Source organism: Woodsholea maritima DSM 17123 (genome assembly GCF_000382325.1).
Lineage (GTDB): Bacteria > Pseudomonadota > Alphaproteobacteria > Caulobacterales > Maricaulaceae > Woodsholea > Woodsholea maritima.
In genome coordinates this window covers 1-88,337 of sequence record NZ_KB908062.1, presented here as the reverse complement: position 1 = coordinate 88,337, position 88,337 = coordinate 1, and the positions used below count along the sequence as shown (strand labels likewise).

74 protein-coding genes, 3 pseudogenes and 2 CRISPR repeat arrays are annotated in these 88,337 nt (G+C 50.9%); of the genes and pseudogenes, 37 read left to right on the top strand and 40 right to left on the bottom strand.

The genetic code is table 11. From position 1 onward, the window contains the following. Both H151_RS16550 and H151_RS16545 read right to left on the bottom strand, forming a co-directional pair. A pseudogene (locus H151_RS16550) lies at window positions 1–2,355 on the bottom strand (hypothetical protein); the annotation flags it as partial. Window positions 2,356–2,580: 225 nt separating this feature from the next. Further along, window positions 2,581–3,492, bottom strand: coding sequence for a hydrogen peroxide-inducible genes activator (locus H151_RS16545; RefSeq protein WP_019962244.1), 912 nt, complete (start codon window positions 3,490–3,492; stop codon window positions 2,581–2,583). A gap of 300 nt (window positions 3,493–3,792) precedes the next feature. On the opposite strand from H151_RS16545, the gene nhaA reads away from it, so the two are divergent. Genes nhaA through H151_RS16535 form a run of 4 tightly spaced genes read left to right on the top strand, consistent with a single transcriptional unit; the run spans window position 3,793 to window position 7,034 of the window. After that, on the top strand, window positions 3,793–4,998 hold the full coding sequence (gene nhaA, locus H151_RS0113715; protein WP_019962243.1) for a Na+/H+ antiporter NhaA: 1,206 nt from the start codon (window positions 3,793–3,795) through the stop codon (window positions 4,996–4,998). After that, window positions 4,995–5,690 carry a tellurite resistance TerB family protein gene (locus H151_RS16540; protein WP_019962242.1) on the top strand — a complete coding sequence of 232 codons (696 nt, stop codon included), beginning with the start codon at window positions 4,995–4,997 and terminating at the stop codon, window positions 5,688–5,690. The genes nhaA and H151_RS16540 overlap by 4 nt, the downstream gene beginning before the upstream one ends. A gap of 42 nt (window positions 5,691–5,732) precedes the next feature. After that, complete coding sequence (locus H151_RS0113705; protein ID WP_019962241.1) at window positions 5,733–6,719, top strand: sodium-dependent bicarbonate transport family permease; 987 nt, start codon at window positions 5,733–5,735, stop codon at window positions 6,717–6,719. Between the two features lie 12 nt (window positions 6,720–6,731). Further along, window positions 6,732–7,034, top strand: coding sequence for a P-II family nitrogen regulator (locus H151_RS16535; RefSeq protein ID WP_019962240.1), 303 nt, complete (start codon window positions 6,732–6,734; stop codon window positions 7,032–7,034). 238 nt (window positions 7,035–7,272) lie between these two features. Here H151_RS16535 and H151_RS0113695 read toward each other — a convergent pair whose 3' ends face one another. The 10 genes from H151_RS0113695 to H151_RS0113650 all read right to left on the bottom strand — a co-directional run bounded on the left by H151_RS0113695 (window position 7,273) and on the right by H151_RS0113650 (window position 16,451). After that, window positions 7,273–7,647: a type II toxin-antitoxin system death-on-curing family toxin gene (locus tag H151_RS0113695; protein WP_019962239.1), complete on the bottom strand. Its 375-nt coding sequence runs from the start codon at window positions 7,645–7,647 to the stop codon at window positions 7,273–7,275. Between the two features lie 17 nt (window positions 7,648–7,664). Further along, on the bottom strand, window positions 7,665–7,889 hold the full coding sequence (locus H151_RS0113690) for an AbrB/MazE/SpoVT family DNA-binding domain-containing protein (RefSeq protein WP_019962238.1): 225 nt from the start codon (window positions 7,887–7,889) through the stop codon (window positions 7,665–7,667). A gap of 113 nt (window positions 7,890–8,002) precedes the next feature. Then, the gene (locus tag H151_RS0113685) at window positions 8,003–8,584 is read right to left on the bottom strand and encodes a hypothetical protein (RefSeq protein WP_156823517.1); all 582 of its coding nucleotides are present in this window, start codon (window positions 8,582–8,584) and stop codon (window positions 8,003–8,005) included. Window positions 8,585–8,683: 99 nt separating this feature from the next. Continuing rightward, entirely contained in the window at window positions 8,684–10,396 is a 1,713-nt protein-coding gene (locus tag H151_RS0113680; RefSeq protein WP_019962236.1) for a SulP family inorganic anion transporter, read from the bottom strand. Between the two features lie 56 nt (window positions 10,397–10,452). Continuing rightward, on the bottom strand, window positions 10,453–12,192 hold the full coding sequence (locus H151_RS0113675) for a bifunctional protein tyrosine phosphatase family protein/NAD(P)/FAD-dependent oxidoreductase (RefSeq protein ID WP_019962235.1): 1,740 nt from the start codon (window positions 12,190–12,192) through the stop codon (window positions 10,453–10,455). A gap of 12 nt (window positions 12,193–12,204) precedes the next feature. Next, a complete protein-coding gene (locus tag H151_RS0113670; protein ID WP_019962234.1) occupies window positions 12,205–13,071 on the bottom strand; it encodes an MBL fold metallo-hydrolase in 867 nt (288 codons plus the stop codon). Window positions 13,072–13,075: 4 nt separating this feature from the next. Continuing rightward, entirely contained in the window at window positions 13,076–13,492 is a 417-nt protein-coding gene (locus tag H151_RS16530) for an ArsR/SmtB family transcription factor (protein ID WP_019962233.1), read from the bottom strand. After that, on the bottom strand, window positions 13,489–14,142 hold the full coding sequence (locus H151_RS0113660; RefSeq protein WP_019962232.1) for a peroxiredoxin: 654 nt from the start codon (window positions 14,140–14,142) through the stop codon (window positions 13,489–13,491). The genes H151_RS16530 and H151_RS0113660 overlap by 4 nt, the downstream gene beginning before the upstream one ends. A 126-nt stretch (window positions 14,143–14,268) precedes the next feature. Continuing rightward, window positions 14,269–15,240, bottom strand: coding sequence for an NAD-dependent epimerase/dehydratase family protein (locus tag H151_RS0113655; RefSeq protein WP_019962231.1), 972 nt, complete (start codon window positions 15,238–15,240; stop codon window positions 14,269–14,271). 44 nt (window positions 15,241–15,284) lie between these two features. Further along, complete coding sequence (locus H151_RS0113650; RefSeq protein WP_019962230.1) at window positions 15,285–16,451, bottom strand: nucleotide sugar dehydrogenase; 1,167 nt, start codon at window positions 16,449–16,451, stop codon at window positions 15,285–15,287. Between the two features lie 314 nt (window positions 16,452–16,765). On the opposite strand from H151_RS0113650, the gene H151_RS0113645 reads away from it, so the two are divergent. Genes H151_RS0113645 through mtnA form a run of 5 tightly spaced genes read left to right on the top strand, consistent with a single transcriptional unit; the run spans window position 16,766 to window position 20,888 of the window. After that, window positions 16,766–17,965, top strand: coding sequence for a pyridoxal phosphate-dependent aminotransferase (locus H151_RS0113645; protein WP_019962229.1), 1,200 nt, complete (start codon window positions 16,766–16,768; stop codon window positions 17,963–17,965). Window positions 17,966–17,979: 14 nt separating this feature from the next. Continuing rightward, complete coding sequence (mtnB, locus tag H151_RS0113640; protein ID WP_019962228.1) at window positions 17,980–18,606, top strand: methylthioribulose 1-phosphate dehydratase; 627 nt, start codon at window positions 17,980–17,982, stop codon at window positions 18,604–18,606. Between the two features lie 3 nt (window positions 18,607–18,609). Beyond that, on the top strand, window positions 18,610–19,164 hold the full coding sequence (locus H151_RS0113635; RefSeq protein ID WP_019962227.1) for a 1,2-dihydroxy-3-keto-5-methylthiopentene dioxygenase: 555 nt from the start codon (window positions 18,610–18,612) through the stop codon (window positions 19,162–19,164). After that, complete coding sequence (gene mtnC, locus H151_RS0113630) at window positions 19,165–19,839, top strand: acireductone synthase (RefSeq protein ID WP_019962226.1); 675 nt, start codon at window positions 19,165–19,167, stop codon at window positions 19,837–19,839. Then, the gene (gene mtnA, locus H151_RS0113625; protein ID WP_019962225.1) at window positions 19,836–20,888 is read left to right on the top strand and encodes an S-methyl-5-thioribose-1-phosphate isomerase; all 1,053 of its coding nucleotides are present in this window, start codon (window positions 19,836–19,838) and stop codon (window positions 20,886–20,888) included. Before mtnC ends, mtnA begins: the two co-directional genes overlap by 4 nt. A gap of 4 nt (window positions 20,889–20,892) precedes the next feature. On the opposite strand, the gene rfbD is transcribed toward mtnA, so the two are convergent. From rfbD to rfbA, 4 genes are read right to left on the bottom strand one after another with little or no spacing between them, the layout of a single operon-like run. Further along, entirely contained in the window at window positions 20,893–21,777 is an 885-nt protein-coding gene (rfbD, locus tag H151_RS0113620; protein WP_019962224.1) for a dTDP-4-dehydrorhamnose reductase, read from the bottom strand. 2 nt (window positions 21,778–21,779) lie between these two features. Continuing rightward, window positions 21,780–22,811, bottom strand: a complete 1,032-nt coding sequence (gene rfbB / locus H151_RS0113615; protein WP_019962223.1) for a dTDP-glucose 4,6-dehydratase — start codon at window positions 22,809–22,811, stop codon at window positions 21,780–21,782. Then, a complete protein-coding gene (gene rfbC, locus H151_RS0113610; protein WP_019962222.1) occupies window positions 22,811–23,386 on the bottom strand; it encodes a dTDP-4-dehydrorhamnose 3,5-epimerase in 576 nt (191 codons plus the stop codon). Before rfbC ends, rfbB begins: the two co-directional genes overlap by 1 nt. Continuing rightward, the gene (rfbA, locus tag H151_RS0113605; protein WP_019962221.1) at window positions 23,386–24,258 is read right to left on the bottom strand and encodes a glucose-1-phosphate thymidylyltransferase RfbA; all 873 of its coding nucleotides are present in this window, start codon (window positions 24,256–24,258) and stop codon (window positions 23,386–23,388) included. Before rfbA ends, rfbC begins: the two co-directional genes overlap by 1 nt. 653 nt (window positions 24,259–24,911) lie before the next feature. Between rfbA and H151_RS0113595 the strand changes: the two genes are divergently transcribed. Beyond that, window positions 24,912–25,817, top strand: coding sequence for a MurR/RpiR family transcriptional regulator (locus H151_RS0113595; protein ID WP_019962219.1), 906 nt, complete (start codon window positions 24,912–24,914; stop codon window positions 25,815–25,817). A 7-nt stretch (window positions 25,818–25,824) separates the two neighbouring features. Here the strand turns inward: H151_RS0113595 and H151_RS16525 are convergent, their stop codons facing one another. Beyond that, entirely contained in the window at window positions 25,825–26,610 is a 786-nt protein-coding gene (locus H151_RS16525; RefSeq protein ID WP_019962218.1) for an HAD-IIA family hydrolase, read from the bottom strand. Window positions 26,611–26,826: 216 nt separating this feature from the next. On the opposite strand from H151_RS16525, the gene H151_RS0113585 reads away from it, so the two are divergent. Continuing rightward, window positions 26,827–29,433, top strand: coding sequence for a TonB-dependent receptor plug domain-containing protein (locus tag H151_RS0113585; RefSeq protein ID WP_233354592.1), 2,607 nt, complete (start codon window positions 26,827–26,829; stop codon window positions 29,431–29,433). Window positions 29,434–29,556: 123 nt separating this feature from the next. Further along, window positions 29,557–31,074, top strand: a complete 1,518-nt coding sequence (locus H151_RS0113580) for an alkaline phosphatase D family protein (protein WP_019962216.1) — start codon at window positions 29,557–29,559, stop codon at window positions 31,072–31,074. 24 nt (window positions 31,075–31,098) lie between these two features. On the opposite strand, the gene phnE is transcribed toward H151_RS0113580, so the two are convergent. The 4 genes from phnE to H151_RS0113560 are packed head-to-tail and all read right to left on the bottom strand — an operon-like array spanning window position 31,099 to window position 35,026. After that, window positions 31,099–32,118 (bottom strand): phosphonate ABC transporter, permease protein PhnE, encoded by a 1,020-nt coding sequence (phnE, locus tag H151_RS0113575; RefSeq protein ID WP_019962215.1) that lies wholly within the window; start codon window positions 32,116–32,118, stop codon window positions 31,099–31,101. A 22-nt stretch (window positions 32,119–32,140) separates the two neighbouring features. Then, the gene (gene phnC / locus H151_RS0113570) at window positions 32,141–32,932 is read right to left on the bottom strand and encodes a phosphonate ABC transporter ATP-binding protein (RefSeq protein WP_019962214.1); all 792 of its coding nucleotides are present in this window, start codon (window positions 32,930–32,932) and stop codon (window positions 32,141–32,143) included. Then, entirely contained in the window at window positions 32,932–33,861 is a 930-nt protein-coding gene (locus H151_RS0113565; protein ID WP_019962213.1) for a phosphate/phosphite/phosphonate ABC transporter substrate-binding protein, read from the bottom strand. The genes phnC and H151_RS0113565 overlap by 1 nt, the downstream gene beginning before the upstream one ends. Before the next feature lie 22 nt (window positions 33,862–33,883). Beyond that, complete coding sequence (locus tag H151_RS0113560; protein WP_019962212.1) at window positions 33,884–35,026, bottom strand: Sb-PDE family phosphodiesterase; 1,143 nt, start codon at window positions 35,024–35,026, stop codon at window positions 33,884–33,886. 218 nt (window positions 35,027–35,244) lie between these two features. On the opposite strand from H151_RS0113560, the gene H151_RS0113555 reads away from it, so the two are divergent. From H151_RS0113555 to cas2, 5 genes are all read left to right on the top strand, one after another. After that, window positions 35,245–35,523, top strand: coding sequence for a type II toxin-antitoxin system ParD family antitoxin (locus H151_RS0113555; RefSeq protein WP_019962211.1), 279 nt, complete (start codon window positions 35,245–35,247; stop codon window positions 35,521–35,523). After that, entirely contained in the window at window positions 35,505–35,807 is a 303-nt protein-coding gene (locus H151_RS17435; protein ID WP_083918617.1) for a type II toxin-antitoxin system RelE/ParE family toxin, read from the top strand. Before H151_RS0113555 ends, H151_RS17435 begins: the two co-directional genes overlap by 19 nt. Before the next feature lie 81 nt (window positions 35,808–35,888). Next, window positions 35,889–36,253: direct repeats of the CRISPR family, unit length 36 nt; unit sequence GTTGCGGCTGGACCGTGTTTTCTGATCTGCTAAGCT. 565 nt (window positions 36,254–36,818) lie between these two features. Beyond that, window positions 36,819–40,169: a type II CRISPR RNA-guided endonuclease Cas9 gene (cas9, locus tag H151_RS0113545; RefSeq protein ID WP_019962209.1), complete on the top strand. Its 3,351-nt coding sequence runs from the start codon at window positions 36,819–36,821 to the stop codon at window positions 40,167–40,169. 46 nt (window positions 40,170–40,215) lie between these two features. Continuing rightward, a complete protein-coding gene (gene cas1 / locus H151_RS0113540; RefSeq protein ID WP_019962208.1) occupies window positions 40,216–41,148 on the top strand; it encodes a type II CRISPR-associated endonuclease Cas1 in 933 nt (310 codons plus the stop codon). Continuing rightward, window positions 41,145–41,507: a CRISPR-associated endonuclease Cas2 gene (gene cas2, locus H151_RS0113535; protein ID WP_019962207.1), complete on the top strand. Its 363-nt coding sequence runs from the start codon at window positions 41,145–41,147 to the stop codon at window positions 41,505–41,507. Before cas1 ends, cas2 begins: the two co-directional genes overlap by 4 nt. Before the next feature lie 71 nt (window positions 41,508–41,578). Continuing rightward, window positions 41,579–42,009: a CRISPR direct-repeat array (repeat unit 36 nt; unit sequence ATCTTAGCAGATCAGAAAACACGGTCCAGCCGCAAC). 16 nt (window positions 42,010–42,025) lie between these two features. On the opposite strand, the gene H151_RS0113530 is transcribed toward cas2, so the two are convergent. Next, window positions 42,026–42,991 carry a branched-chain amino acid transaminase gene (locus H151_RS0113530; RefSeq protein WP_019962206.1) on the bottom strand — a complete coding sequence of 322 codons (966 nt, stop codon included), beginning with the start codon at window positions 42,989–42,991 and terminating at the stop codon, window positions 42,026–42,028. 12 nt (window positions 42,992–43,003) lie between these two features. After that, window positions 43,004–44,584, bottom strand: coding sequence for a 2-isopropylmalate synthase (locus H151_RS0113525; protein WP_019962205.1), 1,581 nt, complete (start codon window positions 44,582–44,584; stop codon window positions 43,004–43,006). A gap of 539 nt (window positions 44,585–45,123) precedes the next feature. On the opposite strand from H151_RS0113525, the gene H151_RS17900 reads away from it, so the two are divergent. The 5 genes and pseudogenes from H151_RS17900 to H151_RS0113505 all read left to right on the top strand — a co-directional run bounded on the left by H151_RS17900 (window position 45,124) and on the right by H151_RS0113505 (window position 48,637). Then, window positions 45,124–45,261: a sugar phosphate nucleotidyltransferase gene (locus H151_RS17900; protein ID WP_083918621.1), complete on the top strand. Its 138-nt coding sequence runs from the start codon at window positions 45,124–45,126 to the stop codon at window positions 45,259–45,261. A gap of 379 nt (window positions 45,262–45,640) precedes the next feature. Next, window positions 45,641–45,895 (top strand): annotated as a pseudogene (locus H151_RS17895) (hypothetical protein); the annotation flags it as partial. Window positions 45,896–46,251: 356 nt separating this feature from the next. Beyond that, complete coding sequence (locus H151_RS0113515) at window positions 46,252–46,461, top strand: hypothetical protein (protein WP_019962203.1); 210 nt, start codon at window positions 46,252–46,254, stop codon at window positions 46,459–46,461. Between the two features lie 183 nt (window positions 46,462–46,644). Next, on the top strand, window positions 46,645–48,033 hold the full coding sequence (locus tag H151_RS0113510) for a glycosyltransferase family 2 protein (RefSeq protein WP_169336761.1): 1,389 nt from the start codon (window positions 46,645–46,647) through the stop codon (window positions 48,031–48,033). Window positions 48,034–48,046: 13 nt separating this feature from the next. Further along, entirely contained in the window at window positions 48,047–48,637 is a 591-nt protein-coding gene (locus H151_RS0113505; protein WP_019962201.1) for a methyltransferase domain-containing protein, read from the top strand. A 736-nt stretch (window positions 48,638–49,373) separates the two neighbouring features. Here the strand turns inward: H151_RS0113505 and H151_RS0113500 are convergent. Then, a complete protein-coding gene (locus H151_RS0113500) occupies window positions 49,374–49,808 on the bottom strand; it encodes a hypothetical protein (protein WP_233354590.1) in 435 nt (144 codons plus the stop codon). A gap of 350 nt (window positions 49,809–50,158) precedes the next feature. Here H151_RS0113500 and H151_RS0113495 point away from each other — a divergent pair, with 350 nt between their 5' ends. The 5 genes from H151_RS0113495 to H151_RS17610 all read left to right on the top strand — a co-directional run bounded on the left by H151_RS0113495 (window position 50,159) and on the right by H151_RS17610 (window position 56,231). Then, the gene (locus tag H151_RS0113495; RefSeq protein WP_233354589.1) at window positions 50,159–50,677 is read left to right on the top strand and encodes a hypothetical protein; all 519 of its coding nucleotides are present in this window, start codon (window positions 50,159–50,161) and stop codon (window positions 50,675–50,677) included. A gap of 23 nt (window positions 50,678–50,700) precedes the next feature. Further along, window positions 50,701–52,740: a class I SAM-dependent methyltransferase gene (locus tag H151_RS0113490; protein ID WP_083918615.1), complete on the top strand. Its 2,040-nt coding sequence runs from the start codon at window positions 50,701–50,703 to the stop codon at window positions 52,738–52,740. A gap of 453 nt (window positions 52,741–53,193) precedes the next feature. After that, the gene (locus H151_RS17890) at window positions 53,194–53,967 is read left to right on the top strand and encodes an ABC transporter permease (RefSeq protein WP_083918613.1); all 774 of its coding nucleotides are present in this window, start codon (window positions 53,194–53,196) and stop codon (window positions 53,965–53,967) included. A 7-nt stretch (window positions 53,968–53,974) separates the two neighbouring features. After that, the gene (locus H151_RS0113485; protein WP_019962196.1) at window positions 53,975–54,742 is read left to right on the top strand and encodes an ABC transporter ATP-binding protein; all 768 of its coding nucleotides are present in this window, start codon (window positions 53,975–53,977) and stop codon (window positions 54,740–54,742) included. Window positions 54,743–55,148: 406 nt separating this feature from the next. Continuing rightward, window positions 55,149–56,231, top strand: coding sequence for a GT-D fold domain-containing protein (locus tag H151_RS17610; RefSeq protein WP_156823515.1), 1,083 nt, complete (start codon window positions 55,149–55,151; stop codon window positions 56,229–56,231). Here the strand turns inward: H151_RS17610 and H151_RS17215 are convergent. After that, window positions 56,226–57,680 (bottom strand): glycosyltransferase family 2 protein, encoded by a 1,455-nt coding sequence (locus H151_RS17215; RefSeq protein ID WP_156823514.1) that lies wholly within the window; start codon window positions 57,678–57,680, stop codon window positions 56,226–56,228. The two genes, H151_RS17610 and H151_RS17215, sit on opposite strands and share 6 nt — an antisense overlap. Before the next feature lie 418 nt (window positions 57,681–58,098). Further along, window positions 58,099–59,424 (bottom strand): nucleotide sugar dehydrogenase, encoded by a 1,326-nt coding sequence (locus tag H151_RS0113470; RefSeq protein ID WP_019962193.1) that lies wholly within the window; start codon window positions 59,422–59,424, stop codon window positions 58,099–58,101. Window positions 59,425–59,656: 232 nt separating this feature from the next. Here H151_RS0113470 and H151_RS17605 point away from each other — a divergent pair, with 232 nt between their 5' ends. Next, on the top strand, window positions 59,657–60,841 hold the full coding sequence (locus H151_RS17605) for a glycosyltransferase family protein (protein WP_156823513.1): 1,185 nt from the start codon (window positions 59,657–59,659) through the stop codon (window positions 60,839–60,841). Between the two features lies 1 nt (window position 60,842). Here the strand turns inward: H151_RS17605 and H151_RS0113460 are convergent, their stop codons facing one another. Next, a complete protein-coding gene (locus H151_RS0113460) occupies window positions 60,843–61,430 on the bottom strand; it encodes a hypothetical protein (RefSeq protein WP_019962191.1) in 588 nt (195 codons plus the stop codon). 10 nt (window positions 61,431–61,440) lie between these two features. Continuing rightward, the gene (locus tag H151_RS16515; protein ID WP_019962190.1) at window positions 61,441–62,154 is read right to left on the bottom strand and encodes a ParA family protein; all 714 of its coding nucleotides are present in this window, start codon (window positions 62,152–62,154) and stop codon (window positions 61,441–61,443) included. Between the two features lie 1,093 nt (window positions 62,155–63,247). Here H151_RS16515 and H151_RS0113450 point away from each other — a divergent pair. Continuing rightward, window positions 63,248–64,576, top strand: a complete 1,329-nt coding sequence (locus H151_RS0113450; RefSeq protein ID WP_019962189.1) for an MFS transporter — start codon at window positions 63,248–63,250, stop codon at window positions 64,574–64,576. Here H151_RS0113450 and H151_RS0113445 read toward each other — a convergent pair. Then, a complete protein-coding gene (locus H151_RS0113445; RefSeq protein WP_026354019.1) occupies window positions 64,554–65,702 on the bottom strand; it encodes an ROK family transcriptional regulator in 1,149 nt (382 codons plus the stop codon). The genes H151_RS0113450 and H151_RS0113445 overlap by 23 nt on opposite strands. Before the next feature lie 160 nt (window positions 65,703–65,862). Between H151_RS0113445 and H151_RS0113440 the strand changes: the two genes are divergently transcribed. From H151_RS0113440 to H151_RS17600, 3 genes are all read left to right on the top strand, one after another. Next, on the top strand, window positions 65,863–68,520 hold the full coding sequence (locus H151_RS0113440) for a TonB-dependent receptor (RefSeq protein ID WP_019962187.1): 2,658 nt from the start codon (window positions 65,863–65,865) through the stop codon (window positions 68,518–68,520). A gap of 100 nt (window positions 68,521–68,620) precedes the next feature. After that, on the top strand, window positions 68,621–69,550 hold the full coding sequence (locus H151_RS0113435; RefSeq protein WP_019962186.1) for a glycerophosphodiester phosphodiesterase family protein: 930 nt from the start codon (window positions 68,621–68,623) through the stop codon (window positions 69,548–69,550). Window positions 69,551–69,631: 81 nt separating this feature from the next. Next, entirely contained in the window at window positions 69,632–69,790 is a 159-nt protein-coding gene (locus tag H151_RS17600) for an NAD-dependent epimerase/dehydratase family protein (protein WP_019962185.1), read from the top strand. On the opposite strand, the gene H151_RS0113425 is transcribed toward H151_RS17600, so the two are convergent. From H151_RS0113425 to H151_RS17415, 3 genes and pseudogenes are all read right to left on the bottom strand, one after another. Continuing rightward, window positions 69,787–71,211 carry a mannose-1-phosphate guanylyltransferase/mannose-6-phosphate isomerase gene (locus tag H151_RS0113425; protein ID WP_019962184.1) on the bottom strand — a complete coding sequence of 475 codons (1,425 nt, stop codon included), beginning with the start codon at window positions 71,209–71,211 and terminating at the stop codon, window positions 69,787–69,789. The genes H151_RS17600 and H151_RS0113425 overlap by 4 nt on opposite strands. Before the next feature lie 604 nt (window positions 71,212–71,815). Next, window positions 71,816–72,688 carry a plasmid replication initiator TrfA gene (gene trfA, locus H151_RS0113420; RefSeq protein ID WP_019962183.1) on the bottom strand — a complete coding sequence of 291 codons (873 nt, stop codon included), beginning with the start codon at window positions 72,686–72,688 and terminating at the stop codon, window positions 71,816–71,818. Between the two features lie 221 nt (window positions 72,689–72,909). Beyond that, window positions 72,910–73,278 (bottom strand): annotated as a pseudogene (locus H151_RS17415) (phosphomannose isomerase type II C-terminal cupin domain). A 79-nt stretch (window positions 73,279–73,357) separates the two neighbouring features. Between H151_RS17415 and H151_RS0113415 the strand changes: the two are divergent. After that, complete coding sequence (locus H151_RS0113415; protein WP_019962182.1) at window positions 73,358–73,576, top strand: hypothetical protein; 219 nt, start codon at window positions 73,358–73,360, stop codon at window positions 73,574–73,576. 274 nt (window positions 73,577–73,850) lie between these two features. On the opposite strand, the gene H151_RS17410 is transcribed toward H151_RS0113415, so the two are convergent. Continuing rightward, window positions 73,851–74,423, bottom strand: coding sequence for an acetyltransferase (locus H151_RS17410; RefSeq protein WP_083918607.1), 573 nt, complete (start codon window positions 74,421–74,423; stop codon window positions 73,851–73,853). Window positions 74,424–75,254: 831 nt separating this feature from the next. Here H151_RS17410 and H151_RS0113405 point away from each other — a divergent pair. Genes H151_RS0113405 through H151_RS0113390 form a run of 4 tightly spaced genes read left to right on the top strand, consistent with a single transcriptional unit; the run spans window position 75,255 to window position 80,980 of the window. After that, a complete protein-coding gene (locus H151_RS0113405) occupies window positions 75,255–77,450 on the top strand; it encodes a TonB-dependent receptor (RefSeq protein ID WP_169336760.1) in 2,196 nt (731 codons plus the stop codon). A gap of 19 nt (window positions 77,451–77,469) precedes the next feature. Further along, window positions 77,470–78,183 carry an ABC transporter ATP-binding protein gene (locus tag H151_RS0113400; RefSeq protein ID WP_019962179.1) on the top strand — a complete coding sequence of 238 codons (714 nt, stop codon included), beginning with the start codon at window positions 77,470–77,472 and terminating at the stop codon, window positions 78,181–78,183. Further along, window positions 78,180–79,604, top strand: a complete 1,425-nt coding sequence (locus H151_RS0113395) for an ABC transporter permease subunit (RefSeq protein ID WP_019962178.1) — start codon at window positions 78,180–78,182, stop codon at window positions 79,602–79,604. Before H151_RS0113400 ends, H151_RS0113395 begins: the two co-directional genes overlap by 4 nt. Continuing rightward, the gene (locus H151_RS0113390; protein ID WP_019962177.1) at window positions 79,601–80,980 is read left to right on the top strand and encodes a DUF3526 domain-containing protein; all 1,380 of its coding nucleotides are present in this window, start codon (window positions 79,601–79,603) and stop codon (window positions 80,978–80,980) included. Before H151_RS0113395 ends, H151_RS0113390 begins: the two co-directional genes overlap by 4 nt. A gap of 625 nt (window positions 80,981–81,605) precedes the next feature. Here the strand turns inward: H151_RS0113390 and H151_RS0113385 are convergent. The 7 genes from H151_RS0113385 to H151_RS16505 form a co-directional block, all read right to left on the bottom strand. After that, entirely contained in the window at window positions 81,606–81,869 is a 264-nt protein-coding gene (locus H151_RS0113385; protein ID WP_019962176.1) for a polymorphic toxin-type HINT domain-containing protein, read from the bottom strand. A gap of 44 nt (window positions 81,870–81,913) precedes the next feature. Further along, window positions 81,914–82,156, bottom strand: a complete 243-nt coding sequence (locus H151_RS0113380; protein WP_019962175.1) for a hypothetical protein — start codon at window positions 82,154–82,156, stop codon at window positions 81,914–81,916. 21 nt (window positions 82,157–82,177) lie between these two features. Continuing rightward, entirely contained in the window at window positions 82,178–83,941 is a 1,764-nt protein-coding gene (locus H151_RS17405) for a polymorphic toxin-type HINT domain-containing protein (protein ID WP_019962174.1), read from the bottom strand. Between the two features lie 104 nt (window positions 83,942–84,045). Next, on the bottom strand, window positions 84,046–84,492 hold the full coding sequence (locus tag H151_RS16510; protein WP_040759717.1) for a hypothetical protein: 447 nt from the start codon (window positions 84,490–84,492) through the stop codon (window positions 84,046–84,048). A gap of 1 nt (window position 84,493) precedes the next feature. Next, window positions 84,494–86,392 (bottom strand): hypothetical protein, encoded by a 1,899-nt coding sequence (locus H151_RS0113365; protein ID WP_019962172.1) that lies wholly within the window; start codon window positions 86,390–86,392, stop codon window positions 84,494–84,496. 74 nt (window positions 86,393–86,466) lie between these two features. After that, a complete protein-coding gene (locus H151_RS0113360; RefSeq protein ID WP_019962171.1) occupies window positions 86,467–86,922 on the bottom strand; it encodes a hypothetical protein in 456 nt (151 codons plus the stop codon). A gap of 29 nt (window positions 86,923–86,951) precedes the next feature. Next, on the bottom strand, window positions 86,952–88,337 hold a 1,386-nt coding region (locus tag H151_RS16505), incomplete at its 5' end, for a hypothetical protein (protein WP_040759715.1).

Genomic DNA, 88,337 nt, shown 5'->3' with positions numbered 1-88,337 from the left:
CCACACTGGCGCATAGAGCGCGGGGTCGAGTTCATCGGGTCTGGATTTGAGCTGTTCGATGACGCTGGCTGCGAGGCGATTACGATAGGCTGTGGTTTTGATGATGCGGTCCGAGCTATCGTATTGCAGGCGTTTGACCGAACCATCACCGAGGATGGTTTGCACTTTGCGCCCGCCCGCATCGTAAACCGACCATTCCCAGAGGTCTTCAAGATGCGCTGCGGGACGGATTTCTGAGGCCTCAATCTCATCATGAGGGTCAGTTAAACGATTAAGCTGAGCGGTTGTGAGCGCGTTACCGTATCGCACGCTGGCAATGAGACGACCATTATTATCATAGCGGTATTCGGCCATTTCCCCGGTCTGAGAGATATCAGCAATTTTACGCCCGACATGATCGTAAAGATAGAAGGTATGATGACCTAAGCCATTTTGAGTATAGCGGATCTGCCCGCGATCATCATAGGTATAAGTCAGGGTCGTATCTTGAATAGAACTCGCGCTGAGGGTCGTTGAAATCAACTCCCCGGCTTTGTTAAAGACCTGGGTGGTTGTTAGGCCTGCAGCCGTAATGATTTGAGTAGAATTGGCGCTATCATTGAACACCATGCGTGTTGTGCCGGTGACAGAATTGCCCGACAACACCAAACGCCCCATGCCGTCATAGACAAAACTGTCCTCAGCCCCGCTCCCATTGCTCTTGGTGCCGGTTTTACGCCACAGCAATTTACCCGTTTGATCATGGACAAAATAACTATGGGTATAGCCTTCATCGGTCGCCGCATGGCCAAGGGCATTTGCATAGCCAAAATTGACGCTCTCAACGACATTCCCGCGGGCATCATAACGCGTTTCAGAGACTTGAACGGAATAGAGATCGCCTAAACCGGCCTTCCAGGCCTCCATCTGGGCTAAGCTCGGGACGTCCGCACCTTTGGGATAGGTATGCTGCGTAAAGGCCCGGCTAAAGCGTAGCTCGCCTTCAGAGGAGTATTCATACTCCATAACATGACCTTCGGCGCTGATCGCAAAGCGAACATGACCCTCAGCGTCATACACAAACCGCTTGTGTGAAGTAACAGACGAGTCGTCGCTTATCCCTGTTGGCGCTTCAGTTTCGCGGATTATTTGGTTCTGCGCATTGTATGTCCGCAGTGTTGCATTGCCATTAGGATCAAGGGTGCGGATAAGATTGCCACTTTCGTCATAATCGAAGCTAGTCACCGCCCCAGAGGGATCAATAACCCGTGCCACCTGGTCAAAATCTGCACTTTGCCCGCCATCATCCTTATACTCATAGCGTGTTGATTGGGGTTCTGCGCCGGCATAGGCGGGAGGGCTGTCGATTTGAGTGAGGCGATTAAGGTCATCATAATGCAAGGTGGTTTGTTGGCCGGCCGGATCGATGACGATGGTTTTATTATCTTGATAATTATACTGTGTCGTACGGACTTCACTGGCATTGATGTGCTGTTTGGTACGGGTCACCCGGCCATAATTGTCATAGCTAATCTCTAGCTTTGAGCCATCGCTCTGCGTGATGGAGGCGACTTGCTTGGTATTGCCATGATAGGTGTAGGTTGTGGTATAGACCTTACCATCCGCGATGGTGTTATCATCGGGGCTCAGATCTGTGCTCACCTGGATCAGGCGGTTCTGACCATCATAGCCATAGCGTGTTCGCGTCAGGGTTTTATCAACCCCTGTAACAAGATCTCGGTAATGATGCGTGATGGCGGTAATATTATTACCGCTCCAGATATATTCACTCCAACTGCCATCCTGGGTCGTGATACGCGCCAGCTTGCCATTGAGATAACCAAAGGTCAGCGTATTGTTATCGCGATCCGATTTGGCGACGATCAGCCAATCATTGCCGCCTTGTTGAGCATAAACCTCTTGGGTTTGGCTGTCGCCATCGGTCCAGGTCCATTGCCCTGCGGCAAAGCTTAAGCGGTCATGGGCTCCCGCACCGTCTTGGGTTTGATAATAAGAGCCATTCCAGGTGTAGGTGATCACGGAGCCATCAGAAGAGACGCGCTGGACGGTGCTATCGGGCGTGTTCACCGTTCCAGTTAAGCCAAGAATGCGTCGATCGGTACTTTGCCGCCAGTAATCGCCATTATCATCATAGGCCCCAAGCGAGTTATAAGTGCGCGAGATCGCGACATCAGGCCCGCGCCCCACCAGAAACTCATCTTGTTGATTGATCAGAAGATTGCCCGTTGCGCCATTGAGAAGGATTTTCTCGTTATTGCGCCCTAAAGCCCCCGAGCCCAGAAGACCAGCCCCGCCTAAAGCCGCGCCAGACCCACGCTCCATGCCTGCACCCAGGCCCGTAAAAATCGCAACCATGATCAATCCCCTTCTCATCACCCGTGCACGCCCGCACGAAAACTCACAGAAGGTTAGTCGTCACTTTTCCCAAATTTGTTCAGTAAATAATCGCGTTCAATGAAAAAAATTGTTAAATGGCAGAAAAATCAGAGGATTAAGGCGCACCATAATTGTGTCAGAAATATTTGGGGCGGATGAAGTTATCAGTCGTCCATAGCGCGAGCTTTCATCTCTCCCTAAACACTAATCCCGCTTTAATGCGGCTTGGCCCGCGGTGCGTAAAAGCTGGCCGATGGCTTGAAACTGGGTGGTGCTTTCGCTGTGGGGTCGCCAGATGAGGGCAATCAGACGGCGTGCGCCGGGATCTTTAATCTCGCGAAACACCAGGCTTTCATCGCGTTCGGCTTCGCAGCGCACATAAAGCTCTGGCAAGATTGCAATACCCGCCCCCAGGGCCGCCATTTGGCGGATGGTATCGAGGCTGGTGCCTTCATAATCGGTACTGAGATGGGCTTCAAACTGATCGGCGAGGCGGTGCACTAGCAAGGTCAGGCGGTGGCCCATCCCCAAGGATAAAAGTTCGCGGTGACGCAAGGCCATAGGGTCCAACGGGCCTTTATCTTGGGCCAGATCATCATCGGGGGGCATGCACGCCCATAACCGCTCTTCAAAGAGGGAAAAATGCGGCGAGCCGGGATGATCATCGGGGCAGGAAATGACAAAGTCAAACCGGCCATCTTGCAGCTTTTCTTCCAACTCAAACGGGCGCTCATCGCGAATACTCAACCGCAAATGGGGGAAGTCGTGATGGAGCGCCTTGGTACAGCGCGGTAACAGATAAGGCCCGATCGTGGGCAGAACCCCTAAGCGAAAACGCCCAACTACACTTTGTCCGTGATGCTGAGTAAATTCACGCAAGTCTTCAACCTGGCGCACGATGGCGCGTGCGCGCCGTACCACTTCCTGACCCATCGGCGTCAGGAAAGCGCCTTGGCGGCCCCGCTCAAAAATTTGCGCTTTAAGATAGCTTTCCGCCTCCTGGATCTGCACGGAGAGGCTGGGCTGGCTAACCCCGGCGCGCAGGGCCGCATCACTAAACCGGCCGGTTTCGGCCACGGCGATGATATATTCCAATTGGCGCAGGGTCGGGCGCATTATAGCTTTTTCCTATTCATATTATCTTGTTTTTATATTTTATCTAATCAACCGCTGGCGATAGTGTCAACTCATCAAGACCGCAGATCGCCTTCCCCCGGTCTCTGCGCTTGCGATACCCATCCCTTGAGCGCGAAAACGCTCAAGGAGAGTGTTACATAAAGGTTGATTATCAATCTCTTGGGTCCGAACCTACGTCCTCTCAGCCAAGCAGTGGGCGGATCCAGATATGATCCCAGGTGAGTTCCCCCTCACCTGGGATCGGCTTTTTTACGAAACCGCATGACAAAGGCTCGTCTCATGACCCGCGCTCTTTCACGCCTGCAAGACTTCATCCGACTGGAAAGCTCGGCAGGGATCGTATTGATGGTGGCTGCCGCCTTGGCCTTGATCATCAGCAACTCCCCGCTTTCCGGGCTATATTCAAGTTTTCTAAGCTTGCCCCTCGCGATCAGTGCGGGCAGCTTTGCCATTGATAAGGCTTTGATCTTGTGGATCAATGACGGCCTGATGGCGGTGTTTTTCCTGCTCGTCGGGCTGGAAATCAAACGCGAGATCTTAACCGGTCAGCTGTCAAATCCGAAGACCTTGGCCCTGCCGGTGCTGGCCGCGATTGGCGGTATGGTCGTTCCGGTTCTGATTTATCTCAGCTTCAATATAGACAGCGACTTAACGCGTGATGGCTGGGCGATCCCGGCCGCAACCGATATTGCTTTTGCGCTTGGCTTATTGGCTCTATTGGGCACGCGTGCGCCGGTCAGCCTCAAAATCTTGCTCTTGGCCATTGCCATTCTGGATGACCTTGGGGCCATCACGATCATTGCCCTGTTCTATACGGACAATCTGTCTTTGCAGGCGTTAAGCCTGGCGGGGGCCTGTCTGGTCGCCATGCTCGCTCTTAATCGCTTTGGGATTAAAGGTTTAACGCCTTACATTCTGTTGACCATCGTGATGTGGGTCTGCGTTCTGAAATCGGGCGTCCATGCGACCCTGGCCGGTGTGTTGGCGGCTTTCATCATCCCCCTCAAAGGTAAGCAGGACAGCGATAAGGGGCCTCTCTATCATCTGGAGCACACGCTGCACCCATGGGTGGCCTTCATGATCCTACCGATTTTTGCCTTTGCCAATGCCGGGGTATCGCTCAGCGGGTTAAGCCTGGAAACCTTATTGACCCCGGTGACACTGGGTATTGCCGCAGGCTTGTTCCTGGGTAAGCAAGTGGGCGTCTTCGCCTTCACGGCTTTGGCCATTCTCTTGAAAATCGCCCCCAAGCCTGAAGGCGCCGGTTGGCTCCATCTTTATGGGTTGGCGTGCTTAACCGGGGTTGGCTTTACGATGTCCTTATTCATTGGCACGCTCGCCTTCCAGGATCCGGGCTATATGGACCAAGTGCGCCTTGGGGTTTTAAGCGGGTCTTTGGCCTCCGCCTTGATGGGGGTTGGGCTTCTGTTGATCGCGTCACAGCCGAAACGGTCTGAATCCGCAAAGGAGGCGGTTTCTATATGATTGATATCAATGGTCTTATCACGGCGCTACAAACCGATCCTTCAACGCGAAAAACGGCGATGGTCGGCGGCGGGGCCGCTCTGGCGGGATTGGCCGCCGGCATGTTGACCGGAAAGTCAGGGCGCAAATTCGTCGGCAAGGCAGCCAAATATGGCGCGGTCGCGGCTTTAGGCGGGCTGGCCTATCACGCGGTCACCAAGATGCGTACACCTGCGGCTGGGGCCTCAGAGGCAAGCGCGGGGGCTCCGGCCGCTGCGCCTGCCACGCCCATGCCAGCGGTTGATTATGACGCCGCGCCAGAGAATACGGCCTATCTACCGGCAGCGGGCGATCACATTGCCTTTGATGCGCGGGCGAAATCCCTCGTTCGCGCCATGATCAGTGCCGCCAAGGCCGATGGCGAGATCAGCGCCCAGGAGCGCGCGATCATTCAAGAGCGCATGGCCGCCTTTGAGCTTAATGGCGAAACACGCACCTTTGTCGAGCTGGAATTGGTCAAGCCCCTTAACCTTGATGAGGTGACGCGCGATGTTGAAGGGGTGGAGCATGCCGCGGAAGTCTATGCGGCCTCTCTGGTAGCGATTGATGATCAAGGCCCGGTTGAAAAAGCCTATCTGGGTCTTTTAGCAGCACGCTTGCGTCTTGAGCGCGAGGTGGTTGACGACATCCACACCGCAGCGCGTTCTTCTTGATCCTAAAGGGGGCTTTGCCCCCTTTTCTTTGAGGCTTTTAATATGGATATTCTTTCTTTAGCCAGCAGCAATCTGCTCTCACCGCCGGTTTTATTCTTCTGCTTAGGGCTTTTCGCCGCCTTTATCCGTTCAGATCTGACCCTGCCCGAAGCCATCGCCAAAGGGCTATCGCTGTATCTGGTGATGGCGATCGGGTTTAAAGGCGGGGTGGAGATGATCCATTCCGGGCTATCTTTATCCCTTCTTTTCCTCGTGGCCGCCGGGATTGTTTTATCGGCGGGCTTGCCGGTCCTTGGCTTTGGCCTACTGAAAACCACGACCGGCCTTAATCGCACCGATTGTGCGGCGATCAGCGCCCATTATGGTTCGATCTCGATTGTGACTTTCATTGCGGCCAGCGATGCCTTGACGGGTATGGGCCAGCAGACCGGCGGATATATGGTTGGGATCGCCGCCGCCATGGAGGCCCCGGCGATTTTAACCGGTCTGCTTCTCGCGGGGGCTCAAGGCCGCAAAAAAGACGCGGCTCATGCGCAAAGCCATCAAGGCCATATTCTGCGCGAAGTTTTGGCCAATGGCTCTGTGGTGTTGCTGATCGGCAGCTTCATCATTGGCATGATCGTCGGGCCGGAGGGCATGGCACCGGTGAAGCCTTTCTTCAGTGACATCTTCCGCGGCGTGTTGTGTCTGTTCCTCTTGGACATGGGCCTCTTGGCAGGCCGTGGGCTCTTGAGCCAATTTCGCTTGCTTCAACCCAGCTTATTGGCGTTTGGGATTTACATGGCTCTCATCGGGGCGGGCTTAGGTCTAGCCAGCGCCAAGCTCTTAGGCCTTAATCCGGCCGATGGGGCCTTGTTGATGACTTTATGTGCCTCAGCCTCCTATATCGCGGTTCCGGCCGCCTTGCGTCTGGCGCTACCAAAGGCGCAACCGGCCCTCTCCTTAACGCTATCGCTTGGATTGACTTTCCCGTTTAACCTCATCCTCGGCATTCCGCTTTATGTGCGGGTCGCGGACTTTGTGCTCTAAGAGGGGGCAGATATGGATATGACCCATTGGCGTCTTGAATTGATTGTTGAGCCGCCTGTGATCAAGCCTATCGAAAGCGTGCTCACCCAATGTGGGGTGAGCGGGTGGACCGTCTTGCCTGCGCTTTCTGGATCCGGCCATAACGGTGCGTGGAGCCGTAAGGGCCAAATCATTGATGTCTCACAACGCCATATTCTGGTGACGATCTTAACGCACGATCAATGGTCGGCGGTGAAAACCGCCCTCGCCCCGGTCATTGAAGACAATATCGCCTTTGCCAGCCTCTCCCCCGCGGCCCTGGCATTTAAAGACTGATCCTGCACGCGAGGCCGGGCTGAGCTTGGCCCCGCGTGCTTGTCTTGCTGTGTGAGAGCCCGATCGCGCGTCATGATTGTCAAGCATCATCGTCGTTTGGGAGCCCTTAGCCGCTGACTTCATCTATAATAGGCAGATGTCGGTCCGCTATCACGTTAGCGCCGGGACAATGTTCTCTTACATCTCTGTGGCGGGGCGCTCAATTGCGCGCCAGCGTGTGGGCGAGTCTTAATACCGATCAGCCCAGAGTTTTCACCTCGTGGTTCGTTCTCAACCAGTATGCATAGCCTGCGGCGTCAATCTCGCCTGCGGCCAGCTTAACCACGATTATGACCGTATCCGCTTCAGAAGCGGTCAAGCGAAGACCATTGATGGCGAGGAAAACAACGCTTGTCAGAAAGGCGGTGCGTTTATTCCCATCCACAAAGGGGGGATTGCGGCAAATCCCTTCGGCGTAAAGGCCGGCCAGGACGCAAAGGTCGCTTTCGCCATAATGGAAGGCGTTCACGGGGCGCATCAGAGCGGTTTCAAGGCCGCAAAGATCTCTCAAGCCTTCAGCACCCTCGTGTTCAGCGATCTGTTCATCATGGATGGCGAAGACAACCTCTTTCATGACCCACTTCATCGGGCTTACTTGGCCAATTCTCGCAGCGCATTTCGGTAGTGCTTCATGGTTTCACGCGCCGCTTCCATTTGTTCTTCAAACTCAGGATCATACGGCGTGATGCGATAACCTTCAGCCGTCTTGATGATATGGACACTATCGCCTGCCGCCAGCTTCATATCACTCAAGATGTCTTTGGGCAGGACCACGCCCACAGAATTGCCAATTTGACGAAGCTTCAGACTTGTCATACTCGCCTCCGATTGCTCTTAAAGTTATAACTTTTGTTGATCCTTGGATCAATCTAGAGGCAGGCGCGCTACGTGGCTTAGCTCTTAAGTCTATTATCCAGGGTGAGAGCCGCTCACTCCCAAAAGCCTGGGGGCTGGCATGTCTCATCCTCGCGCAGTGCGCGCGGCCAGGTTTCGTCATGACCCAGATGGTCTTCACCGATTAAAGCGCGCGTGGCGAGTGAAGCGGTACTGATCACCCCCACACCGCCATCGATCAACGCGCTAATCCCATAATCAATGACTTCATCTTCGGTGACGCCAGGATAAAGAAAGACTTCAAGCCCTGCGGCTTGCGTCTCTATACGCGCGAGCACGTGAGAGCCCTTATGGGCTTGGTAATAGCGTGCAGTAAAACCGCTCGCTTCACCCGGTTCGATATGACTGAGAATCTGTTTCTGGCATAAAGGATCGCCCCAGGTCCAAAGATCGCTGGTTTTATAATCGCGCTGATCAAGCGTATAGCCCAAATGGATGAGATAACCGCAAGCGCTGTCTGGCTGATCCTCGCAGGCGCGGATTTCCATCTGACTGCCATCGCCATGAATGCGCCAACGCCCTTCAAGCGCGCTGAGCGGAGTCTCTTGACTATGTGAAGCCGCATCAGGGCTCTGCGCAACGAAGACTACGGCCAGAACCAGTCCACTCCAACCCATGTCGAGCCCCATCGCCCCCTCCCCTTCATGATCCTATACGGGCCTTAAGAGGGCCGAGCATTGCGACCATTCAAAGGCGAAAAGGGATGAGGATTGGGGCTAAACCCGCGCCTCTAAGGTTTTAACCGCTTCAAACTGGCTGAGAAACACCTGGCCATTGAGGTGGTCAAGAAAGTCGGTGCGTTTCAGGCCGTCCATGACGGGGCCCTTGACCTCTGAGAGATTAAGGGTGACGCCGGCATCTTTCAGGCGGTGATTGATCGCTTCCAGGCTTTCCAACCCACTAGCATCAATCCGATTGACCGCCGGGCACATCAAGATGAAATGCTTAACCTGGGGCTGTTCGGCAAGGAGCTGGTAAATCGTCTCTTCCAGAAAGCGGGCATTAGCGAAATAAAGGCTTTCATCGACCCGCACGGTTAAAATCTTCGTCTGGGTCAAGACGTCGTGGCGCTTGATATTGCGAAAATGCTCAGTGCCGGGGACTTGGCCGACAATGGCAAAGTGAGGTTTGGAGGTGTTATAGAGATGAAGAATCAAGGATAGCCCCACCCCGGTCAGGACGCCGATTTCGACCCCGAAGCTTAAAGTAACTGAGATGGTCGCGCCCATGGCGGCAAAGTCGGCTTTGGAATAGCGCCAAACCTTGAAAATCTCCGCGATGTTAACCAGGGAGAGGACCGCGACGATAATCGTTGCGGCCAAAACCGCTTGAGGCAAGAAATAGAGATAAGGCGTCAGGAACAGCGTCGCGAGTGCAATGCCAATCGCGGTGAAAACGCCGGCAGCGGGTGTTTGCGCGCCCGCATCGAAATTGACCGCCGAGCGTGCCAAGCCCCCGGTGACGGGATAGCCAGAGGAGAGCCCCGCGCTGAGGCTGGCGGCACCCAGGCCTATAAGTTCCTGGTTCGGGTCAATTCTTTGACGGCGCTTGGCCGCTAGCGTTTGCGCCACGGAGACCGATTCCACAAAGCCGATGAGACTGATAAGGGCGGCCGAGCCCGCCAGCTGCATCCACAGATCCGCGTCAAAACGGGGAAGGCCAAGCGTGGGGAGATCGCGCGGCACCGCGCCCAGCACCTTCACCCCGGCCCCGTCTAGATGAAGTCCCGCGACCAGAAGAATACTGGCGATGACAGCAAAGACCGGCCCGGCGCGCGTAATAATCGCAGCGAGCTTTTCGCCCATGCCGAGCTTAGCCAGCAGCGGCTTTAATGCCCCGCGCATCCAGAAGAGAAAGATTAAAGCCCCCGCGCCGATGGCCAAGGTGGGCCAATTGACATCGCCAAGATGGGTGATCAGGGAGAAGATAATCTCAAACAGGGTATGACCGTGAGCCGAAACGCCCAGAATGTGTTTAAGCTGAGAGGCCGCGATTAACACGCCCGATGCGGTAATGAAGCCTGAAATCACCGGATGGCTGAGGAAATTGGCTAAAAACCCCATGCGCAACAGGCCCAGGCCCATCAAGAACAGGCCCGAAAGCACCGCCAGGATCAAAGCCGCCTCGATATAGCCTTCACTGCCTGCTGGCGCGATCTTGCCCGCGGCGGCGGCCGTCATCAGGGATAAGATCGCCACCGGCCCAACGGCCAGGGTGCGACTGGTGCCAAACAGCGCATAGGCAATCAGCGGCAGGATCGAGGCATAGAGCCCGATCTGCGGCGGCAAACCCGCCAGCATCGCATAGGCCAAGGATTGCGGGATCAACATGATGGTGACGATCAAGGCCGCCATGCCATCATTGATCAAGGTCTCGCTGCGATAGGTTTTGATCCAATCCAGGATGGGAAAATACGGGCTGAGGCGCATGGCATTCGGCCTAAATATGGGGAGGGGCGCGATTGTCCCCTGCCCCGTTTCAAGAATTAAGGCTTTGGCGCGTCTTTGAAATCGCACGCCTGTTGGGCTTCATGGGGCTTGGGGGTATGGGTGAGCAAGGTCGGCTCAGCCAGCCATTCCACGCCTTTCAACATTTGGTTGAAGTAGATGCTGGGCAGCATTTTTTCCTTCAAGAACCAAGCCAGCCGCGTTGGCTTGGTACCATCGATCAGCCATGTCGGGAAAGACGGATCAAGTTTACCACCATAGGCAAATTCAGCGAGCACGATCTTGCCGCGCTCCACAGTTAAGGGACACGAGCCATAGCCATTATAAACGGCATTCGGGGCCTTTCCATCGAGGAAGCGGAGCACATTATGGGCCACCACAGGGGCTTGTTTGCGCACCGCCGCGGCGGTTTTGGCGTTGGGGGTGGACCCACCATCGCCCAGCCCGAAGACATTGCCGAATTTGGTATGCTGTAAGGTCTCCCCATCGACATCCACCCAACCGGCCTCATTGGCGAGCGGTGAGGTTTTGACGAAATCGATCGGGCCTTGGGGCGGGCAGACATGGATCATGTCAAATTCGCGCGCTTCACGCACGCTGGTGCCATCGGCCTGGGTGACATTGAAATAGGCGGTTTTGCTGGCCCCATCGACGCCGACCAGGTTTTCATTAAAGCAAAGCTTGGCGTTATATTTTTCAATATAGGCCATCAAAGCGGGTACATAATCGGCAACACCAAACAGCACCGCGCCAGCATTATGAAACTCGACCTCGATATTGGTGAGCGTACCGGCACGCCGCCACGCATCACAGGCCAGATACATCGCCTTTTGCGGGGCCCCGGCACATTTTATCGGCATCGGAGGTTGGGTGAAAATGGCACGTCCCGATTTGAGCGATTGCACCAATTCCCACGTATAGGGGGCCATATCAAAGAGATAGTTGGAGGTGACGCCATTGCGGCCCAAAGTCTCGCGCAGACCCTCCACCTTATCCCAATCCAGCTTCAGGCCGGGGGCAACCACCAAGGTCGTATAGCGGATGCGTTCGCCGCCCTCTAGCACCACTTCATTGTGTTCAGGCTCAAACGCGGCGCAGGCCGCCTTGGCCCAATACACCCCTTGGGGCATGACACTCATCATCGTGCGCTTGGTTTGATTGCGATCAAACACGCCGCCGCCGACCAAGGTCCAGCCAGGTTGGTAATAATGCTCCGTTTTGGGCTCAACGATGACGATATCAAGATCAGGGCGGCGCTTGAGAAGCGATGACGCCACAGATATACCCGCCGCCCCGCCGCCGATAATCACCACATCATGAATTTTGCCGCCCGGGGTAGGGACCGCGCCGGGCTTGGCCTGCGCGCGGGCCTCTAAGCGAGCCGTAAGGCCCGAAAGGTCATAGCCCGCCTCTTTGGTGGTTTGCAAAATCGCTTCAGTAGAGAGGTGGCCCGCCTGAGATAGCGCCCACAAGCTCGCCGAGCGGGTGCCGGTCCGGCAGAAGGCAAGCACTGGAGCCGGTAAAGCCTGCAAGGACTGCGCAAACTCGGCGACGTTTTCATCGGTGATCTGGCCCGGCACGATCGGCAGATAACGCACCTCCAGACCATGGGCGCGCGCGGCCTCTTCGATCTGACCGGCAGGGGGTTGATCATCGGCCTCCCCATCGGGGCGGTTGATCATGATGGCGCAAAAGCCTTGCGCGCGGACCAGACTGAGATCATGGGGCGTGCACTGCGGAGACACTGAAAAGTCCGGGGCAATCTTGTGAACGTCCATGACAAGACCTCTTTAAAGCATGTTGATGGGCAGCTTCATATAGCTTTGCCCGTTGGCTTCTGGCGGCGGCATATGACCGGCGCGCATATTAATCTGAACCGAAGGCAGAATAAGCTGCGGCATGGCCAAGGTGGCATCACGCGCGGTGCGCATCTCGATAAAGGCCTCGCGGCTTGTGCCAGCTTTCACATGAATATTGCCGCGTTTTTGCGCGCCAACAGTCGTTTCCCAAACGTATTGATCGCGCCCCTGCGGCAAGTAATCATGGCACAGGAACATACGCGTTTCATCAGGCAATTCAAAAAGGCGTTGAATGGAATCGAACAAGGTTCCAGCATCGCCGCCCGGAAAGTCACAGCGCGCCGTGCCATAATCGGGCATGAAAAGGGTATCGCCGACGAAAACCGCATCGCCAATGACATGGCTCATACAGGCGGGGGTATGGCCGGGTGTATGAATGGCGCGCCCTGATAGTTTCCCAATGTGGTAAGTTTCACCCTCTTCAAACAAATGATCAAACTGGCTGCCATCGGTATGGAAGCTTTGACCTTCATTAAAGATGGAGGAGAAGACCTTTTGCACCGTGGAAACATGCGCCCCAATGGCGGTCTTACCGCCCAATTGTTCGCGAATATAAGGCGCAGCGGTCAAATGGTCGGCATGAACATGGGTATCGATGATCCACTCACAGTTAAGGCCCCGCGCCTTGACCACATTGATCAGCTTATCCGCGGATGCCGTACTTGTACGCCCTGAGGCCTGATCAAAGTCCAACAGGGAATCAATAATCGCGCAGGCCTGGGTCTCTGGATCCGCGACGATATAGCTAATCGTATAGGTCGCGGGATCGAAAAAACCGGTAACGTCTGGTTTATTCATGGCTTTAGTCTCCGCTATTATGCCCGTAGAGGGGGCGTGCGAACACGCCATACCCGCCCGGGCGATGTGAGGGGGCAGAGCTTTGGGGCAAGTCTGGCGCGGCAGGGCTCGCCAAGGGCTTACCCATCATGACCGCGCAAATCGCCTGAACCATGCGCTCCACCCGGCTCGCTTCATTGAGGCGATAGAAAATGACTTTAGAGGCGCGCCGCGTCTCCACCAGGCCTTCTTCGCGCAGCTTTGCCAGCTCGCGCGATAATCGGGGCTGTTGGATGTCGAGCCGGGTTTCCAGCTCACCCACGGAGACCTCACCGCCGCGTAACTCGCAGCAAATTTGCAGACGCGCCGGATGGGACAGCGCTTTTAACAAACGGCTCGCCTCATCGCGTAAATCGGCATGAATGGGCAGATCTATACTCATGATACCCCCCCAGAGCGCGGGGTATAATACCAGGGCGTGGCCCCGCTACGCGTGTCCGCCTCGCCTTGATCCATAGGCGGGGCCAACAATGCATCCTCACCGGCCTGCCAGCCTTCGGGCGTGGTAAGACCCGTCCGATCAGACAGCTGCAAGGCTTTCAAAAGACGTAAGATTTCATCCACGCTGCGCCCGACATTCATCGGATAATGGATCATGGCGCGGATATAACCTTCGGGGTCAATCACAAAGACAGAGCGCACGGCCGCAGTATTGGTGGAGGCGGCATGGATCATGCCATAGCTGCGCGCCAACGCCATGGAAATGTCTTCGATGATCGGAAAGCCGATCTTTATCTCAAAGCGCGCCTCAATATCCTTGATCCAGGCGATATGGGCATAAAGACTATCGACTGACAGACCCAAAAGGGACGTATTGATCGCTTCAAACTGCGCGCGAGCCCGCTCAAAGGCGATAAATTCAGAGGTGCAAACCGGGGTAAAATCCGCCGGGTGCGAAAAAAACACCAACCAGCGTCCGCGATAATCCGATAGCTTCACCAGGCCCTGCGTCGAGCGCGCTTCGAAATCCGGCGCCAAAGCGTCAATCTGGGCGCTTGGTAGGCTGGGCGATGGTGATGCATCTTCATTCATAACGACCTCACTTCGAGGTCAATATATTACACTTTCCACAAATGTCAATTGATGAATGAGGGCATAAAAAAACGCCTGCGGCCACGCAAGCGCTTTTCAAGACAGCCCTTATGAAGAAACACAGGCTTACGCGCGATAGGCGCGCCACCATGTCGCAAAGTTTTCCAACCCTTGGCGCAGGCTAATCTTGGGCTGATAGCCCGTTAAAGCCTTCAGCTTTGAAATATCGGCATAGGTGGCGGTGACATCCCCGGGCTGCATCGGGCGCATGACTTTTTGCGCTTCACGACCCAAAGCCGTCTCTAGCGTTGTGATCATCTCCATCAGGCCGACGGGCTGACTATCCCCGATATTATAAACCTCATGAGCATGGCGCGCAGGCGGATGGCTCAAGACCGCCATCACCCCATCTACAATGTCATCGATATAGGTAAAGTCGCGCGCCATCTTGCCTTCGCCATAAACCTCAATCGGTTCGCCGCGCATAATCTTTTCAGTAAAGCTGAAATACGCCATATCTGGGCGCCCCCACGGCCCATAGGCCGTAAAGAAGCGTAGGCCCGACATAGGGAAACCATATAGCGTGGCATAGCTTTGACTTAACAGCTCACACGAGCGCTTGGTCGCCGCATAAAGCGAGACCGGGCTCACGGTTGGATCATCCTCGCGAAAGCCAGCCCCCTCTAACGGGCGATCTCCATAGACCGAGCTGGACGACGCATAAACGAGATGGTCCACATCATTCTGTCGCGCAGCTTCTAGGATCGATAAATGCCCATGAAGATTAGAGCGCTGATAGGCGAACGGATTGTCCAAAGAATAGCGCACACCCGCTTGTGCGGCCAAATGAATGATGCGCTTTACGCCGTGTTCGCGCGCCAGGGTACGGACAAAAACGTCATCGGCAATATCACCGCGCGCCAAGATAAAAGCCGGATAGGCGCTCAAACGCTCAGCGCGGGCCTCTTTTAACGCCGGATCATAATAGGCATTAAAGTCATCAATCCCGACAACCCTCTCTCCTTGATCCAGCAAACGTTCGCAGACATGCATTCCGATAAAACCGGCTGCACCAGTAACAAGGATGGGCGTGGACATGGAGGCTCTTACAAATAACTGGATAGGAACACAAGACGTCTAGATTAGTCGCTGCCGAAGACATCGCGGGTGAAAATCTTATGCTCCACATCGCGAATTTCCGGCGTGATACGATTAGCGATAATGACATCGCTGTCACGCTTTAATGTCTCTAAGTCGCGCACCACGGGAGACCCAAAGAAGCTATCTTCCTTCATCGCGGGCTCATACACGATGACGGGAATACCCTTGGCCTTGATACGCTTCATGATGCCCTGGATCGAAGATTGACGGAAATTATCACTGCCCGCCTTCATCACCAGGCGATAAACACCGACTTGTTTGGGCGCACGCGCAATAATCTGGTCAGACAAGAAGTCCTTACGCGTAGAATTAGCATCAATAATGGCACGAATAAGGTTCTGCGGCACATTGGTATAGTTCGCCAGCAACTGCTTGGTATCTTTGGGCAAGCAATAGCCGCCATAGCCAAAGGAGGGATTGTTATAATGCGCGCCGATACGCGGATCTAAACAGACCCCATCAATGATCTGGCGCGTATCCATACCGCCCGCCATGGCATAGCTATCGAGCTCGTTAAAGAACGCCACGCGCATCGCCAGAAAGGTATTGGCAAATAATTTGATCGCTTCGGCTTCGCGCGCATCGGTGAACAAGACCGGCGCGTCTTTTTTCAAAGCGCCTTCGATCAACAGATCCGCAAAAACCTGGGCACGCTCAGAGCGCTCTCCGACAATAATCCGTGAGGGATAGAGATTGTCATAGAGCGCGCGGCCTTCGCGCAAAAACTCTGGTGAGAACAGAACCTGGTCGGTGTCATACGCGTCGCGAACCCGGTCGATAAAGCCCACAGGAATGGTAGATTTGACGACGATGGTAGCTTTTTTATTGAGCGCCACCACATCGCGGATCACGCTTTCCACGGTCGAGGTGTCAAAATAATTGGTTTTAGCGTCGTAATTGGTGGGCGTGGCCACGATGACAAAGTCTGCATCGCGATAGGCCTCAGCCTTGTCCAGGGTCGCACTTAACGTCAACGGCTTTTCGGCCAGAAAGGCTTCCAGCTCCTCATCGACGATCGGGCTTTTACGCGCATTCAAAAGGTCGACGCGCGCTTGGGTAATATCAAGTGCGACAACGTCATGATGCTGAGCCAGCAAAACCGCATTTGCAAGACCCACATAGCCAATTCCGGCGACGGCAATTTTCATTCATTCCCCCTGGTTCAGGGCTGTCCTAATGCAATTGAAAAAAGGCATCAACGCCGATCATCGGTTAAAGACCCAGGCCAGTTTTCATGCGCCTTATAAGTATTAGCCTTGTGGTAGAGATACAATGCGCGCGCGCACCCCCGTGTTCACTGCGTACTTTACAGACAAAAGCCAGAGCGCTAATCACACTCATAAAGGATGTAATCCGCGCCCCAGCCCCATCATAGATCGGACCGGCGCACCTCACCCGTTTCATCACTCACCCTCGCCGACGTCGATCATGAACCATCGGGCACGGCTTTAGGATCTGGGCTATGGCTATTTATACCTCAAAAAAAGCAAATGTTTTCGCCGAGTCTGTCATTCGCGACATGACGCGTCAGTTTCAGGCCCGCATGAACGCCAACCCCGGCAAAGCCGGTGTCAATCTGGCCCAGGGCTTTCCTGATTTCGCCGCACCGGCTTCAATGAAAGAAGCGGCCTGTCAGGCCATTCGCGATGACATCAATCAATATGCCATCACCTGGGGCACCAAAAACATCCGCCAGGCCATAGCCGATAAGACCGAGCGTCATTACGGTCATCGCCCGGACACTGAAACCGAGATGACGGTAACATGTGGCACCACCGAAGCCATGATGGCGACCATGATGGCGCTGGTTGATCCCGGTGATGAAGTGATCGTGTTTGAGCCCTTCTATGAAAATTACGGCCCCGATGCGATCTTGTCCGGGGCTGAGCCCAAATTCGTGCGCCTGTATGAGCCCGATTGGCATTTTGACCGCGAGGAATTGGCCGACGCCTTTAATAATAAAACCCGCGCTATCATCATCAACAACCCCAGCAATCCCACGGGTAAAGTCTTCACCCGCGATGAGCTGAGCTTTATTGCCGAGTTGTGCCAAAAATGGGATGTCGTCGCGATCACCGACGAGATTTACGAGCACATGCTCTATGATAGCCGCGCCCATATCCGCATGGCCGACTTAGAGGGTATGCGCGAGCGCACAGTGACGATTTCAGGCATTTCAAAAACCTATTCGGCCACGGGCTGGCGCGTAGGTTGGGTGATTGCCCCGGCGCAGGCCACAGGCGCCATCCGCAAGGTTCATGACTTCTTGACCGTCGGGGCCGCCGCGCCCTTACAAGAAGCCGCCGCCCATGCGCTGGCATATCCAGAAAGCTATTATACTGATCTGACCGCGCTTTATACCGCGAAACGCGACACCTTGATGCCGGTGCTCGAGGAGGTTGGTTTCCAGGTCTATCCAACCCAGGGGGCCTATTATATCATGACCGATGCCAGCGATTTGATGGCCAAAACCGGTCATGACACGGATATCGCCTTTGCGCGCTGGTTGATTGATGAGGTTGGGATTGCCACCGTTCCCGGCAGCAGCTTTTATCGCAATAAAGCCGATGGCCGCACGAAAATCCGCTTTTGCTATTGCAAAAAGCCAGAGACCTTAGAGCTCGCCGCGCACTTGCTGCGCGAGGGTCTGGGTAAACTCTAAGCGAGGACGCACGGATGAGCCAAACCCTTCCCGATTTTGCCCGCGCCGCGGATGCCATTTGCGAAGCGGGCCGGTTGCTCGATGGGCGCGGCATGGCCCCGGCCTCGAGCGGGAATTACTCCATGCGTCTCGATGATGGCAGCCTGGCGCTCACCGTGTCCGGCCACCATAAAGGTCGGCTAGAACCGGACATGATCATGCGGGTCAGCATGGATGGCACGCCCCTGGAGGCCAAAACCCCCTCGGCAGAGACCCGCCTTCATTGTCAGATCTATGATCTATGTCCTGAGGCCAATGCGATCTTACACGTGCATTCGCGCGCCGGGGCCGTTCTGAGCCGAGTTGTGGACGGAGATATTGTCTTAGAAGGCTATGAGATGCTCAAAGCCTTTCGCGGTATTGACACCCATGATAGTCGCGTCACCCTGCCGGTGGTTCCCAATTCGCAAGATATGGGCGTGTTAAGCGCGGATGTGGCCAAGGTCCTCAACCCACGCTTACCCTATATTATTCGCGATCACGGCTTTTATGCCTGGGGTGCCAGCATGAAAGAGACGCTGATCATCTGTGAGGCGCTCGACTATTTATTAAGCTGTGAGCTGGATGTGATGCAGCTCAAAGCCCTGACCCGCAGGAGTTAATCCATGAGCCGTTTGACCCTTTATCGCGATGATAATCCGCATGAGATTCTGATCGACACTCAGGACGGAGCCGAAATCGCCAAGGCCCTCAACGCCGTCGGTGTGGTGTTTGAACGCTGGAGCGCCAGCGCCACCTTCGCCAAAGATGCCCCGGACAGCGATGTCCTGGCCGCCTATGCGGGTGACATTGATCGCATCAAAGCCCAAGGCGGCTATCAAACGGTCGATATTCTACGCTGTAACGCCGAGACCCCCAATAAGCCCGCCATTCGTGCTAAATTCTTGGACGAACACACCCATAGCGAAGACGAAGTGCGCTTCTTCGTTGAGGGCGCAGGCGTGTTTTATCTGCGCCTGGATGGCAAGGTCTATATGACCTTGTGTGAGCGTGAAGACTTGATCAGCGTTCCGGCCGGCACCTCCCATTGGTTCGATATGGGGCCTGAGCCCGATATCGCCGCCATCCGCTTTTTCAACACTGTTGAAGGCTGGGTGCCCAATTATACCGGCAGCGATATTGCCGCGACCTTCCCGAAGTTTGAAAGCTCAAGCGTATAAATGACCCATACCGGTATCCAAGCCATCCTCACCGATATTGAAGGCACAACGAGCAGTATTCGCTTCGTTCATGACGTGCTGTTTCCCTATGCCACGGCGCATATCCCGGCCTATGTGCGCGCCCATCACGCGCGCCTCGCTGACATCTTCGCCGATGTCCGCGCCTTATCGGGGCGTGAGGACTTGGATGTTGAGGGCGTGATTGAGGTTTTGCTCACTTGGATCGGCGAAGATAAAAAGGCCACGCCGCTCAAAGCGCTCCAAGGCCAGGTCTGGGAAGAGGGCTATAAAACCGGGGCGTTTCAGGGCCATATCTATGAGGATGCGGCCCTGGCCCTCAAGGCTTGGCATGATCAGGGCATGAAGCTTTATGTCTATTCCTCAGGCTCCGTCCCGGCGCAAAAGCTTCTCTATGGCTATTCGCTGAAAGGCGATCTCACGCCTTTATTCTCGGGTTATTTCGACACCACAACCGGACCTAAGCTGGAAGGCACGTCCTACACGGCGATTGCCGAGGCCCTAGCCCTTGCGCCTGAGGCCATACTCTTCCTCTCCGATCATGAAGGCGAGATTGCCGCGGCCAAAGCCGCCGGAATGCAAACCCAATGGGTCTGGCGCGACCAGGCCCATGCTAATGCGGTTCAAAGCTTTGCGCAGATTGAGGTTAAGTCATGAAAATCAACGGCACATCTTATCGCTCGATCTGGGTTAATGAAAATGGCTGGTCGGTGCATATCTTCGATCAACGCGCCCTGCCCTGGCGGCTCGACATTGTTGAGCTGACCCATATTGATGAAGCGGCCCGCGCGATTAAAGAGATGTGGACGCGCGGCGCGCCCCTGCTTGCCATGACCGGGGCCTATGGCCTGGCGCTCGCCCTGCGCGCGGATCCCTCAGATGCCAATCTAGACGCGGCCTATAATCAGCTGGTCGCCACCCGGCCCACCGCGGTCAATCTCAAATGGGCACTCGATCAGATGAAGGCTGCCGTCGCCCCATATCAGGGACAGGCGCGCATTGACGCCGCCTATGCCAAGGCGCAAGCCCTGTGCGATGAGGATGTCGCGACCAATAGCGCAATTGGCGATCATGGCTTGGAAATTTTGCGCGCGCTCCATCGCCAGCATCCAGATCGTGCGATCAATATTCTCACCCATTGTAATGCCGGTTGGTTGGCGACGGTGGATTATGGCACCGCGACGGCGCCGATTTATCGCGCCCATGATGAAGGCATTCCGGTTCATGTCTGGGTCGATGAAACCCGCCCGCGCAATCAAGGCGCACTCTTGACCGCCTATGAACTGGCCGAACATGGCGTACCTCATACACTGATCTGCGATAATAGCGGCGGGCTCTTGATGCAGCAGGGTAAAGTCGATGCCGTGATCGTCGGCACCGACCGCGTCACCGCCAATGGCGATGTGTGCAACAAGATCGGTACCTATCTCAAAGCCCTGGCGGCAAAAGACAATGGCGTGCCCTTTTATGTGGCTCTGCCCTTCACCACCTTCGATGCCAACCTCGCCAGCGGGGCCGACATCCCGATTGAAGAGCGCGATCAAAGCGAGGTGACCCATATTGATGGCCTGGGCGAGGATGGCCAAACCCTGACCCGGGTCCGCCTCACCCAATCGCCCGCCGCCAATCCGGCCTTTGACATTACGCCCGCGCGCCTGGTGACCGCCTTCATCACGGAACGCGGCGTGCTTGATAAACCGCTTTAGATGTCTAACCCCCTACAAGCGCCTTCACGCTTTTTTCGATAGGGTTTTGCCAATCGGGGAGAGCGACGCCATAGGTCTGATTGATCTTCGTGCAATCCAGCTTTGAATTGGCTGGGCGCGGGGCGGGTGTTGGATATTCTTGCGTCTTGATCGCCTCTAGACTTGGACGCTTGCCGGTTTCTGCCTCTAAGGCGGCAAATATAGCCTCCGCAAAACCATACCAGCTTGTATAGCCCGCACTGACCATATGAAACACACCGTAAAGGCTCGGGTTATCCTCACCCTCATATAGGCGCTGTGCAATCTTCAATAACCCGGCGGCGATGTCATCGGCATGGGTGGGCGAGCCCCATTGATCGGCAACGACCCGCAAATGATCGCGCTCCACGCCTAAACGCACCATGGTTTTCAGGAAATTATGGCCCGTCTCGCTATAGACCCAGGCGGTGCGCACAATCACATGGCGGGGATTTTCCCGTGCCACCGCTACTTCACCGGCCAGCTTGCTTTGACCATAGACGCCCAGGGGCGCAACCGGATCGGTTTCTTGATAGGGCTCGACCTTATCCCCCGCGAACACATAATCGGTCGACACCTGAAGTATGGGAATGGACTTCGCGGCACACAAGCGGGCCAGTTCACCTGCCCCTATGGCGTTAATCGCATGGGCGAGATCAACTTCACTTTCTGCCTTATCAACGCCCGTATAAGCGGCCGCGTTGATGACCACATCGGGCTGAACCGCTTGCAAGGCCGGATCAAGCGTTGACAGATCAGCCAGATCAAGCTGCGGACGGCCACAAGCCATGACATCAACGCCGTCTCTTACCCCAGCTTTCACCAACGCGCTGACAACCTGACCATGATGGCCCGTCACTAAGATACGCATGACTAGGCCCCTAAACGTTGACCGCTATAGCGATGTTCACGGATCGGACGCCACCACCACGCATTGGCGAGATACCAATCAATGGTGCGCTCAAGGCCCTCTTCAAAGGTCACGCTTGGCTCCCAGCCCAGCTCGGCCTTAATCTTGCTGGCATCAATGGCATAGCGTCGATCATGGCCAGGGCGATCGCTCACAAAGGTGATCAGCTCACGCCGGGCTTGGTTTAGCGGGGTTTTGGCATCGAGTGTATCGCAAATTCTTTCAACGACTTGCAAATTGGTGCGCTCGCTATTGCCACCAATATTATAACTCTCACCGATCCGACCTTTTTCCAGGACCAGACACAAGGCGCGGGCATGATCTTCGACATACAACCAATCGCGCACATTATCCCCTTTGCCATAAACGGGCAGCGGCTTTCCCTCCAGAGCATTCAACGTAACAAGTGGGATCAGCTTTTCGGGAAAGTGGAAGGGGCCGTAATTATTGGAACAATTGGTCATCACCACCGGTAAGCCATAGGTGCGATACCAGGCATGAACCAAATGATCAGACGATGCTTTAGAGGCCGAATAAGGCGAAGATGGCGCATAAGGCGTGTCTTCACGAAATAAAGAGCCGTCAAAAGGCAAATCACCGAACACTTCATCGGTCGAAATATGGTGGAAACGAAAATCAGGACGGTCCTTGGCATAGGCCCGCGCCGCCTCTAACAGCGTATACGTCCCCATAATATTGGTCTGCATGAAGGCCGCTGGCCCATCAATCGAACGATCGACATGGCTTTCTGCGGCCAGATGCATGATCGCATCGGGTTGATGGCGATTTAAAATCGCACCCACGGCTTCGCCGTCACAGATATCAGCCTGTTCAAATGCATACTTTGGGTGATCGGCAATCTCTTTGACAGAGTCTAAATTCGCCGCATAGGTCAGCTTATCGAGGTTAACGACGCTGGCACCTAAATCCTTGATCAAATGGCGACACACGGCCGATCCGATAAAGCCCGCCCCGCCCGTCACTAACACTTTCATCACCGCACACCATTATCTTGATAAGTAAAACCGGCCATCTGGTCTTTCAAAAACGGCGCACGCGCATCCTTGCCAGACAATTGCGGCGTATGACCTTCAAGCGGCCAGTTAATCGCTAAATCCGGATCATCCCATCGAATATTATGATCATAATCGGGCGCATAAGGTGCCGAAACTTTATACGCGACCTCCACATGCGGCGTCAGGGTCAAAAATCCATGGGCAAAGCCCTTCGGAACCAGAATCTGATTGCCTTTATCCGCGCTGAGATAAAGGCCTACCCATTGGCGATAAGTGGGTGAGCCTTTACGAATATCCACCGCAACATCAAAAATCTCGCCCTTCAAAACGCGCACCAGCTTGTCTTGCGCAAAAGGCTCGGATTGAAAATGCAGCCCCCGCAAGACGTAAGGGTCAGCTGAGTATGAATGATTATCCTGAACCCAAGTCGTCAACAGCCCGGCATCGCGAAAGCGTTCCTCATTATAGGTTTCCACGAAAAAGCCACGCGCATCGCCAAACCGTTGGGGCGTAATCTCCTTCACCCCCACCAGAGCTAAATCGCGCACCTGCATCAGCCTTGCTCCTTCGCTAAACGGATAAGATATTGACCATATTCGGTCTTCCCCAGGGCCTGACCGGCTTTAAGCAAGTCCTCCACCGTAAGATAGCCATGTTCAAATGCAATTTCTTCAGGGCAGGCGATTTTAATCCCTTGACGCTTTTCAATGGTTTGCACGAAGGATCCTGCTTCGATCAAGCTGTCATGCGTACCCGTATCCAACCAGGCAAAACCACGCCCAAATTGTTCCACATGCAATTTGCCAGCCTCGAGATAGGCCGAATTGACATCGGTAATTTCCAACTCCCCACGTGCGGAGGGTTTCAGGTTTTTCGCAATGTCGATCACATCATTATCGTAAAAGTAAAGCCCCGTAACCGCCCAGTTAGATTTGGGAGTGTGCGGCTTTTCCTCAATAGAAATTGCCTTGTCACTTTTATCAAAAGCCACAACGCCATAACGCTCAGGATCAACGACTTTATAGGCGAAAACGCTCGCCCCATCCTCACGCGCGCCGGCACGTGCGCAAATCTCCCCCAGCCCCGCACCATAGAAGATATTATCGCCCAGGATCAACGCACAGGGATCGGAGCCGATAAAACGCTCACCGATAATAAAGGCCTCGGCCAAGCCTTTGGGCTCTGGCTGAACCGCGTAACTTAAACTCAATCCAAAGTGCGAGCCATCCCCTAAAAGGCGTTGGAAGGCGGCCTGATCTTCCGGAGTGGTAATAATCAAAATCTCACGGATCCGCGCCAGCATCAGCACACTCAGCGGATAATAAATCATTGGCTTATCATAAACCGGCACCAATTGTTTGGAGACGCCAAGCGTGATAGGAAATAATCGCGATCCCGTGCCGCCCGCTAAAATAATGCCCTTCATAAAAACCTCATGGAAACATCACGATAAATCATGATCGGCTTATCATTCTAAGCCCGAATAAGACAGATATAAATAAGCGCAGAGATCAGCCGCGCCGCCGCGCTAAATCAAAGAAAATCCATTACGACACCACCCCACATAGATCGCGCATTGCGTTAAGTGCGTGCAAAAACTACTAATCAAAAAAATTATATCAATAACATAGAAATTTTTTAGCGCTCTTTTTGTCAGAAAAGAGCGCGCGCCAGCGCGCTCAAAAAATTGCCCCGCTGCGCGGGCCGAGCCCAGCCCGCGCGCTTGTTGATAGGTTTCAAGCTAGCGGCGGCCCGATTGCGTTTCAGCCCGGTCCATAAGCCGGGTAAGATCCGAAGATGATTGAGCAAATACGCCTCCAGTCCATGCCACTAACGCCAGACCAGCCATGACAACAAGCTCGCGCATATCCACCCCCGCAAAAACTGTCACAATAATAATGGGAAAAATGTTCTGACAAAGATTTAGTCAATTAGGCCTGACTTTATTAGAAAATAAGCTGAACAAGCCTCTCCGCGATCACGACACACTGAATTTTCAAGCATCTGTCATGGAAATGAGTTTTACTCAGCACGCAAATCTATCTAGGCTCAGGCGATCCTTAACCAGCGAACTCGCCTATGACAGATCATCGTAAGACAAAAAAACCTTCATCACGCAGCCAAAGCGCCAATGGCGGGGTCGTCGAAAATGTGACCACCCGCATCCGCGTCAAGCAGAAGACCTTTGGACCGAGCGCCAATGCCATTGCCAATTATGTGCTTGAAAATTCAAGCGAGGTTGTTGGCATGTCGGTGACGGAATTGGCCAGCGCCACCGGCGTCAGTGAAGGCAGTGTGATCAATTTCTGCCGCCAGCTCGACCTCACAGGCTTCCAACAGTTCAAATTGAGCTTGGCGCAAGAGGTTGTTCAACCGGTTCAATATATTCACGAGGACTTGCAGCGCGACGACGACGCTTCGACTGTATGCCGCAAAATGTTCCATTCCGGCATGCAGGCCTTACGTGACACCCTGTCTGTGCTTGATCCACAGGCCGTCCACGAAGCGGTACAGATTGTCCGCCAAGCTCGGAGAGTGGAGATTTATGGCATTGGCTCTTCCGCACCGATCGCAGAAGATGCGCAATATCGCATGCTCCGCATCGGCATCGAAGCCAAAGCGGTGGTCGATAGCCATGTTCAAGCCATCAGCGCCTCGCGCACCAATAGTGATGTTGCGGTCCTGACCATTTCTCACTCCGGTGCGACCCATGAAACGGTCACGGCCACGCAACTGGCCAAAGAAGCCGGCGCTAAAACGATCGTGATCACCAATTTTGCGCGCTCCCCCATCCAAGCCTTTGCCGATGTTAAGCTTTTCACCATGGCGCGCGAAACGAAATTCAGAACGGAAGCGATGACCAGTCGCATCGCACAATTATGTGTGCTCGATGCTTTTATCGCTAATCTGGCCCTGGCCGATTACGATCATTCTATCGATACCCTGCAACAAACCTTTGAAGTCTTATCTATAAAACGGTTTTAGGGTGATCTTACATCAGATCACCCAACATCACGCCTTCATCCGGCCCAATCAAGATTGCGCTCATGCCAATTTTTTGCGCGCCCGCGATATCTGTCGCCGGATTATCCCCAATCATGACAACATGGGTAGGGTCGAGATCTAGTGAACGGCATGCGGCATGAAACAGAAAAGGCGAAGGCTTTCCGATGACGTCCATCTCGATGGCCTGCCCATCGACACAGGCCATCACCGCCGCCAGCAAAGCGCCTGTTTCGGGAACGGCTCCGCCTTCAACCCCAGGATGGGTCAGGTCGGGGTTTGCAACAATCAGGCGGGCCCCGCGCTCCAGATAACGCACTGTACGCGCGAGCTTTTCATAAGAAAAGCCCATATCACGCATGAGAATCACCGTCTCAACCTCCTGGCCATCGCGCGCGAGCATACCCATCTCGCGCGCAACGCGTTCCATTGCGGGCACCCCCACAACATAACAGGCGCCAAAGCGCTGATCTTGCGCATGACGTAGAGCCTCAACCCCGGCCAGGATGACGCGGCTCAACGCGATATCAACACCCACTTTCGCCAGGATAGACTGAAGGTCTTGCGGTCTATGCGTTGAGTTATTCGATAAAATCGCAACACGCTCAATATTGGCCTTAAGAAACTCAATCGCACCGGGAAAAGGCGTATTAGCCAAGGCGATACACCCATCCCAATCCAACAAAATTCCTTGTGCGCGGTCTAACATGCCTTGATAGCGGCGCGCCAAACGGCGCTGCGGGTGAATCATGGCTAAGTTATCATCTGCAGGCATATCCTCGCCCTTTTTGTAAATTGAGGGAAACTCAATAACACTATTTTTGCGACTGAGTAAAATTCATATTGTCGTTAAATTTTCTTCGCCCGCCTGTCACACATGATTGATAGCCGTTGGTCTGGGAGGGGCCGATGGCTGGGCCCGACCGTGCGAACGCTCGCCCTTCGGCGATCTGTGAGATGCACATTCAAGGGGATTGAAATGGGTACGACCATGAAACGACCGTTGGCCGCTCTAACCAGCGTGCTACTGACAAGCATTGCCTTGCCATATTCTGCAATGGCGCAAAGCGAAGGCGACACACGCAGCCGCATCCGCGATGTGATCCGGGTAGAGGGCCAGCGTCTGGACACGCAAATCACCGATCTGGCGTTAGACCTGGCCGAATTCGGCACCCAGGTTCAGGTTATCACGTCTGAAGAGATTGAAACCGGGGGCTTTACGAATTTCGGTGAAGCCGCAGCGGGCCTGATCCGCGGTGCCAATATTGGCTACTCACCTGACGAAGGCGAGTTTACAATTCGCATCGACGGCGGAACCGACCGCGACACCTTGTTGATGGTAGACGGTGTTCCTTATTTTGACCGCAGCTCGCCTTTAGAAGATTTGTGGCCAGCAACCGCGATTGATCCGCGTATGATCGAAAGCGTTGAGATCTATCGGGGCGGCCAAAGCCTTTATTTCGGATCTAACGGCGGTTTGGGCGTTGTTCGCGTTCAATCTAAACGCCCAGACGGCACGGCCAAGGGTGAGTTCGGGGTTTACGCCGGTTCATTCAAAACCCGTGAAGTTTACGGCAATTATTCCTTCCCACTGACCGCGGATGGTCGCCACAGCGTGCTTTTCTTCGGTCGCTCCTATGAAACCGACGCGCATGAGCTGTTTGACGAATCCGCTTATGCAGACAATGTGCTTGCGCTTGGCGGCATGCATGAATTCCCATACAGCTATAACAGCTTAGGAATGAGCTATCTGTGGCAGATCAATGATGTGACTGAGTTCCGCGCTGGTGCGTCCTTCTCATCCATTGATTTCCGCGATTCATTCCCAACCAGCACGATTTATCAGCCGAACTACACTGAATTCCCCATCTATCATGCCAGCTTCCACACCGAAATTGGCGATCGCTTTGAACTGGATATCGAGGGTCACTACCAAGATCCCCGCCTGCACAATAGCGAGCTGGATGCACGGATCTGTAACATTCCACGCCTGCAAGATTTGCCAGCGGCTATTCAGGCTGAAGCAGCGAACCAAGGCATCACCCGCTTTAACACCGCGGCTGAGTTTGAAGCTTTTGCGGCTGGTATTCCAGCCTTGCCAGCCGGGTGTGTCACCAACCCCTATGGCAATCTGTCACGTTCAGCGACCGGTGCAGATACTGGGTATTACATCAATCCTGAAAACGGTCAGCCTTACGGCACATTCGACAACCCCTTCCCGATCGGCAATCCTATCGGTTACGTCATCCAGTCTGAAGCCAATTTCGGCGATGGCACCCCCACCAAAGGCTTTGGTACGGTTGACCAGTTCAAATCGGGTTATATTGATTATGGGATCAATATCCGCGGTTCATACACCGTAAATGACTATCTGCAGGTCGTCGCTGGCGTGCAGAACACCTCCTATAAAGACAATTCGGCCAGTGTTTATGGTGTGCGCGATGTCACCGTGTCCTCAACCGGGGTTTATGGTGATCTGCGCTTGTCTTTACCTGTCCTTCAAGGCTTGAGCGCGTCCTTCGCCGCGCGTCAGGACTTCAATTCCAACTTTGATGATCAATCCATCTGGCGCTATGGCGTACGTCAAAACCTGCCTTACGGCATCTATGCCCGTGTATCGGGTGGTACGTCCTACAGCGCACCAAAGATTGATGAAATCGGCGCCTTCGGCCCGACATCCAACATCAATCCTGGCCTGAAGCCACAAGATGTAAAGAACCTGAATTTGGGTCTAGGGATCGATGGCGAGATTATGGGCGGTACCTATAATATCGAGCTGGGTTATTTTGATACCGAGATCAACAATCTCTTCTCATCACGCGCGGTCGAAGCAGTCTGCTTTGAGTATGAAGGCAATCCCAATGCGCGCGATGTGATCACGGCCAATCGCCGCAACATCATTGCGCCGGATGAATTCTGTGCCACCGCCGCGTCTATGAATTTGGATGGCGGCCAAAGCGTTGCGGTCAACTCGCGCAGCACCCAAGACATCCAAGGCTTCACCATTGACGTCTCCGTGGACTTAGATCAATGGCAGGCCGATTTCAGCTTTACGGATATGGAATCCAAAGAGCCAAACCCCGTTTATGGCGTGATGGCCCGTCTTGACGGCACATCCAGCAATCTGGGCTTCGTGGTTCCAGGTCGTGCGGGTAGTGAAGAATTCCGTCAATCTGCCGAGCGTCCAGAATGGACCTTGTCTGGTCTGATCACCTATAAGCCGACTGATCGCTGGATCTTCGCCCTGAACCCACGTTGGCAAGGCCCTGAGCATGCTTACGCCGGGACCACCCTGGCGCGCATGGTCGATGCCAGCGGGAACCGCGTTGTGGAAGACGTCAACTTTGGTGACTACTTCGTCCTGAACGGTTCAATCCAATACTTCCTTGGCGATAACCGCCAGCACCGCTTCTTGCTGCGCGCCGTCAACATCCTGGATGAAGACTATTATGAGCGTATGTCCGGTGGGTCTGGCCTTCAGGTTTCACGCGCGGCCGTGCGCGGGGAGATCGGGCCGAACGATTCTGCTTACTATCGTCAGTATGGCTGGAACGGGAAACCACAATCCTTCTTCCTGCAATACGAATACTCATTCTAGGTAAAATCAAAGGGTTGGGGGCCGCCTCAACCCTTTGACCCACCTGGAGGAAAGATGGCGGCGTTCTCACCCCCCTGAGCGCCGCCTCTTTTCGTGTTTTGGCCATGAATCATGGAGAGCGATATGGCCCTTTCTCGGCGTTTATTTCTGGCTGCCACCGGCGCAGCCCTATGGACCCCATCCCTGGCGCGCGCGCAAAGCCAGAACTACCACTTCACGCTTGGTGTTGCTTCGGGCAGCCCGCGCGAAACCAGTGTCGTCTTATGGACCCGCCTGGCCCCCGATCCAGAAAATGGCGGCGGCATGGCCCCGGGCCGTGTGCAAGTGCGCTATCGTTTATGCGCCGATGGTGCCATGCGCCAAACGGTTCAAGATGGTTTAGTGCAGACTTCGGATGCCAAAGCGCATTCGGTCCATGTCACCGCGCGCAATCTGGAACCGGGCCGTGAATATTTCTATCAGTTTTATTATGGCGAGGATGAAAGCCCGATCGGGCGTACCCGTACCGCCAGCGGTGCTGCCAGCGCGATGAAGCTCGCCGTGGCGACTTGCCAGCATTATGAAAGTGGGCATTTCGCGGCCTATAAAGACATGGCTGATTGGAGCCCGGACTGCGTGGTTCATGTTGGCGATTACATCTATGAAGGGCGCGGCAATCCGGTTGGTGTGCGCAATATCGAATATCGCGGCGAGACTTATACCTTTGCCAGTGTGCGCTCTCACACAGGATCAGAGATCCAAACATTGTGGGATTATCGCAATCGCTATGCCCAATATCGCAGTGATCCGCATCTTCAAACGGCCCATGCCGCGGCCCCGTGGATTATGGCCATGGATGACCATGAAATCGACAACAACTGGGCGGGTAACATCCCTCAGGATCCAGAAAAACAAACACTTGAAGAGTTTTTGATCCGCAAGCGCGCTGCCTTCCAGGCTTATTATGAGCATATGCCCCTGGAAGAAGCCCCGAGCCTGGCCGGTCTTCAACAATATAACGCCTATATCTTTGGCCCCGCGCAAATCAACCTGCTCGACACCCGCCAATACCGCTCCGATCAGGTGTGCGGGGATGGCTTTCCCAGTGACCAGACCTGCCCCGATCTGATGAACCCCGCGCGCACCATGACCGGTGATGTTCAAGAGGCTTGGCTGATGGAACAGCTTCGCAGCTCCGGCGCGCGCTATAATGTTCTGGCCCAGCAAACGTGGTTTGCGCCCTATCGTTATACGTCAGGGCGCGAATACAATATGGATCAATGGGATGGATATCCGGTCCAGCGCCAGCGCTTGATTGATGCCCTCTCTCGAGATGTCGCCAATCCTATCGTGCTGAGCGGTGATTGGCATAGCGCCGCCGCCATGGCGATCCATAAGGAGCCCGAAAACCCGAATTCGCAAAAAATTGGCCATGAATTCGCCGCGACCTCCATCTCCTCACATTGCAGCTGGGCGGGGCGCTTGCATGAAGCAGAAAACGGCAATGACCATGTCGCTTACTTAAATGGCCACAAACGGGGGTATCTGCGCTGTTCTGCCGATGAACGCGCCTGGACCTCGACCTATCGCACGGTCAATGATCCTTATGATCCCAACAGTACTTGTACGAGCGATGCCGAACTAAAGACCAGCGACTTCTAGACGATCATCACATACGCCGCCGTCTTACGATAACAGATGGCGGCGTATGCGTGAGGCAATCTGATCAAGCCCCACAACGGTTATGAATAAAACCAGCAAGATCGTGCCCACTCTATCATATTCAAATAAGTCATAGCGCCCTTTCAATTCCTGGCCGATCCCGCCCCCGCCGACCAGGCCAACAACAGCGGCCATGCGAATATTACGATCAAGCAAATAGAGGGTCTGCGCGGTAAAACTGGGCAAGACCTGTGGGATGACGGCCAGGCGTAAAATGCTCAGCTGGCCTGCCCCAATCGCCTGTAAAGCCTCCTGCGGGCGCTTATCGGCGGCCTCAATATCATCGGCATAGAATTTGCCTAAAAAGCCCGCGCCATGAAGGGTCAGGGCCAAAATCCCAGCCACCGGACCAAAGCCAAAGGCGATGACCAAAAACAAGGCCGTGATCAATTCCGGCATGGACCGAAAGAAACTCACCACACCGCGCGCGGCCCCATAAATCACAAAATGCGGCGTATAGTTTCGCGCCGAGAGGTAGGCCAAAGGCAAGCTCATCACAATCGCGAAAATCGTCGCCCAGATGGCAATCTCAATCGTCTCCACCATCTTGGTAAGGACATACAATAAATAGCCCGCAGGCTCGACTAAAACGCGTTGGGTATGCGTGACGGTTTCTAATTGCAAAGTATCAGAGTTAAGCACCTGTTCTTGAACATCAACGCTTTCAAGATGAGAAAAAGGTGGCAAGCGGGCTTCATCAAAATTCTCGATCCGCGTCACGGGTTTGCGTTCTTCAATCGTGATCGGGAACATCTCACCGGTAATGCGACCCACCGCATCGCCCAATTGCGAACGCTCTTGCAGGCCTACACTGGCTGCAATCGCTTCACCGGTTTGGATGAAAATGCGCTCCAGCCCTAAACGGTGCGCGCTATCGCCCATGATCACCAGTATAATGACCAACCCAATCAGCGTTCGCCAGCCAAAGGGGCGTTGAACACTCCAACTTGGCGCGACGCCGCGACGGCCTAATACGCTTTTCATTGCAGAACGCTCCCGTGCTTGCCTACGCCGCAGGGGCGCTCATATGATAAATCTGATGCAAGACATCGCCACTTAAGGCGCTTGGCGGACCATTAAACACCACCACGCCCTGGTGAAGCGCAACAATACGGTCGCCATATTGGCGCGCGAGATCTGGTTGGTGCAGGCTACATAAAACGGCCGCACCGCGTTCACGAGCCGCTTCACGGATCAGACCCAAAACATCATGGGCAATCTTAGGGTCCAGGCTCGCCACCGGCTCATCGGCTAAAATCACCGCCGGGTCACACATCAAGGCGCGCGCAATCGCCACCCTTTGTTGTTGCCCCCCAGAAAGACGCGCCGCCCGCCGGTTCACATGGTCCGCGCCCAAGCCCACGCGCTTAATAAGCTCGAGCGCCTTATTCTGAACCGAACGAGGATAAAGCTTGATCATTGCACGCCACACAGTCTGCTGTGCCAACGTGCCCGCCATAACATTTTGCGCCACACTTAAGCGCTCAATCAGGTTAAATTGCTGGTGGATCATCGCAATTTTACGTCTCACCCGCGCCATATTGGCCGTGCTCAAACGCTCACCGGTCACAGCGATCTCACCCCCGCTGACATCAACCAAGCCATTGACCATGCGCAATAAAGTGGTTTTGCCTGAGCCAGAAGCGCCCAAGACCACGCAAAACTCGCCCGGGGCCACATCAAAACTGACATCCGCCAAAGCCTGATGCCCATCACCAAAGGCCTTACTGACGCCCGTAAAGCTTAACGCCGGACCGTCTATCGCCAACCGATCTTCACACGAATTGAAATCACGCATCAGCGACGGCTCGCTGCGCGCACTATGGCGTTCGTCACTTCGCCCTCAACCTGGCTCAGGCGTCCAGCGGCGGTATCAATAATCTCATCACTGACATCCACGTCATAGCGATCAACCCGCTTACCGCCATAGCCGCGGATCATCTCCGGCGTGACCCCCGGGGCCGTATGCACATCACGCAAAGCCGTGCGCAAGCTGGCTTTCATCTCAGCCGGCAAGTCGGGATGCAGCGCCAAGGGCGGGGTGGGGATAGGTGCGGAGCGCGCCAGAATGCGCAAATCTTCAACGCCAATCGCACCCTGGTTCACAGCGCGAACATAGGAATCCAAAGACGCCGCACCTGCGTCCACAACCCCGGCCTGCAAAGCGCGCAAGGCATTGGCATGGCTATCGGTTATGCGAATACTGGATAAATCACCAACCGGATCAAGGCCTGCCTCCATCACCATCGCCACCGGATAGATAAAGCTGGATGTGGAGTGAACCGAGCCCACGGCCAAAGAATGCCCGCGCAAATCCTCTAAAGTTTGGATCTCAGAGCTCGCCTGCACAAAAATCCCGGCATAATATTGCGACTGGCCATTTTTGACCTCCATGGCCAGAAGCTCAGCGCAACCACGATCGCGCGCCTCGATATAAGACGCAGCCCCGAACCACGCGATATCGGCCAGGCCGGAGCACATCCCCTCGATCACCGCACCATAGCTGTGCCCGGTCACAACTTCGAAATGGAGACCGGTCGATCGCGTTATCGCATTAAAAAGGGGAAGGAAATCTGCTTTTGTGCCATCTTCAGTGCCCCCATCAGCAGGGATCAGCAACACTCGTAAAGGATGCTCGGCACTGCCATCAGCACGCTGCGCCCAGGCGGGGCTTAGCCCCGCGCCCAAGACGATCACACACAGCAAAGCGCGAAATACGGCTCTCATAAATCCCTCCCCTTACACGGATTTATTCGCCTTGCGCTGCCACCTCACCACGCAAGGTTAGGCTCAAATGCTCGCGGGGGCGAATTTGTGTGTTGAGAACCTCAAAGGTCAAAGCCACATCACGCACTTGCTCGCCCATACGCACCTGTATGTCATACACGCCGCGTGATGGCACTGTGATGACATCGCTGACATTTTGGAAAGTTTCTTCGCTAAGATTCTGAAGAATAAAGGGCAGCGGGCAAACATTTTCTACGGTGATCGGCAAGACACTACGCTCACCCGTATATTGACCCGGCTTCAGGCTAAGACAGGCCGCAACCAAAGCCTCAACATGGGCCTCTCGCCCGATCAGATCATTATAATGCCAGGCCACAGTCTGGCCTTCAAACAAAGCCGCCTTCAAGGCTGATGGGCTTTTTTCGTCCGCCAATACCAAAGTCATCGGGCGATGACCGCCATGACCTGCATCATGGGTCCAATCCACCAAGCCGTGAATATCCGAAGTCGCCAAAATCGTCAGATTATGGTCCAGCGCGATTTGTAAGGCATGCTCAGAATAAGCATCCAAAGTGCCGTTCGCCACTTCAACCCCATGCAGCAAGCCGCGTGCAATCAGGTCTTCATGCATTGGCGTAATGCGCGCAATGCCATCAGGGGCTTGAGGTAACCAATGGGGGTGGTTCCAGAAGATAAAGGCCCCTTGATCCTTTGCCGCTTGAAACGCCGCCTCGGCATCCTCGACTAATAAAGCGTTGGCATCGGTGACGAAAACCGCATTGACGTGACCGGGGGGCATGCCGCGGGTCACTTCGGCACCATTGATCAACATAACATCGGTCATATCACGATTATGCGCGTGCTCTTCAGCCACTTCATGGGCCCGATTGCGGTCCGGATGCGGAATGTCATGGCTATGGGGCTGGTGTTCAAGATGCTCGGTAAACGCCAAAGCATCCAATCCATCGCGCACGGCTTCTTCGACACGAATGGACGGCCAGACATGCCCATCGGAAAAGACGCTGTGACTATGCAGATCGACCGCCAAAACCGTGCGACCATCTTGCGTATTTGGAAAGGATACCGCGCGGTCCTCTTGGGCTCCCGCCAGCGTTGAAACACTCAATAGAGCCGTCGTAACGGCCAAACCACCTAAAGCCCGCATGGATATGCCTCCGCTTCAGACGGGACGCCCCGCCTGCTCTCCCTCGATGGTTCAGAGTTAGCAAATCTTTGTGACACCGGAATGAATTTTACTCAATTTTATTGCGGATCAATATTGCATAAAATGCAACCCGTGCGCGCTACTTCATTGTGGCCCACCGAACATAAGTATGATATATTCACACCCAAAGAGCATATTGCCCTATAGAAAGGTCATCCATGGGTGATTTACGTAAAACCGTCCTTTTGAACGAGCATTATAACCGCTTCATCACGGCCCAGCTGGAAAGCGGGCGCTATAACAATGTCAGTGAAGTCGTTCGCGCCGGGCTCCGCGCGCTGGAAGATCATGAAACGCGCCTGGCCCATTTGCGCGCCGACATAGATGCCGGTCTGGAGGCGCTTGACACAGGCGACGTCCTCACACTCGACGCACCAAGTAATCTGGCCCAGGACATCATCACGCGGGGGATAGCGCGATCACACGCAAAGCCTTAGTTCTCACCCGCCCGGCCGCGCGCGATCTCGATACGATTTATGACCATATAGCCGAAGACAATCCCAATGCCGCAGCCCGTTTCATACACGGCTTGGTGAATAAAATTCAATGGATTGTAGAGCGTGATTATCCCGGTCTCAACCGTGATCATGTCCGCGAAGGGCTACGTGCCTGCCTTTATAAAAAGCGCTGCATCTATTTCCTCAACGAAGACACGCGCATCGTGATTGTGCGAATTCTCCATGGCGCACGCGATATTGAAACAGCCTTTGGGGAGGGATGACCCTCGCGGCAATCACACTCTAACGGCGACAACTCACCCTGGGCCTGAGCTTAAGCCATCCGCATCGAGCGGAGTAAAGAGGTTGCGGCTGGACCGTGTTTTCTGATCTGCTAAGCTCGTTCAGATTAAAAGGCCTCATGGTTATAGGTTGCGGCTGGACCGTGTTTTCTGATCTGCTAAGCTGTTATTTGAGCGCTTGTGCGCCTGTTGGCCGTTGCGGCTGGACCGTGTTTTCTGATCTGCTAAGCTTGTGCACAGATCATAGCACCTCATGGCTTGTTGCGGCTGGACCGTGTTTTCTGATCTGCTAAGCTCGCGAGCACCAGCTTCTTGAGCCTGGATCTGTTGCGGCTGGACCGTGTTTTCTGATCTGCTAAGCTCATACCTTCCGCGCGCGATGGCAGCAAGCAGTTGCGGCTGGACCGTGTTTTCTGATCTGCTAAGCTCGATATGCGGGTAATTCTCTGAAAATTTTAGAGAATTACCCGTTTTAATTTCAAAAAAATCAAACATTCTACCGAATATTATGTGAAATTGGTCCATTTTTTTCGCGACTCACCGAGTGTTGCGTGCGCATTCAACATAAAAAGCCGCCCCCGGAGGGACGGCCTTATTTGGTGCAATCAAGGCTTGTTAACGGCCAGACGCGTGTTTTCTGATCTGATAAGTTCAGCATAATTGCGACAGGAGAATTCCCCTGTCAAGCGTCAAACCGCAACTACATCACCACTTGAAAAGATTGACGTGCCATGTGCTATGTAAAAGCGACAGTTGGGGTGGACCAACTGTCTAATCGATGGTATTTTCAATTTCTGCTTTGATGAGGCGTGCTTTGTCTGTTTGGACCCAGCATTGCACGCTTTCTCTACCAGCGACTTATTAAAGTCTATATGACTTTACACGACAGGTCAACTATTAATTCCCTACATCACCACATAATAAAATTTTCACCTGAAGGGTTTGATTTTTAGAGAATCCCCCCTTAAAATGCCTTGAATTAAGGGTGGCTTTATGACTGAAAAATATAAACCTCTGCTGTTCGCATTTGATCTGGGCACCAATTCTATAGGCTATTGGGTTTACGCCCTAAACTCAAAAGGCGAACCTGAGTCGAGCAAGGGGGGGGGCGTACGAATTTTTTCCGACGGCCGAGACCCCAAATCCAAAGCCTCTCTGGCCGTGGCGCGGCGTGAAGCGCGTGCAATGTCGCGCCGGCGCGATCGCTATATCCGCCGCCGTAAAGCCCTGCTGCGAACTTTAAGCGAATATGGCCTGATGCCACGCGATGCGAAAATGCGCCGGGCTTTGGTTCAGGAAACGGGCGATATCGCCCAAAAATCCGGAGGAGGTAGCGATGGCCCCTATGAACTGCGCGCGCGGGCCTTGGATGAAAAACTGCCGCTGGAATATATTGGCCGGGCGGTGTTTCACCTCAATCAACGGCGCGGATTTAAATCCAACCGGAAAACCGACCGTAAAGACAATGATTTGGGTAAAATCGGGGCGGGGGTGCGCGATTTAGAGGCGCAGATCATGGCGTCCGATGCGCGCACCTATGGCGAGTGGCTGGCGAAACGACGGCGCGCGGGGCAAACCGTGCGTTTGCGCGCGGGCTCTGATTTATTAACGGCTGAGGGCTATGCCTTTTACCCCAGCCGCGCCTTGTTAGAAGCGGAGTTTAAAGCGATTTGGGCGGCACAGGCGCAATACTATCCAGACATTTTGACATCTGAACGCGAAAAACATGTCTTTGACATTATTTTCTATCAACGCCCGTTAAAGCCGCCACAAGTGGGTAAATGTGCGTTCAACCCTAAAGAAACGCGCCTGGCCAAAGCCCATCCCGTTTTTCAGGCCTTCCGCCTGTATAAAGAGGTCAATGAGCTGGAGATTGTTTTAGACGATCTGAGCCATCAAAAGCTAAACCGCGCGCAACGCGACAAGCTGATCTGGTTATTGCGGCAGAAAAAGAAGCTGTCCTTTGCAAAATTGCGTACAGAATTAAAACTGCCGCGCACAACCACGTTCAATAAAGAAAGTGAGACCCGAAAAGATCTGGTGGGCGATGAAGTTTATGTCCTGATGGCGGATGCCAAACGCTTTGGCGGGCAATGGGCCGATTTCACGCTGGAGGAACAATGGGCGATCCTCACCAAGCTGAAAGAAGAAGAAGATCCAGAGCGCCTGCTCGATTGGCTGCAGGCCCACTATAAGCTGGATGATGATCAGGCTATCGCCATCATCGATGCGCCCTTGCCGCAGGGGTATGGCCGTTTAGGATTAACCGCGTTGAGCGCGATGTTGGACGCGCTGAAAGAGGATGTCATTCCCGAAGCCGAAGCCGCAAAACGCTGTGGCTATAATCACTCTCGCTTGGGCTTTGAAAGCGAAGCGGGCGAGGATTGCCTTCCCCCTTATCAAGAGGTGATGGAACGCCATATCCCGCCTGGATCCGGGGATGAAGATGTGGTCGAGCTGGAGCTGAAAGACAGTTTACGGGACGGCCTGAAAGAAGGCCCCATCCCGATTGGCTATGACCTTTATAAAGGGCGGATCACCAACCCCACCGTCCATATTGGGCTTAATCAACTGCGCCGCCTGGTCAATGATTTACTGGTCAAGCACGGTAAGCCGCAAAGCATGGTGCTGGAACTGGCCCGTGATCTGCAAATGTCGGAAAAGCAGAAGACGGAATACAATAAGGCTCAAGCGAAAAACCGCCGCGAGGCTGAGGCGCGCGGGTCATTATTGCAAGAGATGGGGCAGCGCAATAACGGGAGCAACCGCGTCCTTTTGAAATTATGGGAAGAGTTGAACCCGAAAGACCCTGAAGGACGGGTTTGCATTTACTCGGGTCAAGCCATTTCTGCGTCTATGTTATTCTCTGGTGAGGTTGATATTGACCACATCCTACCCTGGTCGCGGACTTTGGATGATAGTAAAGCCAATCTGATTTTATGTATCAGCGCCGCCAACCGGCAAAAACGTAATCGTGCGCCCGCAGAGGTTACCGAATGGCAAAGCCATTATGATGAGATTTTGGCCCGCGCACAAATCTTGCCCAAGAATAAACGCTGGCGCTTTGCGGCGGATGCTATGGCGCGATTTGAGGGCGAGGAAGACTTTGTTGCGCGCCAATTAACCGACACACAATACCTTTCACGCTTGGCCAAAGAATATTTGGAGTGTCTTTATCCTTTCGAGGAAGCGGATGAGCATGGCGAGCTAAAGAAACGTAATCATGTGTGGGTCACGCCTGGGCGCTTGACCGAGATGCTGCGGCGAAATTGGGGGCTTAACAGTTTACTGGGTGACCAAGATCACGCTGAAGTCGCGCAACCCAAAAACCGCCAAGATCACCGCCATCATGCCATTGACGCGGCCGTGATCGGGGTGACAACCCGCGCTTTATTGAAGCATATTTCCGGCTTGGCCCGCACTGTGGACAGCCAAAACTTCGATTACGCCATCAAGAAAATTATTGCCGACAATCCGCCTTGGCCTAGCTTCCGTGAAGATTTGAAAGCGGCGCTACAGCCCATTGTGGTCAGCCATAAGCCCGACCATGGCCGGGTGTCCCAGGCTGGATATAAACTCGGCAAGGGCCAGACCGCGGGTCAATTGCACAATGATACCGCCTATGGACCTACTCAAGAGACAGACGCCAAAGGCAATCCCATCGTGGTCCGCCGCAAAGCCTTCAACTCTCTTGTCGCCAAAGATATCCCGAATGTTCGTGATGAGCGCCTGCAGGCTGAACTTTATAGTGCGATCGAAGGTCTCCAGAAAGACAAGGACATTGCTGAGGCGTTAGCGGTTTTTCAAAAAACCCATAAGCAATTTAAAAATATTCGCCGGGTTCGGGTCGCGGAAACCCTATCGACCATCCCCATTCGCGATTCCGACGGTAAAGTCTTTAAAGGCTTTAAGGGGGATTCCAATTATCGCTATGATGTTTGGGAAACCCTGGATGGTAAATGGCATTGTGAAGTTGTCACAATGTTTGATGTTCACCAGAGAGACTGGACTTCGCCTTTCCATAAAGATCACCCCACCGCGCGTCGGGTTCTGCGGCTACAGCAAAATGATATGGTCGCGTATAACCATCCCGACAAAGGCTATTGTATTGCCAGAGTTGTGAAGTTTGGTGGAAATGGTCAAATTTTCTTTGCGCCGCATAATGAAGCAAACACGGATAATAGAAATCGCGACAAAGATGACCCTTTCAAATTTTTCTCAAAAACTGCCAGCGGCTTGAAGGCGATCCAGTGTCGTCAAATTCGTATCAGCCCAAGCGGCCAGATCTTCGATCCTGGCCCGCAGGACCAAGAGAGCAAGGCGCAAAAGCGGCAGATTGCGTAAGCGCTAAGCGCCCTTCCCAGCCCCTAAAGCGATAGGCAGGCCCTCTATGGATCGGATTGTTGATATCACGACAGAGGGTCTGCACCTCAACGTCTATCGCGGATTTTTGATCATCTCACAAGAAAAGCACGAGCAAGGGCGCATCCCGCTCGATGATATCGGCGCGTTGATCGTTCATGCCCATGGCACAACCTGGTCGACAAGCGTTTTTGTTCGCATGGCCGAACGGGCCATTCCTGTCGTGCTGTGCGGGCCCAACCATGCCCCGGTCAGTGTGGTGTGGCCTTTTGAAGGTCATCATTTACAAGGCGCCCGCTTAAGGGCGCAGGCCGAGGCAGCGAAGCCTTTGAAAAAGCAGCTCTGGCAAAGGATTGTCGCGGCAAAAATCCGTATGCAGGGCCATGTGCTCAATGCCAATGGCAAGGATGGCAAGGGCTTCAACCTGCTTGCGCGCAAAGTGCGCTCTGGCGATCCGGATAATGTCGAGGCCCAAGCCGCACGCCGATACTGGAAAGCTTTAATGGGTGCAGAGTTCTCTCGCGATCAATCCACGCCGGGGGTGAACGCCCTTCTCAATTACGGATACACGGTTTTACGCGCTGTGGTCTCGCGGGCGATTTGCGCCTCGGGCCTCCATCCCACATTGGGCATCTTTCATAGCAATAGAGCCAATGCCTTTGCCTTGTCTGACGATTTGATGGAACCCTATCGCCCCCTGGTCGATCAAATAGTGTTCAACTGTCTTCAAGAGGCGCAGACCGAGCTAGCACCCACGACCAAGTTCGCGCTCACCTCTTTAACGACCTTTGATCTCGATAGCGGTATTGGCCTTTCACCTGTAGCAGTGCAGGTTGCACGCTTTGTCCATTCTCTCGCGATGAGCTTTGAAAGCGGCAAGCCTCAATTGGAAATCTTTAAGCCCCCAAGTCCGCTTGAATTGGCAAGTTTAGGGCGCGCCGCCCTGGAGGGGGAGGTATGAGTGTATCAAAGCGCGCCAATACCGGAGCGCGTCATTTAAGTGGATATCAAATCTTGTGGATTCTTGTCACTTTTGATTTACCAGTCGAAACCAAAGCACAGCGAAAGGCGGCTACGCAATTTCGCCAGCATCTGCTTGATTTGGGTTTTGAGATGAGCCAATTTTCTAATTATATGCGATTTTGCAAAGGTAAGGAGCAGTTTGAAACTTACGTCAATCGCATCGAAGCGGCGCTGCCTGAATGGGGCAATATATACATCTATCAATTTACGGATCGCCAATATGAAAACATCATACGTTTTTGCGACCAAAGTCGAAAGCGCCAGAAAAAAAATCCAAATCAGCTGGCGTTATTTTAGCGAATGTCTCAGTTTTTCTCATTTGGAAATGGGCAATTTCCTAATTATTTCAGGAAATTGCCCATATAGCTATCTTAGCAGATCAGAAAACACGGTCCAGCCGCAACTGGTCATGGTTTGGCAAATGATTTAATGTATCTTAGCAGATCAGAAAACACGGTCCAGCCGCAACCGCAAGAGCTTGATGAGGTGGTGAGCGAGAATCTTAGCAGATCAGAAAACACGGTCCAGCCGCAACACAATTCTTGCTCCAAGACTATCGAGTCGCATCTTAGCAGATCAGAAAACACGGTCCAGCCGCAACCAAGAAGCCAAAGGCATTGTTGACGCCATTATCTTAGCAGATCAGAAAACACGGTCCAGCCGCAACAAGTAATCACCTTCAACCACGTCCAGAACAATCTTAGCAGATCAGAAAACACGGTCCAGCCGCAACCGGCCCTGTCCGTACATTAGCCGCTTGCCGATCTTAGCAGATCAGAAAACACGGTCCAGCCGCAACACGATGAAGGCAGGGCCTAAACGCTAATCACCTCTCGCGCCTCTTGGCCTTCATAGGCCCCTATAGGCTCTAACCACCCCCAATGATCGGGGGTACGCCCTTCAAACAGGCCAAAGAAGCGATCCTGGATCAGGCGGGTGATCTCGCCGGGGCCTTTGGCCCGTGTCGGCAGATCATCGAAGGACCGGATCGGGGTGATTTCTGCCGCCGTGCCGGTAAAGAAGGCCTCCTCACACAGATACATCATCTCGCGCGCCAAGGTCTGCTCAACCACTTCCAAGCCCTCATGCTCGGCAATCTTGATAATGCTATCGCGCGTAATGCCCTGTAAAATTGAAGAGGATGCCGGCGGGGTATAGAGCTTGCCATTTTTAATGAGGAACAAATTTTCCCCCGCCCCTTCGGACAAGCGCCCTTCACGGTCCAGACCGATGCCTTCGGCGTAGCCGCGCGATTTGGCTTCGCGGGAGATCAAATAGCTGGAAAGATAATTGCCGCCCGCCTTGGCCCCCGTCGGCACGGTATTCGGGGCCAGCCTATTCCAGCTGGATACGCACACATCCACGCCTTTTTCACGCGCCTCTGCGCCCAGATAGGCGCCCCACGGGAAGGCCGCGATGAACACCTCCATCGGCGTATCGGCGGCCGGAACCAAGCCGATGGAACCATAGCCCATCATCGCCAAAGGTCGGATATAGGCCGAGCTAAGATGGTTGGCCGCCACCACATCTTTACACGCCTGGACCAGCTCCTGCGTAGTAAACGGCATCTCAAAATGATAGATTCGCACTGAATCGCCCAGGCGCGCGATATGATCGGTCAGGCGAAAGCCCACTGGCCCCTTGGGTGTGTCGTAAACCCGAATCCCCTCAAACATCGAGGTGCCGTAATGGATAGCATGGCTGAGCGCGTGAACCTGCGCCTCGGCCCAGGGAATAAGCTTACCATTATGCCAGATCGTCTCGACTGCATTAATCGCCATAGTATGTCCCCTTTAGGCCGCTGATGTCATTGTTTGGGTTTTACGCGCCGCAACGGCTTCGCCATTACTCAACGCATCAAGATAAGCATTGACGCAGGCCGGCATGATGTCGCGCGCGCGGGCCCGGCCCTGATAGAGCCCGCCAAAAGCTTCAATTTCGATATCCACCAGAACATCTGCGCGTTGCGGATCACTGGCCACTGGTTCTGGGTCCATCGCAATATAATGCATGTCGATGGCACTAACCCGCGCCTCTATACCGCGCGCGATATTGATGGCGCTCAAAATACTATCCAAGGCTCCGCTGGCGCGCGCGGTGCCGCTGACGGCGCCATCGGCCTTATGGATCATCTCGATATGAGCCAGGGTCTGGCTGCCCGCCTCGCCCGAGGTATTGAGTGCCATTGCGCCCAAAGTCCATTGCGGTTCAAAGCTTTCGCCCTTCTCCATCTGGCTCAGCAAGGCGCACAAGCGCGCCTGATCAATCAAGCCAATCTCATCGGCCATGAGTTTAAACGCGGCGAAGACCTCATCCAGGCGCTCGCCCTCCAAGTTCCAGCCCAGATCGGCGGCCTGCGCCTTCAAGGCGTGCTTGCCGGAATGCTTACCCAGAATGATCGCGCTTTTATCAACGCCGACATCTTCCGGGCGCATAATTTCATAGGTTTCGCGGTTTTTCAGGACCCCATGCTGGTGGATCCCGGATTCATGGGCGAAGGCATTGGCCCCCACGATGGATTTGTTGCGCGGCACCGGGGTGGAGGTCACCTGGGCCAGGGTATGGCTCGCCGCGATCAGATGACGGGCCTCGATCCCGGTTTGCAGATTGAAAATATCTTTGCGCGTGCGCATCGCCATCACGACATCTTCCAAAGCGCAATTGCCCGCACGCTCGCCAATACCGGTCAAGGTGCACTCAATCTGGCGCACCCCGGCGCGCACCGCGGCCAGGGAATTGGCGACCGCCATCCCCAAATCATTATGACAATGGGTGGAGAAGATCACCTCCGGCGCACGCTCGACCTCAGCGATCAACATGGAAAAGCGCGCAAAAACCTCATCCGGTGTGGCATAGCCCACCGTGTCGGGCACGTTTAACACCGCGGCCCCGGCCGCCGCCGCCGTCGAGAGTGCCTCGACCAGAAATTCCGGCTCGGTGCGGAAAGCATCTTCGGCGGAGAACTCGACATTGTCGGAAAACTCCCGCGCATAACCGACCATGTCGCGGATCCGCGCCAGGATTTCGCCCGGCGTCATATTGAGCTTGGCTTCGCGGTGCAAAGGACTGGTGCCGAGAAACACATGAAGGCGGCGCTTGGGCGCGGACTGGATCGCTGCGCCCGCACGTTCAATATCGCCGGGAATAGCGCGCGCCAGGGCACAAATGCGCGGGCCATGGATCTCTTGCGCGATACGCTCCACCGCGCGGAAATCGCCCGGCGAGGCCGCCGGAAAGCCCGCCTCGATAATATCTACGTTCAGATCGGCCAGAGCCTGGGCCATCATCATCTTACCCTCTTCGCGCATGGAAAAGCCGGGGGCTTGCTCGCCATCGCGCAAAGTCGTGTCAAAAATCTGGACATACTCAGTCATGATACACCTTCACACGCGCTCGAACGGGAGAGGAAAGGCCGGTAAGGGCAAGGCTAGCGGTCAGGGTCAAAAGAAGCGCGAGGGCGAAGGTCATGGTCAAATCCTTAATCGTTGGCGGTGATGGAAGAGGATGGAGATAAAAGAAAACCCCCGCTCCGGGTTGGAGCGGGGGTTGGTGGTCTTTGCTTTAGTGGTCTTGCGACACGTCAGACAGGCACCCGGGCTCCAGATATGAAGGTCATAAGGAGGAGGGCAGAGAGAAGGACAAGTGTGCTCAACGCGGCAATGCGAGCCTTGCGCGTATCTTGAGCCATCACTTTTGCGTCTCTGCGGGTCATTGCCGGTCTCGTAAAAAAATATAAGCCCCTACCAGGAGCATGAATTTAGCTTACCCATAAGTTCAACTTGAAATCAAGCCCCTATAGTCCCATAGACATTACAAAGCTTAAACAGCGAAAAATAACGTTTAAATACGCCTTGATAAACAGATAATATGCACAAGATGATTTGGGGGCCTCAAGTTAAATTTTCATCAGACGATTAAAGTTAGCCCAGTTAGTATATGCGGCGGTTCCGGTACCCGACTTTGGCCGCTATCTTCACCATCAGAACCAAAGCAATTTAAACCTTTAGCCTCTCACCAGAGCATGCTCAAAGACACACTCGATCGTGCATGACACAATCACCACGCACATGTTCTCGGCCCAACATGCATCATCAGGTCTATAAAACATCGCGCACACATCGAGCAAACAACATCTGGCCAAGCTACGATCTTAGAACCTTTTGAGCGCGATTCAGCAGGCGCGGTCGCTTTAGCTTGCCTAATCTGTGATAAAAATGATCTCGCTTTAATTCTACCAGTCGATCATGCTACCGAAGATGTAAAAGCTTTTCATTAAGCTATTACATTTAGTATTGAAAAACTCTTAGCGGTCAAATTGAAAAAATTGGCATAGCCCCCACCTACACTGAAACCAGATATGGCTATATTGAAGCAGCGCCGGATTATTCTTATCCGCTTCAAGTTAATCGCCTTGTTGAAAACCTGACCTCGATACTGCACAGTGTTATTTTGAATCTGGCAAATATTACTGGAATGCAGGAATCTTCCTTTTTAAAGTCAGCGCTATGCTTGAGGCTATGACACACTATGCCCGCGACGTTGTCGACCATGTGAAAGCATTAATTCACGAGCAAGATACTCAAGAGACTGTATTTCCAACAGTGCACAGTTTTCACCATCACCCTCTATTTCAATTTATTACGCCGTTGTGGAGTTTCTTTTTCCAAGCGGATAAATCAGTGTGATGCCCGTATCTATGGGCTGGGCTGATATTGGCGATTATGACGCGTAACGCGCCTATTGGACGACCCAAAATGAACCGGAACGTCACCTCACTTTACGTGGTCCTGTCCAAGCCCAAAATGCACACAATTGCTATTTGCACTCTAAAGGACCCTTTATCGCCGTTCAAAGCATGAGCAATATCAGCATCGTTGCCACCAACCAGGTCATTCTGGTTTATAATTTAGATCAAGTTCTAAAAAGTCAAAACCCCTTCTCATCAATCAAAGCTCTTCGAGTATGGCAATTTATTACTCGAGGGCTTGCGTCAGGATGTCAGATCCTGGCACTTCAAGAATATGCTTGACGCTGGTCCGATTTGGCTTGGGATGATAATATTGGCGGCTTTAAAGAAGCCCTCGCCTTTGATGCCCCTGAAACAGAGGCCTTGCCTTGTCGACGCATGTGCCGTGGCATAACTAGCCTGTTGCAAGCCAATCAACACCATAATACCGCCTTTGATGAGCACACACGTTTAGATACTTATTATGTGCCGATTAGCCTTAACACCGCCATTATGCAATCCTAGGCTGAAAACCCAATCAGCCTGGGACTATGATCATGGAGATTTAGCTCACAATCAAACATTTTCTAATTTTTTCAGAAGCATCATACCTGAACTATAGAGTGGTAAAATGCAAAAACCTATGCCAAATATTAGGCGGTGTTTACACTAGCATTCAGATCATAAGCTGCAATGGGGGAAAAGACGGTGCATGATCCAATTCAACTCAAAAAAGATGCGGCAAAGATCCGCGCATCAGGCTATTTCGATGCGAGTTGGTACCGGTCCAAGTACCCGGATGTGGACCAGCTGGGCATGGATCCAGCGGAGCATTATCTAAAATATGGCGCCTTAATGCTCCGCGACCCGGGGCCTAAATTTTCAACCCGGTTTTTCATCGATACCCACCCTGGCGGCTGGCAGAAAAACACGAATCCATTATTACGTTTTCTCGGAAAAAATGCTGGAGAAATGACCCCCCGAGAACGCAATGTGCTTTGGGGGGCTGCAAACGTGGCCAAACGGGGTCAGCATGACCGGGCAATTGCCCTTGCAGAGATGTATTTACCTGAGGGCCTCGCTTACACCGCCCATATCCTGCGCGCTAACGCCGCGCTGGCCCAAAGTCGGGAAAGCGACTGGCTTGCACACCTGAATGCCTATCTGGGACAATTCGGTGTGGAACCACTCGCTCTAAAAGGCGAAGGCACCCTAATCGACCGCTTTACCACCACACCGCTGCCTCCGGTGACCGGCGGCCCCCAAGTGTCAGTTATTATGCCAGCTTTCAACGCTGAAGGGACAATCCGTGCGGCCGCGCGATCTATACTCGGTCAGACCTGGCAGAACCTCGAATTGCTGATCGTGGACGACGCCAGCGAAGATGGCACCTGGGCAGAAATCAAGGAAGTCGCCGCAAGCGACGATCGTGTGAAGATTTTTCGCAACAAGGCCAACGTCGGGCCGTATGTCTCAAAAAATATTGCTTTGATGGAAGCAAAAGGCGAGTGGATTACAGGGCACGATTCCGACGATTGGGCGCACCCTGAACGAATTGAAAACCAGGTCTCATTTAATATTAAAAATAAAGACACAGTTACTGGTAACATGATTAGAATGCTAAGGGTTAGACCAAGCGGAGAAATTTCAAACATTCGCCAGGTAAGCCAAGAACATGCTGGGGGGGTGCTGCAGCGTGCATCGATTAGCGCAATGTTTGATGCAGCTGCATTCAAAAAGTGTTTGGGATTTTGGGATTCCGTTCGCTTCTCTGCAGACTCAGAGCTTCTTGCTCGCGCGCACATACTGTTTCCTGACAGAATAAAAGTGCAAGATAAATTTGGCATGCTTTGTTTAGACCTTGAGGACAGCCTTCAGAACAATCCTGTATACGGAATAAGCGAAATTCACGGCATTAGCGCACCGAGGCGAAGTTACAGAGAAGCCTTTAAGAAATGGCATGAGAAATATATTCTGCATGACCCTAAAAAGGCTTACGTGTCATTTCCATTCACAAATAAGAGGTTTAGCATCCCCAAGGAGGCTGAAGTCCCCGCAGACGATATTATTCTAAACGTAAACGGTAACTGGCAATGAAAGTGGGATCATAATGGCGGAAGATTCGAGCACAAAAAAAGGCAGTGGGTATTGGGCCGGGCGCTCTGAGAGCATTTATTTATACAGTGTCCGTCAACTGGTTGAAGGTTTAGGAAAAGATTGTAAGACAATGGTGGATATTGGCTCTGCTGGATGCCCCTACCTTGATTGGTTTGATTGGATCCCTCAAAAGACCTCCCTCGATATGGCGCGTCCTTATAGAGGCGAAGGCATAAAATCGGTACAGGCCGATTTTATGCAATGGGAGTCCAATGAAGTATACGATATTGGTACATGCCTTCAGGTATTGGAGCATGTTCCACTAGCGGAAGAATTTGCACAGAAGTTGTTGCAGCGGTGCAAGATCTTAGTTGTATCTGTCCCATACAAATGGAAATTTGGAAGAAACAACACTCATGTTCACGATCCTGTAGATGAAGAGAAAATGAGGTCTTGGTTTGGAAGAAGACCCAACTTTTCAGTTATGATAAGTGAGGTTAAGTCTGATGCACCTCGCCTTATTCAAGTTTACGAACAAGATTGGGACAAACACTGGGCTTCCTTAAAGCAGAGAGAGAGACTAAGAAACGTTACTTCTGATTAATGATACCTAGCAATCAGTTAGCGCTGTTTCGCCGTCATTGGGGATAGATGATGCATCCAGATAGGCCTCCTTAGGCTATCCGGGGCAGTTGATTGAGCATTAGAGACACCAAACCATCAGGTAAGGCCTTAGGATCGACACCTGGCTAGCCGGGTGCGCAGCCATAGGCCGGTTAAGCATCGGAGAGTCGGCAGCACTATCGAAGTAGACCATTCCACATTCCATAACAAATTCTGCCGCATAGATCAGCCCCATGAAAACAGAATTAAGGAGAACCTGGAAACTCGTTTCATTACTTTTATCGAGACGTTTATGATACCTAGAATGTCGGTGCTGGGACTACGTCAGCATGTAAACCTATACAATATTTATAGTGAGTTTGGCGTGCACCTGAGAAACAAGATGATAAAACGGCGGGTAAAGAAAAAAATTCGCAATGCCCATGCCGAACCATCGGCACCAACTATGCCCGGTCTATTGATTTTGTCTATGACAAGCTGGCGTCAGGTAAAAAGCTTCAGAGGCGGACCAGAATCCCAAGAATACTCATAATGACTGAGGGCGACTAGGGGGCTGGTCACTCATGATCTGACCCAAGAGCTCCAGCTTCAGGAGGCCGCCGATGGCGATGAAGAACTTGACCTTGTTTGTGACAAGAAAAAGCCAGAAAAGCGCTTAATAAGTCACTGCTAAGATACTTTTGCAATCTAACAGTCTCATTTTCCATTCAGTGTACTCAAGATGCATTGTGGCGCTGGTCCCATTCAGACATTGCAGCATCCAAATTTCCACGCGCGCCGATCCAATTCCAGAAACTAGGGAAATCGTCGTCAATCTCCTCCAAACGAACAGTCATAACGCGAGGCTTATCAGCAAGAAAATGTGTGATATTGCAATTAACAGTATCCACATAGTCTCGACAGAGATCTAGGAGCGTATCTTTTGTATTTCGCGTCTTCGCCGACATAAGTATCTGGGTGCGATAAGCTAATAAGATTCCGCGGTCAGCTCTTTTTAAAAACGATCGGGCGACATCCTCCCGGTCGCGAAGTAGGTGGACATAGCTCGCTTTCTCACCCCAGAAATGGTGAAGCCTTCCCAGCATCCATGACAGACGGTTATCCACCTCTATATGGCGTGCGGGGTAATCAAACCGAGAAGAGCCCGTCATCCAAGTTCGGCTCTCATGGGCCGCTGTAAAGTTATCAATATGAGCCGCCGCTCTAGCAAATGTGACAGACCCACAGCGACCCGTGCATAGTACGAATATGTTTTGCAAGTCTAATCCTTTCAATGAAGGTAGTGATCCACAGAACAGTAAAGCAATATAGCAGGTATGAACTTGCATGCTGACCTGTTGATCGTTAGCATGCAATGTCAAAAATACGAACTTTAAGAGCACTCATGCCCGCCCCTTCTCGCCCAGAACTATCCCTTCCCGAGGCAGAGGCAAAGCACCTCAGATCAGCCTATAAAGCTGCCACCGTGATCCTCGAATACGGTTCGGGAGGGTCTACAGTCATGGCCGCCGAGCTTCCAGGTAAGCTTATCTTTTCAGTTGAGAGCGATCCGGTCTGGGCAAGAAATCTTAATCACTACCTAGATACGGTCGACTTTTCCTCACCAGCTGTCGTTTATTACGCTGATATAGGCCCAGTGGGAAAATGGGGGCGCCCTCAAGATAGCTCCCATTGGGAAAAATTTATCCGCTACTCTAGGGACATATGGAATGAAAAATTTTTCCGCCACCCAGATGTGGTATTGATCGATGGACGCTTTCGCCCCGCTTGCTTCGCGGTGACGCGATTGAACATCTCAAGGCCCGTAACCGTGCTTTTCGATGATTATGCCAACCGCAAAACCTATCACGCCGTCGAGGAAGTGGTCGGCCCTCCAGCAATCATGATAGGTCGTATGGCTCGTTTTGAATTGACCCCTGAAGCACTTGACAAGACGCAAAAAGACCGATTGCAGGATTTCTTGTTCCATGCTACCTACGCCAGAGATAGCAGCAAAGACAGATACAACAAAGCCCTCTAAAAATAATTTCAGAGTTGAGCAATATGCAAAATAACATCTCAGTAAAAAAAGAGAACGTACCATTAAAAGTCGACAACCTAACTATCTCCAACCCTTTATCAAGTCGAACTCTGTTTTGGCCATCTCGATTTCGTAGAGAATCAATGTTTTTGTATCATATGCCGTTAGCCTTTTGGTTGATGGATATCGTCAGACCAAACACCCTAATTGAACTGGGACTAGTTGACGGACAAAGTTATTTTGGCTTTTGTCAGGCTATGGAACGACTTAATATTGATGGGCGCTGTTATGGATACAGCGAAGAAGCACCTGCCAAAGAATTGCTGGACTACAACGAGCAAAACTACCAGGAATTTTCTACCCTTACTAAACAATCCGCAACTGAAGCTTTACGCAGCTTCAAGGATAATTCAATCGATTTTCTTGTTATTAACACGGATGTATCACAAGAGGCAATAAAATCACTTAGAGAAATTTGGAGACAAAAAGTTTCCGATCACAGCATAATCCTTATCTACAATTACCTCAACAAACCTCATGAAATTTACGTTCTCGAGATGATCAGAGAAATAAGCGAATACAATAAAATCGTTCAGTTAGATCAAGCTAATGGCGTAACTATTATCTTGAGCGGTACTCATCATGATGAACGACTCAGCCACCTTGCCGAAATAGAAGTAGGGTCCCCTGAGCACAATATAGTTAAGTCTATATTTAACAGGCTTGGCAGTGCTCATTACCACCAATGGAACAGCGAAAAGTTAGAAAAGCAGGCAAGAGCAGCTCGCAATCAAGCTAAGCAAGCTGCTGCGGACGTGAAGGATAAGGAAGAAGAGTTAGAAAAAGTTAAAGCTGAGCTTTGTTCACTCAATGAAGCTTATGAAGCGCGCAGCAATAAACTTGTCAGTACGCAAACATTGCTATTTGAAACTAGCCAAAAGAACAATGGTGAGATTGTAAGGTTGCAAGAAAAGATTTTGTCTATTCAACAATCTCTAAACCAAGAGCAGTCCTTAAGGCGGCTCGAGCAAAACCGCGTCAAAGAGCAGTCATCAGAACTCGCGCGACATATAATAAACTATGAAAAACAAACCCAGGCCTTGCAAGGTGAAATTAAGGCACTAGAACATAGCCTGGAACAAGCTGTCTTCGCCCACGAAAAGGGCCTCCAGAAAATTGAAGATATTAACCAAATGCACACCGCCGAACTCGAGGCTTGCACTAAAAAAATTGAGGACTACGAAGCTAAAGCCCAAGAGGTCTCAAGAGAGCGCGACATAGAAAAAATAAACTATGAAAAACAAACCCAGGCCTTGCAAGGTGAAATTAAGGCACTAGAACATAGCCTGGAACAAGCTGTCTCCGCCCATAAAAAAGACCTTCATAGAATTGAAGATAGTAACCAAGTGCACACCACGGAAGTCGTGTCGCTTATTACAAAAATTGAAAACTGTTTTAACAAAGCCCAAGAGGCCTCTAGAGAGCACGATAGAGAAAAAATAAACTATGAACAACAAACTCAGTCCTTACACAATAAAATTAAGTTGCTAGAACATAGTCTTAAACAAGCTGTCTCCGCCCATGAAAAGGACCTCCAGAAAATTGAAGATAGTAACCAAGTGCACACCGCTGAAGTCGTGTCGCTTATTACAAAAATTGAAGATTATGAATCTTCGATTAAGAATAATTCTCTGAAATTAAATAAAAATTGCGATCGTGAAAGCTTTTTACATGTTCGGTTGAAGCTAAGCGAAGCCTTAATCAAACGGCTCTACAGAGATTTTGTGTCGAACTCCTATTACCACCTTATACATTATCTGCAGTTTAAAAAAGATGCTGTCACTCTCATGAATTCAAAGGTATTCGACCCAGAATGGTATTTGACAACAAATAAGGACGTAAAAGATAAGGGGGCTGATCCCGCCATGCATTTCATATGTTATGGCTTCTATGAAGGTAGAAATCCCTCGCCCCATTTCGATTTAGTTAACCATTTTATCAATCATCCAAAGCTTCTCAACACAGACGTTTCTCCGCTCTTGCTCACAACCAAGGGGAGTTAAGTCTAGCACATTCAGCTTTGCTGCTTCAGTATGGTGGTAGACCTGATTTATACCAAGCTTATGAAATAGAAGTATCTACTCGATTTCCATGCTGCTGTATTGTGTATGGCTACTAGTATACTATGTATGCGGACAGCAAGCCCACCCAGCCTATAAAACAGGCTCTCACATTAACAAATCTGCAGGACACTCTTTTGACATTAGAATATTTTTTGTTACCCCCCCCTAAGAGCTGGTAAGGAGAACGTCGAGACAATTGGCACAAAATTTTTTAATACAACCGAAGTCGGTAAGCACTAGGCTAAGTACGTGCAGCTTGCTTGTGATACTATGTGCATTCGTAGCTTGAGTTGATGTTCTTTTATTTTAGGGTTAAAGAGATGATTAACACTTCTAGGCATATTCAGTAATACCTAACGTCATAATTGATTACAGCAAAGAAGAGATCCGTTAATGTCATTGTTAGATCTTTATAACGGTTTTATTAAGTATAAATTATGGTACGCCTTATCTATAGAAAGTATAAGAACAAGATTTCTCCGTTCTTTTGCAGGCTTTAGCTGGGTATTTATCTCCTTTGGGCTCTTTGTGTTAGTTAAGGTAATAATCTTTTCTTCCATATCAGGGAACAACGACCCCAATTTTCCCGCATACGTAACTGTTGGATTTTTTGTATGGTTCTATGTGTCTTCCATAGCTGTAGATGGCTGCAGTGTTTTTGTAAATTCGAAAAATTGGATACATGGCGTTAAACTACCTCTTTCTCTATTTGTTTATCAAACGGTATGTAGAAATTGTATACTAGCAGGTCTAAATTCTCTCATTGTCCTAGCGGTTATATTGTATACACAACCTAATTTGCATATTCAATCCTTGTGGAATCTTATTTTTATACCTTTAATTGTATTTAACTCAATTTGGATCACATTGCTGTTTGCACTCATTGGAGCCCGCTTCAGAGATTTTGTCCATATGATAACAAGCATAATGAGAATATTACTATTCTTAACCCCTGTATTTTGGCACCCTCATCAAATGGGGAAACTGTGGCAATATCTTCAATTTAATCCAATTGCACATTATCTTATATTAGTGCGTGAGCCCATGTTAGAGGGTAAAGTTCCCCTTACAAGCCTAACCGTAGTCATAGCAATAACACTCGTAAGCATGGCTTTGTCTCTTCTATCTTTCAGCTATGCTAGACAGCGCATCGCCTTCTGGATATAATCACCCCATGACTAGCATATCTCTGAAAAATGTTACCCTTGCGTATCCGCTACTCGGCGGAGGAATGCGTAAGAGAGTAGTTGGGAACCAACTCAAAAGTGCTGGTGGAATAATTGTAAACAATAACTCACAAAGAAGTCGTAGCATAGTCGCTCTTTCAAATATTAACTTGGAAATCAAACAAGGTGACCGTGTAGGTCTTATTGGAAGAAATGGCTCTGGAAAATCCACCCTCTTACGAGTTGTTGCAGGGATTTATACTCCCATACAAGGTAAAGTTTCAGTCAACGGTGAGATATCTTCACTTTTTTCTGCAGGCATAGGCATTAAGCCGGAGGTCACTGGGTATCGCAACATCGAACTTGCAGCCCTAATGTCAGGACGCGATCCTAAAAAAATTCCGGAAGTAATTTTTGAGATTGCTCAGTTTAGTGAATTGGGCAACTATCTAAATATGCCTGTAAGCACGTACTCTAACGGAATGGCAATGCGCTTGAAGTTCTCTTGTGCAACTGCATTCTCACCAGATATCGTATTATTAGATGAGTGGCTTGGAGCTGGTGACGAAAGTTTTAAGAAAAAGGCGCAACTAAGATTAAGGGATGTAATAAACAACGCTGGAATAATGATTTTAGCATCACACAATCACAAGCAAATTTTGAAAGAATGTAACAAGGTTATTTGGTTAGAACGAGGACAGGTAAAACACTTTGGCGAAACTCAATATACTCTCCAGCAGTATGATAACTTTCATAATGTTGAATCCCAAATTTAATGTTAAAATGATTCATCATGATTGACACTATTAAGGATAATTTGAAATCGGAGTTTATTAGGCTGGCAATATTTTTGTCAGACCGTATGCCATTGTTATATAACTGTTTTAGTCTTAAATACTGCCCCAGGATTATAAAGAAAATTACCTTTATGACCTTTAAATATTCATACCTTAGAAGAAGTAAATTTTTCTTTGAAACCATCAATCATTCAAAAGGTATAAAAGATCGTGAATACAAGTTTTACATAGATGTTTTTCGAATTGATTATACAGGCATAACCCCAAATTCTTTTTTTTTGACCAAGCTAGAGCCTTCATTAGTAGTCTAATACAAGACAGAGCCACCTTTTACACTTTATTATCCGTTGCAATTAAAGTTAACAATATTAACTTTATATCATATATGCTTAATCATGATATTATCGGTTTCGAGGAATATCCATCCAGCTATAAAGTATCACTTTCTTCATTGGCAAGGCACAACCAAGTAATTCATGGTGTCATGAATTACTCTTCAGTTAAATTAACCCCTTTAGAGAAACTAAATGTATGCACTCCTGCTAATATAGAGCTAAGCAGTCATCTACACGTATGTAAATACTATAAATCAATTATCTCTAAGAACTTAAGGCAAGAGTTTACTCACTTTTTTGAACCCATGTATCAGTTAGCATCGCATGGGCTTGATTATCTAGATTGTAGGTATTCAAATTATCAAAGCAGATTATTAAAAGAATACATTCTCAATGCCATTATAAATAGCAACCCATTATCGCTTATACGTATAGGGGACGGAGAATCCTATGCCTGGCTAGAACAGCTAAGCCCACAAGACATCGCATTACGAGAACGAGCCTGGTGGAGAGATAGGTTATCAACTTCCGAAAGGATTAAAATTAGCACTCAATTGCGCGAATCTATATCTAATGCCACTATACTAGGTATTCCTAGTTGCTATAGGTTGGCAAGAGACACAACTGAAGGACAACAATCATATAAAGACAATGATGCTACTTACCCACTTCTACATATAGCTAAAGGGGTACTATCCTTACAAATCAGCGCTGTCGCTTTTACTGAAGAACGCATACATCAATTAATTTTCAATACCGATACAATACGATTATATGTAAAACACTCTCAAAAAGTGTTGTTTGTTACTAGCATTAAGCCTGAAGAACTAAATGGTCTTTTTAATCATTGCTCGGATAAGATTACTCATATTACTATTCCCACTCATACAAAAATGATTGGATTAGAATCTTATGAAAGTACAGACATATCTTTACCTTTTGTATATGAAGATATCATTCACCAGATTAACAATGTAGTACTACCTGGAACACTTGTTATTATTGGTGCCGGTGTGTTAGGAAAAATCTTTTGCCATAAAGTTCTATTAAAAGGAGGAATAGCGATCGATGTTGGCTCTATGGTGGATTATTGGTTAGGGTATAGAACAAGATCTATTAAAGATCAATTATGATCCATTATAGTCTGTAAGCATTTTTTTAGGAGCTATAAACTTTCTATCTAAATGAGGGAACGGTAAGTATAGTGATTCATTTTCTTGTCGGCATTGCTCGTGCCAAGCCATCCATGATTCCTTATATGATTTTCGTATTGGAGAAATTCCTCGAGTTTTATCGATACCATAAACCTTATGGTTAGTAAGGCTGCCCTCATTATCTAAACATAACATGCCTAATGAACTTTCAAAAACAAACTTATCGCCATAAAATAGCTTAGCTCTTGCTATCATCTCACTATCAGCTGCAAACCTGACACAATCCCAATAACCGATTTCATCAAATACAGCTCTATTAAACATTGCGGATACATAAGCTAACCTCATAACACCATCAGGAGACGCTTCACTCTTCCTCATGAACTGTGTCGGGACACCAGATTGACTAAGTCTAAGCATATAACTAATTGAAACCATGTTACGTTCGCTCAGAAGACTTTTTACCTGGTTTTCAAGTCTTTGCGGGTGAGCCCAATCATCTGCGTCATGACAAGTGATAAATTTTCCAGTTGCATGCTCAAGAGCCTTATTTTTGCTAACATAGGGCCCTAAATTGCTCGGGTTATCAATAATTTTAATACGAGTATCTTTGAAGCTGAGAGACCTAACTAAATTTAAAGTTTGGTCCGTACTGGCGTCATTAATAAGAATCAATTCGATATTTTGCCAAGTTTGATTTAAAATTGATTGAACTGAGGAAACAATTGTATTTTCACTATTATAAGCAGATAAAATAATAGATATAAGGCAACCGTTTGTTATCGTATACCCTGGGTTACAAGATAATCGATCAAATACGGTTTGCCCTTCATTAGATAACTTAACAGGAGAAAGACTAAATTGAGATAGGTATTTATTAACAGAGTGCTCCCAAAATGCTTCATCTTCACTTCTATGCTTTAATAGCAGCAAGTTTAGCTTTATATTATATCTTTTTCCTTCTACTTTTCGCAGCAAGTTTGTAGCCTCTAATAGCTTATTATCATCAATTAGATCGGCAGCCTGCTTTATAACGTCCCTAGTTGGTGAAAGTCTATCATCACTTTTAAAATCGTTAAGCCCTTGTAGAGGATCACTTCTACTTTGTATGCTTTTCAAAAGCTTCTTTCTTCTTCTTATTTTTTCAAGTACTTTGCCTGGTAATAAAGCAATTAAATAGGGCTTCTTAATAACCCTAACGAGTTCACACCCAATTATAAAAGACACAGAACATTTCAATTGTGTATACTCTTGAAACAATTCCGCATATTTAGTCTGTAATTTTGAATGCTCATCTAATAGGCTTTCATCAGAAAGATGAAAGTTGTTTTGACATTGATCACGCGACATAACACCCAGCTTAGACGATAAAGCATGTACCTGATAAGCGAGATTGTTAATCGAGTTTGCTAACTTTTCCTGCTTCATTATAACCTCAATGATGAGAACTTTATTTTCCACTTGTATATATAAATTGCTCTATATTGCCTTAGATCATAATTATGCGCGTGTACTCTAAAATGAAACGTGCTCATACTTTAATATTTAAGCCCGCTTCAATCATCAATCGCCCTCGGCTTTCTCTATGACTTTAGATCTTCTAGTAAATCCTCAGCATCACACATCCGAGATATAGTAGTACATTACTAGCTAAAAGCAAAGGGGAATGATCGCTTAATAAAGCGAGCAATTCCCCTCAGAAGTTGCATATTTATAGCCTTACACGCTTCTAACTAGACACGCTTTCTAGCTGAGAATTTCAGCAACCTACTAATTTCAGAAAGCTTGGTATATCAATACCCTGTTCAAGACTAGAGTTGGTTTCCTTACCCCCTTAGACATCACTTTATGCTTTAACAATTTTATCTTTAAACTCACTAGTCAAATCCTTAAGAGCATTGCGCGTGTCTATAAGTAACGGAGTATTCTCACACAGAAGCTTGTAATCAACATTAGTATGATCCGTTGCAATAATAGCAACATCATAATCGCAATTTTTAATTCCAGTTATGTCTACTGATTCACGCCCCGAATATTCAGGATGTTCACGGGTGGTTGGAACAACAGGGATATAAGGGTCATGGTACGCAACGATTGCTCCGTGTTCTTCCAATATTGATATCAAGTCCAAAGAAGGAGACTCGCGCATATCATCGATATCTTTTTTATATGCCAACCCGCATAAAAGCACCTTAGAACCAGCCAAAGCCTTTCTCTGCCTCAAAGACAACTCTTCAAGAGTTCTCGTGACGATATGGCGCGGCATACTTTGATTTATATGACCTGCCAGCTCGATAAACTGTGTCGACAACCCAAACTCTCTTGCTTTGTATGACAAGTAATAAGGATCAATGCGAATACAATGTCCGCCAACTCCAGGGCCTGGATAGAAAGCATGAAATCCGAAAGGCTTTGTCTTTGCTGCGTCGATAACAGCCCAAACATCGATTCCCATTTTATCGAAGATAATTTTCATCTCATTTACCGTTGCAATATTCACCCAACGATAAATGTTCTCTACTAGCTTTGCCGCTTCAGCAGTTCTTGTGTCTTTTACTGGTACCGTATTAACAATTAGGTCATAAACGGCTAGAGCAGCCTTCAATCCCTCAGATGTATCTGATCCAACTACTTTAGGTATCGTTGAAGTATTGAAGTTTGGATTGCCAGGATCTTCGCGTTCTGGTGAATAAGCCAAAGCGAAGTCTTCACCTTCTTTTAAACCGCTTTGCTCTAAAATGGGCTTCATCACTTCAGCTGTAGTGCCTGGGTATGTTGTTGATTCAAGAACTACAAGCTGACCCTCGCGCATATGATCACGAATTACCTCACATGTTTTAATAACATATGTGAGGTCGGGTTGATGGTGAATATCTAAAGGAGTCGGGACAGCAATAAGTATTGTATCAACTTCAGACAACACGTTAGGGTTTGATGAAGCCTTAAATAAGCCCTTATCAACCATGCTTTTTACTCTGGAATCATCGATATGTTTCATTCCGGACTGACCAGAATTTAGAATATCAACACGATCTTGATTTACATCATAGCCGATGACACTTACACCAACATTTACATAAGCCTCAGCTAGTGGAAGCCCTACATATCCTAGACCTATGATACCAACTTTTACCGATTTATTATGACATTTTTCAATGAGAGTATTAAGCATGGTTGTTACTCCATAAAACTAGATCAATATTGTAGACAGTTATGCAATCGCTGGTCGCAGCTTACGAATTACAGCGAGTTTCAAGCTCATTTGAATGAGCTTGACCCACCCTTACGAGTGGAATTAAGCCTATCACTATGTCATGTCAATAAGAAGTAAGCCCTGTTTATCTGATAAATTCCATCCTAAAATTCAACGTAGTATATAACTTTTCAAGGACGCGTTAAAATTCATGAAAAAAAATATCCTCTATGTGACACGGCACTTTCCACCTGAAATATCAGGTGGAGCTAGGCGTCCCTATCTATCGGTAAAGTACCTTAAAAAATTCGGCTACAACATTACCACGGTGACGCCGTTCCACAACAAAGATCATACTTTTGATAATATTGAAATTCAAACAAAGTACATTAACAATGCACTAATGAAACAGAGCGGCCAAGTAGTGGGTGCGACATCATTATTAAACATTATCAAATCTTTTATTCGGACTTGGGCATTCTATCCAGATCCAAACATTAGGTGGGCACATAAAGTTACTAAGTCTATAAGCAATTTAAATCAATACTGCGCAGTTATAACTACAAGTCCCCCTGAATCTACGCATTATGTTGGCTATTTATTATCTCGACGCTATAACATACCTTGGATTGCAGAGTTTCGTGATACTTGGTTCGAAAGTCCACATCGCGTTGAACTTGAGCGACACTTGATCCGTAGAATTTTTGAGAGAGAGCTCGCTAAACTGTGGCTTAAAAGATGCTCAGGTATTATATGTATCTCTGACTATATATATAGAGACATTTGCAACTATGCTCCACATGATCTTCCGGCATCTATAATCGGTCACTTCAGTGAAGTATATAGTAGCTCTAATCAAGAAAGCCTTTCTTCCTTTAGTCCTTTTGATAAGAAATCTCTGAACTTACTTCATTCTGGAGGTTTTGAACTCTCTGATCACAATCGATGCTTATCGACACTCTTAGATTATTTATGCACAATCCCTACCGGTAAATACCCTATTATTTTGCATATTACAGGACAGCTATCTCAACGAGAGCTCTATTTACTTAAAAACGAAAAGCGTTTGAAAGTAATAAATCACGGACCAGTTTCTTTAGACAGGTCTCGTTTCTTTCAAAGCATCTGCGACGCTCTTCTTTTATACACTCCATCAGAAAGCCATGCCCTTCCAGGAAAATATTCAGAGTATGTTCTTTCTAAGAAGCCTATTTATATACTTGGTGGGGGTTCTTGGACATCCCTTGTTTCCGATACATCTAGATTACGTCCTTTACATGACATTTATAGGCTCAGGAAAGGAGAAACAGTTGAAATAGATTCTGAGTATCTTGCTGAGGAGGCGGTCAAACGTATGTCGGCATTTATAGATTACATACTTAATAAAAATGCTTAAGTCATTTATTGTCGCTCTTCAATAATAGCCTCTCCACAACCTCTAAAGTTTCATCGCTTACCGGAAGACCTCGATACTCCTTTTTTCGCGCCACCTCTTTAGCCAGCAACCAAACCGCGCGCTCGAACCCTTCGACGACGGTACCGCTGTCATTGGTGAGCGCATCTAGAAAGTCGATATGCTCGAACGTCGAGCGACAACTGAAATTATGTTCGCGCTTTAGCTTCTTTCGCGCCCGGCGCCGTTGCAAGGGCTTCGAGGGAGCGGGCACCTGCTCCCCCTGCTCTTGAGGGATGAGCGCTGAAGGGGTTTCGGGTTGGGATAAAGCGTCAGACGCCCCTGCCCTACCCTCTTGGAGTGTCGCGCCTGTTGTCTGAAGACGCTGCGCACGCGTTTTGTCCTCAGGGGTCGCTACATCCACTGATTTCACTTCACGCGGCGCACCAGAAACTTCATTCATCAGGCTCGCGACTTCTTTGCGCTGCGCGCGGACATCAACCTCGCCCTCGATATCGGGCTCATCGCCTTTGGGACCGAAGTTCAAGTTCAATTTGGGACGTACGAGTTTAGGTGCTTGCGGTTTTGCCATTGCCCCTGCCCTATGCCAGTTCTTGTTCAATATCTGCGTCTGCTGGATCTATCAGACCCAGTTTCGCTGAGACTGCAATCGCGAGCGTCTCACATTCTAGCTTGGCTTTATCCAAGCCTGGCGCTTGGCTTTTATCCAAGGTGTAGATTGTACCGCCCGCCGCGGTCATAACCCGATACGCCTCTCGATCGACCAGAGATGTTAGAATCTCGATCCCGCTTTCATCAAAAGCTTCGCGTACGGATAACAAAGTGCGTGACGCAATGGCCGCCGGCACACGGTTGAGCACGGTTGAGAATGGGATTTCTGTGCGTCGCGCACGTTCCACCCGGCGTATCGTCGCAATGGTGTTACTCGCACCAGCCGCATCAAAGGCGGACGCCTGCACCGGTATCAAGACAAGATCCGCCCAGGCCATGGCGGTATTGCCCAACTCTGAGACCCGGCCCTGAACATCAATAAGCGTGATTTGGTGGCTTTTTTTGCACGCCTCAATCAGATCAATCAGCACATCTTCGTCTTCAGCGCTGAAAACATCAATAAATTCAGGCTTACCCGGCTTGAGCGACCAATCCATCAGCGATTGCTGTGGATCGGTATCAATCATGGCAATCCGGTAGCCCCAATCGGCAAATACCGCCGCTAAAGCAATCGACATAGTGGTCTTGCCCGCGCCCCCCTTAGAGGTTGAAAGCGCAATCACGGGATGACGGTAGGTGGTCATGGAAGCCTCTGCCTCGTCTTCAGCGAATTATCATGTCGCGCTCATGCGGTGCGCACACTGACCAGCAGCACGGCCCCTCGATAGGTCCTGCACATAACGCAGTCCCTGTTTAGCACGTTTGTGAAGAAACTCATGCATTAAACTTAATATCAGCTTAACACGAAATGCACGGCAAACATGCTATACATAAAAGTCACAATTTGTGTGAATACCTCGTATTCCGAGCAAATCGTTTATATCATCTAAAGCTCGAAACGCACCATTATTGTGCGTTGCATGGAAAGCCCGTTTAGTGAGTAAATCACACATACCGCGCATAGTACGATTTACACCTTTCGTGTTTGATACCCACAATACAGGCGATTCACGCAGAGCGTTTAAGGAACGCGTAAAACGCAATACTTGATAAAACATATATGCACGACAGCCATGAAACCCACACCCTACACACTATGTCCGCAAAACTTTTATCACACGATTATCGTGCATAGCGCGCGACTCAAGCAAAGGCAGCAAATCACGCATTGCATGCAAAAACAGGAGAAAAGAACAGCATAAACAGCAACATAAATGCGAAAAGATAATAGTTAAAATGATTATGTCGCGAGTCGCAAAGCGATGCACGCGCAATAAATTGGCGGCTGGTCGAATACGGAAGCGGGAGAACAACCCATAAGACTTGGTAACGTGATCTCATGAAGCTGGATCATCGCTCCCAATGATATCGCGAAGGCGATTGGAGAGGAGCCGAGATTCACAGTTAAAACCGGGCCTACGTATGGACTTAGATTTATGACCGCAGATCAGGAAGACGGCTCAGTCCAAACCGCTAGCAGCCTACACAGGTTAAAACTGGTCTGTAGGCTAGGACAAAGTAGCAAAACCGCCCACGCCACAGTTTGGCTATTCAGATCCGCGCGTGGAAAAGAAACAGCCCCCAAAAGGCCAAAGCGCCCTACCCTGTCCTGATAAAGATGTGCATTCCAACCCCCTTCACACTTAAACCCGCGCTGAGCGTACCAGCTCCTGACACGGCTCTGTCACATAGCTATGACACATCAAGCCAAGTGGCAGGCAAGGGGAGTATCGGGGTTTGCGCACATTATTACGCCACAGCATCTATGCCAGCGGCAATTTTGGCAAAAGCACGCTCTGGTCATGCCTGGAAGTGTTTGGGCTCTTTTATTTTACCGACGCGCTGAATTTAAACCCCGCGATTGCGGGGACCATTCTATGGCTATCTTTTGTCTGGGATAGTGTCAGCGACCCCTTGGTGGGGACTTTAGCCGATCGCTATGCTGGGCGAGTAAAGACCGCGCGTCCCTATGTCATTACTGGGGCGATCATAGCGGGCTTGAGTTTTATAACGCTCTTTGCCTTACACAGATTGGGGGGCGGGGGCGTTGGATTAATCTTCTTAGTTTTGATCCTTTTTCGCACGGGCTACACGCTCGTAGACGTACCGCATAACGCCATGCTGGCGCTTATCACACCGGATAATAAAGCCCGAAGCCTGATCGCAAGCCTGAGAATTGGCTTTAGCGGCTTAGGAAAATTGGTGATGAGCCTTCTGGCCGCAATACTCCTGACCCAGGACCATCCAAAACCAGAAGAGTTTGAGACCCTGGCCTTGGCTTTGGCAGGGATTTATGTCGCCAGCGTCCTGATCAGCCTTATCGCCTATCACGAAGTGGCCCTGACCCAAAGAAAGCCAGAAAACCACCATACCCTGACCCGGTTGGTCAAGATTTTTACGCAAAACAGACGCTTAATCAGCATCTTCACGATCAGCGCGCTGACATCCCTGACCACGCCCGTCATTGGCTCCATCCTGATTTATTGGGGGGCGCATGGCCCATTCACACTGGCGATCAGTATGAAGGGGGTAGGGGTCTTAGCGCTTAGTCAGATGGTGGCTTTGAGCGTTTGGACCGCGCTAAATGATCGGGTTTTGCCCACATTCAAAACCGCGATGCTCGCCAATACTGTGGTCTTACTGGCCGCTTTGGCCCTCTGTATGGTGGGCGGTATGTCCAGCGCTCATAGCGTCAGCGCACCGCTGGCTTATAGCTTAATCAGCGTTATGGGCTTTGGCCTTGGTGGGGTCTTCATGCTCAACTGGGTGTTATTACCGCGCGCTATTGATAACGACCCGCTTGGCGAGGCAAAGGATTATACCTTAAGCCTTTTTGGTTTGTTTACGCTGACCAATAAGCTGTTTATGGGGTTTTCCAGTCAAATCAGTGGATTAGTCTTGAAAGCCTGGGGCTATAGTGGCGAAAACCCGAGCTTTGAGAGCGTCGTCGGTATGGGCCAGACGCTGCTGACCCTCACCATGTTCGGCGCGCTCGGTGTGATCGTCTTGTTAGCCCTGAGCGAGACGAAACCCCGAGCACCACTTATGAAAAGAACACCGACTTAAACGGCATCGCGGCAGCGCCCAAGGATGTGGCATCGCCAGAGGTCTCACTCATCACGATTTTGGGGACGGGCCGGATAATGCCACGCCGGGGAAGGCTGAAGAATTGCACGCGCTCAATCATCATCGCGCCCAGGGCAGGGGGCAAGCGCCCGCCCAGGACGATCGCATCCGGGTCGACAACGCCCGAAGCCGCCGAAACCGCAACATCGAACGCGGGCATAACCCGATTGAGCCAGCGCTCCACACCGCTCCAAGTGGGATCAAAATGATCCAATAAATCATTGAGATTGTCGAAGGGCTGATCTTCCTCGCTGACGATTTGGCGCAATAATTCCAGCGTCGGCCGCTCAAAACCCGTGATGGGAATAGCCCCTGAAAACTCACCGGCATTGCCATAGCGTCCCCGCAGCAGCTGACCATCCTGGATCATGCCTCCGCCAAAGCCACCGGCAAAATAAAGATAGGCAAAGCTATTGGCCCATTGGCCTACACCAAAGAGCGCTTCGCCCACCGCGGCGGCATTACCATCATTATCTACCCAGACCGGGCGATCAAAGCGCGCTTCAAACAGCGGCTCTAAATCCATCAAGGCCCAATCTTCCAACGCGGCCGGCGGGTTCATCTGCGTCCCGTCCCCGGTGAAAAAACCTGACACCGCAATGCCATAGCCAAAGACATGATCGGGGGAGGGGCAATGAGCCTCAATCAGATGTGAAATCGCCCTTGAAAGCGTATCCAGTGCCACATCACGGCGCATATCCACTTGCGCAATCGTCTGTTGAGCCAGAACAGCGCCCGATAAATCCATCAAAGCCAAGGACAAGGCATCGGTCATCACCGCGATACCGATGGAATAGGCCGCGCTTGGCACGAGCGCGAGACCAATGCTCGGCCCTTTGCTTTCGCCAATCCGTCCGATCTCCTCAACAAATCCACGCTTAATCAGGCTATCGGCCAGGCGCGTTCCGGACATGCCCGACAGATCTAGGCCGCGCGCTATCTGAGCGCGGGTGAGGGGGCCCATGCGAAGTAAGCTAAGCGCACGCCGCTCTGTCAGGTTAAAAGCATCATCCCCCTGGTCACGATGAAAACGGGCCGGTAAGGGTTTTTGGGGCGTACGGATCATTTTGCGCTCTTTTTTATCGGGGCGATAGATATATAGGGGTTTTGACACACGTCAATCGCTTCTTGAGGGTATATCCAGCGGAGGCTTGTCATCAAAACTTCACTTTTTATATCTCACTGTTAGTTATAAATGCAAGGCATCACAGCTAGGGGGATGACCGATGCGACCGATAACTTTGAAAACCAGCCTATTACTGACCAGCGCTTTTCTGCTGGCCACACCAGCAATGGCCCAAACCGCGGGGGATGCACCGACTGAGGTGATCGTGGTTCAGGGCACACGCCTGCAGAATCAACGCGCCATTGATGTGCGCCGCAATGCCGATCAAGTGGTTGACGCCGTGGCCGTCGACGATATTGGCCGCTTGCCTGACTTCAATATCGGCGAGGCGCTGCAACGCCTGCCCGGTATTGGTATTCAGGGCGACCAGGCCGAAGCGCGTTTCGTCACCGTGCGCGCGATGAATGCAGAATACAATTATACCACTGTGGACGGCGTTTCGATTGCGGTTCCAGATCGCAATGGCCGCCGGGTATTTATGGACGTGATGCCCGCCTCATTGGCCCATGGCATTGATGTTTATAAGACCTTCACACCCAATCTGGAAGGTGGTGCCATCGGGGGTATCATAGATATCCGCACCGCCAGCGCCTTTAACAATGGCCCGCACACCCTGCGCGTTAATGGTGAGATCGGCAAATACGAGAATGATAAAGGCTATCGCGATGTTGGCCCATCCGGCAGCGCCGATGTCTTCTATTCTCATGTCTTGGGCGCGAATGACCAAATTGGTATCGTCCTGACCGCCAATTATTATAAGCGCGACAGCGCCATCCCACAGGCAGAATGGGGCTCTAACCGCTATTTCTACGACCAGGCGGGCAATGCTGTCGGCTCTCCGGCGGATGCCCCTTACCCGGGCACGGGCTGGGCGGTCCCGACCGAGCGGCGCGCCTATTGGTATCACAATGACCGCACACGCTATGGCTTTACCGGTAAAGTTCAATACCGCACGAATAATGGCGATGAGCTGTTCCTGCGCGGTTTCTGGAATACCGCAACCGATGATGAGGCACGTCAAACTGATTTGCTGAACCATGGCGGGGGCCTCACGATTAGCGATCAGACCGCGACGTCCGGTACGATTATCGAATCCAAAAACCTGCGCCAATCCCATTATTTGGGCCAGTTTGATTTTGAACGCACCGTATGGGCGCTGACCTCTGGGGGCGACTTTGCCTTGGATGGCTTGGGTGAGCTTACCGTTCGCGCCAATTATTCTGGCTCTAAATTCCGCAATCCAGAAAACTGGATTGAATGGCGTCTTCAAGGCGATAAGGACCAAGACGGCGTTGATGATAACGCCTTCCATTATGAGCGTGAGGGCGATCGTTACTACTTCACGCTTTTAGATCCTGAAGCCAATACCAATTTTGCCAACTTTGACGCCGTTCGTCGCCAGTTTGATGATCGCCAACTGGATGAAGATCTCTATGAGTTTAAGCTCGATTGGGATGGTGAACTCGGCGTCTCTCAGTGGAGCTATGGCACCGGTCTAAGCTTCCGCCGCATTGACCGCGCCTTTAACGAGGACCGCGATCGTTATCTGCCGACCGCAACCAATGCCTACACCCTGGCCGCGGCGAACGTCGTCAATACCGATGTCTGTTTACAACCCCCAGGTCATTTGCCCAACCAATGCCTGGTCGTCATCGACCCGAGCCGCGCCAATGCCAGCTGGCAAGCCCATCAGGGGGCCAATGCCGCTCAATGGCGCTTCGATGACATGTCTAACAACGACAATAACTTAGACTATAGCCTCACCGAGGATGTGATCGCCGTTTATGGCCTGTTGAACTATGAAACGGATCGGGTTCAGCTCACATTCGGTCTACGCTATGAAGATACCAGCGTAGAGGGCACGGGCCGGCGCAATGTCGCAAAAACCGGATGGAGCGATGTCAGCAATGAGGGTGGCTATCGCGATTGGTTGCCTTCGATCAATATGAGCTATGATCTAAACGATCAGATCCGCCTGCGCGCGGCGGCCTCACGCTCTTTGGGTCGCCCAGGCTTCAACCTGATCGCACCGGTGGGTGAAAGCTATAACCCTGACACCCAAACCCTTTCACGCTCAAACCCTGATTTGGAACCGCGCCGGTCCAACAATTTCGATCTGGGCTTTGATTGGTACCTCAATGACGGCCAAGGGATTTTCGCGGCAAACCTCTTCTATAAATCCATTGAAGGCGAAATCTTTGGGGCCACAGAAAACCTCAATCTCGTTATTGATGGGGTTGCCACGGAGGTCGTCGCCAGCCAACCGGTTAATAATGGCGATGATACTCATGTCACCGGTCTTGAAGTGCAATTCGTCCATGATCTGGACTTCATTTACGAGGGCTTAGGTTTCGCGGCGAATGCCACCTTCCTCGATACGGATTTCAAACTGCCCATGAATGATGGCACGGTCGTTGAGTTGGAAACCATGATCGGTCAACCCGATCTGGCTTATAACCTGGCTGTATTCTATGACAGTGACACACTGTCGGCAAAACTGGCTTATAACTATCAAAGCATTCGCGCCAGCCATCGTCTAAATACCTCGAATGAATACCGTAATCGCTATGATACGGCAGAGAAAAGCTTGGACTTTAAAGCCAGCTATCGCTTCTCTGAACAATGGGCGGCAACGCTCAATGTTTGGAACCTGACCGGCGAAGGGCGCGGCGAAGTCCTCGGCTTCCAGCGTGAATTGCCGATCGTTGAGGCCGATTTTGGCCGCGCTGTCTTCGTGGGCGTTTCATACCGCCGCTAAGACTTAACCCGATAGGGGAGACGACCCTCCCCTAGACTTGAGGGCGAGCAGGATTTGGTGGCCCCCATCCTGTTCGCCTCTCGCGTTTAAAGGACATCTGATGTTGATTTCAGTAGTTTTCGCGGGCCTAGCCCTCTCCAGCCTTACGCCAGCCTCTTCGAATACCCACATCGAAGCCCTTCGCGCCAATCTGCAAAATCCTGACGGGGACATTATGGTCGTCGCCCATCGGACTTGCTGGCACGAACGTGCGGAAAACTCGATTGCGGGTATTGAAGCCTGCATCGCCATGGGCGTGGACATGATCGAAATTGATGTGAGGAAAACCCGAGATGGGGTCCTCGTGCTGCTCCATGACGATAGGCTTGATCGCACAACAAATGGGCACGGGGTTTTGTCACAGATGGATTACGCTGATCTCACTGATTTATCGCTGAAATCAGAGCTTGGGGGGGAGGACGCTCCACTCATGGAGTATCAAATTCCAACCCTTGCCGAAGCCTTTGAAGCGGCCCGCGGCCATATCCTCATCAATCTCGACATCAAAGATGGGGTTCATGATCAGGCCCTGGACCTGGCGCGGGAGATGGGCGTGGATGATCAAATCCTAATCAAGGCAAGCCTCAACCCAACCGATCCCGCGATGAGCTTTGCCCATAATCTGGGCCGCGCATTGTTTATGCCCATTATCGGTGAGTGTTTTGGCCCCTTCACAAACCGCCAGCGCGAATACTGCCCCGAAAACCCGGCTGCCGCCTTGGCCGCGTTTGAACCCTTTGGCCCTGTCGCCTATGAAATCGTCTATGAGAGCGAAGGCGCGTTGGAGAGTTATGAAGCCGCCAGTCAGGCCTATAACCGCCGTGTGTGGGTCAACACCTTATCGCCTAACCATGCCGCAGGCCTTGTCGATAGCGACGCCCTGAGCGATCCTGACGCCGTCTGGGGCCATATCCTGGCCCAAGGTGCGGACATCATTCAAACCGATGAACCGGCAGCCTTAAAAGCCTATCTCGCAACACATAATAAATAAGCTTACTGGCCATAAACTTCCAGGCTAGATAATTTCTTACGCTCACGCTACACCCCTCTTGTTCTCAAGAGGGGGTTTTTCATGTCTAAAACAGTTCTGGTTGTTGGTGGGGCGGGTTATATCGGCTCACATATCGCCAAAGCGCTCTATGAACGTGGCGATACCCCGATTACAATTTTAATCTTAAGCCTCTTCGGTATTAATTCTGAAAACGGGTTTTCCCCACATCAAATCCATTAATTGCGCGCATATTTGTCTTCATAACGCACGATATCGTCTTCACCGACATAAGTTCCGGTTTGAACCTCGATCAGAACCATGGGCACTTTACCGGGATTTTCCATGCGGTGAACTGAGCCTAATGGTACGTAAACGGATTGATTTTCAGACAACAGCTGAACCTTGTCATCTACCGTCACGCGCGCGGTTCCTTCCACGACAATCCAATGTTCTGAGCGGTGGAAATGGCTCTGCAGGGATAGAGAAGCGCCAGGATGCACATGAATGCGTTTGACTTGAAAGCGTTCTCCGATCACCAGGCTTTCAAACCATCCCCACGGGCGATGATCTTTCGGAAAAGATGTCGCTTGGCGGATAGAATGATGGTTTAATAAAGCAACAGCTTTTTTGACATCTTGGCTCTTTCGCATATCTGCAACTAAGACCGCATCAGGCATGGCAATCGCTGCAATATGGTCTAAGCCTATGCCAACGATGACTTGATCCTCGTTTTCGCTACGCAGCAAGGAATGCTCGCAATCAATTGCGAAAGCGTGCTCACCCAGAGCATTATGAACGTCATCTTTAGGACTTTCACGCCAGACGGCATTCCAATCGCCTAAATCAGACCAATCCTTGTCAAATGGGACGACGCTGAGATTATCAGCCTTTTCCATGATGGCATAATCGATTGATATATCATCCAATTGCCCCCAAGCTGAAGGATCCAAACGGAGAAAGCCAAGATCGGCCTGGCCCTTGTCCAATGCGGTTCGAACGGTGTCAATCATGGCTGGAGCGTAGCGCTCAAACGCTTCAATCATATCAGAGGCTTTAAAGAGGAATATCCCAGCATTCCATAAGAATGTGCCCGCCTCTACCATGGTGTGAGCCCGTGCAATATCAGGCTTTTCAACGAACTGTTTGAGGGGGATAAAGTCTTGTCCATCTGGTTTGTGCGAAAGCTCTAGATAGCCATACCCAGTCTCAGGATAGCTTGGACGAATACCAAAAGTTACCATCTGACCCTTCTCAATGGCTTTAAGGCCATGAGATACGGCTTGATGAAAAGCTTCATGATCTGGGATAGCATGGTCTGAAGGGCAGACTAATAAAACAGCTTCTGGATTGCTTTGAAAGCCATAGAGAGCCGCAGCAAGTATAGCCGGCGCAGTATTTTTTCCAACAGGTTCAATAAAAATTGGTCCTGGATCAATTCTCACTTCAGTTAATTGCTGCGCAACAATAAAGCGAAAGTCAGAATTTGTGAGAGTTAAAGGCGGTGCAAAATTAAGTGTATCAGTAGTTTTTAATCGCTTCGCTGTTTCTTGAAACAAGCTGTTTTTACCAAGTAAGGGTGAAAATTGCTTTGGATAACTTTGACGCGACAAGGGCCATAAACGCGTACCTGAGCCGCCAGCGAGCAAGACAGGTATAATCATGAGGCCTCTCCGAGTGAGTTGAATGGCTTATAAGTGAATTTGAAAAGTTTGGAAACTTTCACATACCAATCGATTGTGGATAGCAGATTAATGTTAATGATTTAAATCGAACTGTTTAACAAAGTTACGGTCTGAAATCATTTTTTATTTCAATGCGTTCTGGGCAAAGTAAGTGAGCGTTTCCCGATCCCTTTGTGATAAAACCCTGAAAGGGAGTGTGAGATTACCCCTACTGCTATGAGTAGAAACCCTGATGATTACCCTTCGACGGTGATGAGGGAAGGGCTAAATGTGATAAAACCCTGATTGAAGATGAGGAAAACCCGAGCCTCTCAAAAGGTTTTGTGGCGTTACCCCGATCACGAAGGGAAAAGGGGGGAAACTCGACTTGTTTGGAAGCTCTTTTTTGTGAGGGAACCCCGATATAAAGGCTTGCTCTCGGGGTTTGCTCACATTTGTGACCTTGCGCGTTTAACTCAGCGTGTACTTAGAACGTTCCGTGACCTCTATCGGGTTATGCTCACGCACTTGAGGGAGGTGTAATATTCATCGGGGTTTGGTCACGTTCGATTCGTTTGGTCAACGCAGGTGAGGGGACGTGCGCTTAATCAAAACTCAAGAGCCGAGACGGGCCGGTGATTTTGCTCATGCGTACCATGACCCGGCTGGCAGGTGTGCGGGGCTTATGAGGCTCAACCTCAATGTCATAGCCCAGAATGCCGCCCTTTTTATGAACCCGGTTGATGGCGTATTTCATATCAAGAGAGCGCCCACGCCCGCCATTCACCCGAAGATGGAAGAGCTCCAGATTCATACGAATAGGATGGGCCTGATGGCCGACAAATTTCCGGCATAGCTCATAGATGCGCATTTCAATGCCGGAGGTGAGCTTGAAATAATCGGGATGCACCGCGAGGGCTTTACCTTCCTCGGTAAATTTCAAAAACAACCATTCCGATAAGACGATTGTAACCCCGGCATTGCGCTTACCATTGGCGGTATTGCGTTCACGGAATTGATAGCTATCGATAAAGCCGACCCCGGTTAGCGCGCTCATATTTTGCGCTTGGGTATCGCTTTCAACCGTAGTCCCTTTGAGGCGCTTTAACGAGGCTTTGAAGCGATCATACTCATTCTTGCCCGTGGCTGAACCAATCGCCTTGAAGAAATCATAGGGGGCGAAGGTGACTTTGCGACTGACGGGCTGACCATCATTCATGGTTTGCAGGATCAAGGTCTGGATATAGACCAACAAGCGCTTGTCCCACATGGTGGCAATGCCATCCTGGTTGCCTTTCACGCGGACAAATTGCGTGACATGTTTGGTCGCGATCTTGGCTTCCATGTAAAAGATCGCGGGACCTTTTTCAGAGGCAAAGAACGGCAAGGACATAAAGTCCTGATCATCGCGCAGGGAGCGACCGGGGGTGTAGACCGGTAAAAAGAAATCCGGCTGATGGGCCTTTAAGTCCGACATGTCTGTACGCTCCGCGCAAAACTTAGCTGGATCATAATCCGATTCTGCGGGACGAGGATATCTGAAAGCCAAGTTCTTATTAGTGTGAGGAAAATCCGATAATATCGGGGTTCCGGCTCACATATAGGAATCCACACCAAGGTTAAGGAAGGGTTAAGGGGCGCGCGTGGCGTTATATTGTCTTAAACTTATTGAAGCGGGATGCGCGCGTACTTGTCTTCTTAGCGGACCATATCATTTTCAACAACATAAGATCCAGTTTGCACCACAATGAAAACAACAGGTACTTTCTCAGGGTTTTCGAGCCGGTAAACGGCTCCAGTAGGGATTTAGACGGGCTGATTTTAGCTCAAGAGTGAGATGGTATCATCGACGGTGACTTTGGCCGTTCTTTTAATGATGACCCAATGTTCAGAGCGATGACAAAGGGTTTGTAGCGACAGTGGCGCATAGAGATAGACAACGTGAACGCACTTGACCTGAAAGGGGTCGCCGACGACTAGGCTTTCACGGCAGCCACAGAGGCGATAAACTAGGGGGGTATCTTTTGATCTACACTCTTGCTTCTTAACAAAGGTGAAAGCTAACATTAATAAGAAGTGAAGGGCCAGGTATTTATCATAATATATATTAGGCGAGCAATCAATCTAGCGGTGACGAACCGCAATCATGCGGATGATCACGCCCAAGCCCTCGCCGAATTTCATCGACGAAGAATTTGGAGATATATTCTTTACTCAAATAAATCTGCAAACATTCCTTCAACCTCTCGACCTTACCGCGCTGGCACCCCAATTCGTGCGCGCGCATCGTCTGGCTGAGGAAGATTGCTCGACAGACTTCGATTTAATGCAGGACATCACCGCCAGCGCTCTGTCGAAGCCATAGCGCAATATTGTCTAGGACAGGGCGCGATACCGTGAGCTTGCCGAAAACGCCAAGGGCTTTAGGCGCGTTGCCAAAGCTCGTGAGAAACTTCCTCTCAACCCTCGCGCACTCCATCCTCATCGCCTCCTCGATATGAATGAGGCTGGCGCCTAGGAGGCACCATGCGGAAGTTCTGTTCAAGAAAAGGATTTGGATTATTCTACAATGACTGACAATAGTAGCATTGCATAATCATTGCTAGACTTTATTGCTTCAAAATGTGGCTAACATTATTTTAAGCTGGAAACAAAACACCGTTTTTGAGATAATATTCTTCTTGTGTCCGCGGACATTTCAGATCTTTTCTTAGAACTTCTCCAGCGCGACTTACCCAGCCTGAAAGTCGAGCAGGTACCCCCATTGCCAGGCCATAATTGGGAACATCACGAGTAACAACTGAACCCGCAGCAATAAAAGAAAACTCCCCTATATCAAGACAGTGACCCTGTCGAGGAGCGACCAAAGTTGCATTGGCCCCAATTGTAGCTCCCTTTCTTACACGAATTTTCCCAAATTCACTTTTTCTATTAATAAAAGCTCGCGGTGTAGCAACGTTGGTAAATACACATGAAGGGCCGCAAAAAACGTTTTCTTCAAGAACAACTCCAGAGTAAACTGAAACGTTATTTTGTATTTTTGACCCAGAACCAATTACGACTCCCTCTCCAATCATTACATTTTGCCCTAATGTAACATTACATCCAATGTACGCATTGTTCATTACGTGGGAGAAGTGCCAAATCTTCACTCCCGCATTGATGATTGCCGTTTCTGAAACTATAGAGGACTGGTGTACAAAATACTGCATTATGAAATCCAAACATGCGACCCCATATTAGAATAAGGTAATATACTTTGTGAACAAAGCCCTAAATAATACACTATAAATCTTTCCAGGCTTCTGACTCATTCATATCCAGGGCGACGACTGAGAAGACGTTTCTTGCGAGCTTGTCGTATCGTTTGACGATATGCCTAAAGCCCTTGATGCGGCAGAAGTTGTTTTCGACAAGCTCGCGGTATCGTGCCTTGTCCTAGACAATATTGCGCTATGGCTTCGACAGAGCGATGGCGGTGATGTCCTGCATTAAATCGAAGTCTGTCGGGTAATCTTCCTCAGCTAGACGATGCGCGCGCACGAATTGGGGGGCCAGCGCGGTAAGGTCGATAGGTTGAAGGAATGTTTGCAGATTTATTTGGGTAAAGAATATATCTCCAAATTCTCCGTCGATGAAAGTCGGCGGGGGCTAGGGGATGACATGGTCACATAATGGGACCGTACAACGGACCAGCGAACATTGTTTTAAAAGCTGTAATGCCAATCAAACAAAATCGCTCACCACGTTAGGGGCAACATCCTCTATCGTTGGTTCGGATTTGCTTGTTGCAATTCAGCTCGCGATTTCCTCATGATTTTGGCGCTAACTTCGCTCCAGAATAATTCATAAGGCGTCCCTCCCCTTTAGTTAAAGCTTAACTGCCTTTTATGGCGCCGTTAATAATTAAATTACTTCAAGGGCTTACTTTAATCTCGCATGCCTTCGATCGTTATAGTATAATAACATTGTAAGGTTAAGCCTCTTGCGACTTGATCTCAATCCCTCTATGCAATGTGATAACATTGCGAATGGGGGTTCTCTTGCGTCAATTTTTTATGCGCTCTGCATCAATCGGCATTCTTCTCAGTGGTCTTACAGGTGGGGCCTTCGCCCAAGCCGCATCACCTGAGACCGCTCAGCATACTGATCCTGAAGACATTATTGTCGTGACGGGCACGCGCCTTGAGCAATCCTTGTTAGAGGCTCCTGTCGCGATCAGTGTTCAAGACTTCGACACGTTGAACGCGCGCGGTTTTTCCTATGGCACGGATGAGTTTCGCGGTGTTCCGGGGGTATTTTTCCGACGCGGTGAAGGCGATGGAGAAGAATTTCCATTCATCTCCATCCGCGGGGTAACGGGCAATCACGGCAATGATACTTTTCTTGCCATGATTGACGGCATACCTTTTGTGGGCCCGGATGAAGAGGTTTTGCTCTATGCCTTGCCTTATGCGGCCATTGACCGTGTAGAAATCGTGCGCGGTCCCGTTTCGGCGCTTTATGGGCGCGGCGCGATCGCAGGGGCTGTCAATTACATCACCACATCGCCGCAAGAGGATGAAACCCAAATCGCCGCCACAGTGGGCAGCGATGGTCTATATCGGCTCAATGCCAGTCGCGCCATTGTCGGTGAGAACAGTCATCTACTTGCCTCGCTTTCTGCGGAGACTTTTGAGGGCTGGCGGGATAATAGCCAGCGCGATACCTTTAATGTGTTCTTGCGCGCTCAGACACAGCTTTCTCCGCGCACAACTTTAACCGGTTATCTCAATTATTTTGATCGCCAAGCGGATATACCCAGCACACTGCCAACCCTCTCCGATGGCACAGTTTTACAGGTAAAGGGCGGCGCGCGCAGTTTCCTAGGCTATGGTACGCCCCGCAATGAGATGTCGGGGATCATTGGTGCCGCGACGGTGAATTACCAAGCCAGCGATGCTTTAAGCTTTGATGTTCGCGCGCAAATACGACACTATGACGGCGAAGTTAATCTTAATTTCTACGATTATTTCGAGCTTGACGCCGACAATTCCATCATGGGCGTTAATGGGTTTAAATCCCCCAATGATGCTCTGGTGCTTTTTGCGGAAGCGACCGCGACTTATCGTTCGGGCACCCATACCTTGATTGCCGGACTTAGTGCCGAACGTGCAACCCTGGATGAACGCGATACTTGGAGTGGGCAAAACGGATTTGATTTTGCATGCGGGTTTAAATTTTATGCCATCCTCATTGATTACTCTACAGGGGATGTCACCAATGCCGATCATCCTTGTTTCATCAATGATGTGCGCTCGGCCGCAGAGACAACGAACCAATTCTATGGGATCTTCCTACAAGACGAGATCAAACTTTCGCCGCGTTGGACCCTCACTCTAGGGGGGCGTTATGATTGGTTTGACCGGGAAACCGACTTCTCTATCGTCGGATCAGCGCCTTCGGATCTTGTTGCAACAGGCAGCACCGGAGCCTTCGCCCCCAAAGCCACCTTGGCCTATGATTATGGTCCGGGCCTGATATACGCGAGCTATGGTCGCGGCTTTAACTCCAATTTTGGACCGGTTTGGCAATGGGAACCCTCGCAATATGTCCGTGAAGAACGCCCCACCACCATTGATAGTGTTGAGTTAGGTTGGAAAGGCGAAAGCGCAAACGGGCGCTTGATCTGGGAAGCTGCTGTTTTCTATTTAGAGCAAAAAGATCGCCGTACTTTTGTTGATAATCCAGATCCCTCCGGCCCCCCAAATATTGCGACAACCGGCCAGCTCTATTCTAGCCGCGGCCTAGAGGCGTCTTTGCGCTGGAATGTATCGGATAAGACCTCAACCCTCATCAACTACACTTATCTGGACCCACAATGGGATGAATTCACTCTCACCTCTTATGGCAACACTATCGACTTTTCGGGAAAAACACCGCAGGGCGTGGCACAAAACATTATTTATGCAGAAGTCACACACCAGGCCACGGATTGGCTCAATCTGACGGCGTCCTATGAAGGGTATGATGATTATTTTGTAACCGCGGATAATTCTGTGTCCGGCGGGGCCTTCAATCTTCTGAACGCCTCTGCACGCCTTGAGCTGCCCGTTGAGGGCTTAGGCCTGGACCTCTCGCTCACCAATCTCTTGGACGAGGATTATTATTATCTGTTCGGTGGGTCTCGCACCGCCGCCACCAATGCCACACCGGGCACGCCGCGTCAGATCCGTGCGACGTTACGGGCGCGGTTTTAATCTCGGGAAAGGCGCGATTATGCTTTCAGTTCAAAATGTCACCAAAACTTTTGGTCATCACACCGCCCTCAGCGAGCTTACGTTAGAGGTGGCATCGGGTGAAACCGTCTGCCTCCTCGGCGCAAATGGGGCGGGTAAAACCACAACGATCAATCTTCTGCTTGGCTTTAGTGCGCCCGATCAGGGCGTGGTACGTGTCGATGGCCGTGATCCGATCAAAGAGAGTATAAAAACCCGCCAAGCCCTGGCCTATATTCCTGAAAATGTGGCGCTCTATCCGTCTTTAAGCGGTCTTGAGAACCTCGCCTATTTTGACCGCTTGTCTGGGCATAAGCGTTCAAGCGCAGAGTTAAAAGCTCTGCTGTTGGATGTCGGCCTGCAAGAGCGCGATATTACCCGCCCTGTTAGTGCTTACTCCAAAGGTATGAGACAGAAAGTGGGCTTGGCCATTGCCTTTGCCAAAAAGGCCAAGGCCTTACTCCTGGATGAGCCCATGTCTGGACTGGACCCCAAAGCGGCCAGTGATTTCACTCAACGCCTTACCACGTTCAATGACGCAGGCTGCGCCGTTTTGATCGCCACCCATGACATATTCCGGGCCAAAGAAAGCGCTTCGCGGATTGGCATCATGAAGGCCGGGCGTCTGGTGGATATGATTGATCCCACAGGTCTGGATGCGGGCCGTATTGAACAGATCTATCTTCAACATATGCACGCGGACGTCGCCTCATGATTACCGCGATTATCACCAAGGAATTGCGTGAATTTTCCCGTGATCGACGCTTCTTAACCCTGGCGGTGTTGTTACTCATGCTTATGTTTGCGGCCAGCGTGGATGGATGGAACCGGGCCCGCTCGGACGATCATGCCCGCCAGTTTGCAGAACACTCGGACCATCACATCTGGGTCGAGCAAGGCGAGAATAACCCTCATGGCGCGGCTCATTTCGCCCGTTATGCCTTTCGTCCCACACCGGCCCTTTCTGCATTTGATCCAGGGGTCTTTGATTTTGCCGGTGCCGCTTTCTGGATGGAGGCCCATACCCAAAATCCAACGAGCCTAAGGCGGGTGGAAGATGTCGCCATCTCCACCCCCTTCGCAGCCTTGTCACCAGCCTGGATCATTCAAGTGGTTGGCAGTCTGGCTTTAGCCGTCTTGCTTTTTCAAACCCTAGCCGGCGAGCGAGAACGCGGGACCCTTCGCGCCCTGGCCGCCATTGGCATTCCGGCAACACAAGTCGTCGCGGGCAAGGCGGGCAGCGTTCTCAGTCTGGTGACCCTTTTATCCCTTATCATTTTTCTGATTGCCCTCGGTCCCTCTTTGCTGAGCCCAGGTCTTGATGTCTGTGGATTAAGAGTGCTCACCCTAATCGGAGTTTATCTTATCGGGCTTTGTGCGTTCGCTTTTGTTATCGTGGCGATTTCTGCCGTCCTGCGCACGTCCGCTTCGGCTTTTACTGCGGCCATTTCCTTCTGGGTGGCCAGCGCCATCATCATTCCCATTCTTGGAGGCCAGCTCGCCGCCAGTTTGCACCCTGACATGGATGAGCAGGCGCTGAAAAACACGATCCAATTAGAAGCGCAAAGCCCCTTCTGGACCGGCGACGCCCGCGGGCCCGCGGTTGCGGCTTTAGAGGAAAAAGTTCTTGAGGAGTTTGGCGCTGAACGGTTTGAAGACCTCGGTTTTGATCGTGAAGCGCTCATCCTTCAAGCTCATGAAGAATTTGCCAATGCGGTCTATGACCGTCTTTATGGTGCGCTTTATGACACCCATCAGGCTCAAGATCAGGTCTTGCGCTATCTCTCCCTCGCCTCGCCGCTTCTTGCGGTTCAACGCGTGTCTGCTGCGCTGTCAGAAACCGATCAATCCGCTCAAATTCGCTTCGCTCAACAATCCGAAGCTCATCGTCGAACCATAATCGAAATGTTGAACCGCAATATGATGATACATGCGGGCGATCAAGGGTTTAGCTATTCTGCGGGTCGTGATCTTTGGGAGAGTATTCCTGATTTTGTCAATGTCCGCCCCTCAACCCTGGACATACTCACAACGATGCGGGTCGAACTCATCTCCCTCGGCATTTGGTTACTTTTATCCATCCTATTGGCCCTTGGCCTTGTTCGCCGCGCGCTTCTACGAGAGGCTCAGCCATGATCACTTTTCATATCGCCCGTGAACTGCGGGCCTTTGGGCGCAACCCCGTTCGCCTGACCGTGTTGACCCTTTTTGCGTTGGTATGCGCCTGGTCGGTGAGCGATGGTGTGCGTTGGCAGCGCCAAGTCGAAACTGTACTCAGCGAAACGCCTGCTGACATGGTCACGCAGCGCGATGAGTGGATGGCAGATCTACGCCGAGCCGAAGCTGGTGAAGAGGTTTCACCTTATGCCGCACGCCCAATGAGCCTGACCTTTATGGCTCAACTCCCGCCGGGACGCCTGGCCGCCCTAGCTGGGGGTGGGGATGCCATTCATCCTCATACCGCTTTGATCAATGGCTGGCTAAGCGAGGCGTCGCTGTTTCGACGCTATGAGGTGGAGGGGCCATCCGCGCTGCATGCCGGGCGGCTTGATCTTTCATTTCTGGTGATTGCCGTTTTACCCATGCTCTTACTGATGCTGAGCTTTGATACACTTTCACGCGAACGCGAGGCGGGCCGGTTTACGCTTTTTCTTCTCCAAGGCGGCCAAGCCTGGCACTTGATCCTCGCGCGCCTCATCGTTGTGGCTCTTCCCTTATGGGCCATTATATCGCTCGCGGTCATCAGCGCGAGCTTGCTGCTTGGCGCTCCGTTTATGACCGCAGCCCTTTGGATTGCGAGTATGAGCCTCTACCTCCTCTTTTGGTGCAGCCTTGCCGCTCTGGTGGCGGTCTTTGCACGCCGGACATCCTTTGCCGCCCTTGGGGCGATTGGGGCTTGGGCCGTTTTTGTTGTGCTGATCCCGCTCACCGCACGGTTTACCGCTGAAACGCTCCATCCCGTCCCGTCACGGGTCACCTATTTGACCGAGGCGCGGCTGGCAGAAGGTGAAACCCGTCGTAATCTCACCAATCGCTCAGAGATCTATATGGCCGAGCATCCGGATATGGCAAATGCGGGCGATGAGGCTGTGCCGGGCTATTATCAAGCCTCGTATCTGGCGAATATTGACATTAATGCTCACACAAGACCTTTAGTGGCCCGCTTTGAAGCCCAACAGGCCGCACAACGACAATGGGCTCAGGCTTTACAGTTTTTATCACCCGCCCTCATTGTAGAACAGGGGCTCCACGGCGTATCTGGCACCGGCCCCCAACGCGCCGCCGCGTTTCGCGCCCAAGCCCGCCAGCATCTTAATCACCTGCTAGAGGCCATAGGCCCGGCCACCGTCGCGCGTGCCCGCTTAACCCTCGCGCAAGCCGAAGCCCTCCCAGAATTTAGCTTTTCCGAACCCCAGCCTGCCCTCAGCACGCACTTTGGCTTCGCCTGGATGCTGGTCCTTGTCGGTTTTGGATTGGGTCTTGCGAGACGGGTCGCCAGACGCGCCATCTAACCCGACCAAATGCTCTGATATTCTCCAGTCGCTCTCTTACGGCTTGGAGCGTGAGATATGCTTCGGCGCGTCATTGGTTTTCTTATGGCGAGAGAGCAGACAATAAGGGGCAGGTCTTTGGCGGTTAAAAGAAGGGTGGTGCAAGCTGCACCCGCGAAGGTGCAAGTTGCACCGCCTTTAAGATCACGCTTTTACTGAAGAAATCATAATGTGACGCATAGCTGGTACAACTTGCACCGGGTAGAATTCGGTGGCTTGCGCGCTTAATACAGAATTTAAATCAATAACTTAACTAATCGCAAAGGCGCTAAGGCCAGCAGTGCATCTTGTGTGATCAATCACAAACCGCTGATGCGGGTTAACCCCGAGTCAGGATGAAACCTTGTCTTGGGGACAGCATGAGGTTTTTGAGTTGTCGAAACCACCCATCCCCGACCCGCGATAGATTATACGGATGAGTTTCATACGATCTTGATCGATGCTCATGGCGTGACCAATCAGCCTATTGAGCACCGTATCAAAGCGTGCGGTGTGCGTGCGCGCCTGTGTCGATGGTCGCTCAAGAAGGGCTAGGCCGCCCGGCCCGTCATGACCCTGCGGACCAGTGCTGAGGCCATAGCTCGCCTCATCCTCGGTCCGCCCGATGGCGGTGCCGGGTGTCGCCCGGCTGAATCTTCACTGCAAACGGGTGTTCCGGTGTTGTAGGGAGGGTGTCGCGGATCGCTTTACCCTGAACCGTGAGCGCCAAGGTTTGGTGGTGTTCAAAGCGGTAGGTCACCAGCACGGGGCGTGCGCGCACCATCGGATCGGCCAGGAATTGGTCTGAACGCGCCATGACCAGATCACCCGCCGCAATGTCTTCGATGCGCTTTGACCCAGACGGTGTCATCACGGGGGTGCCTGGCGTTACTCTTTATAAATGAGGTGTGAAAATTAACTCGCCCACATCGTTTTATCCGGTATGATCCCACTTTCCCAATGTTTTTTAAGTTTGTATGCTACGGCTAGTGACATTTGCTCGTTTTTCTCTTCAGGGTGGTATTTGTATATCGTCACCACTCCCGTTTTTTCATTAATAGAAAGCTCCCCAAAAACTTCTTCGTCTCTATTCCAATACTTATAATAAAGCTCATGCGCGACAGATTTGGTTCTTTTTATATCAATCAAAATTGCCATCTTATTGTGCCCTTCCGCTTTTTATTCTGCATTCCATACACGGCCACTGCTTTCAGCAGCTTCATGAGCTTGTCTATAATTTGTTTTGTAAATGCCCTCAAAGCGAGATTCAAAATATTCATGTTCTAACAATCGAATATCATTGTCGATGTAATCGCCTTTGACTAAGCGATCCCATGCATTAGCGATTTGAGGATGTGCATCAAATCTGCCAACTCTGCCATCTAAAACATGATCCCTGTAAAATAAGTGCTCTTTGACGCGTTGGATGCGATGGGTCGACCATCCAGTATTTCTTGAAATCACGCTAATATCATCCTGTAAGCGAATTACATCATATATGTCTTCAGCTTTTGCATAAGGATCGTATAAAGTTGCACTCGGGTTCACAATTCTACGCGCACCTGTTTCCAGGATTAAGCTTTCACCCGTGCCGATCCTTGATACGGGGATCAGACCGTCCATACGGCTGATCGTGGCGAGTGATCCGACACCACCGCCAGCAAAGCCAACCCCAAATTCGATTTGATTAGCTATGGATGGCTCAATGCCAAATCCATAAACCAGAGTATCATTAAGGTATGTGGTTTGACGCTCACCGGTGATCATTTGTCGCCAGCCCGTTGTAGCGTTGTCGACCCCCGTAAGGATGAGAAAACTGCCACCGGCGATGGCCACAACGCCTGGCGCGGCGCCTGCCCCAGTGGCCGTAGCACCGGCACCCCCTACAATAAGGCTGCCGCCCCCGATAACTTCAGCACTCCCCCCAAGGAATTGAAGCCCACCTGTTAGTCGAATGCCCGTCTCCGAATTGGCAAATTCGTTGGCTTTATACATCACCCCTGGCGCGTTGGTGGCCAGGCGCACGGCCATGTTGACTAGCATACGCTGGAACCATGTCAGAGCCGTGCGGCTGTCTTGCCCTTGCCCCAGCTCCGTAGATGCAAAGAGCCCCAACGCACTCTGGTTTTCATAGCGCAGGGAGAACATGCTGTCGGTCGTATGCGCGTCTCGTTTTGCGGCGATCATGGCATTCAGGGATGCATGCTCATCTTGAGTTAGGGCGCGCCCAGTTGTCAGCTTGCTCTGCGTTGCGCCATCATAGGTATTGTGGACCCATGTTTTGGAGTGACCGACGAAATAGGTGTGGTCGGTCTCGACGGCGAAGTTATAGACGGTGGTGAGGCCCGGATTGGCTTCGAGGGCTGTGACGGTGAGGCTTTGACCCTCACTATCGATCAGCTGATCACCCACCCTCAGATCTTCGGCCTTGATCCAGGCATAGGCGCTTGGATCGCGGGCTATGCGTTGGGCATTGTGCAATAAGGCGCTGACCGCTGTGTCAAAGCGCGCCTGTGTCGATGGTCGCTCAAGAAGGGCTAGGCCGCCCGGCCCGTCATGACCCTGGGGACCAGTGCTAAGGCCATAGCCTGCCTCATCCTCGGCCCGTCCGATAGCGCTGCCGGGTAAGGCGCGGGTGTCGCCCGGCTGAATCTTCACTGCAAACGGGTGTTCAGGTGTTGTATGGAGGGTGTCGCGGATCGCTTTACCCTGAACGCTAAGCGCCAAGGTTTGGCGGTGTTCAAAGCGGTAGGTCTCCAGCACAGGGCGCGCGCGCACGAGCGGATCGGCCAGGAATTGGTCTGAACGCGCCATGACCAGATCACCCGCCACAATGTCTTCGATGCGCTTTGGACCCGATGGCGTCATCACGGGGGTGCCAGCCACAAAACACGCCCCGCGTGCGATCAGCTCGCCAATCGTTGAGCCGATAACACTGGGCAAAACAGTGACTGTGCTTGTGCGTTTAACTGAAGTGAAAGCAGAAGCGCGAGAGTATTCATGTTTGTTCTACATGTTCTCATTTCTATTGAAAATTATCAAGTACATTAATGACATGCAAACAACGATCCAGTAGAAAACGAATATTCATCTTCATAGATGATGGTATTATTGTCATTTAATTCAACGAACTTAAAGTTAATGAGACCTGCGCTCTCGCTATATGTGTAAATCCACATATCGTTACTATGTCTAACTGTAATTTCCTTAAGCCCGGATTCTTCATCAATTTCCTGTACTCTCAAATTGTAATCAAGATTATTAACGGTAAAATCCATCGAGTCATAATGCTCCGATAAAAAGAAAGGAAATGGTACAGTAAAGCATATTACCAAGCCCTTTACATGACACGCCGTAGACCTAAATGCAACATCATCAACCGTTCCCGCTATAATTGAACCGCGCCTAAATATAGATATATTAGGATATGAGTCTTCAATGCGTGCAGCTTCAGTGCACATAGAAGCTGCAAGCAATCCTGTCAAAATAATCATATTATTCTCCTAGTAAGCGCAATAAATTTGTGCCGGGTGCAAAGTCTCCGTCCGCTTGATAAATCGGGACCGTTCTAATGTCTCTATTCCCATAACCTCGCTGCTGCCATGATTGGTAACTTCCTCTAAACCCGTAATGCTCCATACGACTTGCCACGAAGTTTTCAAGTGCCTGATGTTCATTTACACTTGTCCGACGGTCCGTATATGATCCATTAATTCTTTTCAAATCAAAATCCGGATAAACATGAAGTTTTTCATGCGTCACAGTGTTAATGACTGACCTTATGCCCCTTACGAGAGATGAATTCGTAACAATGTAAGCATTGAGATTAGAGCTGCTAGCTATATTTTGGCCTCTATAACCGGTATCTGAGTGAGGTGAGTAAAACAATACATTATAACTATGTGTTTGATATCTAGCGCCGACATCTATCCCAAATGAAATTTGATGCGCAAGATTAACTACTGATCTCATTCTTTGAATTTCGGGACTATTTATATAAACTTTATCTGTGTATATGGAATCTTCCCAATTGTTAGTTCTTTGCTTTCCAATTACAGCAACTGGAAGGGAGTGTTGTGATAAGTCCATACCATCAGCAAGCTCATAGAACTTCGGCGGTAACTCATTTTGTATCACTTCCAATTGATTAGCTGACAATGTGCCCGCATCAATTGTGATAAAGTGCCCATCCCGGCCTATCTCTACAATATTCTTCTCAATATTGTAGTCATCTATATTAAACTGTGTGGGAATATTATCTGACTCTTCAGCAGGCTTTGTATTGAATATGTTCAATATCGCGCGTAATATACTATTATCGTTATCCATTTGCGGATTTGGGATGAACTCTGCATATATTTTATCGTCCAATTCTATATTGCTTCTATTATCTGCATGTCTTCGCCTCGAAATCTCTATGCCTTTTGCGATTTTACTGCCGATCGTTTGCCCGATGACATCAGGCAGTGAGCTGAGGACGTTATCGCCGAAGCTGGTGCCATCGATGAGCGAGCGGGTGGCGGCATTGGAGATGACGCGTGAGCCAATGGTTAGCCCCTCGGCAACCGCTTGGGGCATGACAGCTTTATTGTTGAGCGCGGCCCACATCGGATCTGAGCGCTTGGCGCTCCATTGACCCACAGCCTGGCCCACACCGGCAGAAACCCCGGCCGCAGCCAAGCCCGCCCAGTCAAAACGACTTTGCCATCCAAAGGCCATCGCCGCGCCTTGGCCCAAAGCGCTGCCCGTAACACCGCGCGCTATGGCCCCGCCAACACCCGTCCCGCCCAGAACCTTACCTAAAGCGCCCCATTTCGAGCCCATTTGCTGAGCCCTTTGGGCTAAGGCTCCTGCATTAGCATAGCCCATCCTGCTTGCTACACCCGCTTTATAGGCGGCGCGTCCGGCTTGAGCCATATCGCCCGCGATTTTGCCCAAGCCTGCCCCGATACCCCCCGATATCCCGGCCATGGCGACGGCATTCCAGGAGAATTTATCCTGGATGCCGGTGGCGACACCGAAGGCCTGGCTGGCAATGGAGCCAACCGCGCCCGCCGCGGCGCTCGCTGCGGTGGTGCTGCCCAATAATTTGCCGCCCAGTACGACATTCTTCGTAATCAAAGTCACCGCGACGGCGATGACGACCATGAAGATTTGGCCGATGCCGCCGCAGCCCTTTTTGCCTTTACGCGCGACGGGTCTAGGCTCGGACGGTGAGGATGGGGTCAGATTCCCGATGGCTTTATTGGGATCATAAGGGGTAAAGGTGGTGGCATTATAGCTATTGCGCATCACCCCGGTGGGTAGCAGCAGAGATTGGCCTTCGATCAGCTGGCTTTGACCAGACAGGCCATTGGCCTCAGCGATTTTATACCAGAGCGCGCTATCGCCCAAGATCCGCGAGGCAATAGATTGAAGGGGCTTATAGAATAATTGTAAGAATGACTATCAGTTACAATGCCGCATATTTAATATGGGGTAAAGTCAGGAAGTAATGCCTTGCTCTGTAACAGGTCTAGTATATAATTCGTAGAATACTCATCATAAAAAATATTCACTTCAGTCATTAGTTCTTTTATCGAATTATTCAAATTTTCATAATAGTATAAAGATTCAGCAACTGAATACATAATTGTGTCTAATTTCAATGGAAAATTTTCAGGCAACAATTCGTCCATCACAGCTCCATAAAAGATTCCAGGAAAATTCTTGCTCATTCTAAAATCTAATTGCTCTCCAACAGAATAAAGTACTAAATCACCATTATCTAATACGATATCCATAAGCTCAAAAATGTCAAAAACCTTATAGTTATTTTTTGCGCCGTTCATGTCCAACACAGAAACAATGATTGGCCAATCCATGTTGGTTTCATTGATAATATTTCTAAAGTCCATGCCCGCTCTTTCATATATTATAAACATTGTGCATTCTTTCCATTTTTAATTTGATCCTATGGGTTTGCATATCTAATCTTTATTGTCGTACTAAAGTGGGTTTCATTTCTTCTTGACCCGCTATTCAGAACTATTTGTATAGTTGGAGACCCTTGGAAGTGCCCACGTCCAGTAGATTCTTGGTAATAACTAATAGATGAAATAGGCCCTCTAAAAGAACCATCGGCTCTCCTGTACGTCGCGATAAGTAGATTATATTGATGTTGTGCTGCAGCGCTACCCCCATGATGAGCGAACTGAAATGTCCCAGTGCTTGTAATGTGGGTGCTTTGCCCTTGGTAATATCGCGCGTGTGCTGGATTAGCGTTCTGTAGAGCATCTCTAATCCCTGCCCCTGCACTTTGAGCATCTCTATGAGCTCCCCTAATTCCTCTCAACGCATTTTGGCCAACAAAGTTATACTGGTTTAATACTATATTGTAGTAGGCGTAGTTTGGACCATAGACATCATAAGTCGCTCCTTGACCAGCAGTAGGGCGCCCCCTAAAGCCAGGGTTAACGTTTTGTATCTCAGTTAAAATTTGGTTTTCTAACAATTGGTTGTTACGAAGGGGGGCGGGGCCTCTTCGACGTCTTGGCACCCCTCTCGCTTGCGCAATATCATAACCTTTAACGTCAGCTAAGCTTGATGAGAAAATATGCTGCTGTTCACCCAAGAGTGCTTTTAATGACGGATCGCTATTCCCGTCAGTAAGTAATCCCCTTATTGTAAATGAAAGACCTTCCGAAAAATTTTTCTTGTTAAAGTTTTTATCAACAAAGTTGACTAAGGTTTGTGGCTGAATTTCCTTTTTAATTACAACATCATTAGTATGATTTTTCATTGTGTTTACATTATCAATAATGCCACCATCAATCGTCGAAGTTGCAATTGAGTACTCACCTTTTGTATATCTAAAGTTAAATTCTCCATCACTACTATCAGGAGTTCTAGATCCAGGGTGATCATGAGACTTTTTGTCTCGCCAAGATTTAGTAATCGCCCCACCGATACTTTCCCCGATGGTTTGTCCGATGACATCGGGCAGGACCGCGAGGACATTATCGCCAAAACTCGTGCCTTCGATCAGCGAGCGCGTGGCCGCCCCGGCGATACCGCGCGCGGTGCCGGTAACGATGGAGCGCTGCCATTGCTTATCTAGGCCTTGAACCCACTCAGAGCCCCCCACCTTATGTCCGACCCCAGCCATGACCCCGGCGGCGGCCACACCAGACCAGGAGAACTTATCCTGCCAGCCCATGGCCATAGAGGCACCCTGGGTGAGGACATTGCCCACCACACCTTGGGCCACCGCATTGGCGGTTCCATTCGAGAAGATGTTCGCTGCGCCGACTTTTGCGCCGATGCCGCCCGAGATCCCGGCCATGGCGACGGCATTCCA

What these genes read in the sequence shown, in the direction of transcription:
- cas1 (WP_019962208.1), top strand. Translation starts at nt 40,216, where the DNA reads ATGGATCGGATTGTTGATATCACGACAGAGGGTCTGCACCTCAACGTC.
- H151_RS0113505 (WP_019962201.1), top strand. Translation starts at nt 48,047, where the DNA reads ATGGCGGAAGATTCGAGCACAAAAAAAGGCAGTGGGTATTGGGCCGGG.
- phnE (WP_019962215.1), bottom strand. Translation starts at nt 32,118, where the DNA reads ATGAAAAGCGTATTAGGCCGTCGCGGCGTCGCGCCAAGTTGGAGTGTT.
- H151_RS0113360 (WP_019962171.1), bottom strand. Translation starts at nt 86,922, where the DNA reads ATGTTTATAATATATGAAAGAGCGGGCATGGACTTTAGAAATATTATC.
- H151_RS0113580 (WP_019962216.1), top strand. Translation starts at nt 29,557, where the DNA reads ATGGCCCTTTCTCGGCGTTTATTTCTGGCTGCCACCGGCGCAGCCCTA.
- H151_RS0113695 (WP_019962239.1), bottom strand. Translation starts at nt 7,647, where the DNA reads ATGAAAGAGGTTGTCTTCGCCATCCATGATGAACAGATCGCTGAACAC.
- H151_RS16515 (WP_019962190.1), bottom strand. Translation starts at nt 62,154, where the DNA reads ATGACCACCTACCGTCATCCCGTGATTGCGCTTTCAACCTCTAAGGGG.
- H151_RS17890 (WP_083918613.1), top strand. Translation starts at nt 53,194, where the DNA reads ATGTCATTGTTAGATCTTTATAACGGTTTTATTAAGTATAAATTATGG.
- H151_RS17410 (WP_083918607.1), bottom strand. Translation starts at nt 74,423, where the DNA reads ATGCAGTATTTTGTACACCAGTCCTCTATAGTTTCAGAAACGGCAATC.
- rfbC (WP_019962222.1), bottom strand. Translation starts at nt 23,386, where the DNA reads ATGCAGGTGCGCGATTTAGCTCTGGTGGGGGTGAAGGAGATTACGCCC.
- H151_RS0113705 (WP_019962241.1), top strand. Translation starts at nt 5,733, where the DNA reads ATGGATATTCTTTCTTTAGCCAGCAGCAATCTGCTCTCACCGCCGGTT.
- H151_RS0113555 (WP_019962211.1), top strand. Translation starts at nt 35,245, where the DNA reads ATGGGTGATTTACGTAAAACCGTCCTTTTGAACGAGCATTATAACCGC.
- H151_RS0113460 (WP_019962191.1), bottom strand. Translation starts at nt 61,430, where the DNA reads ATGGCAAAACCGCAAGCACCTAAACTCGTACGTCCCAAATTGAACTTG.
- mtnB (WP_019962228.1), top strand. Translation starts at nt 17,980, where the DNA reads ATGAGCCAAACCCTTCCCGATTTTGCCCGCGCCGCGGATGCCATTTGC.
- mtnC (WP_019962226.1), top strand. Translation starts at nt 19,165, where the DNA reads ATGACCCATACCGGTATCCAAGCCATCCTCACCGATATTGAAGGCACA.
- H151_RS16545 (WP_019962244.1), bottom strand. Translation starts at nt 3,492, where the DNA reads ATGCGCCCGACCCTGCGCCAATTGGAATATATCATCGCCGTGGCCGAA.
- rfbB (WP_019962223.1), bottom strand. Translation starts at nt 22,811, where the DNA reads ATGAAAGTGTTAGTGACGGGCGGGGCGGGCTTTATCGGATCGGCCGTG.
- H151_RS0113385 (WP_019962176.1), bottom strand. Translation starts at nt 81,869, where the DNA reads ATGACACCGTCTGGGTCAAAGCGCATCGAAGACATTGCGGCGGGTGAT.
- nhaA (WP_019962243.1), top strand. Translation starts at nt 3,793, where the DNA reads ATGACCCGCGCTCTTTCACGCCTGCAAGACTTCATCCGACTGGAAAGC.
- H151_RS0113390 (WP_019962177.1), top strand. Translation starts at nt 79,601, where the DNA reads ATGATCACTTTTCATATCGCCCGTGAACTGCGGGCCTTTGGGCGCAAC.
- H151_RS0113380 (WP_019962175.1), bottom strand. Translation starts at nt 82,156, where the DNA reads ATGGCAATTTTGATTGATATAAAAAGAACCAAATCTGTCGCGCATGAG.
- H151_RS16525 (WP_019962218.1), bottom strand. Translation starts at nt 26,610, where the DNA reads ATGCCTGCAGATGATAACTTAGCCATGATTCACCCGCAGCGCCGTTTG.
- H151_RS0113400 (WP_019962179.1), top strand. Translation starts at nt 77,470, where the DNA reads ATGCTTTCAGTTCAAAATGTCACCAAAACTTTTGGTCATCACACCGCC.
- H151_RS0113645 (WP_019962229.1), top strand. Translation starts at nt 16,766, where the DNA reads ATGGCTATTTATACCTCAAAAAAAGCAAATGTTTTCGCCGAGTCTGTC.
- H151_RS17215 (WP_156823514.1), bottom strand. Translation starts at nt 57,680, where the DNA reads ATGAAGCAGGAAAAGTTAGCAAACTCGATTAACAATCTCGCTTATCAG.
- H151_RS0113685 (WP_156823517.1), bottom strand. Translation starts at nt 8,584, where the DNA reads ATGGGTTGGAGTGGACTGGTTCTGGCCGTAGTCTTCGTTGCGCAGAGC.
- rfbD (WP_019962224.1), bottom strand. Translation starts at nt 21,777, where the DNA reads ATGCGTATCTTAGTGACGGGCCATCATGGTCAGGTTGTCAGCGCGTTG.
- H151_RS0113670 (WP_019962234.1), bottom strand. Translation starts at nt 13,071, where the DNA reads ATGAATAAACCAGACGTTACCGGTTTTTTCGATCCCGCGACCTATACG.
- H151_RS0113585 (WP_233354592.1), top strand. Translation starts at nt 26,827, where the DNA reads ATGAAACGACCGTTGGCCGCTCTAACCAGCGTGCTACTGACAAGCATT.
- H151_RS0113500 (WP_233354590.1), bottom strand. Translation starts at nt 49,808, where the DNA reads ATGACGGGCTCTTCTCGGTTTGATTACCCCGCACGCCATATAGAGGTG.
- mtnA (WP_019962225.1), top strand. Translation starts at nt 19,836, where the DNA reads ATGAAAATCAACGGCACATCTTATCGCTCGATCTGGGTTAATGAAAAT.
- H151_RS0113565 (WP_019962213.1), bottom strand. Translation starts at nt 33,861, where the DNA reads ATGAGAGCCGTATTTCGCGCTTTGCTGTGTGTGATCGTCTTGGGCGCG.
- H151_RS0113435 (WP_019962186.1), top strand. Translation starts at nt 68,621, where the DNA reads ATGTTGATTTCAGTAGTTTTCGCGGGCCTAGCCCTCTCCAGCCTTACG.
- H151_RS0113560 (WP_019962212.1), bottom strand. Translation starts at nt 35,026, where the DNA reads ATGCGGGCTTTAGGTGGTTTGGCCGTTACGACGGCTCTATTGAGTGTT.
- H151_RS0113445 (WP_026354019.1), bottom strand. Translation starts at nt 65,702, where the DNA reads ATGATCCGTACGCCCCAAAAACCCTTACCGGCCCGTTTTCATCGTGAC.
- H151_RS16540 (WP_019962242.1), top strand. Translation starts at nt 4,995, where the DNA reads ATGATTGATATCAATGGTCTTATCACGGCGCTACAAACCGATCCTTCA.
- H151_RS0113530 (WP_019962206.1), bottom strand. Translation starts at nt 42,991, where the DNA reads ATGGCGATTAATGCAGTCGAGACGATCTGGCATAATGGTAAGCTTATT.
- H151_RS0113425 (WP_019962184.1), bottom strand. Translation starts at nt 71,211, where the DNA reads ATGATTATACCTGTCTTGCTCGCTGGCGGCTCAGGTACGCGTTTATGG.
- H151_RS0113440 (WP_019962187.1), top strand. Translation starts at nt 65,863, where the DNA reads ATGCGACCGATAACTTTGAAAACCAGCCTATTACTGACCAGCGCTTTT.
- cas2 (WP_019962207.1), top strand. Translation starts at nt 41,145, where the DNA reads ATGAGTGTATCAAAGCGCGCCAATACCGGAGCGCGTCATTTAAGTGGA.
- H151_RS17600 (WP_019962185.1), top strand. Translation starts at nt 69,632, where the DNA reads ATGTCTAAAACAGTTCTGGTTGTTGGTGGGGCGGGTTATATCGGCTCA.
- H151_RS0113675 (WP_019962235.1), bottom strand. Translation starts at nt 12,192, where the DNA reads ATGGACGTTCACAAGATTGCCCCGGACTTTTCAGTGTCTCCGCAGTGC.
- rfbA (WP_019962221.1), bottom strand. Translation starts at nt 24,258, where the DNA reads ATGAAGGGCATTATTTTAGCGGGCGGCACGGGATCGCGATTATTTCCT.
- H151_RS0113470 (WP_019962193.1), bottom strand. Translation starts at nt 59,424, where the DNA reads ATGCTTAATACTCTCATTGAAAAATGTCATAATAAATCGGTAAAAGTT.
- H151_RS16530 (WP_019962233.1), bottom strand. Translation starts at nt 13,492, where the DNA reads ATGAGTATAGATCTGCCCATTCATGCCGATTTACGCGATGAGGCGAGC.
- H151_RS0113660 (WP_019962232.1), bottom strand. Translation starts at nt 14,142, where the DNA reads ATGAATGAAGATGCATCACCATCGCCCAGCCTACCAAGCGCCCAGATT.
- cas9 (WP_019962209.1), top strand. Translation starts at nt 36,819, where the DNA reads ATGACTGAAAAATATAAACCTCTGCTGTTCGCATTTGATCTGGGCACC.
- H151_RS16510 (WP_040759717.1), bottom strand. Translation starts at nt 84,492, where the DNA reads ATGATTATTTTGACAGGATTGCTTGCAGCTTCTATGTGCACTGAAGCT.
- H151_RS0113635 (WP_019962227.1), top strand. Translation starts at nt 18,610, where the DNA reads ATGAGCCGTTTGACCCTTTATCGCGATGATAATCCGCATGAGATTCTG.
- H151_RS0113490 (WP_083918615.1), top strand. Translation starts at nt 50,701, where the DNA reads ATGCAAAATAACATCTCAGTAAAAAAAGAGAACGTACCATTAAAAGTC.
- H151_RS0113655 (WP_019962231.1), bottom strand. Translation starts at nt 15,240, where the DNA reads ATGTCCACGCCCATCCTTGTTACTGGTGCAGCCGGTTTTATCGGAATG.
- trfA (WP_019962183.1), bottom strand. Translation starts at nt 72,688, where the DNA reads ATGTCGGACTTAAAGGCCCATCAGCCGGATTTCTTTTTACCGGTCTAC.
- H151_RS0113495 (WP_233354589.1), top strand. Translation starts at nt 50,159, where the DNA reads ATGGCCGCCGAGCTTCCAGGTAAGCTTATCTTTTCAGTTGAGAGCGAT.
- H151_RS17605 (WP_156823513.1), top strand. Translation starts at nt 59,657, where the DNA reads ATGAAAAAAAATATCCTCTATGTGACACGGCACTTTCCACCTGAAATA.
- phnC (WP_019962214.1), bottom strand. Translation starts at nt 32,932, where the DNA reads ATGCGTGATTTCAATTCGTGTGAAGATCGGTTGGCGATAGACGGTCCG.
- H151_RS0113485 (WP_019962196.1), top strand. Translation starts at nt 53,975, where the DNA reads ATGACTAGCATATCTCTGAAAAATGTTACCCTTGCGTATCCGCTACTC.
- H151_RS16535 (WP_019962240.1), top strand. Translation starts at nt 6,732, where the DNA reads ATGGATATGACCCATTGGCGTCTTGAATTGATTGTTGAGCCGCCTGTG.
- H151_RS0113595 (WP_019962219.1), top strand. Translation starts at nt 24,912, where the DNA reads ATGACAGATCATCGTAAGACAAAAAAACCTTCATCACGCAGCCAAAGC.
- H151_RS0113650 (WP_019962230.1), bottom strand. Translation starts at nt 16,451, where the DNA reads ATGAAAATTGCCGTCGCCGGAATTGGCTATGTGGGTCTTGCAAATGCG.
- H151_RS0113525 (WP_019962205.1), bottom strand. Translation starts at nt 44,584, where the DNA reads ATGACTGAGTATGTCCAGATTTTTGACACGACTTTGCGCGATGGCGAG.
- H151_RS0113415 (WP_019962182.1), top strand. Translation starts at nt 73,358, where the DNA reads ATGCGGATGATCACGCCCAAGCCCTCGCCGAATTTCATCGACGAAGAA.
- H151_RS0113395 (WP_019962178.1), top strand. Translation starts at nt 78,180, where the DNA reads ATGATTACCGCGATTATCACCAAGGAATTGCGTGAATTTTCCCGTGAT.
- H151_RS0113690 (WP_019962238.1), bottom strand. Translation starts at nt 7,889, where the DNA reads ATGACAAGTCTGAAGCTTCGTCAAATTGGCAATTCTGTGGGCGTGGTC.
- H151_RS17610 (WP_156823515.1), top strand. Translation starts at nt 55,149, where the DNA reads ATGCTTAATCATGATATTATCGGTTTCGAGGAATATCCATCCAGCTAT.
- H151_RS0113680 (WP_019962236.1), bottom strand. Translation starts at nt 10,396, where the DNA reads ATGCGCCTCAGCCCGTATTTTCCCATCCTGGATTGGATCAAAACCTAT.